121 protein-coding genes, 2 pseudogenes, 2 riboswitches and 3 other annotated features (2 of these 128 cut by a window edge) are annotated in these 115,343 nt (G+C 36.0%); of the genes and pseudogenes, 40 read left to right on the top strand and 83 right to left on the bottom strand.

Going from position 1 to position 115,343, the window contains the following annotated elements; genetic code table 11:
* From glpX to NSS74_RS21460, 4 genes are all read left to right on the top strand, one after another.
* Positions 1 to 17: the 3' portion of a class II fructose-bisphosphatase gene (glpX, locus tag NSS74_RS21445; RefSeq protein WP_002015911.1), read on the top strand. 955 nt of this gene lie to the left of the window's left edge; only the last 17 of its 972 coding nucleotides appear in the window; its start codon lies beyond the left edge, outside the window; it ends in the stop codon at positions 15 to 17.
* A 16-nt stretch (positions 18 to 33) separates the two neighbouring features.
* Positions 34 to 300: a DUF3055 domain-containing protein gene (locus NSS74_RS21450; RefSeq protein WP_002015912.1), complete on the top strand. Its 267-nt coding sequence runs from the start codon at positions 34 to 36 to the stop codon at positions 298 to 300.
* A 371-nt stretch (positions 301 to 671) separates the two neighbouring features.
* On the top strand, positions 672 to 1,169 hold the full coding sequence (locus NSS74_RS21455; RefSeq protein WP_215600778.1) for a cytoplasmic protein: 498 nt from the start codon (positions 672 to 674) through the stop codon (positions 1,167 to 1,169).
* Between the two features lie 11 nt (positions 1,170 to 1,180).
* Positions 1,181 to 1,702, top strand: a complete 522-nt coding sequence (locus NSS74_RS21460; protein WP_061690081.1) for a GNAT family N-acetyltransferase — start codon at positions 1,181 to 1,183, stop codon at positions 1,700 to 1,702.
* A 10-nt stretch (positions 1,703 to 1,712) separates the two neighbouring features.
* Here NSS74_RS21460 and NSS74_RS21465 read toward each other — a convergent pair whose 3' ends face one another.
* Positions 1,713 to 2,015 (bottom strand): YutD family protein, encoded by a 303-nt coding sequence (locus tag NSS74_RS21465; protein ID WP_002015914.1) that lies wholly within the window; start codon positions 2,013 to 2,015, stop codon positions 1,713 to 1,715.
* A gap of 118 nt (positions 2,016 to 2,133) precedes the next feature.
* Here NSS74_RS21465 and NSS74_RS21470 point away from each other — a divergent pair, with 118 nt between their 5' ends.
* A complete protein-coding gene (locus tag NSS74_RS21470; protein ID WP_061690080.1) occupies positions 2,134 to 2,712 on the top strand; it encodes a YhcN/YlaJ family sporulation lipoprotein in 579 nt (192 codons plus the stop codon).
* Positions 2,713 to 2,740: 28 nt separating this feature from the next.
* On the opposite strand, the gene NSS74_RS21475 is transcribed toward NSS74_RS21470, so the two are convergent.
* Positions 2,741 to 3,472: a MerR family transcriptional regulator gene (locus NSS74_RS21475; protein ID WP_061690079.1), complete on the bottom strand. Its 732-nt coding sequence runs from the start codon at positions 3,470 to 3,472 to the stop codon at positions 2,741 to 2,743.
* A 99-nt stretch (positions 3,473 to 3,571) separates the two neighbouring features.
* On the opposite strand from NSS74_RS21475, the gene NSS74_RS21480 reads away from it, so the two are divergent.
* The gene (locus tag NSS74_RS21480; RefSeq protein ID WP_061690078.1) at positions 3,572 to 4,387 is read left to right on the top strand and encodes a YhfC family intramembrane metalloprotease; all 816 of its coding nucleotides are present in this window, start codon (positions 3,572 to 3,574) and stop codon (positions 4,385 to 4,387) included.
* 23 nt (positions 4,388 to 4,410) lie between these two features.
* Here NSS74_RS21480 and NSS74_RS21485 read toward each other — a convergent pair whose 3' ends face one another.
* Positions 4,411 to 4,854, bottom strand: coding sequence for a hypothetical protein (locus tag NSS74_RS21485; protein ID WP_061690077.1), 444 nt, complete (start codon positions 4,852 to 4,854; stop codon positions 4,411 to 4,413).
* Between the two features lie 133 nt (positions 4,855 to 4,987).
* Between NSS74_RS21485 and NSS74_RS21490 the strand changes: the two genes are divergently transcribed.
* Complete coding sequence (locus NSS74_RS21490) at positions 4,988 to 5,542, top strand: histidine phosphatase family protein (RefSeq protein WP_061673666.1); 555 nt, start codon at positions 4,988 to 4,990, stop codon at positions 5,540 to 5,542.
* An 82-nt stretch (positions 5,543 to 5,624) separates the two neighbouring features.
* Positions 5,625 to 6,104, top strand: a complete 480-nt coding sequence (locus tag NSS74_RS21495) for a YbaK/EbsC family protein (protein WP_002034581.1) — start codon at positions 5,625 to 5,627, stop codon at positions 6,102 to 6,104.
* A 20-nt stretch (positions 6,105 to 6,124) separates the two neighbouring features.
* Here the strand turns inward: NSS74_RS21495 and lipA are convergent, their stop codons facing one another.
* Positions 6,125 to 7,021 carry a lipoyl synthase gene (lipA, locus tag NSS74_RS21500; RefSeq protein ID WP_002015922.1) on the bottom strand — a complete coding sequence of 299 codons (897 nt, stop codon included), beginning with the start codon at positions 7,019 to 7,021 and terminating at the stop codon, positions 6,125 to 6,127.
* Between the two features lie 189 nt (positions 7,022 to 7,210).
* Between lipA and NSS74_RS21505 the strand changes: the two genes are divergently transcribed.
* Positions 7,211 to 8,194, top strand: coding sequence for a M23 family metallopeptidase (locus NSS74_RS21505; protein WP_088040370.1), 984 nt, complete (start codon positions 7,211 to 7,213; stop codon positions 8,192 to 8,194).
* Positions 8,195 to 8,230: 36 nt separating this feature from the next.
* Here NSS74_RS21505 and yunB read toward each other — a convergent pair whose 3' ends face one another.
* The 18 genes from yunB to NSS74_RS21595 form a co-directional block, all read right to left on the bottom strand.
* Entirely contained in the window at positions 8,231 to 8,962 is a 732-nt protein-coding gene (gene yunB / locus NSS74_RS21510) for a sporulation protein YunB (RefSeq protein WP_061690074.1), read from the bottom strand.
* A 55-nt stretch (positions 8,963 to 9,017) separates the two neighbouring features.
* The gene (locus NSS74_RS21515; RefSeq protein ID WP_002015926.1) at positions 9,018 to 9,320 is read right to left on the bottom strand and encodes a YunC family protein; all 303 of its coding nucleotides are present in this window, start codon (positions 9,318 to 9,320) and stop codon (positions 9,018 to 9,020) included.
* Positions 9,321 to 9,385: 65 nt separating this feature from the next.
* Positions 9,386 to 10,801: a bifunctional metallophosphatase/5'-nucleotidase gene (locus tag NSS74_RS21520; protein WP_321146574.1), complete on the bottom strand. Its 1,416-nt coding sequence runs from the start codon at positions 10,799 to 10,801 to the stop codon at positions 9,386 to 9,388.
* A gap of 692 nt (positions 10,802 to 11,493) precedes the next feature.
* Positions 11,494 to 12,891, bottom strand: a complete 1,398-nt coding sequence (sufB, locus tag NSS74_RS21525) for a Fe-S cluster assembly protein SufB (protein ID WP_002015928.1) — start codon at positions 12,889 to 12,891, stop codon at positions 11,494 to 11,496.
* A gap of 48 nt (positions 12,892 to 12,939) precedes the next feature.
* Positions 12,940 to 13,371 carry a Fe-S cluster assembly sulfur transfer protein SufU gene (sufU, locus tag NSS74_RS21530; RefSeq protein ID WP_002089369.1) on the bottom strand — a complete coding sequence of 144 codons (432 nt, stop codon included), beginning with the start codon at positions 13,369 to 13,371 and terminating at the stop codon, positions 12,940 to 12,942.
* Entirely contained in the window at positions 13,361 to 14,581 is a 1,221-nt protein-coding gene (sufS, locus tag NSS74_RS21535; RefSeq protein WP_340814315.1) for a cysteine desulfurase SufS, read from the bottom strand. The genes sufU and sufS overlap by 11 nt, the downstream gene beginning before the upstream one ends.
* A complete protein-coding gene (gene sufD / locus NSS74_RS21540; RefSeq protein ID WP_002089372.1) occupies positions 14,581 to 15,873 on the bottom strand; it encodes a Fe-S cluster assembly protein SufD in 1,293 nt (430 codons plus the stop codon). Before sufD ends, sufS begins: the two co-directional genes overlap by 1 nt.
* A 15-nt stretch (positions 15,874 to 15,888) precedes the next feature.
* Positions 15,889 to 16,674: a Fe-S cluster assembly ATPase SufC gene (gene sufC, locus NSS74_RS21545; RefSeq protein ID WP_002034576.1), complete on the bottom strand. Its 786-nt coding sequence runs from the start codon at positions 16,672 to 16,674 to the stop codon at positions 15,889 to 15,891.
* Positions 16,675 to 16,911: 237 nt separating this feature from the next.
* Positions 16,912 to 17,718, bottom strand: a complete 807-nt coding sequence (gene metQ / locus NSS74_RS21550; protein ID WP_002089377.1) for a methionine ABC transporter substrate-binding lipoprotein MetQ — start codon at positions 17,716 to 17,718, stop codon at positions 16,912 to 16,914.
* A gap of 71 nt (positions 17,719 to 17,789) precedes the next feature.
* Complete coding sequence (gene metQ, locus NSS74_RS21555) at positions 17,790 to 18,602, bottom strand: methionine ABC transporter substrate-binding lipoprotein MetQ (RefSeq protein WP_002015935.1); 813 nt, start codon at positions 18,600 to 18,602, stop codon at positions 17,790 to 17,792.
* 22 nt (positions 18,603 to 18,624) lie between these two features.
* A complete protein-coding gene (locus NSS74_RS21560) occupies positions 18,625 to 19,290 on the bottom strand; it encodes a methionine ABC transporter permease (protein WP_002129754.1) in 666 nt (221 codons plus the stop codon).
* Positions 19,283 to 20,308: a methionine ABC transporter ATP-binding protein gene (locus tag NSS74_RS21565; RefSeq protein WP_061673671.1), complete on the bottom strand. Its 1,026-nt coding sequence runs from the start codon at positions 20,306 to 20,308 to the stop codon at positions 19,283 to 19,285. The genes NSS74_RS21560 and NSS74_RS21565 overlap by 8 nt, the downstream gene beginning before the upstream one ends.
* Before the next feature lie 308 nt (positions 20,309 to 20,616).
* Positions 20,617 to 20,724, bottom strand: a riboswitch (SAM riboswitch).
* A 125-nt stretch (positions 20,725 to 20,849) separates the two neighbouring features.
* A complete protein-coding gene (locus NSS74_RS21570) occupies positions 20,850 to 21,194 on the bottom strand; it encodes a hypothetical protein (protein WP_193664380.1) in 345 nt (114 codons plus the stop codon).
* A 152-nt stretch (positions 21,195 to 21,346) separates the two neighbouring features.
* Positions 21,347 to 21,655, bottom strand: coding sequence for a thioredoxin family protein (locus NSS74_RS21575; RefSeq protein WP_002015940.1), 309 nt, complete (start codon positions 21,653 to 21,655; stop codon positions 21,347 to 21,349).
* A 3-nt stretch (positions 21,656 to 21,658) separates the two neighbouring features.
* Positions 21,659 to 22,003: a toprim domain-containing protein gene (locus NSS74_RS21580; protein WP_000640865.1), complete on the bottom strand. Its 345-nt coding sequence runs from the start codon at positions 22,001 to 22,003 to the stop codon at positions 21,659 to 21,661.
* A 375-nt stretch (positions 22,004 to 22,378) separates the two neighbouring features.
* Positions 22,379 to 22,762 carry a glycine cleavage system protein GcvH gene (gene gcvH, locus NSS74_RS21585; RefSeq protein WP_000026895.1) on the bottom strand — a complete coding sequence of 128 codons (384 nt, stop codon included), beginning with the start codon at positions 22,760 to 22,762 and terminating at the stop codon, positions 22,379 to 22,381.
* 41 nt (positions 22,763 to 22,803) lie between these two features.
* Entirely contained in the window at positions 22,804 to 23,169 is a 366-nt protein-coding gene (locus NSS74_RS21590) for an arsenate reductase family protein (RefSeq protein WP_002129756.1), read from the bottom strand.
* 420 nt (positions 23,170 to 23,589) lie between these two features.
* Positions 23,590 to 24,117 (bottom strand): hypothetical protein, encoded by a 528-nt coding sequence (locus NSS74_RS21595; RefSeq protein WP_016102224.1) that lies wholly within the window; start codon positions 24,115 to 24,117, stop codon positions 23,590 to 23,592.
* A gap of 144 nt (positions 24,118 to 24,261) precedes the next feature.
* Here NSS74_RS21595 and NSS74_RS21600 point away from each other — a divergent pair, with 144 nt between their 5' ends.
* The gene (locus NSS74_RS21600) at positions 24,262 to 24,909 is read left to right on the top strand and encodes a phosphatase PAP2 family protein (protein ID WP_002143641.1); all 648 of its coding nucleotides are present in this window, start codon (positions 24,262 to 24,264) and stop codon (positions 24,907 to 24,909) included.
* A 54-nt stretch (positions 24,910 to 24,963) separates the two neighbouring features.
* Here the strand turns inward: NSS74_RS21600 and NSS74_RS21605 are convergent, their stop codons facing one another.
* The 9 genes from NSS74_RS21605 to NSS74_RS21645 all read right to left on the bottom strand — a co-directional run bounded on the left by NSS74_RS21605 (position 24,964) and on the right by NSS74_RS21645 (position 35,057).
* Positions 24,964 to 25,977, bottom strand: a complete 1,014-nt coding sequence (locus tag NSS74_RS21605) for a PTS transporter subunit IIC (protein WP_002143642.1) — start codon at positions 25,975 to 25,977, stop codon at positions 24,964 to 24,966.
* Positions 25,978 to 25,999: 22 nt separating this feature from the next.
* Entirely contained in the window at positions 26,000 to 26,950 is a 951-nt protein-coding gene (locus NSS74_RS21610) for an L-lactate dehydrogenase (RefSeq protein WP_407707958.1), read from the bottom strand.
* 247 nt (positions 26,951 to 27,197) lie between these two features.
* Entirely contained in the window at positions 27,198 to 27,446 is a 249-nt protein-coding gene (locus NSS74_RS21615) for a spore coat protein (RefSeq protein WP_002034620.1), read from the bottom strand.
* Between the two features lie 13 nt (positions 27,447 to 27,459).
* Positions 27,460 to 27,645: a hypothetical protein gene (locus tag NSS74_RS21620; protein ID WP_061673675.1), complete on the bottom strand. Its 186-nt coding sequence runs from the start codon at positions 27,643 to 27,645 to the stop codon at positions 27,460 to 27,462.
* A 244-nt stretch (positions 27,646 to 27,889) separates the two neighbouring features.
* Positions 27,890 to 28,447, bottom strand: a complete 558-nt coding sequence (locus tag NSS74_RS21625; RefSeq protein WP_002034616.1) for a TetR/AcrR family transcriptional regulator — start codon at positions 28,445 to 28,447, stop codon at positions 27,890 to 27,892.
* A gap of 3 nt (positions 28,448 to 28,450) precedes the next feature.
* The gene (locus NSS74_RS21630; protein ID WP_002143649.1) at positions 28,451 to 29,173 is read right to left on the bottom strand and encodes an MBL fold metallo-hydrolase; all 723 of its coding nucleotides are present in this window, start codon (positions 29,171 to 29,173) and stop codon (positions 28,451 to 28,453) included.
* 139 nt (positions 29,174 to 29,312) lie between these two features.
* Complete coding sequence (locus tag NSS74_RS21635; RefSeq protein WP_016102228.1) at positions 29,313 to 31,097, bottom strand: acyl-CoA dehydrogenase family protein; 1,785 nt, start codon at positions 31,095 to 31,097, stop codon at positions 29,313 to 29,315.
* A gap of 384 nt (positions 31,098 to 31,481) precedes the next feature.
* The gene (locus tag NSS74_RS21640; protein WP_001206332.1) at positions 31,482 to 32,654 is read right to left on the bottom strand and encodes an acetyl-CoA C-acetyltransferase; all 1,173 of its coding nucleotides are present in this window, start codon (positions 32,652 to 32,654) and stop codon (positions 31,482 to 31,484) included.
* A 21-nt stretch (positions 32,655 to 32,675) separates the two neighbouring features.
* A complete protein-coding gene (locus NSS74_RS21645) occupies positions 32,676 to 35,057 on the bottom strand; it encodes a 3-hydroxyacyl-CoA dehydrogenase/enoyl-CoA hydratase family protein (RefSeq protein WP_002143651.1) in 2,382 nt (793 codons plus the stop codon).
* Positions 35,058 to 35,294: 237 nt separating this feature from the next.
* Between NSS74_RS21645 and NSS74_RS21650 the strand changes: the two genes are divergently transcribed.
* Together NSS74_RS21650 and NSS74_RS21655 are read left to right on the top strand one after the other, a co-directional pair.
* The gene (locus NSS74_RS21650) at positions 35,295 to 35,441 is read left to right on the top strand and encodes a YuzL family protein (RefSeq protein WP_002034611.1); all 147 of its coding nucleotides are present in this window, start codon (positions 35,295 to 35,297) and stop codon (positions 35,439 to 35,441) included.
* 97 nt (positions 35,442 to 35,538) lie between these two features.
* A complete protein-coding gene (locus tag NSS74_RS21655; protein ID WP_033713142.1) occupies positions 35,539 to 36,378 on the top strand; it encodes a D-alanyl-D-alanine carboxypeptidase family protein in 840 nt (279 codons plus the stop codon).
* A gap of 22 nt (positions 36,379 to 36,400) precedes the next feature.
* Here the strand turns inward: NSS74_RS21655 and NSS74_RS21660 are convergent, their stop codons facing one another.
* From NSS74_RS21660 to NSS74_RS28005, 5 genes and pseudogenes are all read right to left on the bottom strand, one after another.
* Entirely contained in the window at positions 36,401 to 37,318 is a 918-nt protein-coding gene (locus tag NSS74_RS21660; protein ID WP_002129778.1) for a proline dehydrogenase family protein, read from the bottom strand.
* 310 nt (positions 37,319 to 37,628) lie between these two features.
* The gene (locus NSS74_RS21665) at positions 37,629 to 37,874 is read right to left on the bottom strand and encodes a YusU family protein (RefSeq protein WP_001290599.1); all 246 of its coding nucleotides are present in this window, start codon (positions 37,872 to 37,874) and stop codon (positions 37,629 to 37,631) included.
* A 48-nt stretch (positions 37,875 to 37,922) separates the two neighbouring features.
* Positions 37,923 to 38,225, bottom strand: a complete 303-nt coding sequence (locus NSS74_RS21670) for an MTH1187 family thiamine-binding protein (protein WP_001018862.1) — start codon at positions 38,223 to 38,225, stop codon at positions 37,923 to 37,925.
* A 77-nt stretch (positions 38,226 to 38,302) separates the two neighbouring features.
* The gene (locus tag NSS74_RS28000) at positions 38,303 to 39,256 is read right to left on the bottom strand and encodes a methyl-accepting chemotaxis protein (protein WP_369811985.1); all 954 of its coding nucleotides are present in this window, start codon (positions 39,254 to 39,256) and stop codon (positions 38,303 to 38,305) included.
* Positions 39,251 to 40,303: pseudogene (locus tag NSS74_RS28005) on the bottom strand (cache domain-containing protein); the annotation flags it as partial. The gene NSS74_RS28000 and the pseudogene NSS74_RS28005, both read right to left, overlap by 6 nt.
* Positions 40,304 to 40,511: 208 nt before the next feature.
* Between NSS74_RS28005 and NSS74_RS21680 the strand changes: the two are divergent.
* Complete coding sequence (locus tag NSS74_RS21680; RefSeq protein WP_002034606.1) at positions 40,512 to 41,270, top strand: TrmB family transcriptional regulator; 759 nt, start codon at positions 40,512 to 40,514, stop codon at positions 41,268 to 41,270.
* Between the two features lie 180 nt (positions 41,271 to 41,450).
* Here the strand turns inward: NSS74_RS21680 and NSS74_RS21685 are convergent, their stop codons facing one another.
* From NSS74_RS21685 to NSS74_RS21695, 3 genes are all read right to left on the bottom strand, one after another.
* The gene (locus NSS74_RS21685; RefSeq protein WP_002034605.1) at positions 41,451 to 41,624 is read right to left on the bottom strand and encodes a hypothetical protein; all 174 of its coding nucleotides are present in this window, start codon (positions 41,622 to 41,624) and stop codon (positions 41,451 to 41,453) included.
* A gap of 77 nt (positions 41,625 to 41,701) precedes the next feature.
* Positions 41,702 to 42,997: an MFS transporter gene (locus tag NSS74_RS21690; protein WP_002143657.1), complete on the bottom strand. Its 1,296-nt coding sequence runs from the start codon at positions 42,995 to 42,997 to the stop codon at positions 41,702 to 41,704.
* The gene (locus NSS74_RS21695) at positions 42,997 to 44,310 is read right to left on the bottom strand and encodes an APC family permease (RefSeq protein ID WP_002143658.1); all 1,314 of its coding nucleotides are present in this window, start codon (positions 44,308 to 44,310) and stop codon (positions 42,997 to 42,999) included. Before NSS74_RS21695 ends, NSS74_RS21690 begins: the two co-directional genes overlap by 1 nt.
* Before the next feature lie 65 nt (positions 44,311 to 44,375).
* Positions 44,376 to 44,612 (bottom strand) — a binding site (T-box leader).
* A gap of 165 nt (positions 44,613 to 44,777) precedes the next feature.
* On the opposite strand from NSS74_RS21695, the gene NSS74_RS21700 reads away from it, so the two are divergent.
* Positions 44,778 to 45,005, top strand: a complete 228-nt coding sequence (locus NSS74_RS21700; protein ID WP_002015964.1) for a hypothetical protein — start codon at positions 44,778 to 44,780, stop codon at positions 45,003 to 45,005.
* Positions 45,006 to 45,095: 90 nt separating this feature from the next.
* Here NSS74_RS21700 and NSS74_RS21705 read toward each other — a convergent pair whose 3' ends face one another.
* From NSS74_RS21705 to NSS74_RS21715, 3 genes are all read right to left on the bottom strand, one after another.
* A complete protein-coding gene (locus tag NSS74_RS21705; protein WP_002143659.1) occupies positions 45,096 to 46,061 on the bottom strand; it encodes a hypothetical protein in 966 nt (321 codons plus the stop codon).
* Between the two features lie 129 nt (positions 46,062 to 46,190).
* Positions 46,191 to 46,973, bottom strand: a complete 783-nt coding sequence (gene yidC, locus NSS74_RS21710; RefSeq protein ID WP_002015966.1) for a membrane protein insertase YidC — start codon at positions 46,971 to 46,973, stop codon at positions 46,191 to 46,193.
* 28 nt (positions 46,974 to 47,001) lie between these two features.
* Positions 47,002 to 47,286: a hypothetical protein gene (locus tag NSS74_RS21715; protein ID WP_002015967.1), complete on the bottom strand. Its 285-nt coding sequence runs from the start codon at positions 47,284 to 47,286 to the stop codon at positions 47,002 to 47,004.
* 274 nt (positions 47,287 to 47,560) lie between these two features.
* Here NSS74_RS21715 and NSS74_RS21720 point away from each other — a divergent pair, with 274 nt between their 5' ends.
* Positions 47,561 to 48,454 carry a YitT family protein gene (locus tag NSS74_RS21720; RefSeq protein WP_000530031.1) on the top strand — a complete coding sequence of 298 codons (894 nt, stop codon included), beginning with the start codon at positions 47,561 to 47,563 and terminating at the stop codon, positions 48,452 to 48,454.
* A 341-nt stretch (positions 48,455 to 48,795) separates the two neighbouring features.
* On the top strand, positions 48,796 to 49,182 hold the full coding sequence (locus tag NSS74_RS21725) for a DUF3938 domain-containing protein (protein WP_002143660.1): 387 nt from the start codon (positions 48,796 to 48,798) through the stop codon (positions 49,180 to 49,182).
* 225 nt (positions 49,183 to 49,407) lie between these two features.
* Here the strand turns inward: NSS74_RS21725 and NSS74_RS21730 are convergent, their stop codons facing one another.
* From NSS74_RS21730 to NSS74_RS21750, 5 genes are all read right to left on the bottom strand, one after another.
* Positions 49,408 to 49,548, bottom strand: a complete 141-nt coding sequence (locus NSS74_RS21730; protein ID WP_340814318.1) for a DUF3985 family protein — start codon at positions 49,546 to 49,548, stop codon at positions 49,408 to 49,410.
* Positions 49,549 to 49,633: 85 nt separating this feature from the next.
* Positions 49,634 to 50,686, bottom strand: a complete 1,053-nt coding sequence (locus NSS74_RS21735) for a site-2 protease family protein (RefSeq protein ID WP_016102234.1) — start codon at positions 50,684 to 50,686, stop codon at positions 49,634 to 49,636.
* Positions 50,687 to 50,728: 42 nt separating this feature from the next.
* Complete coding sequence (locus NSS74_RS21740; RefSeq protein WP_033728257.1) at positions 50,729 to 51,436, bottom strand: DUF3169 family protein; 708 nt, start codon at positions 51,434 to 51,436, stop codon at positions 50,729 to 50,731.
* Positions 51,426 to 51,671, bottom strand: coding sequence for a helix-turn-helix transcriptional regulator (locus tag NSS74_RS21745; protein WP_002067963.1), 246 nt, complete (start codon positions 51,669 to 51,671; stop codon positions 51,426 to 51,428). The genes NSS74_RS21740 and NSS74_RS21745 overlap by 11 nt, the downstream gene beginning before the upstream one ends.
* Positions 51,672 to 51,946: 275 nt before the next feature.
* The gene (locus tag NSS74_RS21750) at positions 51,947 to 52,561 is read right to left on the bottom strand and encodes a DedA family protein (protein ID WP_002143668.1); all 615 of its coding nucleotides are present in this window, start codon (positions 52,559 to 52,561) and stop codon (positions 51,947 to 51,949) included.
* Positions 52,562 to 52,975: 414 nt separating this feature from the next.
* On the opposite strand from NSS74_RS21750, the gene NSS74_RS21755 reads away from it, so the two are divergent.
* The 5 genes from NSS74_RS21755 to NSS74_RS21775 all read left to right on the top strand — a co-directional run bounded on the left by NSS74_RS21755 (position 52,976) and on the right by NSS74_RS21775 (position 57,399).
* On the top strand, positions 52,976 to 53,419 hold the full coding sequence (locus NSS74_RS21755; RefSeq protein ID WP_002034632.1) for a DUF3978 family protein: 444 nt from the start codon (positions 52,976 to 52,978) through the stop codon (positions 53,417 to 53,419).
* A gap of 30 nt (positions 53,420 to 53,449) precedes the next feature.
* Positions 53,450 to 53,911: a L,D-transpeptidase gene (locus NSS74_RS21760; protein ID WP_002015973.1), complete on the top strand. Its 462-nt coding sequence runs from the start codon at positions 53,450 to 53,452 to the stop codon at positions 53,909 to 53,911.
* A 364-nt stretch (positions 53,912 to 54,275) separates the two neighbouring features.
* Entirely contained in the window at positions 54,276 to 54,941 is a 666-nt protein-coding gene (locus tag NSS74_RS21765) for a response regulator transcription factor (protein WP_000148832.1), read from the top strand.
* Positions 54,919 to 56,358 carry a sensor histidine kinase gene (locus tag NSS74_RS21770; protein WP_016102236.1) on the top strand — a complete coding sequence of 480 codons (1,440 nt, stop codon included), beginning with the start codon at positions 54,919 to 54,921 and terminating at the stop codon, positions 56,356 to 56,358. The genes NSS74_RS21765 and NSS74_RS21770 overlap by 23 nt, the downstream gene beginning before the upstream one ends.
* A gap of 138 nt (positions 56,359 to 56,496) precedes the next feature.
* Positions 56,497 to 57,399, top strand: coding sequence for an EamA family transporter (locus NSS74_RS21775; RefSeq protein ID WP_012261948.1), 903 nt, complete (start codon positions 56,497 to 56,499; stop codon positions 57,397 to 57,399).
* Positions 57,400 to 57,594: 195 nt separating this feature from the next.
* Here NSS74_RS21775 and metG read toward each other — a convergent pair whose 3' ends face one another.
* Positions 57,595 to 59,229: a methionine--tRNA ligase gene (gene metG, locus NSS74_RS21780; protein WP_012261949.1), complete on the bottom strand. Its 1,635-nt coding sequence runs from the start codon at positions 59,227 to 59,229 to the stop codon at positions 57,595 to 57,597.
* 50 nt (positions 59,230 to 59,279) lie between these two features.
* Positions 59,280 to 59,550, bottom strand: a binding site (T-box leader).
* Between the two features lie 113 nt (positions 59,551 to 59,663).
* On the opposite strand from metG, the gene NSS74_RS21785 reads away from it, so the two are divergent.
* The 4 genes from NSS74_RS21785 to NSS74_RS21800 all read left to right on the top strand — a co-directional run bounded on the left by NSS74_RS21785 (position 59,664) and on the right by NSS74_RS21800 (position 64,950).
* Entirely contained in the window at positions 59,664 to 60,482 is an 819-nt protein-coding gene (locus NSS74_RS21785; protein ID WP_016102239.1) for a class I SAM-dependent methyltransferase, read from the top strand.
* Between the two features lie 415 nt (positions 60,483 to 60,897).
* A complete protein-coding gene (locus tag NSS74_RS21790) occupies positions 60,898 to 62,592 on the top strand; it encodes a methyl-accepting chemotaxis protein (protein WP_340814319.1) in 1,695 nt (564 codons plus the stop codon).
* Positions 62,593 to 62,820: 228 nt separating this feature from the next.
* Positions 62,821 to 64,512, top strand: coding sequence for a methyl-accepting chemotaxis protein (locus NSS74_RS21795; protein WP_340814320.1), 1,692 nt, complete (start codon positions 62,821 to 62,823; stop codon positions 64,510 to 64,512).
* Between the two features lie 120 nt (positions 64,513 to 64,632).
* On the top strand, positions 64,633 to 64,950 hold the full coding sequence (locus NSS74_RS21800; protein WP_002015982.1) for a metal-sulfur cluster assembly factor: 318 nt from the start codon (positions 64,633 to 64,635) through the stop codon (positions 64,948 to 64,950).
* 44 nt (positions 64,951 to 64,994) lie between these two features.
* On the opposite strand, the gene NSS74_RS21805 is transcribed toward NSS74_RS21800, so the two are convergent.
* The 6 genes from NSS74_RS21805 to NSS74_RS21830 all read right to left on the bottom strand — a co-directional run bounded on the left by NSS74_RS21805 (position 64,995) and on the right by NSS74_RS21830 (position 70,451).
* Positions 64,995 to 66,644, bottom strand: a complete 1,650-nt coding sequence (locus NSS74_RS21805; RefSeq protein ID WP_012261952.1) for a M4 family metallopeptidase — start codon at positions 66,642 to 66,644, stop codon at positions 64,995 to 64,997.
* Positions 66,645 to 66,851: 207 nt separating this feature from the next.
* A complete protein-coding gene (locus NSS74_RS21810) occupies positions 66,852 to 67,550 on the bottom strand; it encodes a pirin family protein (RefSeq protein WP_002143676.1) in 699 nt (232 codons plus the stop codon).
* Positions 67,551 to 67,600: 50 nt separating this feature from the next.
* A complete protein-coding gene (locus NSS74_RS21815; RefSeq protein WP_002089461.1) occupies positions 67,601 to 68,011 on the bottom strand; it encodes a MarR family winged helix-turn-helix transcriptional regulator in 411 nt (136 codons plus the stop codon).
* 113 nt (positions 68,012 to 68,124) lie between these two features.
* Entirely contained in the window at positions 68,125 to 68,559 is a 435-nt protein-coding gene (locus tag NSS74_RS21820; RefSeq protein ID WP_002015986.1) for a DUF3920 family protein, read from the bottom strand.
* Positions 68,560 to 68,753: 194 nt separating this feature from the next.
* Positions 68,754 to 69,953: a cation:proton antiporter gene (locus NSS74_RS21825; protein ID WP_002143677.1), complete on the bottom strand. Its 1,200-nt coding sequence runs from the start codon at positions 69,951 to 69,953 to the stop codon at positions 68,754 to 68,756.
* Positions 69,954 to 70,451: a cation:proton antiporter regulatory subunit gene (locus tag NSS74_RS21830; RefSeq protein ID WP_001026068.1), complete on the bottom strand. Its 498-nt coding sequence runs from the start codon at positions 70,449 to 70,451 to the stop codon at positions 69,954 to 69,956.
* A 411-nt stretch (positions 70,452 to 70,862) separates the two neighbouring features.
* Between NSS74_RS21830 and NSS74_RS21835 the strand changes: the two genes are divergently transcribed.
* The 3 genes from NSS74_RS21835 (at position 70,863) to NSS74_RS21845 (ending at position 73,762) form a co-directional block, all read left to right on the top strand.
* Positions 70,863 to 72,296 (top strand): alanine/glycine:cation symporter family protein, encoded by a 1,434-nt coding sequence (locus NSS74_RS21835; RefSeq protein WP_002143681.1) that lies wholly within the window; start codon positions 70,863 to 70,865, stop codon positions 72,294 to 72,296.
* Positions 72,297 to 72,590: 294 nt separating this feature from the next.
* On the top strand, positions 72,591 to 73,031 hold the full coding sequence (locus NSS74_RS21840; RefSeq protein WP_002034654.1) for a Dps family protein: 441 nt from the start codon (positions 72,591 to 72,593) through the stop codon (positions 73,029 to 73,031).
* A 533-nt stretch (positions 73,032 to 73,564) separates the two neighbouring features.
* Positions 73,565 to 73,762 (top strand): hypothetical protein, encoded by a 198-nt coding sequence (locus tag NSS74_RS21845; protein WP_002143682.1) that lies wholly within the window; start codon positions 73,565 to 73,567, stop codon positions 73,760 to 73,762.
* A gap of 18 nt (positions 73,763 to 73,780) precedes the next feature.
* Here NSS74_RS21845 and NSS74_RS21850 read toward each other — a convergent pair whose 3' ends face one another.
* Together NSS74_RS21850 and NSS74_RS21855 are read right to left on the bottom strand one after the other, a co-directional pair.
* A complete protein-coding gene (locus NSS74_RS21850; RefSeq protein WP_002015993.1) occupies positions 73,781 to 74,062 on the bottom strand; it encodes a hypothetical protein in 282 nt (93 codons plus the stop codon).
* Positions 74,063 to 74,179: 117 nt separating this feature from the next.
* On the bottom strand, positions 74,180 to 74,758 hold the full coding sequence (locus NSS74_RS21855; protein WP_445661828.1) for an LOG family protein: 579 nt from the start codon (positions 74,756 to 74,758) through the stop codon (positions 74,180 to 74,182).
* 73 nt (positions 74,759 to 74,831) lie between these two features.
* Here NSS74_RS21855 and NSS74_RS21860 point away from each other — a divergent pair, with 73 nt between their 5' ends.
* The 3 genes from NSS74_RS21860 to NSS74_RS21870 all read left to right on the top strand — a co-directional run bounded on the left by NSS74_RS21860 (position 74,832) and on the right by NSS74_RS21870 (position 77,032).
* Positions 74,832 to 75,155, top strand: a complete 324-nt coding sequence (locus NSS74_RS21860) for a MazG nucleotide pyrophosphohydrolase domain-containing protein (RefSeq protein WP_002143684.1) — start codon at positions 74,832 to 74,834, stop codon at positions 75,153 to 75,155.
* Positions 75,156 to 75,208: 53 nt separating this feature from the next.
* Entirely contained in the window at positions 75,209 to 75,715 is a 507-nt protein-coding gene (locus NSS74_RS21865) for a ferritin (RefSeq protein WP_002015996.1), read from the top strand.
* 147 nt (positions 75,716 to 75,862) lie between these two features.
* Complete coding sequence (locus NSS74_RS21870) at positions 75,863 to 77,032, top strand: DUF418 domain-containing protein (RefSeq protein WP_340814323.1); 1,170 nt, start codon at positions 75,863 to 75,865, stop codon at positions 77,030 to 77,032.
* A gap of 43 nt (positions 77,033 to 77,075) precedes the next feature.
* Here the strand turns inward: NSS74_RS21870 and NSS74_RS21875 are convergent, their stop codons facing one another.
* The 4 genes from NSS74_RS21875 to NSS74_RS21890 form a co-directional block, all read right to left on the bottom strand.
* On the bottom strand, positions 77,076 to 78,257 hold the full coding sequence (locus NSS74_RS21875) for a NupC/NupG family nucleoside CNT transporter (RefSeq protein WP_002143688.1): 1,182 nt from the start codon (positions 78,255 to 78,257) through the stop codon (positions 77,076 to 77,078).
* Positions 78,258 to 78,609: 352 nt separating this feature from the next.
* Entirely contained in the window at positions 78,610 to 79,791 is a 1,182-nt protein-coding gene (locus NSS74_RS21880; RefSeq protein ID WP_002089478.1) for a NupC/NupG family nucleoside CNT transporter, read from the bottom strand.
* 299 nt (positions 79,792 to 80,090) lie between these two features.
* Positions 80,091 to 81,533, bottom strand: coding sequence for an alanine/glycine:cation symporter family protein (locus NSS74_RS21885; protein WP_033708503.1), 1,443 nt, complete (start codon positions 81,531 to 81,533; stop codon positions 80,091 to 80,093).
* A 222-nt stretch (positions 81,534 to 81,755) separates the two neighbouring features.
* The gene (locus NSS74_RS21890) at positions 81,756 to 83,186 is read right to left on the bottom strand and encodes an alanine/glycine:cation symporter family protein (RefSeq protein WP_012261958.1); all 1,431 of its coding nucleotides are present in this window, start codon (positions 83,184 to 83,186) and stop codon (positions 81,756 to 81,758) included.
* A 301-nt stretch (positions 83,187 to 83,487) separates the two neighbouring features.
* On the opposite strand from NSS74_RS21890, the gene NSS74_RS21895 reads away from it, so the two are divergent.
* Positions 83,488 to 84,126: an NAD(P)-dependent oxidoreductase gene (locus NSS74_RS21895; RefSeq protein WP_002143691.1), complete on the top strand. Its 639-nt coding sequence runs from the start codon at positions 83,488 to 83,490 to the stop codon at positions 84,124 to 84,126.
* Between the two features lie 44 nt (positions 84,127 to 84,170).
* Here the strand turns inward: NSS74_RS21895 and NSS74_RS21900 are convergent, their stop codons facing one another.
* From NSS74_RS21900 to NSS74_RS21925, 6 genes are all read right to left on the bottom strand, one after another.
* Entirely contained in the window at positions 84,171 to 87,983 is a 3,813-nt protein-coding gene (locus NSS74_RS21900) for a putative mucin/carbohydrate-binding domain-containing protein (RefSeq protein WP_340814325.1), read from the bottom strand.
* A 523-nt stretch (positions 87,984 to 88,506) separates the two neighbouring features.
* Positions 88,507 to 88,974, bottom strand: a complete 468-nt coding sequence (locus NSS74_RS21905) for a GNAT family N-acetyltransferase (protein WP_002143693.1) — start codon at positions 88,972 to 88,974, stop codon at positions 88,507 to 88,509.
* 368 nt (positions 88,975 to 89,342) lie between these two features.
* Positions 89,343 to 89,960: a DUF1361 domain-containing protein gene (locus NSS74_RS21910; protein ID WP_002143694.1), complete on the bottom strand. Its 618-nt coding sequence runs from the start codon at positions 89,958 to 89,960 to the stop codon at positions 89,343 to 89,345.
* Between the two features lie 148 nt (positions 89,961 to 90,108).
* The gene (locus NSS74_RS21915; RefSeq protein ID WP_016102243.1) at positions 90,109 to 91,047 is read right to left on the bottom strand and encodes a thioester domain-containing protein; all 939 of its coding nucleotides are present in this window, start codon (positions 91,045 to 91,047) and stop codon (positions 90,109 to 90,111) included.
* Positions 91,048 to 91,170: 123 nt separating this feature from the next.
* Positions 91,171 to 92,010 carry an aldo/keto reductase gene (locus NSS74_RS21920; protein ID WP_002068247.1) on the bottom strand — a complete coding sequence of 280 codons (840 nt, stop codon included), beginning with the start codon at positions 92,008 to 92,010 and terminating at the stop codon, positions 91,171 to 91,173.
* A 16-nt stretch (positions 92,011 to 92,026) separates the two neighbouring features.
* Positions 92,027 to 93,190, bottom strand: coding sequence for an MFS transporter (locus tag NSS74_RS21925; RefSeq protein WP_195743483.1), 1,164 nt, complete (start codon positions 93,188 to 93,190; stop codon positions 92,027 to 92,029).
* 393 nt (positions 93,191 to 93,583) lie between these two features.
* Here NSS74_RS21925 and NSS74_RS21930 point away from each other — a divergent pair, with 393 nt between their 5' ends.
* The 3 genes from NSS74_RS21930 to NSS74_RS21940 all read left to right on the top strand — a co-directional run bounded on the left by NSS74_RS21930 (position 93,584) and on the right by NSS74_RS21940 (position 96,025).
* Positions 93,584 to 93,931, top strand: a complete 348-nt coding sequence (locus NSS74_RS21930) for a winged helix-turn-helix transcriptional regulator (RefSeq protein WP_000760478.1) — start codon at positions 93,584 to 93,586, stop codon at positions 93,929 to 93,931.
* A gap of 430 nt (positions 93,932 to 94,361) precedes the next feature.
* Positions 94,362 to 94,802, top strand: coding sequence for a DUF1641 domain-containing protein (locus NSS74_RS21935; protein ID WP_002016003.1), 441 nt, complete (start codon positions 94,362 to 94,364; stop codon positions 94,800 to 94,802).
* 44 nt (positions 94,803 to 94,846) lie between these two features.
* Positions 94,847 to 96,025 carry an NAD(P)/FAD-dependent oxidoreductase gene (locus tag NSS74_RS21940; RefSeq protein WP_002016002.1) on the top strand — a complete coding sequence of 393 codons (1,179 nt, stop codon included), beginning with the start codon at positions 94,847 to 94,849 and terminating at the stop codon, positions 96,023 to 96,025.
* 265 nt (positions 96,026 to 96,290) lie between these two features.
* Here the strand turns inward: NSS74_RS21940 and tyrS are convergent, their stop codons facing one another.
* The 5 genes from tyrS to NSS74_RS21965 all read right to left on the bottom strand — a co-directional run bounded on the left by tyrS (position 96,291) and on the right by NSS74_RS21965 (position 102,338).
* The gene (tyrS, locus tag NSS74_RS21945; protein WP_016102246.1) at positions 96,291 to 97,553 is read right to left on the bottom strand and encodes a tyrosine--tRNA ligase; all 1,263 of its coding nucleotides are present in this window, start codon (positions 97,551 to 97,553) and stop codon (positions 96,291 to 96,293) included.
* A 57-nt stretch (positions 97,554 to 97,610) separates the two neighbouring features.
* Positions 97,611 to 97,827 (bottom strand) — a binding site (T-box leader).
* 107 nt (positions 97,828 to 97,934) lie between these two features.
* Complete coding sequence (murB, locus tag NSS74_RS21950; protein WP_002034675.1) at positions 97,935 to 98,852, bottom strand: UDP-N-acetylmuramate dehydrogenase; 918 nt, start codon at positions 98,850 to 98,852, stop codon at positions 97,935 to 97,937.
* 386 nt (positions 98,853 to 99,238) lie between these two features.
* Positions 99,239 to 99,634: an SET domain-containing protein gene (locus NSS74_RS21955; RefSeq protein WP_000573650.1), complete on the bottom strand. Its 396-nt coding sequence runs from the start codon at positions 99,632 to 99,634 to the stop codon at positions 99,239 to 99,241.
* A 108-nt stretch (positions 99,635 to 99,742) separates the two neighbouring features.
* A complete protein-coding gene (locus tag NSS74_RS21960; RefSeq protein ID WP_340814326.1) occupies positions 99,743 to 101,245 on the bottom strand; it encodes a DUF4077 domain-containing protein in 1,503 nt (500 codons plus the stop codon).
* Positions 101,246 to 101,279: 34 nt separating this feature from the next.
* A complete protein-coding gene (locus tag NSS74_RS21965) occupies positions 101,280 to 102,338 on the bottom strand; it encodes an endonuclease/exonuclease/phosphatase family protein (protein WP_002034680.1) in 1,059 nt (352 codons plus the stop codon).
* A 219-nt stretch (positions 102,339 to 102,557) separates the two neighbouring features.
* Positions 102,558 to 102,617: riboswitch (Fluoride riboswitch) on the top strand.
* Between the two features lie 54 nt (positions 102,618 to 102,671).
* Here NSS74_RS21965 and crcB (NSS74_RS21970) point away from each other — a divergent pair.
* Both crcB (NSS74_RS21970) and crcB (NSS74_RS21975) read left to right on the top strand, forming a co-directional pair.
* Positions 102,672 to 103,076 (top strand): fluoride efflux transporter CrcB, encoded by a 405-nt coding sequence (crcB, locus tag NSS74_RS21970; protein WP_340814481.1) that lies wholly within the window; start codon positions 102,672 to 102,674, stop codon positions 103,074 to 103,076.
* On the top strand, positions 103,073 to 103,429 hold the full coding sequence (gene crcB / locus NSS74_RS21975; protein ID WP_012261966.1) for a fluoride efflux transporter CrcB: 357 nt from the start codon (positions 103,073 to 103,075) through the stop codon (positions 103,427 to 103,429). The genes crcB (NSS74_RS21970) and crcB (NSS74_RS21975) overlap by 4 nt, the downstream gene beginning before the upstream one ends.
* A gap of 197 nt (positions 103,430 to 103,626) precedes the next feature.
* Here crcB (NSS74_RS21975) and NSS74_RS21980 read toward each other — a convergent pair whose 3' ends face one another.
* From NSS74_RS21980 to NSS74_RS22005, 6 genes and pseudogenes are all read right to left on the bottom strand, one after another.
* Positions 103,627 to 103,851: a DUF3947 family protein gene (locus tag NSS74_RS21980; protein WP_012261967.1), complete on the bottom strand. Its 225-nt coding sequence runs from the start codon at positions 103,849 to 103,851 to the stop codon at positions 103,627 to 103,629.
* 63 nt (positions 103,852 to 103,914) lie between these two features.
* The gene (locus tag NSS74_RS21985; RefSeq protein ID WP_002034702.1) at positions 103,915 to 104,124 is read right to left on the bottom strand and encodes a DUF3955 domain-containing protein; all 210 of its coding nucleotides are present in this window, start codon (positions 104,122 to 104,124) and stop codon (positions 103,915 to 103,917) included.
* A gap of 184 nt (positions 104,125 to 104,308) precedes the next feature.
* On the bottom strand, positions 104,309 to 104,824 hold the full coding sequence (gene speG, locus NSS74_RS21990; protein WP_002034701.1) for a spermidine N1-acetyltransferase: 516 nt from the start codon (positions 104,822 to 104,824) through the stop codon (positions 104,309 to 104,311).
* Positions 104,825 to 104,961: 137 nt separating this feature from the next.
* Positions 104,962 to 105,366, bottom strand: a complete 405-nt coding sequence (psiE, locus tag NSS74_RS21995) for a phosphate-starvation-inducible protein PsiE (protein ID WP_002089513.1) — start codon at positions 105,364 to 105,366, stop codon at positions 104,962 to 104,964.
* 71 nt (positions 105,367 to 105,437) lie between these two features.
* A pseudogene (locus NSS74_RS22000) lies at positions 105,438 to 105,734 on the bottom strand (winged helix-turn-helix transcriptional regulator).
* A gap of 32 nt (positions 105,735 to 105,766) precedes the next feature.
* On the bottom strand, positions 105,767 to 106,198 hold the full coding sequence (locus NSS74_RS22005; protein WP_002016035.1) for an Lrp/AsnC family transcriptional regulator: 432 nt from the start codon (positions 106,196 to 106,198) through the stop codon (positions 105,767 to 105,769).
* A 167-nt stretch (positions 106,199 to 106,365) separates the two neighbouring features.
* On the opposite strand from NSS74_RS22005, the gene NSS74_RS22010 reads away from it, so the two are divergent.
* The 3 genes from NSS74_RS22010 to NSS74_RS22020 all read left to right on the top strand — a co-directional run bounded on the left by NSS74_RS22010 (position 106,366) and on the right by NSS74_RS22020 (position 108,836).
* Positions 106,366 to 106,947 (top strand): beta-class carbonic anhydrase, encoded by a 582-nt coding sequence (locus NSS74_RS22010; RefSeq protein ID WP_016102247.1) that lies wholly within the window; start codon positions 106,366 to 106,368, stop codon positions 106,945 to 106,947.
* 31 nt (positions 106,948 to 106,978) lie between these two features.
* Positions 106,979 to 107,428 (top strand): cyanase, encoded by a 450-nt coding sequence (gene cynS / locus NSS74_RS22015; RefSeq protein ID WP_001081567.1) that lies wholly within the window; start codon positions 106,979 to 106,981, stop codon positions 107,426 to 107,428.
* 127 nt (positions 107,429 to 107,555) lie between these two features.
* The gene (locus NSS74_RS22020; RefSeq protein ID WP_016102248.1) at positions 107,556 to 108,836 is read left to right on the top strand and encodes a purine/pyrimidine permease; all 1,281 of its coding nucleotides are present in this window, start codon (positions 107,556 to 107,558) and stop codon (positions 108,834 to 108,836) included.
* A gap of 51 nt (positions 108,837 to 108,887) precedes the next feature.
* On the opposite strand, the gene alo is transcribed toward NSS74_RS22020, so the two are convergent.
* The 6 genes from alo to NSS74_RS22050 form a co-directional block, all read right to left on the bottom strand.
* A complete protein-coding gene (alo, locus tag NSS74_RS22025; RefSeq protein WP_016102249.1) occupies positions 108,888 to 110,426 on the bottom strand; it encodes an anthrolysin O/cereolysin O family cholesterol-dependent cytolysin Alo in 1,539 nt (512 codons plus the stop codon).
* A gap of 567 nt (positions 110,427 to 110,993) precedes the next feature.
* Positions 110,994 to 111,746, bottom strand: coding sequence for an iron ABC transporter ATP-binding protein (locus NSS74_RS22030; RefSeq protein WP_000590055.1), 753 nt, complete (start codon positions 111,744 to 111,746; stop codon positions 110,994 to 110,996).
* The gene (locus NSS74_RS22035) at positions 111,743 to 112,807 is read right to left on the bottom strand and encodes an iron chelate uptake ABC transporter family permease subunit (RefSeq protein WP_002143713.1); all 1,065 of its coding nucleotides are present in this window, start codon (positions 112,805 to 112,807) and stop codon (positions 111,743 to 111,745) included. The genes NSS74_RS22030 and NSS74_RS22035 overlap by 4 nt, the downstream gene beginning before the upstream one ends.
* Positions 112,804 to 113,820 (bottom strand): ABC transporter permease, encoded by a 1,017-nt coding sequence (locus NSS74_RS22040; RefSeq protein ID WP_002143714.1) that lies wholly within the window; start codon positions 113,818 to 113,820, stop codon positions 112,804 to 112,806. Before NSS74_RS22040 ends, NSS74_RS22035 begins: the two co-directional genes overlap by 4 nt.
* Positions 113,821 to 113,839: 19 nt before the next feature.
* Positions 113,840 to 114,853 carry a siderophore ABC transporter substrate-binding protein gene (locus NSS74_RS22045; RefSeq protein WP_002143715.1) on the bottom strand — a complete coding sequence of 338 codons (1,014 nt, stop codon included), beginning with the start codon at positions 114,851 to 114,853 and terminating at the stop codon, positions 113,840 to 113,842.
* A 430-nt stretch (positions 114,854 to 115,283) separates the two neighbouring features.
* Positions 115,284 to 115,343, bottom strand: partial view of a response regulator transcription factor gene (locus tag NSS74_RS22050; RefSeq protein WP_002143716.1) — the final stretch only. Its footprint extends 618 nt past the window's final position; only the last 60 of its 678 coding nucleotides appear in the window; its start codon lies beyond the right edge, outside the window — the gene reads right to left on this strand; the stop codon is at positions 115,284 to 115,286.

A 115,343-nucleotide genomic window follows, 5' to 3' on the forward strand; every position in this document is an offset into this window, starting at 1 on the left:
TAAACTTAGATATTTAATAAAGGAGCCATGTGTATGGAAGAACGTTTCTTTCTGTACGACGATACAGTCGCTACAAGAACTCGTTTCGTTAGCTTTTTGGGGGAAAATGAGCGTCATGATTTAGCGCTTTTATACTCCGATCGTCATTACGGTAAAACCATAGTCCTTGATATGCAAAGCAACAAATTTGCTATCATTGGTCCTGACGATTTAAACGAACAAGGCTACTTAGAGCATGCATTTTCGATGTCTGAAGAAAATGCAGAAGAATTACGCTCATTTTTATTTGAACTTATATAATTTATCTGGTGCACCAGCTATGTTAGCTGGTGTTTTTTTACAATTTATATTTTGAATTTTCAATCTTATGTGTTATACTTATGAACAAATCTATTTGGATGGAAAGGACGTTATCTACGTATGCCAACATTTACTTTGTAGTGGACCAGCAATTGGATAGCATTACTCTCAAAAAAGCACCACGCTTTTTCAAGGGAGTAGTCTGCCCATTCCCATTACAAAGGAGCGTAACGCATCTGTAGTATGATGTTTACGGAGCTTCCTAAGGGAAGCTCCTTTTATTTTTGTCTTTTTATCATGTCTTCATACTGCAAGACATCCAAATAACTGTATTACGTTCCTTTTACCACTACTATAAGAGGTGAAGGAAAATGCAAAAAGCACAACTTTCTTGGAGTTTATATGAAAATGAGCAAAACACAATCGAAAAGTATTGTAAAAATTGCAGACGCACTACCCTATTTACTGACACGAACATTCGCAGACATAATGCAAACGGAAAGAATATATACCGATTTGCAATTTATAAATGTCCGAAAGATCATACGTGGAATCAAAAACTTCATATTTATAAATCATTTACTGATCACGTCGAAACTGTCGATATGACTCAGCAAGAACAAACTAAAACAAGTACTACCATTTCCATTACACAATACAAAGAAAGTGGTATAGCCGAAATAACAATCGTATTAGACATCGTTTTTGGTTCCCACCGAATTGATAAAGTGTTATCCACATATATTTCAGATTGGAGCCGTACTATCATTGTGGATAAAATTAAAAATGGGCATATCCAATTGAACGGACAACAAATGAAACCAAACAAAACTCTTTCTGAAGGTGATTACATTTCAATTTGTTTGTAAGGAGGACTCTCATGTTAAAGGTGAGAAAAGGTACGATTGATTTATTGAATGACTTAGATGTAATGTATACAGCATGCAAAGAAGCACTCTTACAGAACCAAATTTATCAATGGGATGATTCTTATCCGACGCGAGAACACATTTCCTATCATCTAGAAAAGGCCGAATTGTATTGTCTATTCCAAGATCAAGTACTTGTCGGTGCCGTCGTCTTAAACGAAGCACCGTCTCCAGAATACAAACTAATTGACTGGTCAGAAATAGACGGACGCTTTCTTATCGTCCACTCTTTTGTCATCCATCCGCTCGCGCAAGGCAAAGGATATAGTAAAGTACTATTATCCTTTTGGGAAAACGAAGCAAAACAAAAAAACTACACTGGAATACGCCTAGATTGTTTTACAGGTAATCCGGTTTCATTAAGCCTATATGAAAAAAATAATTATATTTGCCGAGGTGCTGTCTATTTCAAAAGTAAACAGCCTCCTCATAATTGGTATAACTGCTATGAAAAAATCCTCTTACAATCGTAAGAGGATTTTTTCATTTCTTCACTTTTCGTAATACAAAATGTGCACAACCGAAGTTACAGTACTCGTATAAATACTCTGATAAAGTACTAATTTTCGTATCATATGTCGAACGTTGATTACTATCATCAAAGAATCCGCGCAATCTAAGTTGCTCATAACCCCAGTCTCCAACGATATAATCATATTTATTTAAAATTTCTGCATAGCGCTCTTTAAGTGCTTCTTCACTAAAACCGTCACGAAAGTTTTTAATTACTTCGTACTGAACATTATTAACGCTCACCGTAGTATGAATCTCTTGCTTTTGCTCCATTATGAACTTCCTCTCTAAGCATTCTTCTTTTTATCGTATCACAAAGCATAACAACCAACAATTTCAAATACAAAAAATTGAAAATTAGTGCATGCTATGGAGAAGGAGGTGATACATCGTGAAAAAGCAAATTATCCTCTCTCTTCTCACTCTTTCCTTATTTACAGGCTGCCAATCAACTAATAAAGCCGAAATGGAGCGTGAAGAAGGAAGTCGTGTTCTTGTTTCCAACAAAAACGACATGTATCATACGGAAAATACAAATACACGGCTCACAAGGGTGGGCTATTCATCTAAACAAAAACATGAAGTATCTAACAAACAAGTAGGCGCCATTAACCGTGAGAAAGTCGCTGAAATGATTACAAGCATGACAGTCAAACTTCCTGACGTCACCAATGCCGCTACACTCGTTACCGACGACGAAGTGTTCGTTGTATACCGTGCAAACACAACGGATCCAAAACTCGTAACAGATCAAGTATATAAAACTGCTTTGTCCATCGTTCCTCGCTATTATAAAGCATATGTATCAACAAACCAAAAGTTGATTTCTCAAATTCAAGGTCTTCAATCTGGTAGCTTAAACGATAAAGAATATGAACAAAGTCTTGATATGTTAAAACGTGAAATGAGCGATAATCCTCATTTGAACAATACGGGGGATCAAACTTTAAATGACATGATTAAAAAATAAAAAGGTGGAGAAAACCTCCACCTTTTTACTATTTCTTACGATCCGCATAAACCTCCATCGCATCACACATAAACTGCGCTAAACCTTCACCAAACTTATCAATATTTTTCGTAAAACGCTCATCAGCAACATACATTTGACCGAGCCCCTTAAAGGATTCTAATGAATATTCACCAAAGTTTTGCAAGTAATCGTACCATACCCCGATTGCGGATTGCGCCTCTTTAGAATCAGGTGCTCCATTTCGAATTGTTGCTAGATTTCTATAAATATTATTAAACTCCTCCTGTTTCTCTTTAGACATCCCCTTCGCTGTTTTATTCGCTTTATCTACAGCCTCATCTCCCCATCGTTCACGTGCTTCTTCTTCGTACGGATTATGGCTGAAATCGAAGCCTTCAAATTTCTCTTTATTCGTCATATCAATCTCTCCTTTTGTATACTGAATTGTTTTATTGATCGTCGCTATCACCTTATCTAACCTGGCACGCTTTTCAAGAAGCATTTTCTTATGAAGCTGTAGCGCTTCTTCATGATCAAATGATGGACTCATGATAATTTCTTTAATCTTCTTCAAAGGGAAGCCTAGTTCTTTAAAAAATAAAATTTGCTGCAACGTTTCTAAATTTTCATTGGAATACAGACGATATCCAGACTCTGTCGTCTCATCTGGGGTTAACAACCCAATTTCATCGTAATGATGCAGTGTGCGCACACTAATCCCAACTAAATTAGCTACTTCTTTTACCCTCATTGTCATGCGTATCTCCCCCTTAATACATACGATAAAGTATGACGCAACGTTAGAGTCAATAAGTAAATTCATTTATCTCTAAAAGTTTCATCTCTCCCATATTTCATGCATAATAGATATGTACATATATTAGAAAGCGGTGAAAGTATGGTTTCAAATACTGTAATTGCCAGCATCATATTTCAACTCGTTGTTTCGGTTCTGGTCCCAATTATTGTACTCGTTTATTTCCGTAAAAAATATAATATTAATTGGAAAGTGGTCGGCGTTGGTGTTCTTATCTTTATTGGATTTACCCAAATTCTCGAAACACCGTTCCACCTATTTATACGTGGTAATCCAGCAATCGCTCCATTTTTAGAAAATCCGTATGTCTTTGCAATTTATGGCGGACTAACTGCTGGTATTTTTGAAGAATTAGGACGCTTCGTTGCCTTCTTCTTCCTACTAAAAAAATATCTAGAATATAAAGATGGCTTCGCTTATGGAATTGGTCATGGCGGGACTGAATCCATTTTAGTTGGCGGATTCTCTGCATTGCAGACACTTATATTCGCTAATGCTATTAACAATGGTAGCTTCGCTCAAATGGCAGAAAAACTACCACAATTAAACCTTGTAAAGGATATGTTAATAGAACAACCTGCTTATTTATACTTCCTTGGCAGCTTGGAAAGAATTATGGCTCTTGTATTGCAAATTGCCTTCACAATGCTTGTCGTATACGCGGTAAAACAAAAGAAATACATCTTCCTCGTATACGCTATACTATTCCACGCACTTGTAGACTTTTTCGCAGCACTTTACCAAACAAAAATGATTAACATCTTTGTAGCAGAAGGAATTACTCTTCTCTTCGCGATTGGTGGTTTCATTCTTATTCGTAAAATGAAAGAGAAATTAGTAAGTGTGCCAGAGTAAAAAATAACCCACCAGTTGGTGGGTTATTTTTTATATGGATTTTCGTAGTGATGATAACTTTTCCCCCCTCGCAGCTCCCTCTTTGTTTCTGCATCTATAACGATGTACTTATGAAACTCATCTACTTCATCTTGAGAAAAGGAACCAAAAAAATAAACTTGGCGATCTGGATGAACAAACGAATCCTGAATCACCACTCTACTACGACAGCCGACAGCTGTTTTTTGTCGGAAGGTAAATTCTGCATCTTGTACTTCTTTCCATAAAATTTTCTTTCGAACACTATACGAAGCATTTTTGTATTCCTTATAGACCTTCTTATCTAACTGTTCATAAAATAGATTTTCATTCACAAACGATTTATTTCGATTGCTTGGATAGTCTAATTTTTGATTTGATTGTGCATATGTTGTGGACAATTGCGCGAGAAAACAAATACTGAATACAATGCATATCATTTTTTTCATAATTGCACCTCAAATTTTCGTTATCCACATTACTTTTCCACATACTTAGATCACTATTCCGTTTCCAATAAAAAGGAATTTTTTCCACATTTGTCGAAGTATATAGCGTCAACTTGAAAGATGGGGATGAATTATGAAGAAAATTATTGTAATACGACATTGTTCCGCAACTGGACAAAAACGTGATGCCGAATTAACGTTTGCCGGAAAAGATCAAGCTAACACCCTTGCTACATTCCTCTTAGAAAATCAGCTACAAATAGATCATATTATTTCGAGCCCATTTGTCCGAGCTATCGATTCCATTCGGCCCTATGCGATTCAAGCTAACCTATCTATCGAAGAGGATGAACGATTAGCTGAACGTATATTAAGCAACGTTCCGATGGATGATTGGATGCAAAAACTAGAATCTACTTTTACAAACATAGATATTGCCTTTTTAGGCGGAGAGTCAACAAAACAAGCAACGGACCGTGCTATATCGCTTATCCAAGACGTTTTAAAGTTAAACCATACTACAACACTACTCGTTACACATGGAAACTTACTTACGCTCATTTTAAAGCACTTTGATCGTACGATCGGCTTTAATGAATGGAAAACTTTAACGAATCCTGATATTTATGAAATTACACTTGATGAACAATCTATCATAAAACGATTATGGGAAGCGCCATCCAAGTAATATCCCTTTCCAATACATTCAGTTGACACCGCGAGGAGATATGGTAGAACTGCAGTAAACATAGAGAGGGGTATCATTCAATATGTACGAAGACGTACTTTCTTTACTACATAAAACAAATGCTTCTTATGAAAAATTTGAACACGAACCAGTACTTGACTATGAAACAGATCGTATCGTTCGTGAAAGACTTGGTTTGCAAGGCACTCCAAGTAAAAGCTTATTTTTAAAATCAAAATCCGGGGAGCATTACGTATTCTTTACGTTAGAAGGCACTCGCCTCAACCGAGGAGAGATGAAGGAAATAACAGGAGAGAGCTTATCTCTCTGTTCTCCTAATGAGCTAAGAGAAGAGACTGGTTGCACTCCTGGATGTGTAGCTCCTTTCGGTTATTCACAAGATGTAACGATTATTGTGGACAGTTCAATTTATACTTACGATAAAATTTTAATTACACCTGGTGTACCTGAATTTACAATTGAATTATCCACAGAGGAATTAAAAAAGATTTTATCCACATGTCAAAATAAAGTTTTAGAGTATAAGAAAAAAGAGAGCTAATGATTAGCTCTCTTTTTTCTTTATTTCGCTTCTGCTACTTTTTCTTTTGCAGAACGTACTTGCTCGTCCGCATGATAAGAAGAACGTACAAGTGGGCCAGCTTCACAGTGGCTAAATCCTTTGCTAAGTGCAATTTCTTTTAGCTCTGCAAATTCTGCTGGTGGGTAATATTTAATAACTGGTAAATGCTTCTTAGATGGTTGTAGGTATTGTCCAAGAGTTAAAATATCCACATTGTTTGCACGTAAGTCATCCATTGCTTCAATTAAATCTTCTCTCGTTTCACCTAAGCCCAGCATAATGCTCGATTTAGTTGGAATATCAGGCTGCATTTCTTTTGCTCGACGTAAAAACTCTAATGAACGGTCATATTTTGCTCTAGCGCGAACTCGGTTAGATAATCGACGTACTGTTTCAATGTTATGGTTCAAAATATCTGGTTTTGCATCCATTAACATTTTTAAGTTTTCTTCTACCCCACCCATATCAGATGGTAATACTTCGATAGACGTGAATGGATTTTCACGACGTACAGCGCGTACTGTTTCAGCAAAAACAGCTGCTCCGCCGTCCTTTAAATCATCACGTGCAACCGCTGTTATAACAACGTGCTTTAAGCCCATTTGTACTACAGAATCTGCTACGCGTTCTGGCTCTTGTAAATCAAGCTCAGTTGGTAAGCCTGTTTTAACCGCACAAAAACGACAAGCACGTGTACAAACCGCACCTAAGATCATAAATGTTGCTGTTTTCCTTACAGCCCAGCATTCATGAATATTCGGACATTTCGCCTCTTCACAAACTGTATGAAGATTCTTAGAACGCATCATTTTCTTTAAGCCTGTATAGTTTTCATTCGTGTTTAACTTAATTTTCAACCATTCGGGCTTGCGCTTATACTCTGTTTGTTTTGTCATGGTTATCAACTCCGCACAATATGAAATAGTTTACCGTGTTCGCTTCTTTCAATGTAACATATCTATTCTAACGTATGAAAGCGATTTGCTCAAATGAAGATTCTAAGATTTTTTCCAATCGTTCCCTATAATGAAATACTCCGTATATCCCACACTAAAAAGAGTGATGTTGTGAAAGGAGTCTATTTCATGCTTCGAAAAATTTCTCTTTTGCTTTCGATTTGCTTTCTTCTCCACCAAAACATCGCTTACGGTGAAGATAATCAGCAAAGCATATATGAAAAGCGCATGGCACTATATAAAGAAACTGAGCAATCTTCCGGTATTCCGTGGTATTACTTAGCCGCAATGGATCAATACGAAAGAAACATACGGAGCGTAAGAAAAGATATTCCGAAAAAACCAGATGCCATCATTTCCCTTTATTTCAAACCTGAAATATGGGCTGGACCTGTTAATAGTAATGATACTCTCCCCCATACAATTTCTCTATTTGGCGGAATGGGTTTAGATGGTGACAAAGATGGATTTGCAAATGCAAATAACGACCGTGATCTTCTGCAGACAGCAGCAACCATTTTAAAGAAACAAGGAACGTCGGAAGACCGTATTAACATTATGCTTTGGGAATATTATAGACGTGCAAAAACAGTTGAATTAATTACAGAATACGCCCGAATTTATAAACATTATGGACGCATTAATTTAGAAGGCAATGCTTTCCCTCTCCCGATTCGCAGTGACCATAGCTATCGTAGTACTTTCGGTGCTGGTAGAAGCTTTGGCGGCAGGAGGATTCATGAAGGAACCGATATTTTCGCTGGATATGGCGTACCAGTACGATCAACTTGCTATGGCGTTATTGAAACAAAAGGATGGAATCGTCTTGGTGGATGGCGCATTGGTATTCGTGACCTTCATAATAATTACCACTATTACGCTCATTTAGGCGGGTTCTCTAAAGAAATACAGCTCGGACAAATTGTCGAACCAGGAAAAGTAATCGGATTTGTCGGTAGTACCGGCTACGGTCCTCCTGGTACAGCTGGAAAATTCCCGCCCCACTTACATTTCGGCATGTATAAAGACAATGGCTATACAGAATGGGCTTTCGATCCATACATGCATTTAAGCCTTTGGGAACGAAAAGAACGAGCAAATACAAAACGATAACCGTAGCAAATTGCTACGGTTATTTTTTTATATTCGCTAACTATCCGTTTTCTTTTTATCTGGTACAACAACTCCCCCGCTTCCGTAATAAGTAGGCACTTCACCTTGAACGATGCGCGTCGCAATCGGAATGTTTTGCTTCACTTTAATTTCTTTCGTGCGTAACGGAATCATAACTTGTAACGTCACTTCCACTTCCATAATAATTTTGATCGCTGTATTATTAATTCCTTGCGGCTCAACTAATTGTTTAATATCCGTATTCACATGACCAATTGGCGTAAAATTAATCGGAATATCCGGTCCTATATTACCAAGAAGCGCATTATCAGTTATACGCCCAAAAGGAACTGACATAGATACCTCATTCTCTTCAAAAATACCAAGTGCTTTCGTATCCCCTTTTTCTACTTGTTGTAAATATTTTTCTATGTATGCAGTAGTCGATGTTAATATTTCATTTACTTGTTTTGTATTTAAATCAATTGTAGATACTTTCCCGTTCCTATCCGTTTGCACTTTCATTAATGAATCTACATCAAACCCTTCATTAATTCGGTCTTTTACCGCTTTCGTCATAACTGCTGTTGCCATTTTATGAGTCTCTGTTTCCCCATACTTAATTAACGTTGGCTGAATACTTTTATTTACAATCCATAAACCTTGAACTACCATTACGATAAAAATAATAAATGAAATAAGCAGTATATACCGAAAGGAAATCGGTCCCCTTCGAAACCGCGAATTTTTCGAACGAAATATGCCCATAAGAAAACCCTCCTTCTTATATTATTTCTATGCAAGAAAGAGGGACGATATATGCTTATCTCATTTTTAATAGTGCATCTTTTCCGATTGTGCCTACCGGAATACCTAAAGCTTCGGCTCCAGTCGTTACTGATTCCAGCGGTGCTTCAAGAAGTTGTTCAATCGTTCTTACACCAACCGCACGGCCAGCAATAATTCCTCGATCACCTAACTTCTCATTTAGAAGACCTACATCTAAAGCACCGCACATAATATATCCTTTATCGCTCATTACAGCTAGCAAATTTGTCTTTGGAAGTTTTACGCTAACAGCAATGAACGTATAGTTATCAATTATAATTGGCTCTACATTAACCATAGTTCACACTCCTCTCTTTCTTATCTTTATGACAAGAGAAAAATGAGTGTTACAAGTTAACTAGCCTATAGTTTGACTGAAGATGTATAAGTTATCAACATGTCTGTTAATACATCTCTAAGCAATTCCGGCATATAATATTGTTTGTCAGAAAGTGTGGATAGCTCTGGGTATAAGTATCCGAATGTAAACATATCAATCGTTCCTACCGTATATATCCGGTCTAATTCCAGCGATTCGCCGTTAATCAATACATCTTCTAGTAAAATTTTATTCCCTGGAATCGTATCTGGAATCACTTCCAAACCATCGTAAATCATTTTCCCCATTACTTTTCCACGAAATCCGAATCCTTTCACCTCAAGATTCTCCATATTCGGGCGGCGCGCTTTCAAAATAACTTCTCTTAACGTTTTCCCTGGTACTTTTAACAGACATGGATTAATGGGATGTGGACAAATCCGATGAATATCTCCGCGCGTCACAACACCTTCATTTAATCCCTCAAGAAGTACACCAGCATTCACCATCCCAACATCCGCATTACACCACTCTTTAAGTGCACTTGCCAACATATGAGAAAACGTCGTCTCCTTAAACCAATCAACCGGCAATGATTCTTTTAAATGAACGACAGGCTCAGCCATTATCTGTTTACTTTCTTCCTTTAGCATTTCAATTGTGGATAACGGCTCGCTATAAGCACCTAACCGTTCTGTCTTAATCGCTCTACCGTCTTTTTTCAACAGTCTCTTCGTCTCTTTATCCACAGTAAGCTGAACGTGACCAACGTAATGTCCCCACTTTTCACAACAGCAAAGCAAAGTATTATCCACAAGAACACCGCGCTCAAATAAATGATGCGTATGTGCCCCTAAAATAACATCTATATCATAATGCTCCGCCATATACTCATCCATACTTTTTCCAAGATGAGAAAGCACAACAGTAATATGAGCTGTATCCTTAACTTCTTCTAAAATAGACTCTAAATGGATGATCGGATCTTCAATATGCCAGTCTAACATATGATAAAACTCTGGATAAGCTACCGTTAATCCAATAAAGGCAATCGTAATCCCATCTGTCGTTGTATGTAATTTATAAGGCTGCGCCCACGCCGGACGTAAACCTTCTTTTTCAAATAAATTCGCTACAAGCACCTCAAAACCAGCATCATCATATAGACGATTCAAATGCTCTTTTGCCAATGTAATTCCTTCATTATTTCCGATCGTTACATAATCATATAACGCCTCATTTAATAATTTTGTATTCCCAATTCCATTTGTCGCTTCCGAAATACTATGAAAACGATCCACATGATCGCCAATATCCACAGTTAAAACAGTCTCTCCCGCTTCCTGTCTTCGCTTTTTCTCCCCTCGTACAAACCGAGAAATTTGCGGCCAATTTTCAAAATGACTATGTATATCGTTTGTATGATAAAGGTGGATGATTGTTTCTTTATTTATATTCAGAGAAAAAACCTCCTCTCAGTTCCTTACTGCCATTTACGCTATACGTACGCAATAATCCTGTAAATACTTTTCGTCTTTTCTTGCTATTCTACATTGTACTCGCATTATAAGAAAAAGCCAAAGATTGCCCTTTTAATATGGAAAACTTTATATTACTTTTTCTAGTCTGTTGATTAGTTTGAGGGGGAATTTTTGTGAAATGATTCTAGTTGGTGGGGGGAGGAGATTTGTCAGTATCTTTGTCTTACTTCCATATAGGTGCTCCTCTCGTATTTAAATGTTGAGGGGGATATGAGGGATTTCCTTTGTCTTACTTTGTCGACAAATCGATATTCCTTGTCCAACCGCTGATATATTGAAATAATCGCCGATATATTCCGAGTTGTGGTCGATATATTTCATTAAACACCTACCCGGGTATCTTACAGCCGAACCCGAATATACAACATAAAAAAGCGCCCTGCACAGCAGGGCGCTTTCTTCATACATATATTATCCAGTTCCAGCGGCTAGAATGTTCGGTGGCTTCACTTCTTCCTATGAGGCAAAAAGCGCCTCTACGTCAGAAGCTCCATCCCCCTCACATTCTGAACGAGCCGCTTCCACTTTAAATATGTCCAGCTTCGTCTCCTAGACCCTCATGTCTAAGAACCTTAGCCAACGGGTCTGAACAGTCGGCTCCGCATTTCTATTTAACCGATAGAACCTTCCATCTCAAACTTGATTAGGCGGTTCATTTCAACTGCGTATTCCATTGGAAGTTCGCGAGTGAATGGCTCGATGAAGCCCATTACGATCATTTCTGTAGCTTCTTGCTCAGAAATACCGCGGCTCATTAGGTAGAATAATTGTTCTTCTGATACTTTAGATACTTTCGCTTCGTGCTCAAGTGAAACGTAATCGTTTTTGATTTCGTTGTAAGGAATTGTATCAGATGTAGATTGGTTATCCATGATTAACGTGTCACACTCGATGTTAGAGCGAGAGTTTTTCGCTTTTGGTCCGAATTGTACGATACCACGGTAAGTTACTTTACCACCATGCTTCGCAATCGATTTAGAAACGATTGTTGAAGACGTGTTTGGTGCTAAGTGAATCATTTTCGCACCAGCATCTTGGTGTTGGCCTTTACCAGCAATCGCGATAGATAATGTTAAACCACGAGCGCCTTCGCCTTTTAAGATAACTGCTGGGTATTTCATCGTTAATTTAGATCCGATGTTACCGTCAATCCATTCCATCGTTGCGTTTTCTTCACAAACCGCACGTTTTGTAACTAGGTTGTATACGTTATTCGCCCAGTTTTGGATTGTTGTATAACGGCAATATGCATCTTTTTTAATGATGATTTCTACTACCGCACTATGAAGTGAGTTAGTCGTGTAAACAGGTGCTGTACAACCTTCTACGTAGTGTACGTGTGCGCCTTCGTCTACGATGATAAGCGTACGCTCGAATTGTCCCATATTTTCAGAGTTAATACGGAAATACGCTTGAAGTGGTGTATCAACTTTAATACCTTTTGGAACGTAGATGAATGATCCACCAGACCAAACTGCAGAGTTTAATGCAGAGAATTTGTTGTCTGTTGGTGGGATTACTTTTCCGAAATGCTCACGGAAAATATCTTCGTTCTCTTTTAATGCGCTATCTGTATCTTTGAAGACGACTCCTAGATCTTCTAGGTCTTCTTTCATGTTGTGGTATACAACTTCAGATTCGTACTGTGCAGATACACCAGCTAAATATTTTTGCTCAGCTTCAGGAATACCTAATTTATCAAATGTCGCTTTAATTTCCTCAGGTACTTCATCCCAAGACTTCTCAGATTTCTCAGATGGTTTTACGTAGTACGTAATTTCATCGAAATCTAAGTCGTTTAAGTCGCCGCCCCATTGTGGCATTGGCATTTCATAGAACTTATCCAGTGATTTTAAACGGAAGTCTAACATCCACTGTGGTTCTTCTTTCATACGTGAAATCTCTTCAACGATCTCTTTTGTTAAACCGCGTCCAGCACGGAAAATCGAAACGTCTTTATCCTTGAAACCATATTTATAATCGCCGATATCTGGCAGTTGCTTCGCCATGTTGGTGTGTCCCTCCTTATATAACCTCGTTTTTAGGAACCTTTAACATTACTTATCTTCGTTTAAGCCCTTTTCTAACGCTTTCCACGCTAATGTTGCACATTTAATACGTGCCGGGAACTTGCATACGCCTTGTAATGCTTCAATATCTCCTAAATCAATGCTGTCATCATACTCTTTTCCTAGCATCATGTCAGAGAAAATTTTAGAAAGCTTAAGGGCCTCTTCAATTTTCTTTCCTTTTACTGCTTGTGTCATCATTGAAGCTGAAGACATTGAAATTGAACATCCTTCGCCTTCAAACTTCGCTTCTTGTACAATACCCTCTTCTACTTTCATCGTAAGTTGAATACGATCGCCGCAAGTTGGATTGTTCAAGTTAACGGTAACACTATCTTCTAACACGCCATGGTTACGAGGATTTTTATAATGATCCATAATAACTTGACGATATAACGTATCTAAATTATTAAATGACATTTGTGAAATACTCCTTTGTCTTGATTAGTGATTCAACAAATGTATCAATTTCTTCTTTTGTATTATATAAATAGAAGCTCGCACGTGCTGTAGAAGAAGCTTTTAGCCACTTCATAAGCGGTTGTGCACAGTGATGCCCTGCGCGAACCGCAATGCCTTCTACATCTAATACAGTTGCTACATCGTGAGGATGTACGTCTTCAATATTAAATGTAACTAGACCAGCGCGATGCTTTGGACCATAAATTGTAACGCCATCTACTTCTGATAGTCTCTCTAAAGCGTATTGCGCTAATTCATGTTCATGCTTTTCAATATTATGAAGACCGATTTCTTCTAGGAAATCAATTGCCGCACCAAGTCCGATTGCATTACCGATAATCGGTGTACCTGCTTCGAACTTCCACGGAAGCTCTTTCCAAGTAGACTCTTGTAAGTCTACGAAATCAATCATTTCACCACCAAATTCAATTGGTTCCATATTGTTTAGCAATTCTTTCTTACCATATAATACGCCGACACCTGTTGGTCCGCACATCTTATGAGCAGATAATGCGTAGAAATCACAGTTTAAATCTTGTACATCCACTTTCATATGAGGTGCACTTTGTGCTCCATCAACGATCATGATTGCACCGTTTTCATGTGCGATTGCTCCGATTTCTTTTACAGGGTTAATCGTTCCAAGTACGTTAGAAACGTGCATGATAGAAACGATTTTTGTATTCGGTGTAACTGTTTGACGAACATCTTCTAAAGAAATTGTACCGTCTAGTTGAAGCGGAAGGTATTTTAAAGTTGCACCAGTTTTCTTCGCAACTTGTTGCCACGGAATGATGTTACTATGGTGCTCCATGTAAGAGATGACGATTTCATCGCCTTCTTTTACATTATTAAGACCATAACTAGCTGCTACTGTATTTAATGCAGTTGTCGTTCCGCGCGTGAAAATAATCTCTTCCATTGATTTCGCATTAATAAACTTGCGAACTTTCTCACGTGAACCTTCATACGCGTCGGTAGCTTTCGTACCGAGCGTATGAACACCGCGATGCACGTTAGAATTATATTCTTTATAGTAACGTTCTAACGTTTCAATGACTTGAATTGGTTTTTGAGAAGTTGCTGCACTATCGAAATATACAAGTTGTTTGCCGTTCACTTTTTGATCAAGAATTGGAAACTGTTTGCGTATTTCATGAATATTCATTAGCGAACTTTCCTTTCAATTACCTCAACAAGCTGTGCCTTTACTCCTTCAATTGGAAGCTCATTTACTACAGGTGCTAAGAATCCATGGATGACTAAACGTTCTGCTTCGCGTTTTGGAATACCACGGCTCATCAAGTAGTATAATTGGTACGGATCTACGCGACCTACTGAAGCTGCGTGACCTGCCATTACATCATCTTCGTCGATTAAAAGAATTGGGTTTGCATCACCGCGAGCTTTTTCATCTAACATAAGAACGCGAGAAGATTGTTGTGCATTTGATTTAGATGCACCGTGTTCAATCTTACCAATTCCGTTAAAGATAGATGTTGCACTATCTTTTTGTACACCGTGTTTTAAAATCCAACCTTCAGAGTGTTTACCGAAGTGAACAACTTTAGTTGTAAAGTTTTGTGTTTGGTTACCACGACCAATTGTTACTGTTTTTGTATCAGCATATGATCCGTCGCCCATTAGATTCGTAACGTTCTCTGAAATTGTGTTTCCGTCATTCATAAGGCCTAGAGCCCAATCAATGCGGCCGTCGCGTCCAACAATTCCGCGGCGGTTAACGTAAGTTGTTACGTCTTTTGCTAATAGATCAACCGCACCGAATTTCACTTGTGCGCCTTGTTCCACGATTACTTCTGCTACGATATTTGCAATACCTTTAGCATTTTCATTTGCAACGTAGTTTTCTACATATGTTGCAGTACTGTTCGCATCAGCTACGAATAATACGTGGTTATATACGTTAGCTTCTTCGCCGTCTACTAAGAATACAGCTTGAAGTGGAGTTTCAAGAACAACGTTTTTCGGAACATATACGAATGCACCGCCGTTGATTAATGCAGCATGAAGTGCAGTTAGACGATGCTCGTCTACTTTCACGCCGTCTTTCATTAAGTACTTTTGTACTAATTCAGCATGCTCTGTTGCAGCTGTTACGATGTCTGTAAAAATAACACCTTTTTCTTTTGCTTCGTCTGCTAAAGAAACGAAAGCAGTTGTACCAGTACGTTGTACTAATACGCTGTTATTTTCATCGATTAAGTTTTTCACTGCTTCTGGAAGCTCTGTTAAAGAACTTACAGGCTCTTGCTTAGCAGCGTCGCCTTTTCCGATAAAGTCCCATTTTTCAATTTTCGTTTTATCAGGCGTTGGCATTGGAAGTTCAGTTGCTTGTGCAAGAGCTTGTAAGCGGAACTCAGTCAACCAAGCAGCTTCGTTTACTTCGCTTGCGCGCTGACGGATTGTTTCTTGATCGAAAGGTAATGTACCGATTGTCATGTTTATGCTCCTCTCTTACGCTTCTTGCTCTGCTGTTTCGTCTTCAATACCTAATTCTTTTTTAATCCAGTCGTAACCTTCAGCTTCTAGACGTTGTGCAAGCTCAGGGCCACCAGATTTAACGATACGACCGTTCATCATAACGTGAACGAAGTCTGGAGTGATGTAGTTTAATAAACGTTGGTAATGCGTAATCATTAGGCAACCGAACTCTTCGCCGCGCATTTGGTTGATACCTTTAGATACAACTTTTAATGCATCGATATCAAGACCTGAGTCGATTTCATCTAAGATTGCGATTTTTGGCTCAATCATCATTAATTGAAGAATTTCGTTACGTTTTTTCTCTCCACCAGAGAAACCTTCGTTTAAGTAACGTTGTGCCATTTCTGGATCCATTTCTAGGAATTCCATGTTTTTATCTAAAGTACGGATAAATTTCATAAGAGAAATTTCATCGCCTTCTTCACGACGTGCATTAATTGCAGAACGTAAGAAGTCCGCGTTTGTTACTCCGCTAATTTCACTTGGATATTGCATTGCTAAGAATAGACCTGCTAGCGCACGCTCATCTACTTCCATTTCTAATACATCTTCACCGTCGATGATTATGCTACCTTCTGTTACTTCATACTTTGGGTGACCCATAATCGCAGAAGATAAAGTTGATTTACCTGTTCCGTTAGGTCCCATAATTGCGTGGATTTCTCCACCTTTTACTTCAAGGTTTACACCTTTTAAAATTTCTTTGCCATCGATTGATACGTGTAAGTCTTTAACCGTTAATGTAGAACCAGCCATCTCAATACCTCCATTAATCCTCTATATACATTTTAAAAATTACTAAAACGTTCATATTCTCATTTTATTCTCATTCTAATCTTATAGCAAATAAAATGATATCGCAAACACTAAGAAAATGTAACAATTTTTTCACAAATGTATATAAGTATTTCCTTTACATCCTCTTATGATACACCTTTCTTCTTATATATATAAAGAAAAAAGGACTGGGTTATTCCCAGCCCTTTCCAGCACCTATTCGTTCACAGGAAGTACAGCACCTTTATATTCTTTGTTAATAAAATCTTGAATTTCTTTTGAATGTAGCACTTCTACTAGCTCTTTAATTTCTTTTTTCTTCTCGTCACCTTTACGAACTGCGATAATATTTGCGTAAGGAGAGTCTGATCCTTCAATTGCAATTGCATCCTTTGTTGGATTTAATTTCGCATCAATTGCGTAATTTGAATTAATAAATAAAGCATCACCTTCATTGTTTTCGTACAGCTTCGGTGAAAGTCCAGGTTCTACATCTGTTTTAAACTTTAAATTTTTCGGATTTTCTACAACATCTTTTACTGTTGCTTTAACAACATCTACACCGTCTTTTAATTTAATAACGCCGCCTTTTTGTAACAATGCGAGCATACGGCCACGCTCCGCTACGTTATTACTCATAATAACTGTTCCGCCATCTGGAAGTTCTTTTAAGCTTTTATATTTCTTAGAATAAATGCCCATTGGCTCTAAATGAATTTTTCCTGCATTTACAATTTTGTATCCTTTTTCTTGAATCTCTTTATCTAAATAAGGGATATGTTGAAAATAATTTGCATCGATTTCTTTATCAGCTAATGCCTTATTTGGTAAAACATAATCCTGGAATTTTTTTATCTCTAACTTAATGCCCTTTTTCTCTAATATTGGCTGTGCCTTTTCTAAAATAACAGCGTGCGGTATATTAGAAGCGCCAACGACAAGCTTATTCTCATCTTTCCCCCCGCAAGCAGCTAATGTAAATACAGACAGTGCTGTAACAACTGACAATAGAATCTTTTTCATATGATGTCCCCTTCTCCCCTATAGTTATGTAGTAAAAAAAGGACCGGCATACACCAGCCCTTTTTCCGCAATTATTCTTTTACAGGAACAACTGCCCCTTTATATTCTTTAGTAATAAAGTCTTCAATTTCTTTAGAATGCAGTACTTCTATAAGAGCTTTAATCTCTTTTTTATCTTTATCGCCTTTACGAACAGCTACTACGTTTGCGTATGGAGAATCATTTCCTTCAATTGCAATCGCGTCTTTTTCTGGGTTTAATTTCGCATCAATTGCATAGTTAGAATTAATTAGAACCGCATCGCCTTCTTTATTGTTATACACTTGTGGCAATAAACCAGGCTCGATATCTGTTTTGAACTTTAAGTTTTTCGGATTATCCGCAATATCTTTTGGAGTTGCTTTAACTGGCTCTACTCCGTCTTTAATTTTTAAAATGCCTTCTTTTTGTAAAATTGCTAAACCACGACCATGATCAGTAACAGAATTACTCATAATAATTGTCGCCCCGTTTGGAAGTTCTTTTAAGCTCTTATATTTTTGAGAATACACACCAATCGGTTCTAAATGGATTTTTCCTGCTATTTCAAAATCATATTTCTTATCTTTGATCTCTTTTTCTAAATACGGAATGTGCTGAAAGTAGTTTGCATCTAATTCTTTATCTGCTAACGATTTATTTGGTAATACGTAGTCTTGGAATTTTTTAATTTCTAACTCAATTCCTTTTTTCTCAAGTAACGGTTTTGCCTTTTCTAAAATTTCAGCGTGCGGTACGTTAGAAGCACCAACAACAAGTTTCTTTTCATCTTTATCTTTCCCGCCACAAGCAGCTAACCCAAAAATTGAAGTTGAAATAAGTGCTGTAAGTAATAATTTTTTCATTTGAAATATCCCCCTGTTTTCATTATCTTTTATCTATTCGAGTCGTTAAACTATCACCAATCCACTGAATTAAAAATACAACGAGTAATACACAAATTGTCGCAACGATTGTTACATCGTTATTTCCACGCTGGAATCCCTCTAAGTAAGCAAGTGTTCCAAGACCACCAGCACCAACAACACCTGCCATTGCTGTATAGCCTACTAAAGCAATAGTCGTAACCGTAATACCAGATACTAACGCTGGTAACGATTCTGGAATTAACACCTTCAAAATAATTGTGCTTGTTTTTGCTCCCATCGCTTTTGAAGCTTCAATTACACCTTTATCAATTTCACGAAGTGCGATTTCAACCATTCTCGCGTAAAACGGTGCCGCTCCAATAATTAAAGCTGGCAGCGCTGCACTCGCTCCGAGTATTGTTCCAAGAAGAATCTTTGTGAACGGGATTAATAAAATAATTAAAATGATGAACGGTATAGAACGGAAAATGTTTACGAACGCTCCAATCACCGTATTAATCGCTTTATTTTCCCATAAATTATCTTTCGCTGTCATAAAGAGTAATAGTCCTAAAATAAGTCCTAAAACAAATGTGGCAAGCGCTGCGATTGCCGTCATATATAACGTTTCACCAGTTGCTTCTAACATTTGATTCCAATCAATATTTGCGATTAACTTATCCATGTGCAATCACCTCCAGCTCTACTTGATCTTGATGAATCCCTTCTATTGCTTGCTGGATCGCTGTTTCTTCACCATTTAAATGAACGACTAAACTTCCGTAAGAGCCGTTATTCGTTTGCGCGATATTTCCTTGCAAAATGCTAACTTCTATATCACCGCGCTGCATTAACCTTTGAAGTACCGGTCTTTCTACCGCTTCACCGACAAACTGCAAACGAATTACTTTTCCATCTGGATACTTTTCTATTAAACTTTCAATCGTTTCATTCGTATCTTCAGAATCAGTTAACTGCTGTACAAATCGTTTTGTAATGTCTTGCTGTGGATTACGGAATACGTCAAGTACTGGACCCGTTTCTACGATTTTCCCTTTCTCCATTACAGCAACTCGATTACAAATTTTGCGAATAACGTGCATCTCATGCGTAATCAATACAATTGTTAAGCCGAGACGCTTATTAATATCTAACAATAAATCTAAAATTTGATCTGTCGTTTCCGGATCAAGAGCTGACGTTGCTTCATCACATAAAAGTACTTGTGGATTATTTGCTAACGCTCTTGCAATCCCGACGCGCTGCTTTTGTCCACCACTTAGCTGAGATGGGTACGCGTCTCCTCTTCCTTCTAATCCAACAAGATGAATTAACTCATCGACACGTTTTCTTCTCTCCGCCTTATCGACACCTGCAATTTCAAGTGGGAATGCGATATTTTCACGCACAGTTCGTGACCAAAGTAAGTTGAAATGCTGAAAAATCATTCCGATTTCTTGTCTTGCCTTACGAAGTTCATTTCCAGTAATCGCTGAAATCACACGATTCGCAATTGTAATTTGGCCAGAAGTTGGTTTCTCTAACTGATTAAACAATCTGATTAACGAACTTTTCCCAGCGCCACTATATCCAATAACACCAAATATTTCGCCTTTCTCTATTTGTAAGTTGGCGTTATCTACAGCAGTGACATCACCGCTTTTTGCCTTATATATTTTCTTTACATTTTCTAATAAAATCATGATGTTCACCCCTTTTTTAAATAAAAAGCGCAAGCGGCTCGCTTAGAACAAGAGGGCGTTGGAATCCCAGACGTAGAGGCGCTTTTTGCCTCATAGGAAGGGATGAAACGACCGACTGTTCTAGCCGCTGGAGCTAGATTTCATAAAACTTTGGATAGACTCCGCATTTTTTTATTTTTCATGCGTGTAGTCCATCGTTATAGCTCCTCTTATTATTTGAATTTCCTCCGCATTCAAACAACAAAAAACCTTTCCGCTTCTAGAGAAGCAGAAAGGTTTATATGCGTATATAACAACATTATCCCTCTCTCTCATCTCTCAAAGCATTTGCTTTGCAGGAATTGGCACCATTTCAACATAAGTTGACGGTTGCCGGGCTTCACAGGGCACAGTCCCTCCACCTCTCTTAATAAGAGAAATCAGATTAAATTTTCGTCTGATTTAAAATTTATGAAATTGTCTATATTTTATGAATTGAATTGTATCAATATCCACACGCTCTGTCAACAGAAATTTTCACAAAAAAAGAAACTTCAGAATTTTAAGCTCCGACTGACATCGGTTTACATATATGAAACATCGATTCAACTAATAACATCGTTCGATACGTTCCAGAATATTGTACCCGTCCATCACTCATTAACTTTTGCAACCTCATATTTCCAGTCACTAATTTTTGTACATCCTCTTCCTCTAAACAAACGATTTGTTCCGTTCCTCTCGTCTCTTTCAAAAGTTCTATATAATCTCTTGAAATTTGTAACGAACAGCATTCATCTCCAAAACGAAAATTAACAGTTCTTTCTCCTTGCCTTAAAAGCGGTTCTAAATGATATTGACCATTAGCGTAATTTACAAATGATTGAAGCAAAGAATATAATTTCATCCTAAACCACATCCCTCATATCACTTTCTATTACATACCATTCCCTCTTATTAAAGGGCAATCCTGTTATTTTCGCTCGACAAATACTGTATCTATCACGCATGTCGACATATTTCCCAAGAAATATGTCGAGGCGGCAAAAACTTTGCCGCCTACTTTAATTCCGTATATAAATATTCAACCGAATGAAATGCATATATTTTCTTCATCAGTGTCCCATTTTCAAAAATAAGTAAACACGGTACACTTTCTATCCCATACTCTTTCGCTAAATGCGGGGCATAATTTAAATCTAACATTCCAATTTTCAAATCTTCAATCGTCATCTCAACGACCGTTAACATCTTCTTTGCCAATTGGCATGTTCCACACATTGGTGTATACACATATAACACTGTTTTTTCTTCATTTCCTATTAGGGCTGTAGCTTCGGCACCTGTCCAATCAATCACTTCTATCATTCCTTACCGTAAATATTCTGTATAAACGTCAATGTCTGCTCCCCATAATACATTTGCTAAATGTGAAGAAGGTGCAGTCGCCACCTCGCGATACGAGCGATCAATATAAATATGCTCTGCTTGCGGAAATTCTTTTCGGAATTGTTTCCTTAACTTTTCTCCTGCATCATCAGCATCCACTAGCACATATACGTCCTTATCAAAAAATTGATCAATGAGCTCATCCATTTTCGACAAACCAATTGTACCATTTGTACAAACAATTTCCACTGGTTCACGAATAATAGATTCAATCTTTCTTCTATCCGATTTACCTTCTACAATAATGACTTTTTCCACATAAATCATATGTCATCACCCGATCACCATATACTATACAACCTTTAACTTAGTATATAGTATATTCGTTATTTTCATGTTGTTTCCTGTTTATTTTTGCAAAAGAAAAGCGGAAGCGGCTCGTTCAGAACAGGAGGGTACCCGAACTCCTGAACTAGAGGCGCTTTTTGCCTCGCAGGAAGACGTGAAGCCCCCGAACAATCTAGCCGCTGGAGCTGGATCATAACGAAAAGCGCAAGCGGCTCGCTCAGCATGAAGCCTCCATGAAAAAAGTTTTTCAAAAACGTTCTCCTACATAATAATTAATATATATGTTTTTAAATTCATTATGTACACAACATAAAAAAGGACAGCACAAAGGCTGTCCTTTTTCTTCGACTATAATTAGTCTTGGTTTGTCATTTCTGCATATTTTTCTGCAGTTAATAACTTCTCAACTTGGCTTGCATCAGAAAGTTCAACTTTAACCATCCATGCACCCTCGTATGGAGATTCGTTAACTAGTTCTGGTTGGTCACTTAATTCTTCGTTTACTGCTACAACTTTACCACTTACAGGTGCGTATAATTCAGAAACTGTTTTAACAGATTCTACGCTTCCGAATGGCTCGTCAGCTTGGATTGTTGCACCTACTTCAGGAAGTTCAACGAATACGATATCGCCTAACTCACCTTGCGCAAAATGAGTAATACCGATAACAACCGCATTACCTTCTGTTTTTACCCATTCGTGTTCTTCAGAGTAACGTAAATTATTTGGAATGCTCATGACTGTACCTCCAGTGAATGTATTAATTATGTAAAAATACCTTATTGGTACTTTTTCCACACACTTTCAAACTGCTCTTCGTTAAAACCAAGTGTTACACTCGTTCCATCTGTTACAATTGGACGTTTAATCAACATGCCATCAGATGCTAAAAGCTCATACATTTCGTCTTCGCTTGCATCCTTTAACTTATCTTTTAAACCAAGTTCGCGGTAACGCATTCCACTTGTATTAAAGAATTTTTTTAATGGTAATTCACTTTTCTCATGTAAATTACGTAAATCTTCTTTTGACGGTGGATTTTCAACAATATGAATCATCTCATATGCTACATCGTTTGCCTCAAACCATTTCTTTGCTTTTTGACATGTGCCACATTTTGGATATGAATAAAATGTTACTGTCATAAATTCACCTACTTTTTTACTAACCTTTACCTTTATCATATAGAAAACATTTTATTATTTCAAACGATTATTCGCTAAACTTTTACTTATTTCGTGATAATTTTTAATAATCCTGCTAATTTTTCTTATTTTTCCGCCATTTATTAAGAAAAAATAAATATATAATTTTTTTAAAATTTTTTCTCATCCCACGCCGAACATATATCTTAAACAAACGTTTGATTAATTTCATATTTTTCTACCTCAACCTTTGGAATACGTAGATTCTTTTATACCGAACATATACCTTAAACAAACGTTTGATTAATTTCATGTTTTTCTACCCCAACCTTTGGAATACATGAATTCTTCCATACCGAACATACCTCTTAAACAAACGTTTATTTAAAAATAAAAAGAGCCCTTTTACAGGCTCCTTCATCATCGACTTAAATAGTCCGAAATTGTTTGAAATACTATGATATACATATTATGAATACTTTGATCGGAAACAGTATCATTATATAACCCCATACCCCAATACTGTCCTTCAGGGCTTCCCATGTTTACAAACCCTTGCGTATACATCATCGCTCTATCTCTTGGCGCATTGTCATAATCTAAATCTTTTTCAGTAAAAATCAAATATGGTCTATCCTTTAAACCGATAAAAAACACTGGTTTCTTTAATGATAAAAATAAGTCCGTATACTGTTCCTTTGATGCTTCTTGAAAATATTCTTTCATGACGAGAAAACCATCAACCTTTGCTGATTTCTCCTGCATCTCCTCTAACTTAACGTTTTCAAACTTTATATTTCTAAACGTATCTTTCGGCTTTTCACCAACAACTCCAATTACGAGTGCTCTCCCGTTATATTCTAATTTCTCTCCTTCTTTATCCTTTGCACACCCAGTACTCACTAGGCATAACAATATAAAAACTAAGAAATAAAATGAACGCTTCATATAGCACCCTCCCCCTCTTTTAAGTCAAGTGACAAAAATGTAAGGTGAATTCAAGAAAATGTAAGTAAAATCGATAGCCCAATTGGATTTTCTATATTATAATCAATTGAATTTATTTACATTACTAAAACATAGGAGATTATCATGAAGAAATTTAAACTTTCATCTCTTCTTCCGTTAAGTTATATACTTCTACTCGTACTCGTAAGTCCCCTTTACGATGTATTAAATAAATCTACTGTTCACGCAGTAGATGTCACAACTGTAGTAGATGATTGGATTCCATTTGTGAAAGCATTTATTATTCCTTACTTACTTTGGTTTCCATACTTATACGGTGCACTTATTTATTACTGTTTTGCTGATCGAAAGCAATATTATGTCACTTTAAGTAGTGTAATTCTTGGAAAACTTGCTTGTTTTTCGATTTATTTTTTTTGGCAGACAACTGTACCACGCCCAACCGTCGTTGGAACAGATGTATTTTCCGAACTAGTCCGCTATATTTATAGTATTGATCATCCAGTAAACTGCTTCCCAAGCATTCATGTCCTTACGACATTTGTAATTATGTTAGCTGCCTTTAAGCGCAAGGAACAGCATACTTTGGAATATTACATCCTTACTTTCTTCGGTACGCTTATTATTTTATCAACATTATTTACGAAGCAGCATGCATTTGTAGACGCCATTTCTGGAATGACGCTTGCAAGCGTACTTTACTTCGGCGTTCAGTTGTTATTAGCAAAAGAAACCGTACGTGTTCCAGTAAAACAAAATCAAAAAATGTAAAAAGCAGACTGTGGCTTCAGTCTGCTTTTCTCTATTATTAAAGAGATTTTCAAATTAAGATTGTGGTACAGTCATGTCACCAGAATGAATACGACCTGCTTTTTTAAGAGCAATGTACAGTATATAAGAAACAGCTACTGGAATGATGATATAAGTGATTACCATCGCTGGGACAACTTCCCACCCTTGACTGGAAATTAAATTAATTGGTGCGATAAGAGAGCTTAATCCAAGACCTGCAATTTCTTTTCCTGCTTCCAGTTGGAAAATTAGTGCCGATACTGGGCCAACTATTGCACTGGCGACGACAGTTGGGATGAGAATCATTGGATTTTTAGTAATGTTCGGCAACTGTACTTTTGGAGTACAAAGTGCCTGAGCTAATATGCCACCTAAATTATTCTCTTTCGCTGAAATAACAGAGAATCCGATAAACTGAGCAACACATCCTGCAAGTGCTGCACCGCCTGCAACACCATCTAAGCTAAGCGCTATCGCTAACGCAGCTGATGAAGCTGGAGAGATAAGTAACAATCCCCAAACTACAGCAATCACGATAGAAGCGATAAACGGGCTACCAGCTGAACTATCTTTAATGAATGCTCCAACTGTATTTAAAACTGGGCTAATATTTTGAGCTAACCAAATACCGACTAAACCAGAACCTAATATTGCTGCAAATGGAACGAGCATCATATCTAAAGCAGTTTTTCCACTTAATCGTTTACCAATATAAACTGCTAAAGTCGCTGTTAATAATGCACCGATTGGTTCACCTGTTTTAATGATGAGACCAGCTTCAGTAATTGAAATGGAACCTGCTCCAATTGCTCCAGCTACCATTGCTGAGAAAATTACGAGTCCGTTTGCACCGAGCATAAAGGCAATCCCGGCTCCAATTGCTGGTGCCATAAGTGATTTTGCAACAACTCCGATTGTAATAAGTAATGGGATATCAACAATTCTTCCTATATTTTCGATCAGTAAACCAATTCCAAGGGATACGAAAATACCCTGTGCGATTCCGGCAGAAGCTTTAAACACACGAGACATTATATATTCCTTCATTTGTTTCACCTTCTCCTATAATTTAGTAACCAATTGTTTTCATATAATCGCGTAAAACATCGTTTGATTTTGCAAAGCGACTTTCTTCATCTTCTGATAAGTTTAGTTCTACCACTTCTCTTATACCATCTCTAGTAATAATTGCTGGTACTCCTGTACAAATATCGTATTCGCCATATTCACCATCTAAAATGGCTGAAACAGCGATAACACGGTGATCATCATTGAAAATTGAGCGAGCAATATAAGCTAAAGAATTTCCGATTCCGTAATAAGTAGTTCCTTTACGCTTATAAATTTCCCATCCAGCTTTTGCAGTCTTCTCAACAATTTCATCTAAATCTATTTCACCAAATTGGTCTTTTTTCTCTTCTAAAATTTGTAAAATCGGCTTTCCACCAACAGTTACGTGAGACCAAGCAACCATTTGAGAATCACCATGTTCTCCTAATGAATACCCATGAATACTACGAGGGTCTACATGTAACATTTCAGATAAAATTGTTCTTAAGCGAGAAGAATCTAGTGATGTACCTGTACCAATCACACGATTTCTAGGTAATCCAGATAGCTTCCACACTTGATATGTAATAATGTCAACTGGGTTCGATGCGAGTAAGAAAATGCCATCAAATCCACTTTCCATTACGCCTCCAACAACACCCTCCATAATCTTAGCGCTGGCTCCTAAAGTGTCTAAACGACTTTGTCCAGGCTTCGGCGCTGGTCCTGCTGTAATAATGACAATGTCCATATCTTTGCAGTTTTCATAACTTCCTGCATATACTTTTGTTCTTGTATTTGTAAAGTTAATGCAGTGGGATAAATCCATCGCTTCTCCAACTGCACGTTCATGATTTATATCAATTAACAATAACTCTTCGCAAATCCCTTGGTTTACAATGGAATACGCACAGCTTGATCCAACTAATCCAGTACCGATAATTGCAATTTTTCTTGTGTTTCTATTCATAGCAATCTCTCCTAATTGATCATGTAGTCTATTTCTTTCGTTCTTTACACCCCTAATTATAGAGGTTCTCACGATAGAAACCATGGATACTTTGTGAAATGTTGAGCAAAGTTTTTGTCCTTTTTGTGAATTGTCATATTACATTTTCGTCATATTTGTTACAACCGGAAAAATATTTTTTATGTATTTATTGACATATACCAAACAAAAAAACGAGCGAATCCATTCGCTCGTTTTTTTCATCACACTATTCCGCACTTAATTGACTTTTCAATTGCTGTACAATCATTGGGTTAGCAGGCGCTGCCGGCTTATAATAACTTTTTTGCTTTGCGTATTCATACATATTACGTTGACGGGATTCATCTTGATTACGAATTTGAATTAACGTTTGATGTAACTGTTCATTATCAGACTGAGAAATATAATTTGCATAACTTGTTAAACTTGAGTTTAACCCTGCTAAATAATCATTTACCATATCTTTTTCATTCATTTCTCTCTTCCTCCTATCCTAGAAAAGTCATTAACTGCTGTTTCGTATTTCGTGCATCTTGCGCATCCTTCTCAAGCATTTGCTTTAGCTGTGGGTCTGTACAAGCCTGTGCATACTGGTCCAATTTGTTAATAATCGTCGCATGACCACCAATTAAATGACGTAAATTTTCCACTTCAAGCTCTGTTAAGTTTTGCATAAAATACTCCTACCTTTCTTTGTTCATTCACGATTTAGTATTTATTTCTTTTAGGATTATATGCACTAAAAAAACCTTAGAATCGCTTCTAAGGTTTCCTCTTATTCATACTCAAGCTGCAACACCTATAATTAACGAAAGAATTAAGAACACAACTACCACTTGTAATTTTGCCTCCAGCAAACCGCAGCCTACTATACAAAAAGCATGATCAGTAACAAATTCACGTTTTTTTGCTTCCTATTCAATCTCTCATTACATGTAATCCTTTAATAAACGTTTCCAATAATACATGTAAACTTGTATCTAAATCTAGCGGCAAACCAAATCCACCTTGCTGTTCAATCGACGCAAATCCATGACAAATACTTCTGAATCCACGTGTCGCATGAAGTGCATTCTCTCCTTCTAAGCCGTATTGTTGTAAAACATGAAGACAAAGCTTTACAATTCCGTCACCTGCTTTTCTTACTTCTTCCTCTCGTAAAAAAGTTGCTTCATATAATCCAGGATGTTTGCGTACGAATGCGACATACGCTTCTCCTAAAGCATGAATTGCTTCGTCCATACATTTACCCTCAGCAGCTTCTTCCAGTCTGTTATGCAGCTGTTTTATTCCGTACATACCAAGATTTTTCCGTACATCTTGTAAACCTTTCACATGATTGTATAGCGAGGGTGAACGTACCCCTAATGTTTGCGCTAATGAAGCTAACGTTACTTCTTGTATTCCATTTATATCTGCAATCTCTGCCGCTGTTTCTACAATTTTCTGTAATGTAAGTCCGATTCTCGGTGACATAAATTAACCTTCTTTCCTACTTTCTATATTCCGCTTAGCTTCCTTAATAGCAAGTTTTATGACAGTGCCTGGATCCTTTATCATTTTCCCATGTCCTGCCGCAAGTAAGGAAGGCTCATATTCGCTTAGCTTCTCTGCACTTTGTAATGATATTTCTTTGCTCCACGTTGCCATTGCAGGAAACGGAAACCAAAATTTCATTTGCCCCGAAACAGCCATACCCCCTCTTGTTTGGAAGGCATCCCCGACAATAAGAGCTTTATTTCGTACATCAAGAAGCGACATGGATCCTGGCGTATGTCCCGGTGTCATAATCGCAAGAAGCGATCCAACTCGGTCGCCATCTTCCAATAAAACATCAGGTACCGTTTTTACCTTTTTAGGTACACCGCCTTTTATCGGTATATTCGGTTCATCCTTTTGTAACGTCGTATCTCCTTCTAACAGCTTTGCGTCCCGCTTAGAAATATAGACTGGAACATTAGGAAGTACTTCCTTTAACGCGTCTAATGCACCGATGTGATCATCATGCGCATGTGTTAATACAATCTTAGTAATTGGCTTCCCTATTTTCTCAGCCGCCTGTAAAATACCTTTTGTGCTATATGGCAAAGCCGCATCAATTAAAGTTAAACCATCTTCTTCCTCCACAAAGTAACAATTCACAGGAAACACTCTTGGCAAAAATGACAATTGATATACCGTTTTTTCATGCATCATTCTCATATTTCCATCTCCCTTTTCACGAAAACTAATACCATTAGTTTTATTATACTAATGGTATTAGTTTTGTGTCACTAAAAATTTCATTTTTACAAAAAAAAAGAAAAGTAGCCGTTTATACGACTACTTTTCTTTACAGCTATTAAACTGTGTAACGCTCATCTTCTAAAATTTTCGCAGCAATTTCACGTTTCTTCGGAATTACATTAAGTGGTGTGTGGCGAGTTAATTTACGTAATGATGATAACATCATGCGCAGCATGTCGCCGTTTTCAACTGCGATAAGTGTTTCTTTCGCATCTGCTTCGATTTCGTTGAATGCTTCTTGGCAGAATACTTCAGTGTATAACACTTTTTGTTTATTCTTTTCAAGACCAGTTGTTTTAATTGCTTTTTCTGTACGAAGAACAGCTGACTCCATTGCGTATAGGTTGCTTACGATGTCAGCGATATTCACAAGAATTTCTTGCTCTTTATCTAATGCTTTACCGTATTTTTGAGCAGCTAATCCAGCTACCATTAAGCCGATTTTCTTCGCGTTAGTTACTAAATATTTTTGAAGTGCTAATGGCTCATCGCCTACTTCTTCTGGCATCATCATCATTAACTCTTCTTGTAATTTTTGTGCTTTTTGTAGTAATGGTAATTCACCTTTCATCGCTTTACGTAAGAACGTACCTGGTACGATTAGGCGGTTAATTTCGTTCGTTCCTTCGAAAATACGGTTAATACGAGAATCGCGGTACATTCTTTCAATCTCGTACTCTGCCATAAATCCGTAACCACCGTGAATTTGAACACCTTCATCTACTGTATAATCTAGTACTTCAGAACCGAATACTTTATTTAAAGAGCACTCGATTGCATATTCAGCGATAGAAGCTGCTACTGCTTTACCGTCCTTTACTTCCTCTTCAGATAATGTGCTCATGCGGCTTTCGAATAAACCTACTGTACGGTATACAGAGCTTTCAGCTGCATATGTTTTCGCTGCCATATTCGCAAGTTTCTCTTGAATTAATGGGAAGCGAGCGATTGGTTGTTTGAACTGTTGACGTTGATTTGCATATTGTGCTGAAATTTCTACTGCACGTTTCGCAGATCCAACTGTACCAACACCTAATTTATAACGACCGATATTTAAAATGTTGAACGCGATAATATGACCTTTACCGATTTCACCAAGTAAGTTTTCTTTCGGTACTAATGCATCTTCTAAAATTAACGTACGAGTTGAAGAACATTTAATACCCATTTTCTTTTCTTCTGGGCTTGTAGATACGCCAGCATATTCTTTCTCTACGATAAATGCTGAGAAGTGCTCTCCATCAATTTTTGCGTATACGATAAATACGTCAGCGAATGCAGAGTTTGTAATCCATTGCTTTTCACCATTTAATACGTAATGTGTACCTTCTGCATTTAAACGTGCCGTTGTTTTTGCACCTAATGCGTCAGATCCTGAACCTGGCTCTGTTAATGCGTATGCAGCTAATTTTTCACCAGTTGCAAGTAATGGTAAATACTTTTTCTTTTGCTCTTCGTTACCGAATAATACGATTGGTAATGATCCGATACCTACGTGAGCACCGTGAGTAATTGCAAAACCACCAGCGCGAGAGAATTTCTCTGCGATTAACGCTGAGCTTACTTTATCAAGACCAATTCCGCCATACTCTTCTGGTACGTCAGCGCCTAATAAACCAAGTTCCCCAGCTTCTTTTAAAAGACGAACAGAACGATCAAACTCATGTTGCTCTAAATATTCAAGCTCTGGAAGAACTTCATTTACGATAAAGTCCTCTGTCGTTTTTGCAATCATTTTATGCTCAGATGAAAAATCCTCTGGCGTAAACACTTGATCAATCGTAATCTCCTCTACTAAAAAGCTACCGCCTTTAACCGCATTTCCTACTGTTTTTTCCATGAAAATTTCCTCCTTCATATTTTCATAAGCCGCTTTTCTCATTTTGAAAGAAGCTGGCTCTCATTTTTTTTATAAACCTTTGTTGCTTCCATTCTTTGCTTTAGCGTCCTCACATTCTGAGCGAGCCGCCTACGCTTTTTTTATAATCCAGTTCCAGCGGCTAGAACAGTCGGTCGTTTCCCCCCTTCCTGTGAGGCAAAAAGCGCCTCTTCGTCAGGGCTTCCAACGCCCTCCTGTTCTGAGCAAGCCACCTGCACTTTTTTTATAATCCAGTTCCAGCGGCTAGAATGTTCGATGGCTTCGCTTCTTCCTACGAGGCAAACAGCGCCTCTTCGTCTGAAGCTCCATCCCCCTCACATTCTGAGCGAGCCGCTTCCACTTTTTTTATAGTAATTCAAACACTCCCGCTGCTCCCATTCCGCCGCCGATACACATTGTTACGATACCGAATTGTTGGTTGCGACGTTTCATTTCGTGAATAAGAGATAGTGTTAGTTTTGCTCCTGTACAGCCAAGTGGATGTCCAAGTGCGATTGCACCGCCGTTTACGTTTACTTTTTCTTCATCTAGACCAAGTTCACGAATAACTTGGATAGATTGAGAAGCGAATGCTTCATTTAGTTCAAATAGACCGATATCAGATAGCTCTAAACCAGCTAATTTTAACGCTTTTGGAATTGCAGCAATTGGGCCGATTCCCATTACTTCTGGTGGTACTCCAGCTACTGCGAATGAACGGAATTTTGCAAGTGGCTTCATGCCATCGCTCACTGCTTTTTCACGATCCATTAATAGTACAGATGCTGCACCGTCACTCATTTGTGAAGAGTTACCAGCCGTTACAGAACCGCGAACGTTAAATGCTGGACGTAATTTACCTAAAATGTCTAGCGTCGTCTCTGCTCTTACACCTTCGTCTTGTGCGAAAATGATTGTTTCTTCTTGCAGTTTGTTGTTTGATCCAACCGAGCGTAACGTCACATCTACAGATACTGTTTCATCCGCAAAGTTCCCTGCAGCTAATGCTTTCGCAGCACGTTGATGACTTCTTACTGCAAATGCATCTTGTTCTTCACGAGAAATTCCATATTTCACAGCAACTTGCTCTGCTGTATGTCCCATACCCATATAATATTCTGGAGCAGCTTCTACAAGGCGACTGTTCGGACGAACAACGTGCCCCATCATTGGAACTAAACTCATTGATTCCGCTCCGCCTGATAATACAGCTTCAGAGTGACCAAGCATAATGCGCTCTGCTCCGTAAGCGATACTTTGTAAACCTGAAGAACAGTAACGGTTAATTGTAATAGCTGGAACATCGTAAGAAAGTCCTGCTAATCCGCCGATATTACGAGCCATATTTAAACCTTGCTCTGCTTCTGGCATCGCACAACCGAAAATTAAATCATCGATTGGTCCTTCATAATTCGCACGCTTTAACGTTTCTTTTACTACTAACGCCCCTAGATCGTCAGGACGAACTGTTTTTAATGAACCCCTCTTTGCTTTTCCAATTGGTGTTCTTGCTCCCGCAACAATGACAGCTTCTCTCATGAACGATATCTCCCCTCGTTATTAGTTACGTAATGGTTTTCCTTTTACAAGCATGTGCTGCATTCTTGCTTGTGATTTCATCTCACTTACTAAGCTAATAAATGCTTCACGTTCTACATCTAATAAATACTGCTCATCAACTTCTGTTCCGTACGGCACTTTTCCGCCCGCAATGACATATGCCAGTTTCTTCGCAATGTGCAGATCATGTTCAGAAATGTAACCTGATAAATGCATTGCCTCTGCACCAAGTACAAGCGCTGCATATCCTGTCTCACCAACAACTGGTATCTTTTTGCGGATAGGTGCTTTATAACCTGCTTCATATAAAGAAAGTGCTTTTTGTTTCGCATCATATAGTAAGTGATCACCATTCACACTAATACCGTCTTTATCGCCTAAGAAGTTGTTCGATACAGCTTCTTGTGCTGATGTAGAAACTTTCGCCATCGCTACAGATTCGAATACTTTATTCGCAACTTTTTGTAAGTCAAATTCTACACCGTTTGCCATTTTGTTTAAGTGTTTAATGTATAACTCTTTGTTACCGCCTCCGCCAGGGATTAAGCCAACACCTACTTCTACTAAGCCCATATATGTTTCGCTAGAAGCTTGAATGCTCGCTGCTGGTAAACAAACTTCTGTACCGCCGCCAAGCGTCATACCATATGGCGCCGCTACAACTGGCTTAGAAGAGTACTTAATTTTCGTCATTGCATCTTGGAAGTTTTTCACAACCCACTCAATTTCAAAGTAGTTGTCGTCTTGTGCTTCCATTAAGATCATTGCAAGGTTCGCACCAACGCAGAAGTTCTTCGATTGGTTTCCGATAACAAGACCTTTATAATTTTTCTCTACTTCATCAACAGCGTAGTTAATCATTTGCGTAATATCCATACCGATTGCATTGCTCTTCGAATGGAATTCTAAGCAAAGGATACCATCGCCTAAATCGATTAAGCTCGCTCCGCTATTTTTCTTTAATACGCCATTTTTCGCTTTTAATTGTTTAAGAGAAATTGCCTTTTTATTACGTTCGATTAGCTTATATTCGCCATTATCGTAATAGTAGCTATCTCCGTTATCGTGTTTGTAGAAAGTAGTGAAACCTTTCTCTAACATTTCTTTCACCCAAGTCGGAACAACTACGCCGTTTTCTTCCATCTTTTGAACAGACTTTTCAACGCCGATTGCATCCCAAACTTCAAATGGCCCTTGCTCCCAGCCGAAGCCCCACTTCATCGCTTGGTCAATTGCAACGATATCGTCAGCAATTTCTTTATGAAGTTTTGCAGAGTATAAAAGAGTTGGTGTGATGATGTTCCATAACAACTCTCCTGCGCGGTCTTTCGCGTATACAAGCGCTTTCAATTTATTCGATAAACCTTTTTCTTGTTTACTTAACTCGATAGATGCAGCTTTTAATTTCTTGCGAGCTTCGTATTCCATCGTTTCAGGATTTAGTTCTAAAATTTCTTTTCCTTGTTTTAAGAAGAAGCCTTGACCTGTTTTGCTTCCAAGCCATTTTTTATCAAGCATGTCATGCATGAAAGCAGGTACTTTAAATACATCGCGCTCTTCTTCTTGTACATTTTCATATACGTTATTTGCAACGTGTACAAATGTATCTAAACCAACAACATCTAATGTACGGAACGTTGCGCTCTTCGGACGACCAATTAATGGACCTGTTACAGAGTCAACTTCTCCAATGCTATAGCCACGCTTAATCATTTCTTGAAGCGTTACAAGCAAGCCATACGTACCGATGCGGTTTCCAATAAAGTTTGGTGTGTCTTTTGCGATAACAACGCCTTTTCCAAGAACGTCTTCGCCAAATAGTTTCATGAAGCTTAATACTTGTGGATCAGTTTCTTTCGTCGGTATTACCTCTAGAAGTTTTAAATATCGTGGTGGGTTAAAAAAGTGTGTTCCTAAGAAGTGTTTCTGGAAGTCGTCTGAACGACCCTCTGCCATTTTTTCAACGGAAATGCCTGATGTATTTGAGCTCACAATTGAGCCTGGTTTACGAACAGCATCTACTTTTTCAAATAGTTTCTTCTTTATATCTAAGTTTTCAACTACTACTTCAATAATCCAATCTACATCAGCTAGACGCTCAAGATCATCTTCTAAGTTACCTGCTTCAATCAGTGCTAAATTTCCTTTCACTGTCAGAGGAGCTGGTTTTTGCTTTAATAGTTTTTGCACAGCCGTATTACTAAAACGATTTCTCACACTTTTATGTTCTAATGTAAGTCCCTTCGCCTCTTCTTCTTTCGTAAGCGCAGGTGGTACAATATCAAGCAATAATGTCGGAATACCAATATTAGCTAAGTGTGCCGCAATCCCTGAACCCATTACGCCTGAACCTAGAACAGCAGCCTTTTTAATTTGGAACATCCATTTCTCCCCCTATTCTTGAATGAATGCTCATTCAATTTTTCGACATAAGTCGCAATCAATGAGTGAGCCTCTACTAATAAATATATGATACAGTTTGAATTTTCGCAATATATTTATTGATAAAATTTTCTGAAATAAATATATTTCTTTCATTTGGCTATGCTATACATGTGTATTTTCTTCATCAAAATGCACTTTTCCTTTTTATAATCTGACGAAACTGGAGGAATATATATGGCAAAACTTAAGAAGAACCCTTCAAAAGCTGGAATTAGCGCAGCAAGTGTAACTGGAAATGCAGGTCCGCATAATCACGGTGTTGAAAAAGGGCGTCAAAGTAATAACCAACAATATAAGAAGCATAATATGGGCGAAAAATAACGGTATATTTTTGGGCAGAGAACGTGGCATAATGATTAATGGCTGCTTTTTCTGCCCAATTTATTTGTACATATGGAAAACAAAAGAGGGAACGACGATGAAACGAACAATAATTATGATTGTAATGATTGCCACACTATTTACAGGGATGATTTTCTTCTCTTATGCACAAAGGCAACAAGTTGTAAGAGCAGATCAGCCTAACATTACTGGGCAATACGGGATTACAATCGATGCAGACACAGGTGAAATTTTGTATGGAAAACGGGAAGATGAACGCTCTTATCCGGCTAGTATAGGGAAAATGATGACTACCTTACTCTTACTAGAAAATGTGAAAGAAGATGAAGAAATTACGGTTACAGAGAATGCGATTAAAACGGAAAGTCAAAGTAAGAAGATTAAGCTTCGCGCGGGTGAAAAATTAAAACGTGATGAGGCATTAAAACTTATGCTTATTATTAGTGCAGACCCAATCGCTGAGTCAATTGCAGAACATATCGCAGGATCAAAAAATGAGTTTGTGAAAATGATGAACGCTAGGGCGAAGGAACTTGGGACAAAACATGCGACTTTCAAAAACGCAAGCGGTGCTGATGCACTTGGAAATAAAGTATCACCATATGACATTGCTATTATTACGAAAGAAGCCTTGAAGTATCCGATCGTTTTAGAATATATGAATTCAATACATACAACACTACATACTTCAGAGCGTTCTCCGAAAATCGCAAACTATGGACGGGAAGAACTATATGATGATCCATATGCGATTGGAAGTAAAAGCGGTTTATCAGCACTCGGAAAATACACAGTCGTAACAGTTGATGAAAAAGACGGTAAACGCGTCATTAACGTCGTGTTATCTTCTACTCGTACGCAGCTATATCCTGATACGAAGAAAATGGCGCACTACGCATTTCAGCAATTAAAATAACCAAGGAGTATTTTCTCCTTGGTTATTTTTTGATCATACCTTTTAATACGAACGCAACGTTTGCTGGACGTTCTGCTAGACGGCGCATGAAATAGCCATACCAGTCGTTTCCATAAGGCACGTAAACGCGCATTTTGTAACCTTCTTTTACTAACTCAAGTTGACGCTCTGTACGAATACCAAATAACATTTGGAATTCAAATTGATCCCTTGGAATGTTGTGTTCTTCCGCAAGTTTTTTCGTATATTCAATAATCGCTTCGTCATGTGAAGCAATTGCAGTGTAATTTCCATTTAATAAGTGCATTTTAATAATTTTTTTATAATTGTCATCTACATCTTTCTTATCCGGGAACGCTACCTCTTCAGGTTCTTTATAAGCTCCTTTTACAAGACGTAAATTAGGACTATAAGCATTTAATTCTTCCATATCTTTTTCTGTACGATATAAGTAAGCTTGAATAACTGTACCAATATTATCGTATTCAGATTTTAATTGTTTAAAGATATCAATTGTTTTTCCGCAGCGCGTATAGTCTTCCATATCAATTGTAATAAACACACCATTTTCTTTTGCAGCTTCTAAAATACGGCGCATATTGTTCATTACGATTTCGTCAGAAATATCTAATCCCATAGAAGTCATCTTTAAAGAAAGCTGCGAATTAAGACCTTCTCTTCCAATTGCACGAATCGCTTCAATCGATTCGCTAGCCATTTCATTTGCTTCCGCTTCGTTATCAACGAATTCACCTAAATAATCGATTGTTACACAAAGACCTTGCTTATTTAATGCTTTAATTGCAGCTGTCGCTAATTCAATCGTTTCCCCTGCGACGAAGCGACCTGCACCAAAGCGTAAACCGTACTTTTTAGCCAGTTTTGTTAGCGCTTTATTTTTAGATAAGAAAAGAAACGAATTTCGCATTAATTGTTCCATGTAATTCACCCCTACGACTATAATTTATCTGTTTTTTACCCCTCTTCAAAATTATATCATTGTTTAAAATTATTTGATACAAATAATTATTTAGATAATTTATAAAATACTATCAAAACATTTAAAACCCTATATTCTCGTTTATAAATATGAATAAACTATTTTTCGACATTCAGAAAAAACGGGTTTACTAGGGAAAAAATGAGCATGCCGAAAATATTCGACATGCTCACAAAACCATTTATATTTCATGTAAATTATATAAGGATATTAATAACAAAAACTTGAGGTAACATTATCTCAAGCCTTCTTACTTCTCATTTCGCTTCTCATCATTCAGCTTTTTAATATTCGTAATTAACTGTACCATCTCTTCTTTTGCATCTGGATACGTCTCATTCCAATGTTTCACTAAAGCTGGCATCGTCTTAGCCATATAAGAATAAAGTGCCCATTTCTGTACCTGCTCTTTTCGCTCTTCGTTGCTCTCTCCAAGTAATAGTTCCGTGTATTTCTCTAGCAAGCCATCAAACTGCTCATTAAACTTTTCACTCATCTTATTTTCCTCCTATATGAAAAAAGCAGCGAAGATCGCTGCTTTTTCTTATAATTTTGATCGAACAGAGTTTAATTTCTTCTCCATCGTACTTACTTTATCACGGCGATCATCGATACGAATTGTTGTCGCAACGCGCTGTGCACCTTTCGTGTATGGAACTTCATGCATTTGTTGAATGACTTCTAAAATGACAGGAAGATCTCCTTCAATTACTGTATTCATCGGTGTTAATTGATACTTCACGCGATCAGCATTTTTCTCTAGTACCTTTTGTACTTCTGCTACATATTCACTAACACTTGGATTACCTGTTCCTACTGGAATAATCGATACATCAACAATTGCCATAATAATCTTCCTCCTATTACTGCTTCTTATATATCCATTGTCTATTTTACCGAAATTCTCATCATTTTACTAATACGTTACTCTTCTACTTTAAACTGCTCAACCAATCTTTCTAAGTCCTGCATATTCTCTGTCAAACTTTCCATCGTATGAGCTACTTTTTCTAAATGATTCACTTGTGACTCAGTTGCTGCATTTACCTCTTCAGAAACAGCCGCACTCTCTTGACTCGTGCTAGCAATTGTTTGCATAACTTCTGTAATTTCTTCTTGCTCGTGACCTATGTTATTTACCTCTTCTACAATTTTTTCAACTGAGGCACTAATAGTATTTACAACTGACATAATTGTGCGGAATTCTGTCTCCGCCTCTGTCGTAACTTTATTTTGTATATCCGCAATGTCTTTCAATTTACTTACAACTTCTACAACTCGCTTTACTTCTAACTGCACATCGCTAATCATTATTGTAATCTCACCCGTTGCCTCTTTTGATTGTTCAGCTAATTTCCGAACCTCTTCAGCAACAACAGCAAAGCCCTTACCTTGCTCACCTGCACGTGCTGCTTCAATTGAAGCGTTTAAAGCCAGTAAATTCGTTTGATCCGAAAGACCTTTTATAAGTTCTACCACATTTTGAATCGATCCAACCCTTTGCTCTAACTTACCGGACGCTTCTTCCGTATGAACAACGATAGAAGATGATTGTTCTCTTGTACGAACTAAATTACGCATCGTATTGAGTCCCTGCTTAGATGCCTCTTCAGCTTTGCCAGCCACTCCTTTTATTTCACCAACGGAGTTATTCATTTGTTCCACTGACTGCGCCATATTCTCGAGCTGTTCTGAAACTTCATCTACACTATTAGCAAGAGTAGACGCGCCTCCGCTCACATCATCCATTGCACCTGAAACTTCTCTACTAGCTGCTACAGTTTCATTCGTTAAATAATGCAGATTGTGAGTCGATTTCTGTACTGTCGATACACTATTTTTAATTTTACTTACCATTTCATTCATTTGCTCAACCATATCATTAAAGTGAGTCGTAAGCATACCAACCTCATCTTTACTTGTCACCTTCATTTGTAGTGTTAAATCACCTTCCGCTACTTTTTGAACGTGATTTGTTAATAGTTGTAATGGTCTTGCTAATCTTCTTGAGAATAAATATGATGCTACTATTCCAACTAATAAACTAATACACGCCATTATAATAACTGTATTTCTCGTACTACTTAACAATCCATCAATCGTTTGTTTCGGATAAAAGATTCCTATCTTCCATTTCATCGCATCAAATGACTGACTATAAACAACTACATCTTCACCTTTTAATGTAGTGACAGCATATTTTGTTACCTCTTTATTTAAACTCTTCATAAGTGGCTCTTTAGAAACATCTTTCCCTACTTTTTCTGGATAAACAAGAGCCATATTTTTATCATTTATAATAAACATTTCTCCGTCATTATTGTATTGAATATTGTGAAGCAATTTCTGAATTGTTCCGAGCGATACATCCATCGCAACAACGCCTAATACAGATCCATCTTGAGCTGTAATTGCTTTAGAAACCCCTACACTTAACTTTCCTGTCGCAATTTCATAAGAAGGTTGTCCCCAATGAACCCTTTTCACATCAGCCTCTGAATCTTTATACCACGTTCTTGTCGTTGGATCATATCCTTCTGGCACTTGCCCACCTTCAGCAAGATTGGCACTTAATGTTTTTTTATCTTTCGTACCAATATATAAATCTAAAATACCGGGATGATTCTTTTTATACTCTGCAAACTCTTTCGTTAAAAACGCTTCCTCTTCTGGAGTAACCCCATCTTGAATCATATTACGAATCATCTCACTGTTCGCATAATACCCCATATCTTCATCAGTTCTTTGAACAAATGTCGTAAGTTGCTCTGTCACAAGGTCCATCGTATTTTGAGAATACTGGTCTAAGGAACGCACTTCCTTTTCTTTCTGTAATTGATACATAGCTGTACCTAATATTACGAACATCATAGAAATAAGTACTGAAAATACTACTGTAATTTTTAAACGTAAACTTCTCAACATCTTCCCTCAAGCATCCCCTTCTCGATGAAATTTAATCATACTAATCACTATATTAAGTATAATGGATAAATCAGAAAGCTCAATCTATATAGTTTAAAAAATTGAAATTTATTCTCATTTCAATCAACCTACTTGTTATCTCAACACTTGTGTAAAAACAAATAGTTCATTATCCTTAACATATAATCTCATTCGTTCGGAGGGAACTATGCTACAAAAATTCGGTTTCTCACAATATGAAAGCCAAGCTTATGAAGTTGTCGTATCAAGCAATGACCCATTAGATGCAACAACTATCGTTAAACATTCAGGTGTTCCAAAAGCAAAAATATACGAAGTGTTAGCACGACTCATTGATAAAGGGATGGTAATGGATTCTGTTTCTGAAAAGAAAAAATTGTATACAGCATTACCACTCAAGCTAGCAATTGAAAAGTTAACGACAGAATTCCAATCTAATATTAAAGAACTTGAAAATAATATTTCTAAAAAATCATTTACAGATGACCGCGTTTGGAGTTTAAAAATGCAGTCTTCTATTAAAGTACAAAGTAGGCAACTTATAGAAGATGCGAAAGAATCCATACGCATCTCCGCATGGAACGATACCCTTTTAGAATATCTTCCTTTACTAGAACAAAAAGAAAAACAAGGCGTCCAAGTCGAGTCCCTCATAGTTGGAAAAGTGGAAACTGACTTAGAAAACATGCATTTTTTAATCCCAGCTCAAGAACCTAACGCATTAGAGCGTTATTTACTACTCATCGTTGACGATAGTGAAATTTTATTTGCTGGTGTAGAGCAAGAATCATGGCAAGCGATGAAAACAATGTCACAACCTTTCGTGAAGTTCTTTACGGAGTTCTTCTATCATGACGTTGCACTTGCGAAAATTACAGAGAAGCACCATGATCTCTTTATGCAGGATGAGGAAATTAAGGAATTGTTGATGAAGTTGAGATATTAACAATTCCCAAAATCGATTCTACCATTTGAATAGATAATATAATTTTTCATACAAAAAAAGCTGTATCAAACGGAGTTTTACATACTCATTTGGTACAGCTCTTTTTTACGCTTTCGCTAATTTAATTTTATGTAGTTGGTTTTTCGGATGGTTTTGATTTGTAAATACAGAACGTTCATTTCACGACTTCTTTTGCTCCTTTATCTCCATCAAAAGCTCAATAATCTTCTCATTTTGCTCTACTTGTTTCTCAGAATTTTGATAGATGAAACGAATCCATCTAAATACAAAAATAATAAGAAATAATGGGACTAAAGAAATTAGAAAACCAATAATTGAAAAATTAGACTCCATATACTATCACCTCGCTATATACTCCCTTCTCCATTTCTCTACTAACCCCTGCAATGTTTTACACAAAAAAGAACCTATCAAATGATAGATTCTTCTTTCGTAAGCTGATTCGAGCGTCCTCTCGTAATAGAGAAAACCGCACAAAGCAGTGCCAATATAATGAAAACGCCGCCTACCCAAGCGTTATATATAACAGATGATTTCTCAATAACAACTCCGCCCACTGTTGAGCCAAGTGCAATTCCTAAATGAAGTGCAGAGTTATTTAAACCTTGCTGAATACCAGCTGATTCTGGCGCAATTTCAATTAAATAGTTTTGCTGTGCTGGCGAAATTGCCCAGCTCAGCATACTCCAAAGCCCCATCATAATAATGAAAAGCGGGAATGAGAATGTCATCATCGGCAACATAAAGATTGCACATGCAAATACGATAATGATGGAAATAATACTTTTCTTCGATCCCCATTTATCAGCAAGCCAGCCGCCAAGGCCACCTCCAAGTACCGCTGCAATTCCGAAAATGAAGTAAAACACACTAATCCAATTTGCTTCAACATGCATCACATCTTTTAAAAACGGTGTTAAATATGCGTATAGCGTTAAATGACCTGTTAAAAATAAAAATGATGTTAACTGTGCGCTTACAATTTTTTTATCCTTTAACGTAGCAATTTGTTCTCTTATTGATAATACCGATGTCGCTGGTACTTTCGTTAAGAATAATGAAATACAAGCAATCGCCATAACCGTTAATATTGAAATTAATACAAATGGTGCACGCCATCCATATGCATTTCCGAGCACAAGACCTAGCGGTACTCCAAGTACGAGTGATCCACTAATACCCATAAAAATGATTCCAATTGCACGCGCACGGAAATGCGGCTCTACTACACTAGAAGCAAGTGTTACCGATAGTGCAATAATAAGCGATCCACTCGCTGCACAAATTACTCTCGAGAACATTAACATCCCGTAATTCACACTAAATGCCGAAATGATATTTCCAATTAAGAAAATTGATAATGCCACAACATACAATTTCTTTCTTTCAAACTTGCCTGTTAATGCTAATAAAACTGGCCCTGATAGAGCGAATACTACTGAAAATATTGTAATAAGCTGACCAGCTGCACTAATCGACACACCTAAATCATTGGCAACTAAATCAAGCGTTCCTCCTATAATTAGCTCAACCGTTCCGACTACGAAAGCCGCAATAGCTAAAATATATACACGAAAATTCAAGTCTTCCCCCACACTTTCTCTTTTGGTTACTACCATTATAGTAACCAAAAGAGAAAGTGGACGCAAGTACAATTTTTTTACAGCGAAAAAAGCAGGCGTATTATACGCCTGCCCTTCAATCATTAAACTCCAGTTTCTTTCTTCTTATTTAAGTACCAATACACCGGAAGTCCAGTAAATACCATTCCAATTGATAAGAAACAACTTACCGGATCGTTAATAATCGCACTTCCAAGTACAAACAATGACCCTAAAATCGCAACGATTGGTACAATCGGGAATAACGGTACACTATATGCACGCTCTTTATCCTTGTTACGTCTTCGTAAAATGAAGACACCAATAAACGTCATTACGTAGAAAATATAAATAATGAATACGGAAATCTCAGATAGCTTATTCGGATCACTAATAAGCATTAAAATAATTCCTAAAATGATTTCAACAGTAATCGCATTTGCTGGTGTTTTAAATCTCGAATTTTCTTTTGCAATAAACTTAGAAAACGGAAGGTGTCCACGCTCTGCCATCGACATCGGAATACGTGGGAACGTTAAAATCTTTCCATTTAAACAACCGAAAATAGAAATGATAATACCGATACTAATAATTTTCCCGCCATATTCTCCAAGTAACATACCCGCAGCTGTCGCTGTTGCATTTTCTCCAAGGTCTACAATTTTCGCTGCTGGTAATACATTTAATAACGCTAAGTTAATTAACACGTAAGCAGCTGTTACAATTAAAATCCCAACTGTCATTGCCTTCGGTAATAACTTTGTTGGGTTCTTCATTTCTCCGCCAATAGAAGCGAGTAAAATCCAGCCATCATAGGCAAATAAAGTTGCTAAAATTGCCATCCCGATACTTTGATTTTCTGATATCGGTACAACTACGTTGAAGATATCACTATTCCCTTTCCAAAACCCTAGCACAACAATTAATATAATTGGAATCATCTTCCCAACTGTCGTAACCGTTTGGACGATGCCCCCATATTTTGTCCCCAAACTATTTATAACGCCTAGGAACACAACTGTTCCAATTGCGATTGGTAAATTCCAGACTTTATCTAAATAGAAAAAATTGATCATTAAAGAACTAAAATACAAACCTAACGTTCCAATAATAGCTGGTCCATAAACAATTGTTTGCATCCAGCCAGATAAATACCCCCAAAAACTTCCGTAAATCTCCTCTAAATACGTATACAACCCACCATTTTTCGGAATTTGCGCTCCAATTTCGGCTACTGTTAAACCACTTGCTAACGTCAACAGACCACCAATTACCCAAGCAAGAATAGCCATATTAGAACTCCCTGAGTAATCTAATACGCTCCCTGGTTTCATAAACACACCAGACCCAATAATAGTTCCTACTACGATAGAAAGTGCTACTGTTAAACCAATTTTGTTTTTCTCATCATGATGCATGCTGCGTATCCTCCTTCCAATTCTAGTGTGATGCAAAAATGAAATAAAAAAACACTCCTCCCTAAAAAAGGGACGAGTGTTGTATTCGTGGTTCCACCCTTGTTTCAATTAGTAAAGTGACACACTTCACCAATTTCTCAAGTCTAAATAACGGTTTTTGCCGGCATGCAATTACTAGATATACGTTCACTGCTGCAGTTCAGAGGTGGTAATCGATTTTCCCGTATTAGGAAGCTCACAGCCAAAGGCCTCCCTCTCTGATAATCGTAAAAAACTGATCATATCCTCATCATCACTTCTTGATGTCGAATTTTGTAGTTGTTTCCCATTATATTGAATTGTTAGAAAAAATCAATATATTTTTTATATAACATAAGAAACATTTCTCTTCTTATATTATAACAGAAGTTCCGACACTTCTCTAATTCCCTAAAAATGGTACAATTCATGTAGGAGGTGTACTAATAATGATTGCTATTTTTTGTATCATCGCTACGGTTCTTTCTTTTATATTCGCTATCATGTATCGATATAAGTATCCTGGTTATAGCATTTTAGCGGTAGCTATTATACCAGCTGCTTCCTTCTACGTATTAGGTAAATACCAATATACTGAAGTGTTTATCGGTTTTGCAATCTTCTACTGCATCTTTGGATACATACTAACAATGAAAAGAATTTCAATGAATCATTAAAAGGGACCGATTTCTGCTTACAGAAATCGGTCCTCGCATTTGTCGTATGTACCTTTCGGTTGCCCACACGAAAGATACTACATAGTTCAATTATTTATCATCTTTTTTCATAAAAAATTTATGATTTGGAAGATCCACATTTAAATCTGCTAATTGTTTCTTTTCCTTTTCTAGAATCGCTTTCGCTTTTTCTTTTGTCACCTCATCTAAGTTTGCAAAGATGTCTTCATGCTTCCCTTTCTCTGGAAGATTCACACCTAGTTTTGTCAATTCTTCTTTCGCTTGCTCACGAGTTAATTTCCCGGACTTTTCTTGCTCAAAAATAGACTTCGCTTTTTCTTTTGTCGCCTCATCTAGATTCGCGAACATATCACCGTGCTTCCCTTTCTCTGGGAATTTCACACCTAGTTCTTTCAACTTCGCTTTCGCTTGCTCACGAGTTAGTGTTCCAGACTTTTCTTGCTTCAAAATTGCTTCCGCTTTTTCTTTTGTCGCCTCATCTAAATCCGCGAACATGTCACCGTGCTTCCCTTTCTCTGGAAGCGTTACGCCTAATTCTTTCAATTTCTCTTTCACTTGCTCATACGTTAATGCTCCGGACTTTTCTTGCTCAAAAATGGACTTCGCTTTTTCTTTTGTCGCCTCATCTAAATTCGCGAATATATCTTTGTGCTTCCCTTTCTCTGGGAATTTCACGCCTAACTTTGTTAATTCCTCATTTGCTTGTTCGCGAGTTAATTTCCCGGATTTTTCTTGCTCTAGAATCGACTTCGCTTTTTCTTTTGTCGCCTCATCTAAGTCCGCAAGCATGTCTTTGCGTTTCTCCTTCTCTGGAAGTTTCACACCTAGTTCCTCTAACTGTTTCTTTGTATCGTCCATAATCGTTTTTACTTTTTGTTTTGTAGCCTCATCTAAATTCTTCTTTGCAGTTCCTTTTGTAACTTGCTCAGCTGCTGGAGTATTAGTTGCCGCAAACGCTGGTATGCAAGCTCCTCCTATAATTCCAAATGATAAAGCACCTGCAATTGCTACATACCCAACTGTTTTCTTCTTCATAGGAAATTTCCTCCTTCATATTTCTAAAGCATGTACACTTTCGTATACAATGCCAATAATAATGTTGGTTTCTTAAAATTTCCTTAACGATTTAAATAAAAAACACCGCTCATCACGAGCGGCGTTTTTCTAAGCTTTTTGTAATTGTAATTCTTCACGTTCCATTACTTTTCTTAATACAATTGTTTGTGTCATTGTAAATAAGTTACCTGTAATCCAATACAGCACCAGTCCTGATGGCGCCGCAAATCCCATAAATAGAATCATTGCAGGCATCATAATTTGCTGTATTTTCAGCATTTGAACTTGTTCTCCAGGCGTTACATTTGATTGGAACACCTTCATTTGAATAAATGTTGTTAACGCTGCGATAATCGGTAATATATGATATGGATCTGCATGTCCTAGGTTCACCCATAAAAATGAAGATGTACGAATCTCTTCAGTTCGGCTAATCGCATAATACAAAGCAGAGAAAATCGGCATTTGTATAAAGATTGGCCAGCACCCAGCTAACGGATTCCAACCGCCTGATTTCATTAGTTCTGACATTTCTTTTTGATACTGCTTTTGTTTTTCAAGATCTTTACCCACATCACCGTATTTCTGTTTCAGCTTCTGTAATTCAGGTTGCATTTTTTTCATTTTCGCTTGGCTACGATATTGCGAAACAGCTAATGGAATCATTGCTGAACGAATAACGAGCGTCATGATAATGATGGCAATCCCGAAGCTAGCTCCAGGTATATGATGAGCAACAAATTGAATCATAAATGAGATTGGATATACGAAATAATGGTTCCAAATTCCCGTACTATGTGAATCAATTGTACCTGCATTACTGCAGCCAGATAAAACAAAAACAAGTAATAATGATAAACTAATGAGCCTAGCTCGGTATGATTTTAACATGTTCATTCCTCCAATGTTTCGTAATTAATTAGCGAAACATTGGTGTATACGGACCTACCTCGTCACTCTCTCCACTCGATTCTTGTCTGCGGACAGAACGAATCATTCCATATTTATAAAAAATAGAAAATAGCGGTACATTTCTTGTACCCTCTTCACACGTATCTACTAGTTTAAAAGCTCTCTGTCTACCGCTCGATGCTTGCTGACGCACAAAGCGAGAAACGTTAGCAAGAAAAAAGACTTCTAATACACAAAGCGCTGTCGTTACAAACGATATATATAGAATTGCATCCTGCAATAAAAATTCCATCGCTTCACATCCTTAATAAAGTCATTTTAGCATATTCAGCAAACATTCTCTATTTCCTTTTGTTCTCAAAAGTTTTTTTGCATATTTTCTCAAAAAATTATGCTAGAAAACCAATGTATTCGCTTTCTTTAGTATATTCACACGTATCTTTGAATAGGTTTAATTTGTTAGAAATTTATAAAATTTTTGCATTATAATAAAACTATTGCCAGTTTTTGAAAAAAGCTTTATTCTCTTCTTGTAATCAAAAATGAATATGGAGATGAAACATACTATGGGTCAACTAGGAGACGCCGATTACGTTCCCGACACCGCCTTTTTATCCTTCCCAGCAGCTAAAACATTTCATTTAGAATTCATCATACAGTTAGTTGTTATTTTTATAGCTTCTATTTTGTATGCAATTTCTATGAATATGTTTTTTATCCCGCATAATATGATTAGCGGTGGGTTCGCTGGTGTAGGGATGATTATCGGTTATTTAATGCACTACAATATCGGAGCACTTATCTTTTTACTAAACATTCCGCTTCTTATTTTAAGTCACTTTTACTTAGGAAAGAAGACAACCTTTTTAACGGCATACTTTGTAGCTGTATCATCTTTAGCGATGAACATTATCCCAGTACACCAAGTTTCAGATGATATTTTGCTGTCTTCTGTATTCGGTGGTGTCATCTGCGGTGCTGCCTCAGGAATCATATTCCGATTTGCTTCTTCAACAGGTGGTTTTGATGTTGTTGGATTGATTGTAGCGAAACATCGCGATGTTTCAATTGGAGCTATCATCTTTGGATTCAACTTAATCTTACTTGTTGCAGCAGGATTTATTTTCGGATGGGATATTACGCTTTATACGTTAATTAGTCGGTTTGTAGTCAGCAAAGTAATTGATGCCGTGCATACAAAACATATTAAATTAACGATAATGACAATTACAGAAAAAGGTGAGGAAATAAAAAGCTCACTATTACATCACGGCATACGTGGCGTAACAATGGTAGATGCTGTCGGCGGCTATACAAACCATAAGAAAAAAATGATTTACACTGTCGTAACTCGCTACGAGTTGGGCGAAATGAAACGTATTATCCGCCAAGTGGATAATAAAGCATTTATGAACATTACTGAAACAGTTGAAATTGTCGGCCGTTTCAAACGTATATAAAAAAGCGCAAGGAACTACAATTCCTTGCGTTTTTTATTTTTTACACTTATTACAAAATCAGATAATTCTATTATTGTATCACTAAATATGTTATAATAAAACTAGACTTACAAAAAAGAGTATATAGACTTGGAAGTTTCTCTTATTTTTATAAGCAAAAAGAAACGAGCAGTCGGGTATATTTCAGACACCATACACGTAACGGTTTAAAAAAAACCGATCATCTTAGTTATTCTTCACTGATCTTTTTATAAAAGATACGTACAACTAAAATTCACTTCAATATACTATACCTACCTTTTTGACTTCCAAATCATCTTATTACATAAGGAGATGAACATATGAATCAATATATACGATACACACTAGCTGTCCTATTTGCCATCGGCGGCGGCGTGATCTGTTTCTGGACAAACACAGAGCTTGGAGAGAATATCATTTTTAATGGAATCGAAACCCTTGTAAGCGCTTCAATTTTAGGCGGATACATTTTCTTCCTCTTCAATCCAGAAGAAAATGCTCAAAAAACAATGTTATTAACAATGATCGGAATCGTTGGTGGATGTATTTCCTACTCAATGACAAACTATACATTACCACTTCAATTAAGCTCAGCTTTCTTCCACGGTCTATGGACTTGGTTTATCGCATTCTGCCTAGCAGACGTATTCAATCTATTACAGGACACTGAAGAAGAAAATGGTCGTCAAATTGAAAGTAACTCGTAAGCTGGAAGAAATTCTTCCAGCTTTTTTGTTTACTGTTCTTTCCTGTTCATACCCCATCACCAAAATAAAAAGAAGTTACCTCCACGGCAACTTCTTTCCCATATACCCCACTTAGTATTCAATTAAATATATCAACGATTTTTAAAATATATCGATCGTTTCTCCACTTATATCAGCGATTTTTTCATTATATCGGCGGTTCGACACTCAAAACGCACAACATGCTTATCCCCCAAGTAACTCACTGCCGAACTCAACGATTAAAAAGATAATTAATAGGATCGCGAGTATCTTTAATGCTACATACGCCACTTTAAAAACAGCATAAATGAGCAAGACTATCAAAATAATCGATAAAATTTCCATATGTATCTCCTCCTATCTCTTTTATTCTACCTGTACTTCGTTTTTTATGAAATCGAATAAGATGACATATAAAAAAGAGGATACCTCACCCATCGTAAGATACCCTCGCCTGTAGCTGCTCAAACCATTCTCTCTCTACTTGTAAATATCCCATTCCACTCTTCTCAGCACTCTCTAATTCCTTATCAGCTTTCTTCATATAACAGCGGGAAGCTTCCATATCGTCCTCTAAATATTTAATAATTCCTTGTGTACGGTAATATCCGTTTAAATCCATTTTGGTAATGGCCTTTGCATGTTCCTTTGCTTCTTGCAGAGAAAGGCTATCCATCTGATAAAGAGCTTTATATAAAAGATACCAACTATGAAAACTACCAACGAAAAATTTATTTTCCTTCGTTACAGATAGCTGAACAATTTGTTCTATATACGGTATCGCTCTTTCCATTCCCTTTTGATCAGCTCGGGCATAAAAGACGAGCATAAGTCCGCTCATTATCTCTCTTATACTTTTATCCTCTTTTAATTTTTCCTCACTAAGTTCTACTAATCTCTCATCCCAATCTTTCGGTCTTTTATAACTAAATAACTCACTCGATATTTGAATCGTATATAAATGCTGCTTAGCTTTTTCATCATCTTTAATTAAAATGAGAAATTGCATGCCATCACTCAGAAGCGTTCCTTTTATCGGCACGATTGTAACTGCAAAAATCACAAAGTGGAAAACGGAAAAATATAAAAGATATTGATAATAGCTCACCATGTATATGTAACCTGAAGTAATACCGAATAATAAACTCATAATTGGTCCGCCTAAAGTCATCCACGCCCATTTCTTTGAAAGGTTCGGTGTCTCTATAGAAGACGGTGCTAACATCACCACACCACCAAAGTACGCCCATAATTTATTTTCTCGAATGCGTAATTTCCCCTTTTCTTTTTGAACAGTGATAGGTCCTACTGTCATAAATTTAAAATTCAAACCACCTATCAAACCAAATACTACGTGCCCTAGCTCATGAATGGCTAACACTAATAATACAATTCCAAATACTGCCGATATATTCAACATTACTTCTAATTTCCCAGTTCGAATTACTCCGTATAAAATGGACAGAACTAGCGCCGCCGTCATGGAACCAGCTGGCCTTCTTAAAATATCCACCTTTTTCTCCCCTTAATAAATCATTTTTCTCTGCATTTCGTACATGAATTTTCCGAGATGCAATATCCAAATAAATGAGATTAAGCCAATTAATACAAAATCGATATCACTAGCCGCTGTATATATAACGGCAGCCCACCATACATATGCCAATATTGTATTCGTAAATTCATATGCTTTATATCCAGCCTCATGCACAATGTGCTTTAATCCTTCATCTGCGTTTTTCGTCCACATTTTCATAGATTCCATATATGTTACACCTTGTTCAGGATATAGCTTATTATAACGATTTTTTGTTATGAGCCCGATAACCACTACAATAGTTAAACAGACAATAGAAGCTACTAAATTCCACACTGCAAATGACACATTTGTATCCTGTAACAGTGCACGTCTACATGTAATAACTGCATATACAAACCATGCCTGCGTAACTATATCACCTACACGTAAATATATACTTATAATGCCTAATTTTCTGCCTTGTACGCTCTCTTCTTCATCGCGTGCCTCCGCTAACATACGTGTATTCTTCCAAGTGTAGTACATCATTAAGATTCCAAAAATAGTACATACACCTATAAATGTATTAGATGATAATTCTCTCGGTTCATTCGAGAGTAAATTTAAAGCTATATAAGATGTTAAAAAGCCACCCATCATACTTAATGCTATTTTCCCCACAAAATCAAATTGTTTTTTTCGTTTACTCTTCATCTTCATCGTCCTCTTCCCCCTCCACCAACATAAATATCTCCTCCACCGGCGCTCCAAAAATTTGTGCGATTTTTAGCGATAACACAATAGATGGTGCATAATCTCCACGCTCAATTAAACTAATGGTTTGCCGTGATGAGCCAATCGCTTTCCCTAAATCCCCTTGTGATAAACGATGCTTTGCTCGAAATTCCCTCACTCGATTTTGAAGCTTCATGTCTTCCCTCTTTTTCATTTATTTAATTAAAATTGTAAATAATATCCTTATCTTTGTCAATTATAATTGTCATTTTGACTTATATACATGTCAAAAATAAATCTATATTCTCCTAAATATATAACTTAGATAATAGATTTTAATAATCACATACGGAAAAAAATAGGAACGTATTATATACCAGCCACCGGTGACGGTATCGATGGAAAAATAAAAGCAAACTGGAAAATACAATAAAAAAGGCAGTGCTTTTGCACTGCCTCCCTAAAATCTGACATAGAATGGATTCCATATTAACTTGCGTTTTGTAAAAATACTCGTTTTAGTTGCTTGCGGAAACGAATGCTTAACGTAATTGCTACAATGACAATCGCTCCGAAAATGATTTTGCCGATATGATCTCCCAGTAATCCGAAAATATCATGTAAGTTACCACCTAACCAGTAGCCGCCAATTAAGAAGAACGATACCCAGAATAAAGCACCTGAATAAATTGTAATTGCAAAGCGGCGAAACGGTAAGTTAATGATACCTGCAAAGTATCCTGTAAAATGACGTACACCAGGAATGAAGAAGCCAATAAAGATAAGGAAATATCCGTATTTATCGAACCACATTCTCGTTAAATCAATTTTTCTTTGTGTTAAAAATACGTACTTCCCGTATTTTTGAACAAAAGGCATACCAAGCTTATTCCCTAAAAAGTATTGAATCGTCATTCCTACACTTGTCCCAATAAAGGATAGGATAATTAAAATAGGTAAACTTAGATCACCCTTCTGTGCTAAAAACCCCGCATATGCTAATGTTGGCTCTCCCGGAAACGGAAGTGCAATATATTCTAACAGCAGGCCTACAAGTACTACATAATACCCATATTGCTGAAATAATTCATGAACCCATTCCATGTCATCTCCCCTTTCATTCACGTACAACTTCTTACTATTATTGTATAAAAAAATTGTCGAAATAACTATCACAATAGCTTACATTTTTATTACATTTTTGTAAGGCTCATTCTAAAGTTTTTTGTTCTCTATTTACTTATATCTATTAGCATTAAAAAACAAGCTAACAACTATATATCACGCGAAGAAAATCCATTAATATACATTTTTCATCCAGTTTTTAACTCTCGAAAACCACCTTATTTTGTTCTCTATAAAAAACCACCACAAACTCATATGAACTTCATATTAGCTTCATATACGTATTGTAAGATTATATCGGAATTTGTTGAAAAATTTAGCTAATATATGACTAAACATTAAACTGAATAAATATAAATCGCTTTTCGAAATTGAAAAAAGGGTGAATAAGAAATGGAAGCTTATAAAATGCACGATTTTATTAATACGAATGTTGAATCTCATCAAAATGAAACCGTTTTTAATTTACAAATATGTGAAACAAATGAATTTGACGTAAGTTTAACAAAATCTACAACGCTGTCTTTTATCGTTTCAAAAAAGAACATTAAGATCGTCACGAGAAAATGGGTTAATTCAAATCAAGAAAGCATGATTGGCAAAAGCTACATCATTCCAACGAAAGCTTTTCACTATTTCTTACCGATTATTTCTGAAACTGAAGATGAACTAAATATTCGAGTTCAAAGTTTTGGACTACATGGTGAGCTTTTATTAAATGAAAGATTACTTATCGATAAAAACAACAAATGTAATACAAAGATTACTACCTTCTTTGAAACATTAGATGAAAATGTCAATCAAGCATTACGAGGATTACAAATTCATTGTATGTAAGACTACTACAATAAGTAAAAGGAGAATATAATGAAAAAACTATTATTAAGTGCGCTATTATCATTAGGATTTTTAACTCTTCCATTCACTACTGCAGAAGCAGCTACGACGAAAGATCAGCTTATCGTAAACACAAAAATAAATAAAATGGATTATTATCAAGATGGAAAATTCATAAAAAGTTTCACTGTCGCTACTGGAAAAGCAGCAACACCAACACCTAAGGGTACTTTTCAAATCGTAAATAAAATTAAAAACCGTCCTTACTATACAGGAAAAATTAAAGGCGGCGATCCACGTAATCCACTTGGGGACCGCTGGCTCGGATTAAATATGGCAGGAACTTACGGAACAACGTATGCGATTCATGGAACTAACAATAATCAAGCAATCGGGAAAGCAACAACACTTGGTTGTATTCGTATGTTTAACAATGATATTCACTGGTTATTTGAGCGCGTTCAGCAGCAAGCTACTGTCACTGTAAATTAGCCTAAGAACAAGATTTATGTGTAGCCAAGAATTTTATGTCTTGGCTTATTTTATTTATTCATTTACAGTAGCAAAACAACTGTATTTACATATATAATAAAAATAGATTGCATTCAACATCATCTTAACATTGATAAACATGGATATTAAAATTATACAGTTATAATATTTTATAAATTTTACAATACATACTATAATAGAACTACTGTAATACTGAACTATTCAGTGACACTAAACAATCCCCCTTGCTACTTTCATTACTATTTTATAGCGGGGGCTTATTATATGTATAAACAATCTGAGTCATCCAAAAAATGATGAATTCGAATATTGCAGTAAAAAGCGTTATTTAGGAGGTGTTACTATGACGCATATACTGGTGATTGAAGACAACCCAGATATACAAGAACTTATTCGTGAATTTCTAATGGCACAAAACTTTACTGTTGATGTAGTTGGTGCTGGAACAGAAGGCATTCTTCTTTTCCAAAAAAATTCATACGATCTTGTCCTCCTCGATGTAATGTTACCAGATATAGATGGCTATAGTATTTGCAAAATTATGCGAGGACAATCTGATGTACCAATCATTATGTTAACAGGCTTACATAATGAAGAAAGTGAAATTAAAGGATTTGAGTTAGGTATTGATGACTATATTACAAAACCGTTCCATTACACCGTATTTATAAAACGTGTAGAAGCTGTATTAAGAAGGGCAGCAACAAAGGAAGCAGAAGCTGCAACTATACTACAATTCCATGAATTGATGTTAAATTCTACAGCATATGCCGCTTATGTTCATGGTAATCAAATTGAATTGACTACAAAAGAATTTGAAATTATATATACTTTACTGCAAAATCGGGGAAAAGTACTATCAAGAAGTGATTTGTTGAATAAGGTATGGGGCTATGAACATTATGGTGATGTGAGGGTTATAGATACACATATTAAAAACTTACGAAAAAAATTAGAAATTCCTTATATTAAAACGGTGAAAGGCATTGGCTACAAAATCGAATCGTAGCAAAGACAACATCACCAAAAATATATTCATCAAAACCTTATTATTTTGTATTCTGTTATCACTTTGTCTTTATCAGATTATTTATTTTCTAGCCTCAAATTACGATAAAGATCGTTTGAAAGCTTCTGGAACGCAAACTGCGGAACAAGCGGAATCAGACAAACAAAACGACCAAAGTAAAACAAAGCAAAATAAAGCTGTGTCAGAGAGTAGCATCTCTAATTTTCAATCTTCTCAAATAGACATGAAAGCACTCTCTACAGCCATCAATCATCTTTTGCAGCCTAGCCAAACTGCAAAAGCAAAAGAACATGCACAAAATATTCCGGGGAAAAGTAACACAACGTCTTCACTTACAGAAGCGGAAAAGCAAGTTACTAACAATGATGCCTTACATACACAAAGTGCAGCAAGTAAAGCAAATGATACACATGATAATCCAAAGTTAACAGATGTGTTGCAGCAGTTAGCTCCACATATTGGGGCGACAATGCTTGCATTATCTCTGCTTGGATCTTTAATCTACGCAAAAATAATCGCCAAACCTTTCCGATATATGAGCGATGCTTTAAAAGATATTATGAATCTTGATTTCTCAGATAAAAAGCTACTTAACAAAAATACAGATCAAACAGATTTTAATTTGCAAGTAGCTGCCTCACAAGTACCTACTATTGTGAAAAATTTACATGAAAGCAATCAAGATTTAAGAAATGAACTCAAGAAGGAACAACAGTTAGAACAATCTCGTAAAGAATTTATGTCTATGATATCCCATGAATTAAAAACACCAATCGCAGCCGTTATGGGACAACTCGATGGCATGATTCACGGAATTGGCGCTTATAAAGATAGAGATAAATATTTAAAACGTTCATATGAGATGATGCAAGATATTAACATATTAACGGAAAAAGTGTCAGAATTATCCAAAATACAAAACCCTCAATTTAAACCAAATTTAAAAGTTATCTCATTAACTAATATTATTGAGGACGTTATAAAGAAAGTAGATTATTTTGTATCTGTAAAACAATTAAATGTTCAATCTAACATTAAACAAGATGCACAAATTTTAGCTGATCCTAAATTTATGCAAACTGCTATTTTTAACATTATTTCAAATGCAATTCATTATACAATTGACCATCAGCATGTATATATAAAACTTTATGAAAAGCCAAACGGTTACGCATTAGAAGTATTAAATACAGGTTCTCAAATTGATGAAGATAAACTTGCCCATTTATTTGAACCATTCTATCGCGCAAATCCTGACAAACATGGCTTAGTACAAGGTAGTGGTCTTGGGTTATATATTGTAAAACAAATATTAGATAAACATCAGTTTCCTTATGGAATACAAAACACACCTCAAGGTGTAAAATGCTCCATTGTATTCCCAAAAGCAATGTAAAACCTACTCTAATTTCATACCCCAAATTCATACTTCGTATGAATGGCGGAATTTTGTAGAGTATCTTACTCTGTTTCGTTCGCCCGTTATCCTTATTTGGATAGCGGGCGTTTTTTATTATTTAAAAGGAGGATTTTTATGGAGAGATTTAAGTATTCATTACTAGTTTTATTCGGCGCTTGTAGCTACGGCGTACTTTCAACTATTTTTAAACTCGGATTCATCGACGGATTTTCCGCACACCAACTACTAGGAGGGCAATATGTCTTCGGATGGATTGGACTCCTTTTACTCGTTCTGTTCTTTTCACGTCATAAAGTATCAAAAAAACAATTCTTTTCGTTACTAACAGTCGGCACAACAATGAGTATGACAGGTATTTTCTATGCTATTTCCGTAGAAGAATTGCCAGCCTCTATCGCTGTCGTTTTACTCTTTCAGTTCACTTGGATTGGTGTAGTCATCGAAGCGATTGCCAACCGGACATTCCCAAGCCGTGAGAAAGTTATATCTATAATTATTTTATTTACTGGTACATTGTTTGCTGGTGGAGTATTTGAAGGTCTTGGACAAAACTTTTCTACGAAAGGTATTATTTTCGGACTATTAGCTGCCGTCTCCTTCTCATTCTATGTATTTGTAAGCGGGCGCGTTGCTACAGATGTTCCGCCTTATACGAAAAGCTTTCTTATGACAACGAGTGCTACTCTTATTGTATGCTTATTTTTCCCGCCTACCTTTTTAACGGACGGCGCTTTACAAGCAGGCCTATGGAAATATGCTTTCTTCCTTGGACTGTTCGGGGTTATTATACCTGTCATTTGTTTTTCAATTGGGGTACCAAAAGTCGGAACAGGACTTGGTACAATATTAGGTGCAGCTGAATTACCAACAGCAATTATCGCTTCTATTACACTTGTTCATGAAGTTGTATCGCCAATGCAGTGGATTGGGATTGTGGTTATATTGCTCGGTATTTTCACACCACAACTACTTACTGCTAGGAAAGAAAAAAAACATAATCGTGTTCATAGTGCGTGACAACATCAACTTGTATATAAATGTGAATAAAGTTACGATATGTTAAACTTTATTACTACCTTCAAAATAACATATGATATTGCGGCTATTATTCTCGTAATCCTTGCTGTGCTTTTCTTTTTGAAAGATAAGAAAGAGGGTTATACAGCATAACAAAAGACCTTTCATTTATTTGAAAGGTCTTTTCCTTATATTTCACTTTACCGCTCCATATAACTTCTCTACCTCATGTTCAATTTGTTTTACATCGATTCGCTCAAATAATGGCTGCACATTATCAATTCGGTTTGGCAACGTATTTTGAGGTTCCCAATTTACTTTAACACTCGATAATGTATTTCTAACTCTTTCACTTGAAAACGGTAAAAATGGTTCAAGCAGTTGTGCAAAGTTTGCTATTAGGTAAACACAATTATAAATTGTTTCCTCACATGAAACTGGGTCGTCTTCTCTTTGTTTCCAAGGCTGCTTTTCATCAAAGTATTTATTTGCAAAGCGTACTGCATCAAATATTGTTTCTAGTGCCACCTTAAATTTAGTTTGTTCAATCGCCTCTCCTACACTTTTATATAATCCTTCTACTTTATCTTTCAGCTCTACATCAATACTTCCCTTCGGTACAGTACCACCATAATATTTTTCAATAAACTTTAATGTCCGGTTCACAAAGTTCCCGTATGCACCTAACAATTCACTATTATGACTGTAAATGAATTCACGCCATGAAAAATCAGTATCACGATTTTCTGGTGCGTTAACTGTTAAAAAGTAACGAATAGAATCTGGATTATAGCGTTCTAATATGTCAGGCACCCATACTGCCCAGTTTTTACTTGTAGATAATTTTCTTTTTTCAACTGTTAAATATTCATTCGAAACGATATGACGCGGGATTGCTTCTTCTCCTATTCCAAGTAATACCGCTGGCCAAATGATTGAATGAAACGGAATATTATCCTTACCATGTACATAATATGTTTTCGCTTCTTTATCCCAAAACTCTTGATCATCTTTCCCTGTTTCTTCAACCCAGTGTTTACTCGCCGAATAATATCCTGTCACTGCTTCAATCCATACGTAAATTTTCTTATCTTCATATCCTGCCACTGGAATTGGTACCCCAATTGGTAAATCACGTGACACTGCCCTATCTTGTAATCCTTCCTTTAAATATCTCTCTGTTAATTGAATTGCATTGTCGCGCCATGTTCCTTTCTGCTTTGCAATTTCTACGGCCTCTTTAATTTGCTGCTGAAATTTATGCAATGCAAAATAGAAATGCTCTGTTTCCTGTACTGATGGCGTACTACCACATAATTTACATTTCTTTTCTAACAAATCGAGTGGATCTAAAATCGCGGAACAAGCATCGCATTGATCGCCCCTTGCTGCTTCATGACAATGCGGACAAATACCTTCTACATATCGATCCGGTAAAAATTGCGTACACGTTTCGCAATAAGCTTGTTCAACTACTTTTTTATAAATATAACCTTCTTCTAATAGTCGCAAAAAGACTTTTTGAACAGTTTCATGATGATGCTCGCTATCTGTACGTGTATAGCAATCATAAGTAAAACCAAGGCTACGAAAACATCGCTCAAACTCTTCGTGATACTTATCAGCAATTTCTTTCACCGTCACACCTTCTTGCTTTGCTCTAATTGTAATCGGTGTTCCATTACAATCACTTCCTGAAACATACAACACATGCTCACCTTTTGCCCTGTAATAACGTGCTAAAATATCTCCTGGTAACAAACTAGCAATGTGTCCAAGGTGTAACGAACCATTTGCATACGGCCAAGCGCCTCCAATAAAAATACTCATCTTATATTCCTCCTTTAAAATATAAAAAGCCCCGCCCTTATCTTAAAAAAGATAAGGGCGGGGCTGTATAAACAGTCGCGGTACCACCTTATTTCGTCAGTCATTCGCATAACTAACCTTAACAAGTACGGAGCTATATGCTCTTATACTGTGGTTTTGATAACGAGTACCAACTCTCGTCGCCGCCTACTATTATCATTTGATAAGTTCAGGACGAAGCTCAAAGGCCATTGTTCAAATGAATATTCTTGCTTCTTCTCAGCTACCGAAGCTCTCTGGACAGAATGATTTCATTCTACTTTTCCTTTTCAACGCTTTTATGTATAAAACGTATTTTACGACTTAACAACAGAAAAATCAAACTTTTATTCAAAAAAACAGGAAATCCTACTCATTCACCGAATAACTATACGTTCACAAAAGGAGTGATAAAATTGAATCAAAAACAACTAAGTACTATTAATGAAAAAAGCTGGAACGCAGCTGCTTATGAAGCTTGGACAAATCGCCACGGGGCGCCAGAGGATTATGCGAAAAAGCTCATGGAAGATCCCGTGCGCGAGGTAAATCATTATTTACCTTACATACAATCTCCAAAAGGAAAGCGTATTATTAATTTACTCGGATCAAAAGGAAATAAAGCAGTTGCTCTTGCTCTTTTAGGAGCCGATGTAACAGTTGTAGACATTTCAGCAAGTAATGAAAAATACGCAACCGAACTAGCCGAAGCTGCTGGTGTCTCTATTCAATATATCATTTCCGATGTACTAGATTTAAATCTATCCCAATCATTTGATATCGTGTTACTGGAACTTGGCGTGCTCCATTACTTTTTAGACTTAAAGCCACTCTTTCATATAATCTCTCACTTACTAAAACAAGATGGGACCTTTATACTACGTGACTATCATCCCGTTTATACAAAATTATTAGGAGTAGATCATCCATCATTTCGAGCAAATGGAAATTATTTCGACGAGGAACTAATTGAAGATGACGTAGCTTATAGTACTCTCCTTACGGGATCACAGAAATACGCTTTACCGAGAACAAAAATTAGGCGCTGGACACTAGGAGAAATAATTACATCAATGGCAGAAACAAATTTCAAGGTTGAAAAATTGATTGAAGAACACGGATCTCATCAAAAGTGGGTTTTCCCTTCTACTGCACCAGAGGGAATTGAAAAGCGTATACCCGGTCTATATACATTAATTGCGACAACATGCAAAAAAGGATCCCTTCACGGATAGGATCCTTTTTTTGCATGCTTACGCATATAAGTTGAGGTTGGAGATTACCATAATTCTGTAGAATAGGACACAAGATATTTCAACATTCGTCTCTGACTTACGTCGTCAAAAAGGGGTATGACCAACATAACGAAGAGTAATGTTCAGTTGATAGTGATAATCGTTATCAACTAATTAGAAGTATACAGGATGTTATTTCAAATTACAATACCATTTCTGATTTTTATTTATGAATTTTTTGATATACAAATGTATACATTTTAAGAACATTTACTCACATTAATCTGCCATATTCCATTATCTGCTATAATTTTCATTGAACAGATTAATAACTTCTTAATTATGTTTTTATTAGTTTCGTTCTCAATATTTATAAATTACAATAAATAGTTTTTTGAAAAAGGTAGGGGTAACAATGGAATATGTTAGCATTCGAAAAAAACTACTGTTCACACTCTTAAGCATTTCTTCCTTATTTAGCATTGCTCTTATTGTTATTCTTTCATTCGCGATGAATCAAGCAAGTGAAATCGAAACATTAAAGAATGATGTATCGAAAAGAGCAACGATTTTAAAAGAACGTGGCGATTGGTTCCAAGCGCAGGTCGCTGGTTTACAAGAATATTTACTATCACATGACCAAAAAGGATTGGATAAATTCAACCGGGAAGGAAAAAAACTAGCTGATACTAGGGAGAAAGTAACAAGTGATAAAAAACTCCCAGAAGGAATGAAAGAGGCCATTTTAATGGGAGCAAAATGGCGCAGCGTCGTAGATAATGAAGTCCTCCCTCTTGCACGGGAAGGAAAATGGGATGAAGCATCCAAAATTGCTCTTGCTCAAACAGATTATGTAAATGATCTTTTAAGTCGTTTTACTAAATATGCAAATGAAGAAAATGACAAACGGGACGTATTAATTGCTGACGTAGAGTCTTCTTCATCCCTTATTCAATATATTATTTTCTTCTCACTCATTACATGTACATTAACGTCTATTCTATTGGCATGGTGGTTCTCTGGTAAACTCGTTAAACCGATTCGACAAATTGATGCGAAGTTAAAAGAATTAGCTTCTCAAGATGGCGATTTAACCGCTAGATTACACGTAACGAGTAAAGATGAAATTGGTGACATCGCAAATTCCTTTAATCAAATGCTTGCTAACTTACAGCGTATAATAAAGCAAGTTCAACAAACATCAACAAGTGTAAAAGAAGCTTCTGAAAATGTGTTTATCGAAACAACTGCTTCTATGGAAAATACCGCAAAAACTAAAGAGACTATGAATGCTCTTGAGCACAATATTCGTTCACAAGTTTCTAGCATTGAAGAAAGTTCAACCGCAATGGATGATATGGCAACGAGTGTTCAGCGCATTGCACAAGCTGCCTCTTCTGCCGCTAGCCTAGCTGTTACAACTTCTGAAAAAGCAGATGATGGAAATAAAGTCATTGAAAAATCTATTACACAAATGCATACAATTAACGAAGCTGTTAACGCTACATCACAAGTGGTAGAGCGACTCATTACACATACGAATCATATTGATACTGCACTTCAATCTATTTCTAATATTGCCGAGCAGACGAATTTGCTCGCTTTAAATGCTTCTATTGAAGCGGCCCGTGCTGGTGAACACGGAAAAGGATTCGCTGTTGTTGCCGATGAAGTACGAAAACTTGCTGAACAATCTCAGCTAGCAGCAAATGACATTAACCATTTACTTCATCAAATTCAAGCGGACACAAAAATAGCAAATGACATGATGACACAAGGTCAGTCAGAAGCTTCTGAAGGAATTACAGTCATTCGTACCGCTGGATCTTCATTCTCAGAAATTGTTAATCACATTAACAATTTCTCTACACAAATACAAGAAATGTCTGCAACTGCTGAAGAAATGGCCGCAAGTTCTGAAGAAATGAATGCAGCTTTAAATAATATCGCTTCTATTTCAAATGAAGTTGCTGCCGAAACATCGAAAACAGCAACTTCAGCTGGTGACCAAGTAAACAAAATGAGTGTCGTTGCTAAAAAATCATCAGAAATGAAAACAATTGTGCAAGAACTTGAAGTGCTCGTTTCTCATTTCAAAACAAATAGTTAAAATGAAAATTTCATTTATACTTCTACGAACTCTAAATTGTTAGAAAGAGCGATTTAGAGTCTCTCTTTTTTCACGCTAAAATATCTCTTTCTATCTCCCATTCTGTCTGCTATAATTCCTAAAGGAAAGAAGAAAGCTTTATTCCAGATGGAGTAAAGCTTTCTTTCAATTTTTTACATTAATTAATTAATTCTAATACTAAGATTTTACAAGGAGGATTTTTATCATATGAATTTTATTAGCATTCGAAAAAAACTAATGTTCATGATGGGAATGATTTGCGCTTTATTCGGCATCGCCTTAGCTTTTATTTTATTCTTTACCATGGATCAGTCTCATAAAGCTGAAACATTACAAAAAGAAATTTCTCCTCTTGCAACAGAATTGAAAGAGCGCGGAGACGCTTATCAAGTACAACTTTCTGCTTTAAGAGGTTATTTACTACAACATGATCAAGTCGAATTAGACAAGTTTAATGAGATGAGTAAACGTCTTGAAGATACAAAAGGGCAACTTCTTTCTAACCCTAACACTTCTCAGTCCGTGAAAAGCACAATGGAATTAGGATCCACTTGGAGAAAGTTCATTGAAGAGAAAGTATTCACTCTTGCAAAAGAACAAAAATGGGAAGAAGCTTTACAAGTAGCTTCTACAGAGAATGGCACTGTTTATAAAGTAATCGGTGATTTCACAAATTACAGTAATGAACAAGCTAAATTACGTGAACAATCTATTGAAAAAATCGATCAATCTTCACTACGAATTGAATATGTTGTCTTCTTATCACTTGTTATTTGTATTGTAACTGCAATTATTCTTGCATGGTGGTTCTCTGGTAAGCTTGTAAAACCAATTCAACAAATTGATACTAAACTAAAAGAATTAGCCTCTCAAGAAGGCGACTTAACAGCCCGTCTACAAGTAAATAGCAATGATGAAATCGGTGCAATTGCATCATCGTTTAATAAAATGTTAGAAAACCTGCAACATATCATTAATCGTGTTCAAAAAACATCTGTAGAAGTACAAACAGCTTCTGAAAATATGCTAGAAAAGACTAATACATCACGCGAGGCAACAATAAGAGTTCAAAACTCGATGTCCAACTTAAATTCAAGTATTCAATCGCAAACTTCTAGTATGGAAGAAAGCTCGACTGCGATGGATGATATGGCAATAAGTGTTCAGCGTATCGCTGAATCTGCTTCATCTGTAGCCGAACTTGCTGTAGCTACATCTGAACACGCTAACGACGGAAGTACTGTTATCCAAAAATCTGTTTCACAAATGACAACGATACATGAAGCTGTAAATGCTACATCAGAAGTAGTCGAACGTCTAATCACTCATACAAAATATATTGATACAGCTGTACAATCTATTTCTAATATCGCTGAACAAACAAATCTACTTGCTTTAAATGCTTCTATTGAAGCGGCTCGTGCTGGTGAACAAGGAAAAGGATTTGCTGTCGTAGCTGATGAAGTTCGTAAACTTGCGGAACAATCAAAAACAGCGGCAAAAGATATTAACCAATTGCTTCATCAAATTCAAAATGATACGGAAACTGCTAACTCTATGATGTCTAAAGGTCGTTCTGAAGCATTTGAAGGCATTACTGTCGTTCGTGAGGCTGGTACTTCTTTCACAACAATTGTTGAACAAGTAAATAAAGTATCAACTCAAATGCAAGACATATCAGCAACTGCTGAAGAAATGGCTGCAAGCGCTGAAGAAATGAACGCTTCACTTAATAACATCGCTTCTATTTCAAATGAAGTATCTAGTGAAACAGCCGCAACGGCACAATCTGCTGAACAGAAAGTCATCGTGATGAATGAAATGACTCTCACTGCAAAACAAATGAAACAAACAGTTGAAGAATTAGATCAGCTTGTATCTCATTTTAAAACTGAATAGCTTTTCAAAAAAATATTCCTCTCTCAGAGAGGAATATTTTTTTGAGCTCATTTCCTGCACTTATCCCGCATATCCGTTATAATGAGAACCGATATCATTAATATTTAGGGGGTGCTACACATGTCACAACAAGCATTTGAAGAAAAGTTATATGCCAACTTAGAAGCTGTTATTGACCCTGAATTAGGTGTTGATATTATCAATCTCGGATTAGTTTATGACGTTACAGCGGATGAAAATAATAATGCTGTCGTTACAATGACAATGACTTCTATCGGTTGTCCAATGGCTGGCCAAATCGTATCAGACGTTAAAAAAGTATTATCAACGAACGTACCTGAAGTAAATGAAATAGAAGTAAACGTTGTATGGAATCCGCCATGGACAAAAGAACGTATGTCACGTATGGCAAAAATTGCATTAGGTATTCGTGATTAAATAAGAAAAAGACCTGACAATCCAGTCAGGTCTTTTTTCTCTTATTATTTTACTCCTACTGCATCATAAGCTTTCGTTACAGCTTGTACCTCTTTAGAGTTTTTACCGAATAAATCTTCTGCTGATTGAAGTGCAGCTTGGCGCATCATTTTGAAATCAGAGTTTGCAGTTAAATATTTTGTAAGAGCACGATAGTAAATTTTTTCTGTTGCTTCACGGCCCACTCCAGTTACTTTCACATTGTAATGCGTGCCGCCCTCAGACACTAAATACGCCGCCTTATTGTTAATACTACTGTTAATATGAACGCCGCCATTATCAGCTGTTCCAGTATAACGTTTATTATAGTGATCTGGGTAACCTTCACCTGGTTTTAATGGGTTTGGAATAGATGCTGGATCCTTCAGAGAACGAAGTGCATCACCAGGTTTACCAGGTGTATAAATATCAGCTCCTAAATCCCAGCTCTTCTTCTCTACCATTACACCCATAATGTCAGATAACGATTCATTTAACGCACCCGACTCATCTTTATAAACAAGGTTTGCTGTATGTTCAGTTACAGCATGCGTTAATTCGTGGCCAATAACATCTAGCCCTGCTGATAATGGAATAAATGTCTTACCATCTCCATCACCATACATCATTTGCACACCGTTCCACGCTGCGTTATTCCAAGATTCACCTACGTGAACAGCAGAAATAAGTTTTGCACCTTTATCATCGAAAGAGTTACGGTTAAATGTCTTTTTATAATAATCATATACTTTTCCTGCATTCACATGCGCATCAACTGCCGCTTTATCTTCGAAGAACTTAGATTTACTTCCAATTTCTTCTCCTGTATATCCAAGAATTTGTGAGAATAAATTAAACCAGTCTTCGTTCATATTCTCTGCATCAAACGTATGGACACCTTGTCCTCGTGTACCATCAAATAAGTTGAACGCTCCTGTTTTCGTATCTTGAGCAATTTCAAATGATTGTCTAGCACCTAATACTCCGTAACCAAATCCAGTAATGTTATCTACAGCATTATATTTCTCAATAACATTTCCATTTGTTGCATCAACAAAGTAATGCCAATATCCTGGAGCTGGTTTCGAAACCGACGCTTTTACAAGATATGCAAGATAGTATTGACCATCTTTTTCATACACATATAAATCTTTTTTCACACCATCATAATTCTTTACTTTACCAATTTCTTTCTCAATATTAGCTTTTGCAATCGTTTCTGCTTGTTCCGCACTAATACTTGCAGATGTAGGAATATTTTTATCATCTAAACTCGGAATAACTTGTCCGAAAAATGCTTTTACATTATTCTCTTTATCAAGCGTAACCGTTTGATCTGAACCATACACAGGAATGTTATTATGCTTCTCAACTAACTTCACATGTGTTGTACCAGACTCAGCATCTTTTTCTTCACCAACGATATTGAAATGTTTGTCAATATTTCCCGCTAGTTTAAACATATCCTTTTTACTCTCTAAATATTGAAAGACCGTCTCTTTTTTATCTAGTCCTTCCGGCGCTTTCCATTCTTCACCTATGTAAGCTGGTGTTTTAAACTCTTGGTGATACTGGATTTTTTGCTCTTCTGCTTTCGTCGTAGTTGCTCCAAATGCCCCAAACCCACTTGCGATAACAGTTAATGCTAATGCTGATGAAATTACTTGCTTTTTCAATCTAACACTCCCCATTTCCCTAAAAGTTTTTAACACCTTTATAAATATTCTGAATAATCTTTCTAATACCTGCTCTCAAAAATTGAGAAAGTTTTTTCTGTTAATTTAACTCACACAAAAAAGGATATCGTTTTCGATATCCTCTTCCCTATAACTTTTCATCTCGCTATTCACATACTTAAAACCGCCATGGGTTAAAGTTCCACTTTATTCCATTTTCATTTCAATCGCTAAATAGTGAGACTTCTCTTTCGCTTGAATGCGAATATATTCTTCTACAGCCTCCGCTGCATCACGCATTACAAGTGTTTCACCGTTTACAACGCTGCTACCTTCAATTTGTACAAGGTACAATTGACGTCCTTCTTTAACAGGAAAATGAATTTCTTTACCAGCTTCTAATGATAAAGAATATAAATTTGCATCTTGGTGAATATGAATTGGTGCATCTCCATCAGAAGGAGATACCATATGGAACCACTCATTTTCACGTTTACTCCAATCAAATTTAAACTCACCATAGTTTGGTTTATGACCGTCGCGGTCTGGTAAAATCCAAATTTGCAATAAACGTAATGTTTCACTTCCTAAGTTATGCTCACTGTGAAATACACCAGTACCTGCACTCATATATTGAACATGCCCACGCTCAATTGTCCCGCGGTTCCCCATACTATCTTCATGTGTTAATTCACCATCTATAACGTAAGAGATAATCTCCATATCACGGTGCGGATGCATATCAAAACCAGTTTGTGGCGCTATTAAATCATCATTCATAACACGTACTGATCCAAAATTCATGTTGTTTGGATTATAATAATTTGCAAAGGAAAAATGAAAATGTGTATTTAACCAACCGTGATTTGCTCTTCCCATATTTTTATGATCAACTTTTCTAAACATATCCTTCACCTCATATTATCTCGAAATCGAGATGTTTATTTTTAATTTTATCACTGCAACTTCTTCAGTAATTCTAATAATTGTTTTTGTTCTTCTCTATTTAACTTATCAAATTGCTCTGCTTGAAATGTTTCTTGCGGCGGGACTATTTCTTCATATAGAACCTTTCCCTTTTCTGTTAATGAAATATATTTCGTAGTACCTTCTTGTTCACGCTGAATCCAATCTAGTTGCTCCATCTTATTTAAAAGTTGAGTAACATTTCCTTTCGTAACAAACAACTTATTTCCAAGTTCTTGCTGCGTTAAACGATCGTTTCCTCCAATTTGAACTAATACATCAAACTGAGCGGCAGATACATTCCACTTTTTCAAATGCTGATTCGTCTCACGAATACTTCTATTATAAAAGCGTGATAAACGAAACCATAATATTAATCCAAGTCTTTCCTCTGCTTTCATTCCATCACCTCGCTCATTTGATACTATTAGTTTAGAACTAAACTTATTAAAGGTCAACTACTTATTTTTAATTAGCAACAAATAAAAGCACAGTGTTTTTCCTCCACTATGCTTCAGATTAAATTTCTATTTTTATATTCATCTAGCTTCCTCTCCGCGAAATGCCTCGCATCTTTCTCAATCCATCTTTCTTCGTATAGTTCATTTCCAACATATAGTACATCGTCCTTATGCTGCATCGCATGCCTGAATTCATGCAATAGCGTTTTGAGCACTTGCTCATATTCTTCCCACATACAAACGAAAATTAATTGTTTTTCTTTATGATAAAAACCACCTACTGGGAATAAAAACTCCTCTTCTTCTTCTCCTAATGATAAAAGTACATGATTCGCATCACACGTATCACAAAAAATAACTGGCGTTGCACTTACTTCAATAAGAGAAAACAAATCATTTCTTAACTTTTTGACATCCCAAGGAAGCTCCGAATCCAACACATACCAATTCTCAACTTGTTGATATACATTTTGAAACTGGAGTTCCATTTCTCAATAATCCCCTTCCTAAACTCCCTTTTCCTATATGTATGCCACAATATGTAAAATATTAAACATATCCTTCTCTAACAAATAACAGCCAGTTATTAATTTCCCATAAAAAAAGGAATCTATTTAGCTATAGATTCCTTCACGATAATACCTTATATAAAATCTGACCTTACACGTCAATTGTTTGAAATTTAGCTATTCTTTGTATCCCACTTAAAGATTTTATTTAAAAGTTTATATACATTCTTTGACTCTTTCGTTAGAAGGGGACCTAAAATGGATAGTATAAGCACATATAGTGCTGAGAATGGTTTCAATACCGACATTAACCCACCCGCGATACCGATATTAGCCATAATGATTGAGAATTCTCCCCTTGAAACGATTGTTAATCCAATATTTGTTGATGCTTTATGAGATAATCCAGCTTGTCGTCCCGCAATCATCCCTGCTACAAAGTTTCCGATTATCGTCAGAAGTACAGCACCTAACGTTAACCATATTGCTCCGCCCAATGAAAACGGATCGATACTTAATCCGAAACTGAAGAAGAAGATAGCTCCGAAGAAGTCTCTAAATGGAACAACAAGATGTTCAATTCGATCACTATGCTCTGTCTCAGAGAAAACTAACCCTAAAAGAAGTGCCCCGATTGCTTCTGCAACGTGAATTGTTTCTGAAAAACCTGCAATAAAGAACAACGAAGCAAATACTACAATAATAAAAATTTCATCTGAACTAATATTGAGCAATCTGTTTAATAACGGCGTTGCTTTTCTAGCCACAATAAAGAATAGAAGCATATATCCTAAAGCAATTCCAATTGAAGTAAGGGCACCTAAGAAGGAAGCATGATCCCCAAGAACTAAGCCAGAAACTACTGATAAATATACAGCAAGGAATATATCTTCAAACATAATAATTCCTAAAATTAATTCGGTTTCATTATTACCAGTTCTTCTTAAATCAACTAATACCTTTGCAACGATAGCACTAGAAGAAATCGTAATAATACCCGCAATAATTAAGATTTCGAGTAACGGGAACCCCATTATAAATCCGTATAATAATCCTAGTGAAAAGTTAATCAAAATATAGATTGTTCCGCCAATCGCGATAGAACGTCCAGATTTAATTAGTTTTTTCATCGAAAACTCTAATCCGAGATAGAAAAGAAGGAACAGAACGCCAATCCTTCCAAGGAAGGATATCACACTTGCACTTTCAATAAATTTGAGATCGATAACACCTATTGTCGGCGCGTGCGGCCCTACTAACATCCCAAGAACAATTAGAAAAGGAATTACTGAGAATTTAAACTTTCCAGCAATTACCGCCGCAATTGCTACTAAAACTAAAGCTGTACCAACTTCAAAAATTAAAGTATCCATCTAGTCAGTCCCCCTATTCGAAAGTAATTCATTAATAATCTTTTTAATTTCTTCTCTCTCACCAGAAACTACAAGCATATCTCCTTCTTCAATCACCGTGTCTGGACCTGGATTAAATAGCTTTTTCATATTCTTTTTCATAACTGCAATTATCGTTACGCTATATGTTTTTCTTATTTCAAGGTCGCCAATTGTTTTTCCGATTGCCGGAGCTGCATTCTCCACTTTAAACCACTCAATTGCTAAACCTTCAAAGACCATCTCAACATTTTCTAATGCTCTAGGTTTGTATACCATTCCACCTAATATTGCTGCAATTTGTCTTGCCTCTGAGTCGCGCAATGAAATACTTGAGATGCTTTCTTCATGATCTGAATCAAAATGATACATTTCTCTACGCCCATCATCATGAATAACAATCACCATTTTTTCGTTACCTTTCGTAACGATTTGAAACTTGTAACCGATACCTGGAAGTTCACTTTCTCTAATATTCATCTTTAACTCCTCCTCAACGGATTTATATTTAAATTTTCTGTTTTTCTGTCTTTTATTCATCCAATCAATTTTAGAAATTCTAACCATTCAGGATATTTGTGATTTGGAAATCTTTTATTGTAATAATAAGCAGCTCCTAGAAACATACTTGAAGATGTAACGATAAAAAATAAATTACTTCTCGTTTTCAAAATCTTAAGGCTTACTTTCAATAAAGATTCTTCTTTCAAATTATCCCCTCTTTCTCGCTTTAAATTTAGTTTTTTAAAATGTAAATAATTCTAAAAACTTTACGATGTAACTTAATCATAACATAAAACACATTTAAGTAACATATTTTTTTACAGGATTTGATTCTGGTATACTTTTTGCATATACTTTTCTTATTATGAAAAAAAGGAAGTGTATTATATGGTTGATATCTTTAGCAGATTCCTTGAAGTAACGAATAATATTTTGTGGTCATATATTCTTATTGCAATGCTAATCGGCTTCGGTCTTTATTTCTCTTTTAAATTAAAATTTGTCCAAATTACTCATTTCGGTGAAATGGTCAGTTTAATTAGTAAAGGGTTCAATCGAAAAGAAAAGAAAAAAGATAGCGTCTCTCCATTCCAAGCATTTTGCTTAAGTGCAGCTGCACGTATTGGTATCGGGAACTTAGCTGGTGTAGCACTAGCAATTTCAATGGGTGGACCTGGCGCAATATTTTGGATGTGGTTTATCGCCATTATCGGTGCAGCTACTAGTTTTGTAGAATGTACTCTCGCACAAATTTATAAAGTAAAAGACGGACGTGGATTCCGTGGTGGTCCTGCTTACTATATGGAAAAAGGCTTAAACAAGCGCTGGATGGGTATTTGGTTTTCACTTCTCATTACAGTTGCATACGGATTAATCTTCAACTCAGTACAAGCAAATACAGTAACAATAGCGTTTGAAAATGCTTTTGGACTAGAGCGAACTATCGTAGGAGCTGTATTAGCTTTATTAGTTGCTGTTATTATTTTTGGTGGTATTAAAAGCATTTCACGTATTACAGAATTGATTGTTCCTCCAATGGCAATCATTTATATCGGCGTAGCTGTTTTTGTCGTTATTAACAACTTCAATATGTTACCAAGCATTTTCATGGAAATATTTAACGGCGCATTTGGTTTAGACCAAGCCATCGCTGGTGGTATTGGAGCAGCAATCAAGTTCGGAATTCAGCGCGGTTTATTCGCGACAGAAGCAGGTATGGGTAGCTCTCCTAACGCAGCTGCAACATCAGATGTATCTCATCCTGTAAAACAAGGACTTGTTCAAGCATTAGGTGTTTTCGTAGATACATTCTTAGTATGTACATCAACAGCATTTATCGTATTATGTTCTGGACTTTACAAAGGATCAAATTTACAAGGAATTGAATTAACACAACAAGCATTAAGTTCACAAATCGGACCTTGGGCTAGCACTTTCTTAGCGATTATTATTTTCCTATTCGCTTTCAGTTCTTTACTTGGAAACTACTATTATGGTGAAACAAATATCGCATTCATTAAAGAAAGCAAAACATGGTTAATGATTTATCGTGTTGCAGTTGTAGGAATGGTTTTCTTCGGATCAACCGCTGCCCTTCAAACAGTTTGGAGCTTAGCTGATTTATTCATGGGACTAATGGTACTCACAAACTTAATTGCCATCTCATTCCTTAGCAAATTTGCCTACTCAGCATTAGTAGACTATATAAAACAAAAGAAACAAGGAAAAGATCCTGTTTTCCTTGCAAGTTCTATCCCTGGCTTAAAAAATACTGAGTGTTGGGATGGGCAAGATTTAGAAGAGAAGAAACAAGCTATATAATAATTAAAAGCGGATGCGGCTCGTTCAGAATGTGAGGAGGATGGAGCTTTTGACGTAGAGGCGCTCTTTGCCTCGCAGGAAGAAGCGAAGCCACCGAACATTCTAGCCGCTGGAGCTATATATCAAATAAAAATCCCTATTACTTCACAGTAATAGGGATTTTTTATTTACAACAGTTCATAATTTGTTCAAATTAATTCCAGCAAAAGGGTTGATTTATACAAATTACTAGATTATAATAATTATAAATTAGTAATTCATATAAAATAATAACTCAAGAGGAGATTGATCATAATGAATACACAAGTAATCGAAGCATTAAACAAACAAGTAGCAAACTGGAGTGTTTTATTTACAAAGCTACACAACTTCCATTGGTACGTAAAAGGACCTCAATTCTTCACACTACATGAAAAATTTGAAGAGCTTTACACAGAATCAGCTACTCACATCGATGAAATCGCAGAACGCATTTTAGCAATTGGCGGCAAACCAGTAGCAACAATGAAAGAATACTTAGAACTATCTTCTATTCAAGAAGCAGCTTACGGAGAAACTGCAGAAGGGATGGTCGAAGCAATCATGAAAGACTACGAAATGATGCTAACTGAACTGAAAAAAGGCATGGTAATCGCTCAAGAATCTGACGACGAAATGACATCTGACCTACTACTAGGCATCTACACAGAACTAGAAAAACACGCTTGGATGCTACGTGCATTCTTGAATCAATAATAGATTAAAAGCAGAAGCGGCTCGCTCAGAATCGCAGGACATTGGAGCTCTCGACCTTGAAGCGCTTTTTGCTTCGAGCGAGAGAGCGAAATGACCGGAGATTCTAGCCGCTGGAGCTAGATACCACTAAAAGCGGAAGCGGCTCGTTCAGAACAGGAGGGTGTTGGAACTCCTGATTCCGAGGCGCTTTTTGCCTCGAATGAAGGAGTGAAACAACCGACTGTTCTAGCCGCTGGAGCTAGATACCACTAAAAGCGGAAGCGGCTCGTTCAGAGTCGCTTTTTTTTATTAATTGGTCGCACTTGATAATACATAAAATTATATCGATCGCAACTCACGATATATCAACGTTTCGACAAAGAATATCGCTTTACCAACAAATCACGACAATATTAGCCCCCCTCTCCTCTACTTTTATCAATATATTACAATCCCTTTTATGTTAAAATATAGGTAACACCCTTTAGTAAAATAGATCCAAAAAAGCTTTTCCATATTCATCATTTACTACTTAAATGGCGGGAGTGGTTCAGTTGAAAGACTACTTAATTAGAGCATTTTTTGCGTTAATAACAGTTGGGATTCTCTTACTTATAGCTAATATTTTCAATATACGTGTCGAGGTTAAAGACTATGCTTTCCTCGTTGTTGTAGCAATTGGTGGCGGCTGGGGTGGCTGGCACCTGTATAAAAAACAAAGCAATCAAAATGATAAAGGCATTCCAAAGTAATATGGAATGCCTTCCTTTTTATTTCCGTCTATAGTAGATAACGAAATTCAGACCACTGATCAAAACAATCCCAATAAACATATTAGAAGACTGCACATCGCCACCTAAACTATATTCATCAGCAATAAATCCTAGCATAACAAGTGTTATCGCAGAAACACCAATACATATAACCGAAATAAACCAAAGCGAAAACTCATTAATTAGCTCTTTCTTCTGTCTTAAAACAATTAGCATAACAAGAATAGACGCTGCTAAAATACTTTTAAAAACAGGACGTAAATACACAAACTCCTCCATCTATTTCTCCTTTTTGAAAACTTTATATTTTAACATTAACATATTTAACTATATTAAAAACACATGCCTTTTTGCGATAAAAAGACATGTGTTTCTATAAATCGCTATAAAAATGTACTATGATAATTGCTTCCACTTCGTCCCCAAGACAGGACGCTCGTAATTTTGGATTTCATGAATTAGTTTATCTGCCGTCTCAGCGGAAACGATTAACTCTTTATTCGATGGATTCATAAAGCCTTCTTCCGCTGCGCGATCAACCATTTGCAGAATTGGCCCGTAAAAGTCTTTAATGTTTAATAAACCAACTGGCTTATCATGTATACCAATTTGTGACCAACATACAACTTCAAATAATTCTTCAAATGTTCCGTATCCGCCTGGTAATGCAATGAAAGCATCCGCAAGCTCTGCCATTTTTGCTTTACGTTCGTGCATCGTTTCTACTTCAATTAATTCTGTTAATCCTGTATGAACGATTTCACCACGGAATAAATCACGCGGCATAACACCTGTTACACGTCCACCTAAACGAAGAACTTCGTTTGCTACTTCTCCCATTAATCCAACGCATGAACCGCCGTATACAAGCTCATAATCGTTCTCAACAAACATTTTCCCTAACTCTATTGCCTGCTCTTTAAATTCTGGTCTTCCCCCTAAATTTGAACCTGCAAACACACAAATCTTTCTCATTCCTACACCCCGAAACTATATATTGTTATGATACAATGAGTATTGTACAACATATTGAAGGGATGAGGAAGAAATGGATATCGTCGCATTTCAAAGATGGGTGGAGGAATTTTACGAAAAACGAAGCTGGTCACAGTACAACTCCTTTATTCGCTTAAATTTCTTAACTGAGGAAGTTGGGGAAGTTTCACGCGTTGTTCGCGCAATTGAAATCGGTCGTGATCGCCCCGATGAACAAATAAAAACACAAGAAGAGCTAAAACAAGAACTAAAAGAAGAACTTGGTGATGTACTATCTAATCTTATTGTTCTTTCACAAAAATATGATTTGGATTTACAAGACATTATGGAAACACACGTCACAAAGCTTTCAAAAAGATTTGAAACATCTAAATGAGAACATTATCAATTGTGATATAATGTTCTTGTCAAAATAATAAGGGGGATTTTATGTTATCTAAAAAATTGCACGACGCACTAAATGAACAAATGAATTTTGAATTTTATTCTGCCCACGCCTATATGGCAATGGCTGCTTACTGTACAGCGGAAAGCTACGATGGATTCGCTAACTTTTTCCTTGTACAAGCTGAAGAAGAGCGTTTCCACGCAATGAAGCTTTACAACTACATTAATGACCGCGGCGAGCGCGCTATTATTACTGGATTTGATCATCCTAATAACGAATATGAGTCTGTATTGAATGCTTTTGAAGTAGCACTTGAGCATGAACGTGAAGTAACGAAGCGCATTTATCACTTATCTGATATCGCTTGGGATGAGCGTGAACACGCAACAATTACCTTCTTAAAATGGTTCGTTGATGAGCAAGTAGAAGAAGAAGCTTCATTTGATAGCATCATCCAAAAATTAAAACGTATTACAAGCGATTCAAACGCACTATTTATGCTAGATGCTGAATTAGAGAAACGTACATTTACGCCTCCAGCTGAATAATATTTCAATCACCTTAATGAATGTATTAAGGTGATTTTTTATTTTCTCTTTAGCTTAAAATCACCTTAAATTTCCTCATATTTGACATAGTGCCAACTATAAAATGGTATTATTTTCAATATAAAATGATATAAAAGGAGAGAAAAAATGAATCAACGTGTAGAAGTTGTTGATGCAATGCGTGGTTTTGCTTTATTTGGTATTTTATTTGTTAATATAACATTAATTCAATTCGGGTTCTTCGCTAATGAAAAACCATCCTATATATTTGGCGGACTCGATAAAGGTGCTAATTGGTTTATTCAATTTTTTGGCACACAAAATTTCATTTCTTTATTCTCTTTTTTATTTGGTCTTAGCATTATTTTGTTACAAAAAAGCATTGTCGCAAAAGGAAAAAAGTTTTCCCCTACATATTTACGTCGTATTCTTATTCTTTTACTACTAGGTTTTATTCACGGCGTGCTCATTTGGTCAGGGGATATTTTATTCTCATATGGCCTCATCGGGATTTTCTTACTGATGTTTATAAACAGAAAGCCAAAAACATTATTAATTTGGGCAACTATTCTACTCGCACTCCTTACACTTATGACTTATTCAACTGACCCAAATACAAATGTTACTGATTTTGCTCCTTATATTGAAAAAGAACATAAAGTTCATGAGACTGGAAGCTATATGGATCATGTCAACTTTAGGTTAACTGAAAATCCTTTCGAATATATAGGCATTGACGGTTTCTTCGGATTAACCTTTATAACACTTTTCACACTCATTTTCCTATCTCCACTCTTCTTAATCGGTATGTACGTAGGAAAAAAAGGATGGTTATTTGAGATTGATAAGCATATCTCTGCTGTCAAAAAGGTCTGGATTCTTACTGGTATTTTCTCTTTTACAATCAAAACTTCAGCTATGTTCGTTAAACATCCTATTTTACTTATGTTACAAGACGGCCTTACACCAGTAACCATGACCTTCTTTTACGGAAGCACAATTATTTTATTATTCCATTACAAAAAAGCAACCCGTCTACTAACATATATGGCCAATATGGGAAAAATGTCGGTTAGTAATTACTTAGCCCAGTCTATTATCACAACAACAATTTTTTACGCATACGGCTTTGGCTTATTCGGTAAAATAGGATATTTCTTCGGTATTCTTTTAACGATTGTAATCTATACAATTCAATTATTTGTTAGCACATATTGGCTGCGAAAATATCGAATGGGTCCTGTTGAGTATATATGGAGGCTTGGAACTTATTTGGAGAAACCACAATTTAAAAGAGACTTAGATAGAGCAAGTTAAATAAAAAAGCAATGAGCCTACGCTCATTGCTTTTCTTAATTTATTAAAGCATAACCCCAACGATAATCGCTGATAATATACTTACTAACGTTGCACCGTATACAAGTTTTAATCCGAATGAAGATACAACGTTTGCTTGTTTGCCATCGATACTCTTCGTTGCACCTGCGATAATTCCGATTGATGAGAAGTTCGCAAATGATACAAGGAAGATAGATAAAATACCTACTGTACGAGCTGATAAATCACCAGCTACTTTTCCAAGGTCAAGCATTGCAACGAATTCGTTCGTTACTAATTTCGTTGCCATAATTTGTCCTGCTGTTAGCATCTCTGATGTTGGAATACCCATTACAAATGCTAACGGTGAGAAAACGTATCCTAAAATGCTTTGGAATGTGATTCCGAAAATTGAATCGAATACACCGTTAATTGCTGTAATTAATGCTACGAAACCGATTAACATCGCCGCTACTGTTACAGCGATAGAGAAACCAAGCATAATATATTCGCCTAACATTTCAAAGAATGTTTGTTTCTTATCTTCTTGTAATTCTAAAATGTCATCTTCTTCGTTCACATCATACGGATTAATAATATGAATGATAATAAATCCACTAAATAAGTTTAGTACAAGTGCTGTTACTACATATTTTGGATCAATCATCTTCATATAAGAACCAACGATTGACATCGAAACTGTTGACATTGATGATGCACAAAGTGTGTATAAACGATTTTTCGGTAATTTGCTTAATTGATCTTTTACTGTAATAAATACTTCACCTTGGCCGACAATTGCCGCTGCTACTGCGTTATATGATTCAAGTTTTCCTAAACCGTTAATTTTACTTAATACGAAACCGACTGCACGAATGATAATCGGTAAAACTTTAATATGTTGTAAGATTCCAATTAGTACTGCTAAGAAAATAATTGGTAATAATACTGTTAAGAAGAATGGTGCTTGTCCATCATTTGCTAGACCACCAAATACGAAATTAACCCCTGCTTCCGCAAATTTTAAAATAGCGCCAAATCCATCTGCAATCCCTTTTACTAATACAAATCCGACCTTTGTATTTAGTAAGAAATACGCAAGTACCAATTGAATGACAAGCATAAGTGCAATTGGTTTATATTTAATTTTCTTACGATCTGAACTGATAAGGAACCCTAGTACAAATACTACAAGTAAACCGACTAGAAACATTACGATTTTCATATGTGAATCCTCCACTTCTCCCACGAGTTATCGGTCGTATAACGTATAACGAATGACGTCTGACCATTGATGTTAAAAAAATTTTAAACCCCTAAATATTATTCAACTGTTTTCTAAAATCAGTAAGCGTTTACATAAATTGCAATTTATAAAAGGTAGCTTCTTCTCTCCTACCATACTTGAAAGTCTGAAATTGATACCACCTACAAATCAAATTGTAAGCGTTATCTAATCGAAATGCAATATAAATTTTAAAAGATTTTTATATGTTAATATATTCCTAACTAATTGGTTTTTTCATGCAAATTTACCATAAAAAATAGCCCTAGCTATAAGCTAGGGCCATCTTTGTTTATAACATAACACCAACGATAATCGCGGATAAAAGACTTACTAATGTCGCACCGTATACAAGTCGTAATCCGAATGATGAAACAACGTTTGATTGGTTTTCATCGATCCCTTTCGTTGCACCTGCAATAATTCCGATAGATGAGAAGTTCGCGAATGATACAAGGAATACAGAAAGAATACCAACTGTACGAGCTGATAAATCACCAGCTACTTTTCCTAGATCAAGCATCGCAACAAACTCGTTTGATACTAATTTTGTTGCCATAATTTGTCCCGCTGTTACCATTTCTGCTTGCGGGATACCCATTACGAATGCTAATGGAGAGAAAATATATCCTAAAATAGCTTGGAATGTAATACCGAACACTGAATCAAACAAGCTATTGATTGCTGTAATTAATGCTACGAAACCAAGTAACATTGCTGCTACCGTAATCGCGATCGTGAAACCAAGCATAATATATTCGCTTAACATTTCAAAGAATGACTGTTTTTTCTTATTTTCTAACTTCAGTGTATCTTCTTCTTCTGTAATATCGTACGGGTTAATAATATGAATGATAATGAAACCACTAAATAAATTTAATACAAGTGCTGTTACTACATATTTTGGTTCAATCATTTTCATATAAGAACCAACGATCGACATCGATACTGTCGACATGGAAGATGCACATAGTGTATATAAACGATGTTTTGGGATTTTACTTAATTGATCTTTTACTGTAATAAATACTTCTGCTTGCCCAACAATTGCGGCCGCTACTGCATTATATGATTCTAATTTTCCTAAACCATTTACTTTACTTAGCATAGTACCAATAGCACGAATAAATATCGGTAAAATTTTAAAGTGTTGCAGAATTCCGATTAACACTGCAAAGAATACGATTGGTAATAAAGCTGTTAAGAAGAATGAAACCTCTCCTTTATTAACAAGACCACCAAATACGAAAACGATTCCAGATTCCGCGTATCCAAGAAGCGCTCCAAATCCATCTGAAATTCCTTTTACTAAAATATAACCAATTGGCGTATTTAATAAGAAATACGTTAACGCTAGCTGAATAACAAGCATAATTGCGATTGGTTTATACTTGATCTTCTTACGATCAGAACTTATAAGAAAGCCGAGTACGAATACAACTAGTAGTCCTACAAGAAACATAACAAACTTCATTAATAAAATCCTCCATTTAACTCTTCATTAACGTTGAACGTCTGACTACTCAAAACAAGGAATAATCCGAACTTTCCATTTCTCCTCCAAAACCTTCAATTGGATATGAAAAACCATAAAATCTCTTGTCTCAAAGCCATTTTCCATTCTAACACAAATTATAACTCACATCCGCATTTTTCTTAAAAAAATACATTTTATTATAAAATACTCATTAATGTTCGTATTTTCCCTCTTCCTTTAGTTTATCACCATAAAAAAAACGAGCATCAAATTTCTCTAATGCTCGTTCCTTTTTATTATACAGCTTTTTCTTTATCTGCTACTGCTGGCTTGTCCCAGCACTCTGTATTGTTTAAACCCGGAATAGACTCCGCATAAAAGACAGGATCTTTTCCTTGTTTCTTTTGTTTTACGTAATCTGATAATGCCGCAAAAGCATACTTAGAAAGGAATACAATCGCCACTAAGTTAATAATAGCCATGATACCCATGAATAAATCTGCTAAGTCCCAAACAATTTGAATTGTTGCTACAGAACCTAACATAACCATACCAAGTACCGCGATTCGATAAACATTTAGTAAAACTTTACTTCCATTTAAAAACTCAATATTTGTTTCACCATAGTAGTAGTTACCTACTAATGAACTAAATGCAAACAAGAAGATTGCAACTGCTACAAATATAGAAGCCCACGGTCCGATATGTTGACTTAATGCTTGTTGCGTTAATTGAATTCCGTTTAAATCAGCCGCTCCAGGCACATCTGATAATAAAATGATAAATGCTGTACAACTACAAATTAATAATGTATCTGTAAATACCCCTAAAGTTTGAATGAAACCTTGTTTAACTGGGTGCGTTACGTTTGCAGTCGCAGCTGCGTTTGGCGCACTACCCATACCTGCTTCATTTGAGAATAATCCACGTTTTACCCCTAGTAAAATCGCAGCTCCTAATCCCCCGCCCACTACTTCTTTAATTCCGAAAGCATGTAAGAAAATTTCTTTAAATACATATGGAATTGCCGTAATGTTTGTTACAACAACGAATAATGCCACTGCTACATATATAATTGCCATTACTGGAACAATCATTTCAACCGCACGTGCAATACGTTTTACTCCGCCGAAGATAATGATTGCAAGTAAACCAGCCATAAACAGACCTACAAACTTACCATCTGTGTTAAATGCTCCATCAAAAGCCGCGGCTACTGTGTTTGACTGCACGGCGTTGAAAATTAATCCGAAACTAACTGTTATTAGAACAGAGAAGACAACTCCTAGCCAGCGTTTCTTTAAACCCTTTTCCATATAATACGCTGGACCACCGCGGAATGCGTTCCCATCTTTCACTTTATAAATTTGCGCTAATGTGCTCTCTACAAATGCAGAAGCTCCTCCAATTACCGCGATTAACCACATCCAAAATACAGCTCCTGGTCCTCCTGCTGAAATCGCAATTGCCACACCAGCTAAGTTACCAGTTCCTACACGAGATGCTGTACTCATACAAAATGCTTGGAATGACGATACACCACTTTTTTCTTTTTGCGCTTTTCTTGTTTTTGAACTCGCTCCATCCCCAAGTAAACGAATCATTTCTCCAAAGTAACGTATTTGAACAAACTTTACTCGGAAAGAAAAATAAAGCCCAAGTCCAATTAGCATTGCAATAATAATATATGACCATAGAACATTATTTATATCCCCAATAACACTAGTTAAAAAATCCATCATTGCGTTCCCCCTCTTCATAACACTAAGAAGATTATATTCTAAAAACTTTTAACAATCAAGAATTTTCGACAAGAAATGTAAGGTTTTATAACATGAAAATGTTAACAATTATAACATCCGTATTTTTTATAAAAATTATATTAATCATCTTTTAGCCTTAATATCATTAATTATAATAAAAAAACGAGCATCGAATTCATCTCGATGCTCGCCTTTTTATTATACTGCTTTTTCTTTATCTGTTACCGCCGGCTTATCCCAACACTCTGTGTTCGTTAAACCAGGAATAGAATCTGCACTGAATACCGGATCTTTTCCTTGTTTCTTTTGTTTCACATAGTCCGCCAACGCAGCATACGCAAATCGGCCAAGAAGTGTAATCGCAATTAAGTTTGTGATTACCATTAGACCCATAAATAAGTCTGCCATATTCCATACAACTTGAAGCGTCGCAATAGAACCGAATAATACCATTCCCACTACCGCAATACGGTAAATCGTTAACCAAGTTTTACTTTGCTTAATAAACTCAATATTCGTTTCACCATAATAGTAGTTTCCTAGAAGTGAACTGAAAGCAAATAAGAAAATGATAATCGCTAAGAAGCTACTTGCCCATGGGCCAATTTGTGAACTTAATGCATTTTGCGTTAATTCAATACCTTCTAAATTTGTTGCTTTATATGCACCAGAACATAGTACGATAAACGCTGTTGATGTACATACTAAGAACGTATCTACTAAAACACCGATTGTTTGAATAAATCCTTGTTTCGCTGGATGCGTTACATCAGCTGTTGCAGCCGCGTTTGGCGCACTACCCATACCTGCTTCATTCGCAAATAATCCGCGTTGAATACCAAACTTCATTGCAGCACCGATACCGCCACCTACAGCTGAATCTAAACCAAATGCCCCTTTAAAGATTTCTGTAAACATATCCGGTATTAAATAATAATTTTTAATAACGACGAAAATTGCTACTGCAATATAAATAAGCGCCATTGGCGGAACGATCATTTCAGACATACGCGCAATACTTTTTACACCACCAAAAATAATAACCGCAACTAATACCGCTAACACAATCCCAACAACGTAACGCTCAATACCAAAAGCATTTTTAAATGCTAATGTAACTGTATTTGCTTGTACGGAGTTGAAAATTAATCCGTAAGTAATTGTAATTAGAATAGAGAACCAAATTCCCATCCAACGTTTATTTAAACCTTTTTCCATATAATAAGCAGGACCACCACGGAAGCCACTGCCATCTTTTATTTTATAAATTTGCGCAAGCGTACTTTCTACGAAACTTGAAGACGCCCCAATAATCGCAATAACCCACATCCAAAATACAGCTCCAGGTCCTCCCATAGAAATAGCTAGCGCTACACCAGCTAAGTTCCCGATACCAATACGAGCTGCTGAACTCATACAAAATGCTTGGAATGACGATACACTTCCCTTTTTACGTGTCTTTCCAGTTAATCCATCACTCATTAATCGAACCATTTCCCCTAAATGAGTAATTTGTACGAATTTCAATTTAATAGAAAAATAAAGACCTAAACCAATTAACATTGCAATAAGAATATATGACCAAAGAATTGTATTCGTTGACGAAACAAATTGCTCTAAAATATCCATACAATTAACCCCTCCTTTTCTCCATAAAACGAATTATATTTAAAAAACATTTAAAAATCAACATTTTTCGACAATTTACACTTTTCCAAATGTTAGTGATTTATAACGTAACAATCTTTTTATGACTCTCCTCCCTTTAAATGTACATACTAAAACAAAAAATAAATCTACAAACAACACCATTGACAAAAATACCAACCTGTAACTATAATAGTTACATCAGGTTGTAACAAACCTAATTACAATACATTCATTTACTTTCAGATATACATTTTAACAAAACACTTTGGAGGGATTTATTATGAAAATCGGAATCATCGGAGCAACTGGTAAAGCAGGAAGTCGTATTTTAAAAGAAGCATTAGATCGCGGACATGAAGTAACTGCAATCGTAAGAAACGCTGCAAAAATTACAGAAGAAAATATAAAAGTTTTAGAGAAAGATGTATTCGCTCTGACATCTAATGACCTACAAGCATTTGACGTAGTTGTAAATGCATTCGGCGCTCCAGGAGGCGAAGAACACCTTCACGTAGATGCAGGAAATGTACTAATTGAAGCTATGAAAGGTGCACCAAATACAAAATTACTTGTTGTTGGCGGCGCTGGTAGCTTATTTGTAGACGAAGAGAAAACAACACGTGTATTTGATACACCAGGATTCCCAAATGAATATCTTGCAACAGCTCAAAACCAAGGTAAAAACTTAGAAATCTTGCAACAAACTAAAGATATTACTTGGACATTCATCAGCCCTTCTGCACTATTTGCATTAGGAAAACGCACAGGCTCTTATACAGCTGGAAAAGACAACCTTCTTGTTAACTCAAAAGGTGATAGCTACGTAAGTTACGAAGACTTCGCAGTTGCAGCACTTGATGAAATCGAAAATCCAAAACACGTAAACGAACGCTTCACAGTTGTTTCTGAAGCTGAGTAATATAAAAAAATGCGCGTAGATCCAATATCTACGCGCATTTTTTATTACAATGTTCCCTTTACTAGTTCTAATCCACTTTGAGTGATTTTAAATACAACTTCTGTTGAAGCTACTTGTTCTGCTAACTCATTCTTTTTATACCATTTCAGACGACTTGGTTCTGCATGATACACTTTTACAACATCCCCATACTCAAATGGAGTACCATTTACTTGTTCTGCAAAATTCTTTGAGGTTTCTTGACCGTCTGCTGATATATGCTTTTTCTCATTTCCATTTTGATCATAAATCGCAAAACCTAAATACTGTTCGTTCACAAAACGATAATGAATCACATCATTCGTAAATGTTGCATGTAATTTCTTTTCGTCATGATTTAACGTAACAATAGAACGTGTAACATTGGACACACCTTGATACACCAGGCTATCTCCATACGTCACTTCAATCGGTACTTCTGTTATTGTCTTATTCCCAAAACGATCTTTCGTCTCTACTTTTACTTTTTGCTCTCCGAGTTTCATTGTGTCTGGTTTCTCTACAAATCCAATTACTTCTCCGTCTTTTACTTCAACAAAGTTTTTCACTTCTAACTTTTCAGCATCTGTTCCGATTACTACTTTTTGCTGTACTGCCTTTACTTCTTGTAGAGCTTCTATTCTTTCAAAACCTTTTTCTGTTACTTTAAAGAATAATTCTTTTTCTACTTTCGCCTTACCTTGACCAGTAAAGTTATTATTTTGATACCAATTAAATCGATCCGATTCTGCATGATACACTTTTACAACGTCACCGTATTCAAATTCTAAGCCGTTAATCGCTTTTGCAAACTCTTTCGTGTTTTCAACACCTTTTACAGTCGCTTTCTTCTTCTCTATTCCTTTTTGATCTAATAATGTAAATTCAAAGTACGTTTCTTCTTTAAAATAATGGTGCACCGGATTCGAATCAGCTGTCGTACTGAATTTTTTCTGATCATGTTGCAATGTTACAATCGATTTAATATCAGTACTATAATTTAACCCTTTAAATACCAAGCTATCCCCATACGTTACTTCTAGTGATACTTCCGTTACTTTCTTATTCCCGAAACGATCTTTCGTTTCTACCTTTACTTTTTGTTCTCCGATTTTCGTTGTATTTGGTTTCTCTACAAAACCAATCACTTCTCCATCTTTCACTTGAACAAAATCTTTTGCATTTAATTTTGCATCATCTGTTCCGATTACTATTTTTTGTGGTACTGCCTTTATTTCTTGCTGAGCTTCCATTCTTTCGAAACCTTGCTCCGTAACTTTAAAGAACACTTCATGAACGCCATACTGTGCATCCACGAATTCATTCTTTTTATACACTTTAAATCTATCAAACTCTCTTTGATACACTTTTACTATATCGCCATATTCGAACGACATTCCCTTAAATTGCTCTGCGAATGCTTTCGTATTTTCAGACGCTTTTACAGATACTGCTTTCTTCTCTTTCCCATCTTTATCATATACAGTCATTCCCATATATTTCTCATCCGCAAATGAAGTATGCATTTTACCTTCTGAATCTGTTGTACCGAATTTCTTCTCTTCATGATTTAACGTTACAACCGATTTAATGTTTGTTCCGCCATAACTTGTACCAAAGAACATAATGCTATCACCGTAAATGACTTCTAATGACACTTCCGTCACTTGCTTATTTCCAAATCGATCTTTTGTTTCTACTTTTACTTTTTGTTCACCGATTTTTGATGTATTTGGTTTTTCTGCAAAACCACTCACTTCTCCATCTTTTACTTGTACGAAGTTTTTCGCTTCTAACTTTTCAGCATCTGCTCCGATTACTACTTTTTGCGGTACTGCTGTTACTTCTTGTAAACCATCTTTAAATTCGAACCCTTGCGGAGTGATTTGGAATAATTTTCCTTTTTTATTTTTAGCATTTCCTTGATCTACAAGTGCGTTATTTTGATACCACTTCAAACGGTCTGGTTCTGCATGGAATACTTTTACTACATCACCATATTCAAAATCCAATCCATTTAGTTCAAGCGCAAATCGTTTTCCATTTTCTTGCCCTTCTGCCGATACACTTTTCTTTTCAATCCCATTTCGATCATATACCGTTAAGCCCATATATTCTTCTTTTTCAAAACGGTAATGTATTTTATTATTAGTAAAGTTTACATTTAATTTTTTTTCATTGTGACGAAGCATCACTGTCGACATTACTTCATTTGAAAGTCCTTGAAAAATTATACTGTCACCATAAACTCCATTAACTTGGACAGGAATTGAATTTTTATTTCCTTTCTCATCTTCAATTTCTACTAACACTTCCTGTTTTCCATTCTCTAATTTAGGCCATATGATCTTACCTGTTACTTTTACATTCTCACCTAAATTTTGAACGAGTTTACTCGCCTCGTTTTCATCAGAATCCGTACCAACTAAAAGGTTTTGTACCTCATTAGCAGGTTCACCATACGGAACCTTATACGGTTCAACTTGCCTCTCGCGAATATCATTACTATCAGTAGCTTTCCATATTTCTTTTTCTAATTTAGGTAAATTTAATTTTTCTATCTTCTCTCTAGTATCATCATTTGGCGTTAATCCCCATTCCTCAAAGAAAGGAATTAAATTTTGCCCAGCCACTTTTGATGTCATATAAATAAATAGTTGCTTTTTCTCTTCATCAGAATTAGGCATTTCACTCTGAGGCAACAAACGATAAGCTTGATGTAACCTAGGATAAAAATGTTCTCCATACACTACATTTAATTGCCAAAACATTGTAAGAGGATTGATTCCATCAATGACCCTTTCTGCTTTAGGTCTCTCTAAATACTCAAATGACTCTTTATAGTGCTCATCCATTTCTAATTGATTCCCTAATGCCTTTTGAACAGCTAATGAGTAAATATTTACTGTGACTTCCCTTACTTTAGACCACTTCCAAGGTTCTTGCTGATGTAAATGTCCAACTTCATGCCATGGTCCCCAGCCATCCTTTTCAAGTACTTCTGAATCTAAAACTCTATTCATTGCCGTCGGGATATATCCTGTATGATAATTTGTCGCAAACATAAAGTTCCCTTCAGCAGGCTTCCGTTTTTCAACAAACTGAACATAATGAGTTGGAGATTTTGCAACCCCAACACCGTCCTCAGATAATCCTGCCACTGCGTTTTCCAAACGAATAATCTTATCGTGTAATTTCATTAGCTCTGTTGGATCCGTATTCTTCATATATTTCTGCACAGAATCGTAAGTAGTAGTAATTAAGCTTCGCTCACCTTTTAATTCAACTGCATAAGGATCCTTATATTTTTTTAACATTTCATCCCAATCTTTTTTCGTATGTTTACCTAAAATAAACAAAGGGAAATGGCTACCACCATTCGTAACTGAAGCTGTTACCTCTCCTTCGTTATTCATATTATAAAAATATAAAATACCGCCTCTTGGGGATGAAATAACGTTTTTCCCTGGTTTTAAATCAAACTCTTCTGGATCCTTTTCATCATAAGATCTCGTTCCTATGAAAGCTTGAATAGACTGCGTTCCTTTTATGTCAATTGTAATCTCTTCATTTGGCGCTGCATAAATTCCAGTCGGCTCATTAGCAGAAAGTTTCCAAGTAACTCTTAAACGGTTATTTTCTTCTTCCACGCTACCGTTCCCCGGCAACTGAAACGTTCTCTGCTCAAACTTATTCTCTTTAACCTCTTCTAAATTCCCACCCTTGTTCTCTTCCAAAGGCGCCGCATATCCTTTTGATGCTTCGAAAGCTACTGGTGATAATAATGTAGATATACATATGCCAGCTACTAATACCCTACTCGTCTTTTTCTTCGACATAATCTGTGTCCCCTATTCTTTTTGTAATGCAAACCACCATAGATATATTCATTTACTGCAAAATCAATCTATCTTTATACAACCATTTAAAATACACAACAAAACTTCGCTTACCAATACCACTTACCTTTATTCCCTATATGTATTCGCTTTCTTATATAACAAAAATTTTAAAGTCTAAAATTCCTCCTCATCTTTCTCTATGTTTTATGATGAGTTCTCCTTTTTTCATCGCGGGATAATGATAAGAAATACATTTTAATAGGTATTGTTGTCTATACATGAAAAATGTGTATAAAAATATCGTTTTTTTACAATTCATTCATAGGCATCCATCTATGGACAGTTTTTCCAAAGTGAATTGTACACGATTTCTTTCTTGTTAGATAGACATTTCAATTAGATTAATATTACAATTTCATGAATTTAATCCAAAAATCTTAATGTTTAGATTTCTAACTTTAATGCTATTTTAGAATAAAAAACCCGCCTGAAAGATACTAATCTTCCGGACAGGTTTTTATTAATCCAACATACGTTTCATTATAAATCCTTTTCCGTGTAACCACTCATCCTCAATTTCACCTGTTAAATGGAACCCAATTGATTCATATAATTTTTGCGCAAGTTTGTTTTCTGGATGTATGCTTAAATACATAACTTTGCAATTATATTCTGTTGTAAAATGCTCCATTAACAAACGCAATAATGGTTTTGCATACCCTTTTCCTTGGCATGCACTATCGATGACAAATTGATTTAAATATACAGCCTTTTCTTCTTCCTCAAACCAGCCATACATTGCATACCCAATAGGTATATCACCATCATACAGACCTACGGAAACCGCATCTTCTTTATATTTTGTTTCAGCATCAACTAAACAATTTTTAACTGTACTTTCAATAAATTTATGCTGCTGTTCTGTTACTTTTAAGTTAGCAATTTCATGCCGATTTTCTGTCGTTATTTCACAAATACGAAGTTTCATTTTTCATCTCTCTCTCTAATTTCTTGTTTCATTATACCGTACTGATCAAAACATTAATGCTGGCGATGTAAGAAATCCGAAGCATGCAAACAAGAACATATATTGTAGCAATACAAGAAAATATATTTTCCTCCATAATTTTCTTTCACTTGAATTTAACCTTTCAAAAAATATCCCCACTCGTTTTTCTAATATAATAATTTGATATATGTACACATTAAGTCCAAACGGTAAAAGGAAACTAAGCCCTCCCCACCACCAAGACTTTTCATACTTATACAGAAGGATCGCTATATAGACTTGTGAGATAAAAAGAAATAGAGCAATCGCTATAAGTACTATCGTTAACATTACAATATCTTTATCGATTATAATCCCCTCCTTTTTACATCTACAAATAACCACCAAACCGTACATTGTAAAAGCGTCAGCCATATAATGAAAAGTACCGAAGATCCATTCATTGCATATACAAACTGTCTTACTAAAGATAATGGCTCTGTAAATAAATGAATCGAATGGAAACGCAAAAACCTTCCAATAAATATCCCGATACTAGAAAGTAATATAAAAACAAAGAGCATACCTTTTCTCCATTTCGTCTGTAAAAGATTGTTCACTTGTTTCAGCATAAGAATGTAATAATAAATTGCGATTATGACTCCACTTGTTAATACAAAAAAGTTTTTCCACTCTTCCAGTACTAGCCCTTTTTTATAATTAAACTCATATATATTTAAATGAATTAAATCTGTTACTACATAAAACACATTCGGTGATAGTAGTATGAAAATAATATAAAATAGGCTACTCACCGGTATTTCACTTTTCTGTTTCACTTTAAATAATGGCAATAAAAAAGAAAGTTCTAGTGCTGCAAAGGCAAGGAACATATTCAAAATCATAAACGAGTATTTTATATCAAAAATAATTAAAATAGACAGGTAAATAAAAAAACTAATTCGCGCCTTTGAACGTTCATTCACGGTGTATCTCCCCTTATATATCGTAAATTATTTCTTAATTTTAACAGCATGTTGCAAAAACTATAATCTAGATACATTACAGCAACCTTACAAAAATGTAAGCATACAAAAAAAGCACTGGAACATACCAGTGCTTTTCTTTAATCTTTTATCTTTTATCTTGATTTGGTTTATGTGGTTCGTTTGGAGTATACGGTTTATTTGGTTTATTATCATGACCATTTGCTTTTTTCCAACTTACCGCCAACTCTGGACTTGTTTTTTCTTCACTACGCTCAAGTAATACAACTGCATTTTGAATTGTCGGTGTTCCTTTATGAGCAATCCCTTGTAATTTCGTTAAATTTCCTGATACTTTAAAGCTAAATCCACCCGCTGGTGTTTGTTTCGGAATTAAAATGCGGAATTTCTCTCCTACATTAAATTCAGTTTTCGCTTCGCCTTTTTCATTTGCAAATTTCGCGCCTTCTGGAGCACCTGTTGCTTGCACCTTATACGTTCCACTTTTCGCATTTGTTTCTACTGTATATAACCCTGTTTCAAAGAAATCATTTTTCAATACTGCTTGTTGTTCTTCTGATGGTACTACACTCATCGTAATTTCTTGTAGTTCTTCACTAGCGTTTGCTTTCGCAACGATATCTTTCGTTACTTTTTCTACATTTTTATTACGGAAATCTAAATCGTTAATATCAATTTGTTTTAACGCATTCCACACCGCAAGCTGCGTTGCGTAATGTGCCTCTCTCCAATCGGAAACACCTAATTCTTGTGGGCTCTTCTGTGGATACCCGTTTAATAGTACACGGTATACGTTAATATCTACTTTACCCATTTCAGGTAAATCTTGGCCGCTCGGAGATTTCAAATCTACATTTAAGCAAAAAGCAATTTTTCCATCTGCTGTTTTAATAAGCTCTGTTCGAATTGGTTTTTTCTTTGACTTACTATAACTCCAATCCATTTGATACTTCGTGTGATCCATAACCTCTGCGGATGCCTTTTGAAGTGGGAATAATAAGTTCGCAAATACAAATAAAACACTCAAAAAAGCGGCCATTAGCTTGAACGATCGTTTTATATTCATGTCTACAACCCCTTATAAAATAACAAATTTACTACTATGTATTATTTAGTTAGAAAAGTTTTTTATGCATAGACAAAACAAAAAAGAGTGCAAACTTTTTTGCACCCTTTGAACTTACCTCTATTAGAAATCAAAGTTATCAGGATCTGGACCAACGCGGTGGTTCTGATTTAAAGCATCAATCTTTTCCATATCTTCTTTTGTTAATTCGAAGTCGAATATATTAGCATTCGCAATAATACGCTGTTCTTTCGTTGATTTCGGAATCGTTACAACTTCATTTTGAAGATCCCAACGTAAAATGATTTGCGCTGTTGTTTTACCGTACTTATCAGCAACTTCTTGTAAAGTTTCATTATCTAATAATTGCCCTTGCATAAGTGGTGACCATGCTTCCATTTGGATTCCTTGTTCTTTACAGAAAGCTTGTAGTTCTTTCTGCGTTAAACGCGGGTGATACTCTACTTGGTTAATCATCGGCTTAATTTCCGCACCTTCCAGTACGTCTTTCAGATGATGGATTTGGAAGTTACTTACGCCAATTGCACGCACGCGTTCTTCTTTATAAAGTGTTTCTAACGCTCTCCACGAATCTTTATATTTCCCTTCAACAGGCCAATGGACAAGATATAAATCTAAATAATCTAGTTCTAATTTTTTTAAGCTCTCTTCGTATGCAGCAAGTGTCGTTTCATATCCTTGATCTGCGTTCCACACTTTTGAAGTAATGAATAAATCTTCTCGAGAAATTCCTGCTTCTTTTATACCAGCGCGAATGCCTTCTCCAACTGCTTTTTCATTTCCATAAATCGCAGCTGTATCAATGCTACGGTATCCTTCTTTAATGGCTACTTTCACAGCCTCTACAAGTTCCGGTCCATCTTCTACTTTAAATACACCTAAACCGAACCAAGGCATTTCCACACCGTTATGCAATGTTGTTTTACTTTGTAAATTTTTCATTATATTTTTCTCTCCTTTATTTTGCTTGATCTCTTTTTTCTAAGTTCATACTCCAAGCTGTTAAAATAACAGCGCCTACTACCATAATGCCGCCTACCCAAGCTGTATGAATTAATCCTAACGAGTTCGTTACAATACCGCCCAAATAAGCCCCAAGAGCAATTCCTGCGTTAAATGCTGCAATATTCATTGCTGATGCGATATCAACGGCACTCGGCACGAAACGCTCAGCCAATATAACGACATACACTTGTAGTCCTGGAACATTCATAAACGCGAATAGCCCCATAAAAATAATTGTGATAAGCCCCGCTACTTGAAACGGCGCTGTAAATGTTAATACGAATAATACAATTGCTTGAATAAAGAACATGTAAAATAGTGCACGAATTGGATTATGATTCGATAATTTTCCGCCGACCATATTCCCAATCGCAATTGCAATCCCGTACACTAACAAAATGATTGTAACGGTACTCGATTTAAATCCTGTTACTTCTTGTAATAGCGGAGATAAATACGTAAATGTTACGAATGTTCCTCCGTATCCTAATGCAGTAATGACGAAAACAAGTAAGAGTCTTCCGTTCGTGATAAGTTTGAATTGATCACGAAATGATACTCGTGTACCCTTTTTTAAGTTAGACGGAATTAACATGCTGTTTGCGACTAAGGCAATAATTCCAATGACCACAATCACCATAAAAGATGCTCTCCAGCCAAATTGTTGACCAATAAACGTTCCAATTGGTACACCTGTAATCGTCGCAACGGTTAAACCAGTAAACATAAATGCTATTGCACTAGCACGTTTATTCTCTGGTACAAGTGCAGCCGCAATTGTGGATCCGATCGACATAAAAACGCCATGTGCAAACGCAGAGACAACCCTCGCGATAAGTAACACAGTAAAACTTGTTGCTACCGCTGCAATCCCATTACCGATAATAAAGACAATCATAATCCACATTAATAATGTTTTTCGCGACATACTAGCAGTTAGCGAAGTTAAAACAGGAGCACCGAATGCTACCCCTAATGCATATAAAGAAACGGTTAAACCCGCTGTTGTAACAGAAACATGTAAATCTTCCGAAATAGATGGTAATAAACCGACACTAATAAATTCGGTTGTACCAATTCCAAACGCACTAATTGCTAGTGCTAATAAAGCAAACATACTTCTTCGATTCGTCTGTACCGCTGAAGAAGATACTGTATATGAATTCAATTGAACTCCTCCTTAATGCGAGAAATCCAATCATAATAGTGTGATAAAAAGGCCTTTTTATCTTCTACAAAAATAATGTTACTGCTGATATATGCTATTATGAATGGCTTCACTCTTTTTTTGAAGAACGCACTTTAAAGTACGATAGGTACCAAAAAGTAACATAGGCACTTTTTAGTACCGTACTACTCATTTCCCTCTTACGTATGCTATTATGGAACATATTCAACATGATAAAAAGTACGTACTTTAAAGTGCTATAGGTACTTTTTAGTAACATTTAAATTATTTGGCTTCTTTTGTGGAGAACTGAAATCTACATTCATCAAAGGAGATTTTTATATGAAGAAATATAATATTCCCGTTGAAGCGACTTTAGAGGTTATCGGCGGAAAATGGAAAGTCGTTATTCTTTGCCACTTAACGAAAGGTACAAAGAGAACGAGTGAATTAAAACGTCTCATGCCTGGTATTACACAAAAGATGTTAACACAGCAATTACGCGAATTAGAAGAAGACGGAGTTATTCAAAGAAAGGTATACAATCAAGTACCACCGAAAGTAGAATATTCTCTTACAGACTACGGTTGGTCTTTAGAATCCATTCTTGATTCTCTTTGTACTTGGGGCGAATGCCACCTTGAAAAAAGCGGTAACACATCAATGCTAATTACAGAAGGTGAACAATAAAAAAAGGAAAAAATGAACATAAATTTGTCCATTTCCTCCTTTTTTTCTTTATATATATGTACATTTTTAAGATAGATAAAATAATTTATGCGCTTTCATGCCTTGTCAGTACTAGGTTACAGAATCAATATCAAATAATTAGGAATCATTTTTATGTTAACATACGTGTATATAGTATATAATATAGGATATATATTATATACACTTTCCGATAAGGGAACTTTCCATTATGCGGACAAGCCATGTATCGGACAGTTCATAAATAATAGGTAGGACATTATGGTTTTGGATTTATGATTTCAGCTTACTTGCTGTCATAAATTTAAAGGCATTTTATTGTGCTTTGTGAAACTTTGTATAAAGTTTCATAAGCGTTTACTATCTTACCTATAAAAAATAAGAGTATTGCTATCGTAAAGGAGAATTGGAGATGCCAGAAACTATGACTCAAACAAAGCCAGAACAAGAAACTGTACAAATTTCTGCTAGCCAAGGACAACTTGATGTACTTGATCAGTTGTTAAAACCTGAGGTACAAGAATCATTAACAACACTAGTAGAACAGCTTCCAAAATTAACTGAGCTTGTTAACATTTTAACTAAGTCTTATGACTTCGCTCAAACTGTTGCTACTGATGAAGTATTAAAAAGCGACACTGTTAGTGCAATCACAGAGCTTGTAGAACCTGTAAAAGATACAGTGAAAAGCATGGCTGCAACTGCTATCGAAGCGAAAGATCGTGCTGATGAAAGCAACGAAGTTATCGGCCTGTTCGGTCTATTAAAATTACTAAAAGACCCACAAGCACAAAAAATGTTCCGCTTTGTGAACGCATACCTTCAAATTAGTGCAGAACGTAACAATAAATAATTTAACTTATAACAACAATTAGTAAAGACGGGGGATATCATACTATGTCAAAACAAATTGTCATCTTAGGCGCTGGTTATGGCGGTCTTCTTGCCGCTTTAAACGTACGTAAATATTACAGCAAATCAGAAGCACAAGTTACAGTGATTAACCAATACCCAACGCACCAAATCATCACTGAACTACACCGCCTTGCAGCTGGTAACGTTGCTGAGCAAGCAATTGCAATGCCACTTACAAAGCTTTTCAAAGGTAAAGACATCGATCTTAAAATTGCAACAGTTGAGTCATTCTCAGTTGATAGCAAAGAAATCAAACTAGCTGGTGGCACTACTTTATCTTACGATGCACTTGTAGTTGCTTTAGGAAGTAAAACTGCTTACTTCGGTATTCCAGGACTAGAAGAAAACAGCATGGTATTAAAATCTGCTGCTGATGCAAACAAAATCTACAAACACGTTGAAGACCGTATTCGTGAATACGCTAAAACGAAAAACGAAGCTGATGCTACAATCGTAATCGGTGGTGGCGGATTAACTGGCGTTGAGCTAGTTGGTGAGCTTGCTGACATTATGCCTAAACTTGCAAAAAGCCACGGCGTAAATCCAAAAGAAGTTAAACTTCTTCTTGTTGAAGCAGGTCCAAAAATCCTTCCAGTATTACCAGACCACTTAATCGAACGTGCAACTGCTAGCTTAGAAGCACGCGGTGTTACATTCTTAACAGGTCTTCCTGTAACAAACGTTGCTGGTAATGAAATCGACTTAAAAGACGGTCAAAAAATCGTTGCTAACACATTCGTTTGGACAGGCGGCGTACAAGGTAACCCATTAATTGGTGAATCAGGTCTTGAAGTAAACCGCGGTCGTGCAACTGTTGATGCACATCTACAATCTACTTCTCACAAAGACGTATTCGTTGCTGGAGACAGCGCTGTTGTCTTCTCTCCAGACGGTCGTCCATACCCACCAACTGCACAAATCGCTTGGCAAATGGGTGAGTTAATTGGATACAACTTATACGCAGCACTAGAAGGCAAAGCATTCGAAGAGTTCGCACCTATCAACTCTGGAACACTTGCTAGTCTAGGACGTAAAGATGCTGTTGCTACAATCGGAGCAAGCAATACTCCGCTTAAAGGTTTACCAGCATCATTAATGAAAGAAGCAAGTAACGTTCGTTACTTATCACACATTAAAGGTCTATTCAGCTTAGCATACTAATCTGAATATAAGCCCGAATCATGCCCTGCATGGTTCGGGCTATTTTTATCCCGCTATTTGCGGGCTGATAATCAGTTTGGATGAACAAAATCCCCCACTGATTAAAGTTTCACTTTATCCGTAATTTTCTCTAACTTATTTATTCGGCAAAAGAATAATATAACCTCTTTAATTATCAAAATATACTGACTTTTTTTATGTCAAAATTGTGTATATGAAAAGAGCGGAAGTAGATATCTTCCCTACTTCCGCTCTTTCACAAGAACTATTCTCCTAATTCCACTAAGCTGTAGTTCTTCTTCCCTTTACGAATAATGATGAATCGTCCATCAAATGAATTTTCTACAGTAACATCCCTACTGACATCCGTTACTTTTTCACCATTCATAGATATAGCCCCATTATTAATATCTTCACGCGCTTGACGTCTAGAAGGTTCAATTCCTAAATCAACTAGCCACTCTACGATATTTTTCGTCTCTTTTGAAGATTGGAATGTCGGCATCTCTTTAAAGCCTTGTTCAATTTCATCAGCTGTTAACGACTTAATATCTCCGCTAAATAACGCTGCTGTAATTTTAACTGCCTGTAAAAATGCTTCTTCTCCATGAACGAATTTCGTCATTTCTTCCGCTAATACTTTTTGTGCTTCACGTTTATGAGGCTCTGTTTCTACCTTCGCTGCTAATTCATCAATTCGCTCTTTCGTTAAGAACGTAAAGTATTTCAAGTATTTAATTACATCACGGTCATCTGTATTCACCCAGAACTGGTAAAATTCAAACGGTGTTGTCTTTTCCGGATCAAGCCAAATAGCACCACCTGCTGATTTACCAAACTTCGTACCATCTGATTTTAATAATAATGGAATCGTTAATCCGAATACTTTCGCTTCATGACCTTCTAACTTACGAATTAAATCTAAACCACTCGTAATATTTCCCCATTGATCACTACCACCAATTTGCAATTGAACATCTTCTTTTGTGTATAAATGATGAAAATCCATCGCTTGCAAGATTTGGTACGTGAATTCTGTGAAAGAAATCCCTGTATCTAAACGACTTGCGACAATATCTTTCGCTAACATGCTATTTATGCTAAAGTTTTTTCCGTAATCACGTAAAAACTCGATAATGTTTATTTTATGTGTCCAGTCATAGTTATTTACCATCTTCACTTCGCTATTCCCGCCAAAGTCAAATAGATTTTTCATTTGTGCTGTTAACGCATCTACATTATGCTGCACCACTTCTAACGTTTGTAGTTGACGCTCGGATTGGCGACCACTCGGATCACCAATTGTCCCTGTTGCCCCTCCGATTAAAATAACCGGATGATGGCCAGCTAATTGAAATCTTTTCATCATCATGAACGGAATTAAATGTCCAATATGCATACTATCACCAGTCGGATCCACTCCGCAGTATAGTGAAATCTTTTTCTCTTCTACTAACTTACGTAAACCTTCTTCATCTGTCTGTTGATTCACAGCACCGCGCCATTCTAATTCATCAATAATATTCATCTTTTGTCATCCCCTTTATTTTTTTGAAAACAAAAAAGCCCCTATGTCTACGATAGACATAGGGACGATTATTCACCGTGTTACCACCCAGTTTGCATAAATAGCATAGCTATTCATACCACTCTTAGCAATAATATCGATTGCTAGTCCGCTTAGCGTTACCTAAGATACTCCAGAGTGTAATTCACAAGTTTGTTTGTGCTAGGTTCCAGCAATCCCTAGCTCTCTTTGATAACAGTGACAAACTGCTACTGGGCTCTTTCAACGTATAATTTATTTGTTAAATTATTAGCCATTATATTGAATCAAAATCAAATTGTCAACAATACCCAAATGTTATTTCGAAATAATTCATACTTTTATACGTTTTTTATTCAAAGATTACTGTAGATTTTCTCCAATAATCCTTACTTCTCTCTCTAATTTCACACCGAATTTTTCTTCAACTGTCTTTTGTACAAAATGAATTAAATCGATATAATCTTGTGCAGTTCCGTTATCAACATTCACCATAAATCCAGCGTGTTTTAAAGAAACTTCAACTCCGCCAATTCGCTTACCTTGCAGTCCTGATTCTTGAATAAGCTTACCCGCGAAATTATTTGGTGGACGCTTAAATACACTGCCACATGAAGGATACTCTAAAGGTTGTTTTGACTCACGTTTAAACGTTAAATCATCCATTTTTTCTTTAATTTCTTCACGCACACCTTCTTGAAGCTCAAATCTCGCTTCAAGAATAATGTAATGGTTGTTCGCAAATACACTCTTACGATATCCAAATTCAAATGCTTCTTTCGTTAAAGTACGTAGCTCTCCATCACCTGTCATTACGACAGCTTCTGTTAATACAAACGATACTTCACCGCCGTAAGCACCAGCATTCATATATAACGCTCCGCCAACTGAACCTGGGATACCACAAGCAAACTCAAGACCCGTTAAATTATGATCTAATGCAATACGTGATACATCAATAATTGCTGCACCACACTGTGCTACAATCGTCGTTCCTGTTACAGTAACACCTGTAATATGAATTAAACTTACTGTGATTCCACGAAGACCACCGTCTTTAATAATAACATTCGATCCGTTTCCTAAAAACGTAACTGGAATATTGTATTGATTCGCATACTTTATAACTTCTTGAATTTCATCATAATTCGTAGGAGAAACGAACACATCCGCTTTCCCGCCCACTTTAATATGCGTATGATTCTTTAACATTTCATCTTGCTTCACATGACCTTCAGGCAATACTGTACTTAAATATTTATAAACCTCGTGCATATTCATTTTACGATTCCTCTATTTCTATAATCTTTTTATCCCGCTATATACGGGTCCATAATATCCCCACGTAAAAATGCATTACAGAACAACAGCTAACGTGGTGAATACAGTGTACATAAAGCACACCTATAAACCTCTTAAATTATAAGAGGTTCCACTCATATTAAAATATATATCGCATAATAAAGCAACCCAAATGGGCTACTAAACTTGACATGTAACCATATAGACAACAATTTGTAAAATATATAGGCTTTTCAAAGTAATACCCTTCAATATCTTACTATACCATACGAAAGAAAAGTGGTATTTTTTTGTAATCTTTACTTTATTTTCATCAATAAAAAAGAGCACATCCCACAGAATGTGCCCTTTCTATACTTTTTAACTTATTTTTCGTTCTCTTCTTTTTCCTTATCAAACCATAATAGCTCATCGTCATCAACTTCACCATTATAATTGATTAGAATCTCTTCTCCCGCTTTTATATCTTTGTAAGCAAAGAAGTTAAACGTATGATTCTCGAAGACAATATCATACGTTGCATTCGGATTATATGCATGATTAAATAACATGCCGTATCCTAACAGGAATGCCGTATGATTTACCCCATACTCAAATGCGTAGTCAGCAAGTAACGTTTTCTCAATGTGTTCATGCTGTTCATTCGGATAAGAGATAACTGGTGCTGAGTGTATCAACTCACCCTTTTTAATATCACGAGTTGCAAATACACCTCTATTAAATTCTCCATCACTAAGTTCAGAAGTCTTAACTTCAATCATATGCGTCACCTATATATTTCTTTCTTCGAAGTATTTTTCTCCTTAAGCTTGGCAGAAAATGCGGAGAAAAGCAATTAAATTCCTACCAAGTGGTCTTTTTCATCGATATTACTTTTCTAAAATATCTTCTAGCAACTTCACTTGCTCGCTAACAGTATGTAACGTCTTCACCGATGTATCATTTCGATGCTTTTCTTCTTCAACACTCGCTAACACTTTTTCCGTAGCTGCAGAAGTTTGTTGAATTACGTTAGAAGCATGTGTAACGTCCTTTACGATATTCGTCGTTTTAGCTTGGAAACTTTCTTGATGACCAACAATCTCCCTCATTACATCATTAATCGCATCAATAAACTTCCCTAAATCCGTTACATTCGTCAAAACACTTGCTAACATTTCGTTACATTCTTCTTGTACTCTTTCTGACTTCTCTACCTGCACTTCTACTTTACTTGCTTGATTACTAAACTCCTTCAAAATCCCTTGAATTCTCCCCGCAGAACGATTCGATTCTTCAGCAAGCTTTAATACTTCATTCGCTACAATAGCAAAACCTTTTCCATGCTCGCCTGCCCTTGCAGCTTCAATATTTGCATTTAAAGCTAGCAAACTCGTCTGACTTGAAATATTCGTGATTACATCTACAATTTCATTAATTTGTTTCGATTGTGTCATTAATTCTCTAAATATCGTTCCTGATTGTGAAACAACATCATTTAAACTTCTCATGTTAGCTTCAAAATTTCTTAAAGTATTTACACTACCCTTTGAGATTTCCAAACTTTTATCAACACGCATCGACGCATTTCTTACTTGAGAGATGATTTGGTCAATATTTCCCTCCATATCATTCAATACTTCTACTGAACGTGACATCATCTCTGATTGCGATTGAGTTCCCACTGCTACTTCTTCAAAAGCAAAGTTAATTTCACTCATTGACTCCATCGATGTATTCATATTTTGTCTTAAATGATTGAAATTACTATCTAACTTCACAACAGTTTCCTCAATAAGCCTTTGCGTTTCTTCTAACTCCTGAGCTTTCTTCATCACCGCTTGCTTCTCATCCCTTAAACGAGCCAAAAGATTAGAACCAATCTTTGTGACACCCCACATAGCGATCGTTACAATCGCTAACAAGCTTGCGAAATTTGCAGCTTCAGATGACGCTGTATACGCAAAAAATTGATTTGGCCAATAACTACAAAGTATAAATGTAACAACAACTGCTACCCCGCCAAGAATTAAAATAAGACGTTCACTCAAATAAATAAGTGAAACCGCTAATGTAAAATAGACCATTTGAAATACAGCTGGGCTTTCATTAAATGCTTGTACCATAATGAAAGACATAATAAGTAGCATACATGTCATGATGTATTTATACATTGCTTCCATACTTTCTATAAAAGTAAGCAGCGTTCCAAATACTACGATAGAAATACCACACATCCAAAATGCTATTGCTCTCTCTGTAAAAATATATCCGTAATACCCAATCGCTATTATCCCAAGGAAGAAACTACACATCGTGATAAATAGCAATAAATGATTTTTCTGTGATTCTTTCTCAAGGTTAGAAAAACAAGTTCTCTTTAACCACTCCATATATGAAGCCCCACCTTCTACTCATACGTATCGATTACTTCAGCTTGAATACCGCACTCACTGGGTTATGATCGCTATTTTCAAACTTCAAATCTTTCCCTTGTACATTTACAATTTCAACATTCGGTGAAACGATAAAGCCATCAATAATCGTGACGAAATTTTCACCTTCCACATATTTCTTCACATCATCTCTCACAGTCATAACAGACGGATCTACAGCCCACTTAAAGCCACCATCAGTAAAGTCCTTTGGTAACTCTACTAACCACTCAGGACGCTCTTTCACGAACTTCGGATCACTTAACTGAGCGTTAGAAATTAATTGATTCCAGTCTCCGCCCATTATTACATAATCACCATTTTTATAATGCTTGTTCATATATTCTTTTAAATACTCCACTTGCTGCTTTCTAATTTTTCCGCCTTCATCATAAGCAGACAAATGTAAATTTACGAGTCTAACAAATTTCCCATTATTAACAGGAATTTTATGTTCAACAATCGCTCGGTCTAAATCAAATAAACGCTTTGGCCACGGCTCCATTCCAGGAAGCTGAAATCTCTTCGCTGTTTGAACCGTATATTTAGAAAATGTACTTAATCCAGCTTCAGCATATCCCATTGGACTTGTGATTGGTACAGGAACCCATTTTGTATCATAGTTCTTTCCGAACGAAGAAGCATAATCAGGTAGTCCTTTTTTCAAAAATTCATGCCCATTTACATCAAATGATCGCATTGATTTTATATCTATTTCTTGTAATAGCGCAAAATCACTATTCTCATTTTGTAAAAACGAAAGCATATTCTTTAAGTTAGTTTCCGTTTGTTCTTTACTACTTGAACCAGATCCTTTTCCCCCATCCATAAAGAAGTCTTGATCCTTATCTAGTCCAGCATATCCAATATTAAATGTTGTAACTTTAAATTCATTTCCATGCGCAATTACGCGCTCCTTATTGTTTTCCACCTTCAAGCTTATAACATCAGCCGGCTGTTCTTTTGTAAGTGTCATATAAGCTAAAAACCCACCTACAACTCCCACACCTACTAAAATACATATAAGTACTATTTTTAATAACTTTTTCAAACAAACGACTCCTTTTCTAAAACATACGATTTTACTTTTCTTTATTTTCAGTTAAATAAAAAAATGACAGACATACGAAATATTTTATCACACTGAAAACCTTATATCACTATATTTAGTTTATGAGTAAGGATTCCTTATCTTAAACTATTATATAAATACAAAATGCACCAACTTCTCCACTGGAAATTAAACGCAATGTTTAGTACACTATATGTAATAATCATAGGTGATGGAGTTCGCCATAACCGCTGCTTAGCTAATGACTCCTACCAGTATAACTACTGGTAGGAGTCTATTTTTTTGAGCAAGCTATTTAAAGAGGTGAGAAAATTGATTTATATTATCGTTGGCATCGCTGGCATATTAGGAGCCCTTTCCCGCTATTATTTAGGTCTTACTATTCATACATTTTGGCATCATTCTTTTCCATTAGCTACATTACTCATTAACTTAGCCGGCTGCTTCTTATTAGCATGGCTAACTACGTATATCGCCCGGCTAAACATCTTACCTTCAGAGGTTATCACAGGCATCGGGACTGGATTCATCGGTTCCTTTACGACGTTTTCAACATTTAGTGTAGAAACTGTGCAATTAATCAATCATTCTGAATGGAGCACGGCTTTCTTATATGTATCATGTAGCATACTTGGCGGCCTCATTATGTCTGGACTTGGCTATACACTTGGGGATTTCTTAATTAAGAAACATCTTACGGAAGGTGGTTACTCATGATGGGAGCTTTATTAGTCGCAACAGGAGGGTTTTTCGGTGCGATTACACGATTTGCAATTAGCAATTGGTTTAAAAAAAGAAATAAAACACCCTTTCCAATTGCTACATTCCTTATTAATATAACAGGAGCATTTTTACTCGGGTATATAATTGGCAATGGAGTCTCTACAGAATGGCAATTATTATTAGGAACTGGATTTATGGGCGCATTCACCACATTTTCGACACTTAAATTAGAGTCCATTCAGCTTCTCAATCGCAAAAAAATTTACACATTCCTTTTATATTTAAGTACTACTTACATAATTGGTATCCTATTCGCATTCCTTGGAATGAAGCTCGGTGGAATATAAAAAAGCGACTCTATTGAGTCGCTTTCTTTCATAAGAAGTATGTCCCGCCATATGGAATGGAAAATAAAGTGAAGGCTAATAATCAGTGGGGGTTTTGTTCTTACCCACTGATTATTAGCCTTCACCAATCGGGCGTTTACGGGCAGTTGATCTCCCACCTAACTTCTTTGCTCCTGCCGAATTTTGAGGTGGGAGTTTTACTGCCCGTTAATGCGGGATAAACCCGCTGGATGCACATCGTAATGTACAATTTGCATCGGAGGCTGTGAGTACGACATATACTGTCCTTGCATCATTTGTGCAAAATATGCTTGCTGCTGCATTTGAATCACTTGATTCACAGCATAAATTGTCCCCTGTGCTCCTGCCAAAGTAATAGCCAATCCTACTTGTCTTTCAGGATAACAATAATGATTCACCATTATTCAGCTCACTTTTTATTTTTCTTCCCTATCGTATGTTTCTATTTCATGGCAAGTGTTTTATTACGCTGTCTTGTTTCGAAGCACCGAGAAAAGAGCCACACATAAAATTGCAACAATTCCAGTGAAGGTAAATAAATATGCTAACGGAATTAAGTAAAATGGCTCCACTAAAGTTCCGTCTGGTTTTACTTCCGAACCAATTACATTAAACATAATGATGCATAACACTCCTAAAAATATTGGACTAGAAGCTAATAAATATTTTTTCATAATATATTCTCCTTTGATTTCACAATTAATTTATCTGCATTCCTTTTTACTATTCTCAATACCATCATAATAAGCCCACTAACATTTTAAGTCAACAACTATTTATTGTTTTGCAATAAATAGTTGTTGTTAAACATATTAAAAAAGGCTATAGACAATGATCGTCTATAGCCTTTTCATTCCATTATTTCGTTCTAAAATATTCCTTCTGGAACATGCACATTCTTATCGCATTATGGTAGTTTCCATCAACGAAAAACTCGTCGAGAAGTTCTCCTTCTACCATAAATCCAACCTTTTTATAAACATGTACAGCCTTTTCATTCTCTTTATCAACAACTAAATAGAGTTTATGCATATTTAATACAGAAAAAGCGTAATCCATCGCTAAACGCGTCGCTTCCGCTGCATAACCATGTCCTTGATAATTCGGATCAATAATAATCTGGAATTCAGTTCTTCGATGAATATAATCAATTTCCACTAACTCAACTAATCCAACCATCTCATTATCTTTCTCCAGGATAAAACGGCGTTCACTTTGATCGTGGATATGTTTATCATATAAATCCTGTAGTTCTACAAAAGCCTCATACGGCTCTTCAAACCAATAAGACATAATATGTGCGTTATTATTAAGTTCGTGCACGAACTTTAAATCTTCCCGTTCTAAAGGACGTAACTTTAATTCCTGACTCATTTCTATAACCTCCAAGTAAAATAACCTCTTCACTTAATTTCTCAATTTTTTTCGATTTCAAACGCCCTAATTACATTGTAAACCTTTAAGTAACTTGAAGGTCAAGGTACAAAAAGTAGTGCAAACTTATGTCTGCACTACTCTTTTCTCAAATCTCTCATATTCGATATGTATAAAGCAATAACTAAAACAAGAATGGATCCCGCATATAATAACGTCTCCATCGGTTCCTCATGAGATACAATAATTAATCTAATTAAAGCCGTAATTCCGATATAAATAAAATAACGTAACGGAAAATGATAATTCGATTTGAAATACTTAATAATTAATGCGATAAACTCGAAGTATAAGAAATAGACGATAATACTTTCAACTAATTTATAAGATGTATACTTCTTCGTCGAAAATATGTATTGAATAAAAGTAATCGTTTCATTAATTAAAAAGATAGATAAGACAATGGATAATATGATTAGAGCTATATTTAATATCCATTGCAAGACACTAGCAATAAAATGATCGATGTTAAATGATTTCATTTTCTCTTTAAACTCCCCTTCGTATAAGTACTTGTTCATTATAGCAAACTTACAATTATAGGAGTGTTAAATCATATATGATCGTCCTCTTTCACTATCACCATTAGGATATCTTTGCTTAATATAGTTGCCTCCCCAATCGCAAAGTACTTTTAAAACTTCTTTTAATGATTGTCCCTGTTTCACTCAACTTTCGGTGGTACTTGATTGTATACTTTTCTAGACACAAGCCCATCTTTTTCAAGCTCTTTCAATTGCTCAGTAAGCATTTTTTGCGTAATACCAGTTACCAATCGTTTTAACTCGCCCGTTAATGCGGGATAAAAATCAAACGACTTTATTATCTCTATACAAATAGGGATTAGCAAATAATGTTACTATAACCTCAAAAAAAGAAATCTTATTTTAACTTTCCTATTGATAAGTTAACACGATAATTCCCATACTTTAATAGTCGCCCCAGAAAGTTATCCAATTCTTCATTAGAAGCAAAATGTGTTTTTAATAAATAACATCCCTCACCGCTTATACGGTCTACTTCAGAAATCCCTTCTTCTTTTTGAAAGAAATTCATAAACTCTTGATGATTAGCTGTTGTTACGAATAAAGTAACAAATGCAGTCACTACTTGTCCTAATTTGATTCGGTTTATTGCGATTGTATATTGTTCAATAATCCCTAAATCCTCTAATCTTCGAATTCGATTTCCTACAGCCTGCCCCGTCATATGTATTTTTTGACCAAGTTCTTTCCATTGTATTCTTGAGTTTTCTCCTAATAATTTCAGTATCTCAAAATCTGTTTGATCAATGATATAAACCAATCCTTTCATCGTGAAAGTAGAAAGCCAGAAAGTGTTTCGCCAACTTATTCTGCTTGTCGATACAATTCACTATACTTAGTTTATCCTCTTACATCACATTGTTTATCAGTTATATTTACTTATAACACAGAGGACGCAACAAAAGAATACATCTAGATTTAAAGGAGGTTACAAATATGTTATTACAAGAGATTTTATCGTTCAATGAACAATTTGTAGAAAATAAAGAATACGCTCCTCATGAAGCGACAAAAATGCCTAAAAAACGTATGGTTGTTGTTTCTTGCATGGACGCTCGTTTAATTGAGCTACTTCCAAAAGCTTTAGATATACACGATGGTGATGCAAAAGTTATCAGAAATGCAGGTGGTAAAATTGCTTCTGCTTTCGATAGTGTTATGCAAAGTGTTGTCGCATCAGTATATGATCTAAATGCAGATGAAATCTTCCTTATCGGACACCAAAGATGTGGTGCGAGCCAAACTAATCCAAAAGGAACACTTCAAAAAATATTAGATCGTGGAGTAGCTTCACCAGAAATTTTATCAGCGATTGAATATGCTGGTGTTGACCTTGAAAAATGGTTATTTGGATTCGATGATGTCAACGGTTCAACTCAAGCTAATGTTGATTTAGTAAGAAATCATCCACTTATTCCAAAAGATGTTCCTGTACATGGTTTAGTTATTGATCCTCACACAGGTAAATTAGATTTAATAGTTGATGGATATAAAGCATTAAATGGTATGAAAAATTAATTATTACTTAAATGAAGGGAAGTTATTAGATATGAATAGACAAGAAGCTACGCAAAAAATTATGGAAGCAAAAATTGCAAAAGGTTTAACATGGGAAGAAATTTCAAAAGTAAGTGAAAACTCTGAGACTTGGGTTGTAACAGCGTTATTAGGACAAGCTACAATGACACGTCCAGAAGCAGAAAAAATCGGTAAACTATTAGAATTAGATGAAGAAGTAGTTCAAGCATTAACAGTAGTTCCACTTAGAGGTCAAGTAATGCAAATGCCTCCTACTGACCCAATCTTATATCGATTATATGAAATGATGTTACAATACGCACCAACTCTTAGAGAATTAATCCTAGAAAAAGCTGGCGAAGGTGTAATGAGTGCAATTAACTTCAATCTAGGTGTGGACACACAAGAAGATCCAAAAGGTGGCGACCCTCGTATCGTGATTACACTTAACGGGAAATTCTTACCGTTCCGTACATGGTAATTAATTAAAAATCTATTTATATAATTAAAGTAATTTTATAGATTTACAAAATCCATCCTTTTTAATCTAGCTGTGTAGAAAGGATGGATTTTTACTATGAGATTCTTTTTATACGAGGGAGAATAATATGAATAAAAAATACGTCGATACGAGCTTTAGTATTCTACAGTGGTTTGTGTTTTTATTAGCAAATGCAATTGCATTGCCTATCATTATTGGTGGCATATTCCATTTATCAATAGAAGATATCTCAACATTAATGCAACGAACTTTTTTAGTTGTAGGAGTAAGTTCATTTATACAAGCATGGTTTGGGCATCGCTATCCCATAGCGGATGGGCCAGCCGGCTCATGGGTAAGTATATTTGTCATATTGGGACAAGTCGCTATGCATCAGGGACAAAGTGCAAAGGATGTATTACAACTTTTAGAAGGTGGATTAATTATTGCAGGTATATTACTCTTCGTCCTTGGTATAACAGGGCTTGTTCATCGAATTCTACGTTTATTTACACCCTTGGTTACAGGAACTTTTCTTTTAATATTATCTCTTCAGCTTAGTGGTGTGTTACTAAAAGGAATGATGGGATTACAAGGAGCTGTAACTCATCCTGATTATACAACGGCTGCTATTGCGCTCTTTGTTTTTGCCCTTATTACTTTCTTATCAATTAAAGGGAACGGATGGATGAAAAGTTACGCTGTGTTACTTGGAATTTCATGTGGTTGGCTTTTGTATGCTGTATTAGGAAAATCATCTCATATACCTTCACACACACGGTTAGTTAAGTTACCAGAGCTATTTTCTTGGGGCACACCTAGATTAGATATTGGAATGGCTCTAACTGCAACTTTATTTACATTTCTTTTAGTTGCAAATACAATCGCTGCTATTTCGGCTGTAAAACAAGTGGCTCCGTTATCTAAAGAAAATGAAAAGCAAATACTGAACCGCGGCGTGTGGGCCGGAGGTATATCGCATATTATCTCGTCGGTGTTTTCTACAATTGGAATTGTACCATTACCTGCATCAGCAGGATTTATTCAACTAACAGGACAAAGAAAAGGGAAGTCGTTCCTTATAGCAAGTCTTATATTAGCAGGAATTTCTTTTATTCCTTCAATTGTAAACTTTATATCCTTGCTACCAGGTCCTATTGCTAATGCCGCACTTTTAGCAACATTTGTCCAAGTAATAGGCATTTCATTCCAATCCATTTTACGTGAAGAATTAAATCAACGCCGATTAACTATATTAGGAATTTCATTATTAATCAGTTTGGGTATAATGTTTCTTCCAGAAAGTGCATTTAGCGGAATTCCTTCTTCCTTACAATATGTTTTAAGTAATGGATTACTTGTGGGTACCATGCTTGTCATTCTATTGGAACAGTTTTGGAAAGAGTAAAATTTGTGACTAAGTAAAAAAGCGCCCTGCTTACAGGGCGCCTTTTTATACCTAATGACTAATACTAGCAGTTGGGTATAATGTTGTTCCTCCAATTGAAACTTTTATTTCATTTGTTAATGGAACATTTTGTTCATTAATAATTGTTCTCCACCATTCCCATGCAAGACCAGTACATTCTCTTGCTACGATTTTTATATTTTTTGAATTTGGTGGAAGAGGGATAACTGTAGAGTAATGAGCCGTTTTGTCTTTGCCGCTACCATCCCATGTTTTATGTGTTAGTACTTCTTTACCATTTTGATCAAATGTGAATTCATCCCAAGATACATCAAATTGCGCAACGTAAGCACCGTAATGATCCAGTATCATTTTAGCACTTGAATATTCTGTAGTTGTCGTCTCGATATAATCTGTATTGTTATGAACAGCAGCAGTTGCATTATCTTTTAAAAAAGTACTTGTATATGAAATTGGATATGCTGGATTTTTAAGACTTAATTCAGCATTATCTTTAATGATATTTCGGATTTCATTGAAATCTTTAGTAACAACCTTGTTATGCTCTTTCGCATCTCCGCCTAATACTACAGCAGTAAAAGTACTTTCTTCAAAAATATCTTTGTACTGTCCACTCGTTTCGACGCTGTTATTCTTAAGTAAGGCTTTAAAAGCAGCTTGTACATCTTTGCTCTTAGATGTTGTTTCTAATTTTACATAAACAGTTCTACCATAAGCTACATTTGAGACCATAACAGGTGGAGCCGAATTACTTACACCTTTACGAGTTAACTCACCAAAAGTAACACTATTATCAAAAAGATCGGATGGATTGTTAGGTAGTTCAGCACTTACGGTATAAAATATTTGCTTATATGCCGCTACCATCACTTTCTTCTCTCCATTTGCAACCGCATTAAAATCGATGTTTAGACTGTTATCGAGATATTTAGCGTTAACGTTAAGGGCACTTGCGATTTGTGATTTACTATAAACCATAGATTCTGTATACTGCATTCTTGCAGGTAACGTATGTGTTTTAGAATACTTTTCATTCCAAGTAGATACTAAATCATCTACTGCTCCAGCCACATTACCATATGTCGGATTTTGGACAGTAATTGTATTTTCTTTTCTCATGCCAGGTAAGTCTATACTAATATTTAAAGGCTTTCTCTTAGCCACTAATAAACTCGGTTGATTGTCTGCAAAAGCTTTATTTGCAAGTTGTACCGCTCCTGGATACGTACGATTCACCACAGAATCAATAATCGAAATATCGACTGGTGAAGTTGTAAGTGATTTTTTCTCGCGTTCCACTACTACAAATTTACCATTTGAATTGATACTTTCTTTCGGAACAAAACTCTCTACCTTATCACCATTTACAGCTAAAACCTCTTGATTATTATATTTAAGGCTTGCTATACCAGTATCAATGCCACTAGCATTTTTGGTTACATCAGTTGCATTACCTACTTGTGTTTCTGCGAAGGAAATAGATGAATAATTAATAGTGCATAGACTAACTAATAAACACGCAAGGAACTTTCTTCTTTTAGTGTTTTTCTTAATATTCAGAAAAATCACCCCGTTCTTTTTTTAGTAAGATATGATAATGATTGATAAATGATAGCTAACTAATAAACCTACATAAATGCTTTCAAAAGTTCTTGAATTAACGGGATTACGCCACCTACAAATTTCAAAACTGCCATTGCGATTTCCATATTATTTCCTCCTTTTTTATTGCTACGAAAATGTGATTTATCTTTATGCCCTCATTATAGTGACCCCTTACACTTTTATCAATACACTCTTATATGCAATATTACATACAAAAAAAACAAGCTGAATTCTTATAAAAAGTTATACAGAGATAAATTTTTCGTTTGGTAAATACTTGAAAACACAAAGCGTTCCTTTGCATTTCATGAGTAATTTACAAGTTTATTGTTGGAAGCATCGCAGGACCGGAAGTAATGAAATACATGCAGGACTGTTACGAGCAGCCAGAAATATTAAGAGTTATCATGGGCAACCGCATAAAAAAAGCTGCTGCCTATAAAATACAGACAGCAACTTCAACTAGAGTAGCTGGCATGATTTACGCAAGCTACAGTATTTTTTTGACATACTCATTTTTACACTTTGTAACTAATAAACAGCGATTGGCCCATAAGGACCATTGATAATTTCTATTTTTGTTTCAAAAATATCTGTCAAAATTGTTGGGTCCATAACCTCTTCTACTGTTCCAAAAGCAGCAATTTGTCCATCTTTCATAGCACAAATTTTATCAGAGTATTTAGCTGCAAAATTTATGTCATGCATAACAGTCAAAATTGTTCTTCCAAATTCATTAGCCGCGCGTCTTAAATGCTCCATCATTTGAACAGAACGAGCAACATCAAGGTTGTTCAGAGGCTCATCCAAAAGTACATACTCAGTCTCTTGGCACAATACCATCGCTACATATGCCCTTTGTCTTTGACCACCAGAAAGCTCATCTAAATATCTATTCTCTAAACTAGTTAAATCTAGGAAATCAATATATTTAGAAATGATAACTTCATCTTCTTTAGTTAATCTTCCCTTTGAATAAGGAAAGCGCCCAAATCCAACTAGTTGTCTAATCGTAAGCCTCGTTACAAAATGATTTTCTTGTCGCAATATAGTCAAAATTTTCGCTAAGTCTTTTGATTTGGATTCAGAAACATCCATATTCGCTACCTGAATTTGACCTTCATCCATATCTAAAAGTCTTCCAATCATCAAAAGTGTCGTAGACTTTCCAGCGCCATTTGGTCCAATTAAAGAAGTAAAGCCCGCTTTTGGTATTTCAATATCCAAAGGTCCTATTTTTACCTTATCAGTATAGAACTTTTTAACATTATCAATTTTTATCATAAAGCCCTCTTCCTTAAAACTATAGTTAAGAATACTATTCCACCAAATAATTCAATAATAACTGAAACTACACCTTGAGCATGGAATACATGATACATTAAAAAGTATGCACTCGTCATTATCAAAAATCCTATAGCAAAAGCCATTGGGAAAATATATCTATGATCATAAGTTGACGCCGCTTGATAACTCAAAGTTGCCACTAAAAATCCGTAGAAAGTAAGTGGTCCAATTAGAGCTGTTGAAATGGACATCAAAATAGCAACTAATACAAGCGTATAAATTACACTAGGTTGATATTTAACTCCAAAAGAAGTAGCAACATCCTTTCCTAGTGACAAAACATTCAAATTCTTAGAATGAGCAAAAATTAATACTGCTACAATTATGATCATAGGAATTACAATAGGAAAATATGCAGGATCTGCATGATTAACAGAACCAAATAATTTCGCTTGTAAAATATCAAACTCTGAAGGCGCAAGTAGCTTTCTCATAAAAGTTGACACAGAATTTAGTCCGGTACCAATAATAATTCCAACTAAAAGCATAAGTTGTAAATTCCCGTATTTACCGGAAAGTAACCATCCATAAAGTATCAAACTCATGAAGACCATAACAACAACTTGGAATACAAACGATCCAATTCCATTAAAGTTTATTAATGCACTAGCACCAAAGAAGAATATTGTACTCGTATGAATTGCTGAATAAAGTGATTCGAAACCTAAAAGCGAAGGAGTAATAATCTTATTGTTCGTAATAGATTGGAAAGCAACTGTCGACAAGCTATGGCAAACTGCAGCAATAATCATCGCAACAATGGCTATTATCCTTCTCTTAACAACTGGGATAAAAGAAGGTGAATCTATCGGAACTGGATTGTTATAAACTAAAAGTCCATATGAAGAAAGGAGACCTAAAGCGATCAATGTTATCAGTACAATCCAATAACGTCTTGCTTCCTTCTTAGAACGAAAAGCGCTAGCTGATCTACTTTCATTATGAAGGCTAGAATCGATTTCGACATTTTCTTTATTTCTATAGTCTAATGTGATCATCGTAGCCTCCTTGGTTTTCTTTTTCTCAATAAAATAGTAATAAATACGACTGCTCCCACTGTTGCAAGTATTAAAGAAACAGGTACTTCAAAAGGCTTTATAATTGTTCGAGAAATGATGTCACAGGCAGTTATTGTCCCCATTCCGATCACACATACCCAAGGTAAATTACTCCTAAGATCATCTCCCCTAAACATTGAAACAATGTTTGGAACAATTAATCCCAAGAAAGGTAAGTTTCCAATAACAGCTGCAACAATTCCAACTGCAACAGAGATAAGGCCAGTCCCAAAAAGAACAATTCTATTGTAATTAACTCCAAGGCTTGTTGCGACATCTTCTCCTAGTCCAGCTAGAGTCAATCTATTAGCATACATAAAAATAAGCACAGTAACGATAACAATCAGCCATAAATATTCATATCTTCCCACCTGAACGGTAGCAAATGAACCTACGAACCAAGTTTCAATACTTTGCGTCATTTGAAAAAGGAGTCCCAAAAAAGTAGACACTGCAGAAATAACTGCTCCAAGCATCAATCCAATAATCGGAACAATTAAAGACGAACGAAGTTTAACTCTTCTTAAAAATAGAAAGAAAATCATAGTTCCTATAAAAGAAAAAATGATTGCACCAGTCATTCTTTGAACTAACGTCGGGGCAGGAAATAATAAATATACAAAAAGCAGGCCTAAGCCTGACCATTCAATAGTCCCCGTTGTAGTAGGTTCAACAAAACGATTCTGTGTAATTAATTGCATTACAAGCCCTGCCATCGCCATTGCAGCTCCAGTAAGCATTAATGCAACTGTTCTCGGAACACGAGTTATGAAAAACATCTCCATTCCGTCCTCTTGTCCACGTATATCATAAACTCCAGTAAACAGTGATATAATCCCTAAAATTGTAACAACTATAATCGCTATTATAAAAGGTTTTGTCCATATTTTATTGTGATTATAAAACTGGGGTTGAGAAATATTCTCAACCCTAGAAATCATATTTTTTGACACTGTTTCGTACTCCTTTACACTACTTAGCTAAAGTTTTTGCGATATTTCCAAATAACTCTATATAAGTCTGAATTGATTCATTTGTGTAAGTATCTGCTGGTGCATAAACAACTTGTTTTTTAGAAACAGCAGTTGTGTTTTGAAGAGCTGGTGATTTAGAAATAACATCTTGAGCAGGAGCTGAAGTAGCAGCATCAGATGTTGCAGCATCACGATCTAATACGAAAAGCCAATCAGGATTTGTTTGTGCAATAGCTTCAACAGAAACGTCATCACCTTTATGACCTGCAGTAGAATTAGCAACTTCTAGTGCTGGAGTCCAACCGAAAATTTCATACATCGGTCCCCAAACGCGACCAGAGTGCGGCGCAGCAAAACCAATATTTCCACCAGTAACAATAACACTCATAACTTTATCTTTTCCATTATAAGCAGATTTTACTTTTTCAATAGATTTATCAAAATCAGCTACTACTTGTTTAGCTTCTTTATCTTTATCAAAGATTTTCCCTAAAGTAATTGTAGAATCTTTAAGTCCTTTTACTAAGTTTTCGCCAGGCTTAGTAGCTTTTTCAGAAACATCAACATTAAGATCAATAACAGCTGCATTTGGCACTAATTTTTTGATTTCTTCGTAATGACCAGCAAATCTTTGACCAACGATTACAAGTTCAGGGTTTGCCGCTGCAATAATTTCAAGATTTGGTTCGCGGTGATTCCCAATATTTTTAACTGAATCATCTTTTACATATGCTGAATCTGCAGGCATTACATCCTTTGGAGCAGCCGCTAATTTAATTCCCCAATCAGCTAAAGTTTCAAAAGTTCTATTATCTAAAGCAACTACATTCTTTGGATTTACAGGGACTTTAACAGTTCCATGTGCATCAGTGATTTCAACTGTTTTTGGCTTATCACTACTATCACCTTTATTAGCTTTCGAAGTTTCCTTACTTGAATCTGAGCAAGCCACTAACATTAAAGTGAAAATTGCTAAAATACTTACTAATTTTAAAAGCATAGTTTTTTTCATACGTATACTCCTTATAATGTAATTTAGTTCGAAAATGATAACGTCCATAGATTAAATTAGATAGTAACTTTTATGTATCTAAATTGCTATTGATAATCATTTTCATTTGAACATCCTGTTAATAAGTATAGTCATTAATTATGTGAAAATCTTGTGAATGGTGTGAGTTAATAAAATTAAACATACATTAGATACAGTCTCATCTAATGCGCACCAAAGTCATCCCCCACACGTACTAATCAATAGATTGGGCACCTTATAAACCATGATTTCTACTGCAAAAAAAATGCCCATGAATAGCTAATTTTTCATAATCCATTGCCTGGTAGCAATCTTCTTTTTATAGTTTCCGTCTTTTAATATTTCACAGAAACTATTTGATTATCAGGTTTAATAGAAAAAACTGTACTTTACCTATTATCTTATTTTATCATTCAATCATTGAATAGCCCCTGCCATGTATCGTTTGAATATATCTATCTCTCTTCTC

Origin of the sequence: Bacillus sp. FSL E2-8868 (assembly GCF_038005505.1) — a bacterium.
Lineage (GTDB): Bacteria > Bacillota > Bacilli > Bacillales > Bacillaceae_G > Bacillus_A > Bacillus_A mycoides.

Excerpts from the sequence above, each read along its gene's own strand:
- NSS74_RS21855 (WP_445661828.1), bottom strand. The coding sequence starts at position 74,758 with ATGAGAAAGATTTGTGTGTTTGCAGGTTCAAATTTAGGGGGAAGACCA.
- NSS74_RS21715 (WP_002015967.1), bottom strand. The coding sequence starts at position 47,286 with ATGGAATTTTTATTGCAGGATGCAATTCTATATATATCGTTTGTAACG.
- NSS74_RS21980 (WP_012261967.1), bottom strand. The coding sequence starts at position 103,851 with ATGGTGAATCATTATTGTTATCCTGAAAGACAAGTAGGATTGGCTATT.
- sufD (WP_002089372.1), bottom strand. The coding sequence starts at position 15,873 with ATGACAATCGGTACATTACCTTTCGATCAAGAAACAATCCGTCAGCGC.
- NSS74_RS21760 (WP_002015973.1), top strand. The coding sequence starts at position 53,450 with ATGAAAAAACTATTATTAAGTGCGCTATTATCATTAGGATTTTTAACT.
- NSS74_RS21460 (WP_061690081.1), top strand. The coding sequence starts at position 1,181 with ATGTTAAAGGTGAGAAAAGGTACGATTGATTTATTGAATGACTTAGAT.
- NSS74_RS21560 (WP_002129754.1), bottom strand. The coding sequence starts at position 19,290 with ATGGATAAGTTAATCGCAAATATTGATTGGAATCAAATGTTAGAAGCA.
- NSS74_RS21930 (WP_000760478.1), top strand. The coding sequence starts at position 93,584 with ATGAAGAAATATAATATTCCCGTTGAAGCGACTTTAGAGGTTATCGGC.
- NSS74_RS21815 (WP_002089461.1), bottom strand. The coding sequence starts at position 68,011 with ATGAAAGCAGAGGAAAGACTTGGATTAATATTATGGTTTCGTTTATCA.
- NSS74_RS21775 (WP_012261948.1), top strand. The coding sequence starts at position 56,497 with ATGGAGAGATTTAAGTATTCATTACTAGTTTTATTCGGCGCTTGTAGC.
- NSS74_RS21485 (WP_061690077.1), bottom strand. The coding sequence starts at position 4,854 with ATGAAAAAAATGATATGCATTGTATTCAGTATTTGTTTTCTCGCGCAA.
- NSS74_RS22005 (WP_002016035.1), bottom strand. The coding sequence starts at position 106,198 with ATGAAAGGATTGGTTTATATCATTGATCAAACAGATTTTGAGATACTG.
- NSS74_RS21685 (WP_002034605.1), bottom strand. The coding sequence starts at position 41,624 with ATGGAGTCTAATTTTTCAATTATTGGTTTTCTAATTTCTTTAGTCCCA.
- NSS74_RS21655 (WP_033713142.1), top strand. The coding sequence starts at position 35,539 with ATGAAACGAACAATAATTATGATTGTAATGATTGCCACACTATTTACA.
- sufU (WP_002089369.1), bottom strand. The coding sequence starts at position 13,371 with ATGTCATTTAATAATTTAGATACGTTATATCGTCAAGTTATTATGGAT.
- NSS74_RS21480 (WP_061690078.1), top strand. The coding sequence starts at position 3,572 with ATGCATAATAGATATGTACATATATTAGAAAGCGGTGAAAGTATGGTT.
- NSS74_RS22010 (WP_016102247.1), top strand. The coding sequence starts at position 106,366 with ATGTTATTACAAGAGATTTTATCGTTCAATGAACAATTTGTAGAAAAT.
- NSS74_RS21820 (WP_002015986.1), bottom strand. The coding sequence starts at position 68,559 with ATGGAACTCCAGTTTCAAAATGTATATCAACAAGTTGAGAATTGGTAT.
- NSS74_RS21745 (WP_002067963.1), bottom strand. The coding sequence starts at position 51,671 with ATGAAAAAGAGGGAAGACATGAAGCTTCAAAATCGAGTGAGGGAATTT.
- NSS74_RS21700 (WP_002015964.1), top strand. The coding sequence starts at position 44,778 with ATGATTGCTATTTTTTGTATCATCGCTACGGTTCTTTCTTTTATATTC.
- NSS74_RS21645 (WP_002143651.1), bottom strand. The coding sequence starts at position 35,057 with ATGTTCCAAATTAAAAAGGCTGCTGTTCTAGGTTCAGGCGTAATGGGT.
- gcvH (WP_000026895.1), bottom strand. The coding sequence starts at position 22,762 with ATGAGCATTCCAAATAATTTACGTTACTCTGAAGAACACGAATGGGTA.
- lipA (WP_002015922.1), bottom strand. The coding sequence starts at position 7,021 with ATGACAAAACAAACAGAGTATAAGCGCAAGCCCGAATGGTTGAAAATT.
- NSS74_RS21590 (WP_002129756.1), bottom strand. The coding sequence starts at position 23,169 with ATGACAGTAACATTTTATTCATATCCAAAATGTGGCACATGTCAAAAA.
- NSS74_RS21810 (WP_002143676.1), bottom strand. The coding sequence starts at position 67,550 with ATGTTTAGAAAAGTTGATCATAAAAATATGGGAAGAGCAAATCACGGT.
- NSS74_RS21625 (WP_002034616.1), bottom strand. The coding sequence starts at position 28,447 with ATGTCACCGAGAATCGGACTTACATTACAGAAAATTGTAGAAACAGCG.
- NSS74_RS21840 (WP_002034654.1), top strand. The coding sequence starts at position 72,591 with ATGAATACACAAGTAATCGAAGCATTAAACAAACAAGTAGCAAACTGG.
- murB (WP_002034675.1), bottom strand. The coding sequence starts at position 98,852 with ATGAATATGCACGAGGTTTATAAATATTTAAGTACAGTATTGCCTGAA.
- NSS74_RS21825 (WP_002143677.1), bottom strand. The coding sequence starts at position 69,953 with ATGGATACTTTAATTTTTGAAGTTGGTACAGCTTTAGTTTTAGTAGCA.
- NSS74_RS21880 (WP_002089478.1), bottom strand. The coding sequence starts at position 79,791 with ATGAAGTTTGTTATGTTTCTTGTAGGACTACTAGTTGTATTCGTACTC.
- NSS74_RS21750 (WP_002143668.1), bottom strand. The coding sequence starts at position 52,561 with ATGGAATGGGTTCATGAATTATTTCAGCAATATGGGTATTATGTAGTA.
- NSS74_RS21465 (WP_002015914.1), bottom strand. The coding sequence starts at position 2,015 with ATGGAGCAAAAGCAAGAGATTCATACTACGGTGAGCGTTAATAATGTT.
- NSS74_RS21580 (WP_000640865.1), bottom strand. The coding sequence starts at position 22,003 with ATGATTTATGTGGAAAAAGTCATTATTGTAGAAGGTAAATCGGATAGA.
- NSS74_RS22030 (WP_000590055.1), bottom strand. The coding sequence starts at position 111,746 with ATGATAAAAATTGATAATGTTAAAAAGTTCTATACTGATAAGGTAAAA.
- NSS74_RS22020 (WP_016102248.1), top strand. The coding sequence starts at position 107,556 with ATGAATAAAAAATACGTCGATACGAGCTTTAGTATTCTACAGTGGTTT.
- NSS74_RS21615 (WP_002034620.1), bottom strand. The coding sequence starts at position 27,446 with ATGAATGAAAAAGATATGGTAAATGATTATTTAGCAGGGTTAAACTCA.
- NSS74_RS21635 (WP_016102228.1), bottom strand. The coding sequence starts at position 31,097 with ATGGAAAAAACAGTAGGAAATGCGGTTAAAGGCGGTAGCTTTTTAGTA.
- NSS74_RS21575 (WP_002015940.1), bottom strand. The coding sequence starts at position 21,655 with ATGATAGAAGTGATTGATTGGACAGGTGCCGAAGCTACAGCCCTAATA.
- NSS74_RS21875 (WP_002143688.1), bottom strand. The coding sequence starts at position 78,257 with ATGAAAATCGTAATGTTTCTAGTCGGTTTACTTGTAGTATTTGTACTA.
- NSS74_RS21565 (WP_061673671.1), bottom strand. The coding sequence starts at position 20,308 with ATGATTTTATTAGAAAATGTAAAGAAAATATATAAGGCAAAAAGCGGT.
- yunB (WP_061690074.1), bottom strand. The coding sequence starts at position 8,962 with ATGGGCATATTTCGTTCGAAAAATTCGCGGTTTCGAAGGGGACCGATT.
- NSS74_RS21790 (WP_340814319.1), top strand. The coding sequence starts at position 60,898 with ATGGAATATGTTAGCATTCGAAAAAAACTACTGTTCACACTCTTAAGC.
- NSS74_RS21570 (WP_193664380.1), bottom strand. The coding sequence starts at position 21,194 with ATGAAATTATATTCTTTGCTTCAATCATTTGTAAATTACGCTAATGGT.
- NSS74_RS21860 (WP_002143684.1), top strand. The coding sequence starts at position 74,832 with ATGGATATCGTCGCATTTCAAAGATGGGTGGAGGAATTTTACGAAAAA.
- NSS74_RS21920 (WP_002068247.1), bottom strand. The coding sequence starts at position 92,010 with ATGAAAAATTTACAAAGTAAAACAACATTGCATAACGGTGTGGAAATG.
- NSS74_RS21955 (WP_000573650.1), bottom strand. The coding sequence starts at position 99,634 with ATGATTGAAGTTAAGACTTCTGAACTTAGTGATGGAGAATTTAATAGA.
- NSS74_RS21660 (WP_002129778.1), bottom strand. The coding sequence starts at position 37,318 with ATGGAACAATTAATGCGAAATTCGTTTCTTTTCTTATCTAAAAATAAA.
- NSS74_RS21830 (WP_001026068.1), bottom strand. The coding sequence starts at position 70,451 with ATGAATATTAGAGAAAGTGAACTTCCAGGTATCGGTTACAAGTTTCAA.
- NSS74_RS21735 (WP_016102234.1), bottom strand. The coding sequence starts at position 50,686 with ATGACGGCGGCGCTAGTTCTGTCCATTTTATACGGAGTAATTCGAACT.
- psiE (WP_002089513.1), bottom strand. The coding sequence starts at position 105,366 with ATGAAATCATTTAACATCGATCATTTTATTGCTAGTGTCTTGCAATGG.
- metQ (WP_002089377.1), bottom strand. The coding sequence starts at position 17,718 with ATGAAAAAGATTCTATTGTCAGTTGTTACAGCACTGTCTGTATTTACA.
- NSS74_RS21870 (WP_340814323.1), top strand. The coding sequence starts at position 75,863 with ATGAATCAACGTGTAGAAGTTGTTGATGCAATGCGTGGTTTTGCTTTA.
- NSS74_RS21895 (WP_002143691.1), top strand. The coding sequence starts at position 83,488 with ATGAAAATCGGAATCATCGGAGCAACTGGTAAAGCAGGAAGTCGTATT.
- NSS74_RS21765 (WP_000148832.1), top strand. The coding sequence starts at position 54,276 with ATGACGCATATACTGGTGATTGAAGACAACCCAGATATACAAGAACTT.
- NSS74_RS21490 (WP_061673666.1), top strand. The coding sequence starts at position 4,988 with ATGAAGAAAATTATTGTAATACGACATTGTTCCGCAACTGGACAAAAA.
- NSS74_RS21680 (WP_002034606.1), top strand. The coding sequence starts at position 40,512 with ATGCTACAAAAATTCGGTTTCTCACAATATGAAAGCCAAGCTTATGAA.
- NSS74_RS21740 (WP_033728257.1), bottom strand. The coding sequence starts at position 51,436 with ATGAAGAGTAAACGAAAAAAACAATTTGATTTTGTGGGGAAAATAGCA.
- NSS74_RS21985 (WP_002034702.1), bottom strand. The coding sequence starts at position 104,124 with ATGAAAAAATATTTATTAGCTTCTAGTCCAATATTTTTAGGAGTGTTA.
- NSS74_RS21670 (WP_001018862.1), bottom strand. The coding sequence starts at position 38,225 with ATGGCAATTGTTGATGTATCGATTATTCCAGTAGGAACAGGTAATCCA.
- NSS74_RS21610 (WP_407707958.1), bottom strand. The coding sequence starts at position 26,950 with ATGAATAGAAACACAAGAAAAATTGCAATTATCGGTACTGGATTAGTT.
- NSS74_RS21455 (WP_215600778.1), top strand. The coding sequence starts at position 672 with ATGCAAAAAGCACAACTTTCTTGGAGTTTATATGAAAATGAGCAAAAC.
- NSS74_RS21630 (WP_002143649.1), bottom strand. The coding sequence starts at position 29,173 with ATGAGAATGATGCATGAAAAAACGGTATATCAATTGTCATTTTTGCCA.
- NSS74_RS21835 (WP_002143681.1), top strand. The coding sequence starts at position 70,863 with ATGGTTGATATCTTTAGCAGATTCCTTGAAGTAACGAATAATATTTTG.
- NSS74_RS21495 (WP_002034581.1), top strand. The coding sequence starts at position 5,625 with ATGTACGAAGACGTACTTTCTTTACTACATAAAACAAATGCTTCTTAT.
- NSS74_RS21925 (WP_195743483.1), bottom strand. The coding sequence starts at position 93,190 with ATGTTTGCTTTATTAGCACTAGCAATTAGTGCGTTTGGAATTGGTACA.
- NSS74_RS21905 (WP_002143693.1), bottom strand. The coding sequence starts at position 88,974 with ATGAAACTTCGTATTTGTGAAATAACGACAGAAAATCGGCATGAAATT.
- NSS74_RS21665 (WP_001290599.1), bottom strand. The coding sequence starts at position 37,874 with ATGAGTGAAAAGTTTAATGAGCAGTTTGATGGCTTGCTAGAGAAATAC.
- tyrS (WP_016102246.1), bottom strand. The coding sequence starts at position 97,553 with ATGAATATTATTGATGAATTAGAATGGCGCGGTGCTGTGAATCAACAG.
- sufC (WP_002034576.1), bottom strand. The coding sequence starts at position 16,674 with ATGGCTGGTTCTACATTAACGGTTAAAGACTTACACGTATCAATCGAT.
- speG (WP_002034701.1), bottom strand. The coding sequence starts at position 104,824 with ATGAGTCAGGAATTAAAGTTACGTCCTTTAGAACGGGAAGATTTAAAG.
- NSS74_RS21935 (WP_002016003.1), top strand. The coding sequence starts at position 94,362 with ATGCCAGAAACTATGACTCAAACAAAGCCAGAACAAGAAACTGTACAA.
- NSS74_RS21900 (WP_340814325.1), bottom strand. The coding sequence starts at position 87,983 with ATGTCGAAGAAAAAGACGAGTAGGGTATTAGTAGCTGGCATATGTATA.
- NSS74_RS22045 (WP_002143715.1), bottom strand. The coding sequence starts at position 114,853 with ATGAAAAAAACTATGCTTTTAAAATTAGTAAGTATTTTAGCAATTTTC.
- NSS74_RS21850 (WP_002015993.1), bottom strand. The coding sequence starts at position 74,062 with ATGGAGGAGTTTGTGTATTTACGTCCTGTTTTTAAAAGTATTTTAGCA.
- NSS74_RS21915 (WP_016102243.1), bottom strand. The coding sequence starts at position 91,047 with ATGAATATAAAACGATCGTTCAAGCTAATGGCCGCTTTTTTGAGTGTT.
- NSS74_RS21595 (WP_016102224.1), bottom strand. The coding sequence starts at position 24,117 with ATGAAGCGTTCATTTTATTTCTTAGTTTTTATATTGTTATGCCTAGTG.
- sufS (WP_340814315.1), bottom strand. The coding sequence starts at position 14,581 with ATGAATATTCATGAAATACGCAAACAGTTTCCAATTCTTGATCAAAAA.
- cynS (WP_001081567.1), top strand. The coding sequence starts at position 106,979 with ATGAATAGACAAGAAGCTACGCAAAAAATTATGGAAGCAAAAATTGCA.
- yidC (WP_002015966.1), bottom strand. The coding sequence starts at position 46,973 with ATGTTAAAATCATACCGAGCTAGGCTCATTAGTTTATCATTATTACTT.
- NSS74_RS21795 (WP_340814320.1), top strand. The coding sequence starts at position 62,821 with ATGAATTTTATTAGCATTCGAAAAAAACTAATGTTCATGATGGGAATG.
- NSS74_RS21600 (WP_002143641.1), top strand. The coding sequence starts at position 24,262 with ATGAAGAAATTTAAACTTTCATCTCTTCTTCCGTTAAGTTATATACTT.
- sufB (WP_002015928.1), bottom strand. The coding sequence starts at position 12,891 with ATGGCGAAGCAACTGCCAGATATCGGCGATTATAAATATGGTTTCAAG.
- NSS74_RS21940 (WP_002016002.1), top strand. The coding sequence starts at position 94,847 with ATGTCAAAACAAATTGTCATCTTAGGCGCTGGTTATGGCGGTCTTCTT.
- NSS74_RS21650 (WP_002034611.1), top strand. The coding sequence starts at position 35,295 with ATGGCAAAACTTAAGAAGAACCCTTCAAAAGCTGGAATTAGCGCAGCA.
- NSS74_RS21705 (WP_002143659.1), bottom strand. The coding sequence starts at position 46,061 with ATGAAGAAGAAAACAGTTGGGTATGTAGCAATTGCAGGTGCTTTATCA.
- NSS74_RS21450 (WP_002015912.1), top strand. The coding sequence starts at position 34 with ATGGAAGAACGTTTCTTTCTGTACGACGATACAGTCGCTACAAGAACT.
- NSS74_RS21505 (WP_088040370.1), top strand. The coding sequence starts at position 7,211 with ATGCTTCGAAAAATTTCTCTTTTGCTTTCGATTTGCTTTCTTCTCCAC.
- NSS74_RS21640 (WP_001206332.1), bottom strand. The coding sequence starts at position 32,654 with ATGAGAGAAGCTGTCATTGTTGCGGGAGCAAGAACACCAATTGGAAAA.
- NSS74_RS21960 (WP_340814326.1), bottom strand. The coding sequence starts at position 101,245 with ATGGAGTGGTTAAAGAGAACTTGTTTTTCTAACCTTGAGAAAGAATCA.
- NSS74_RS21885 (WP_033708503.1), bottom strand. The coding sequence starts at position 81,533 with ATGGATTTTTTAACTAGTGTTATTGGGGATATAAATAATGTTCTATGG.
- NSS74_RS21515 (WP_002015926.1), bottom strand. The coding sequence starts at position 9,320 with ATGGTTAATGTAGAGCCAATTATAATTGATAACTATACGTTCATTGCT.
- NSS74_RS21890 (WP_012261958.1), bottom strand. The coding sequence starts at position 83,186 with ATGGATATTTTAGAGCAATTTGTTTCGTCAACGAATACAATTCTTTGG.
- NSS74_RS21605 (WP_002143642.1), bottom strand. The coding sequence starts at position 25,977 with ATGAAGGAATATATAATGTCTCGTGTGTTTAAAGCTTCTGCCGGAATC.
- NSS74_RS21695 (WP_002143658.1), bottom strand. The coding sequence starts at position 44,310 with ATGCATCATGATGAGAAAAACAAAATTGGTTTAACAGTAGCACTTTCT.
- NSS74_RS21620 (WP_061673675.1), bottom strand. The coding sequence starts at position 27,645 with ATGCAAAACTTAACAGAGCTTGAAGTGGAAAATTTACGTCATTTAATT.
- metQ (WP_002015935.1), bottom strand. The coding sequence starts at position 18,602 with ATGAAAAAATTATTACTTACAGCACTTATTTCAACTTCAATTTTTGGG.
- NSS74_RS21730 (WP_340814318.1), bottom strand. The coding sequence starts at position 49,548 with ATGGAAATTTTATCGATTATTTTGATAGTCTTGCTCATTTATGCTGTT.
- NSS74_RS21755 (WP_002034632.1), top strand. The coding sequence starts at position 52,976 with ATGGAAGCTTATAAAATGCACGATTTTATTAATACGAATGTTGAATCT.
- NSS74_RS21475 (WP_061690079.1), bottom strand. The coding sequence starts at position 3,472 with ATGACAATGAGGGTAAAAGAAGTAGCTAATTTAGTTGGGATTAGTGTG.
- NSS74_RS21800 (WP_002015982.1), top strand. The coding sequence starts at position 64,633 with ATGTCACAACAAGCATTTGAAGAAAAGTTATATGCCAACTTAGAAGCT.
- NSS74_RS21690 (WP_002143657.1), bottom strand. The coding sequence starts at position 42,997 with ATGATTGAAGGGCAGGCGTATAATACGCCTGCTTTTTTCGCTGTAAAA.
- NSS74_RS28000 (WP_369811985.1), bottom strand. The coding sequence starts at position 39,256 with ATGGTTGAGCAAATGAATGAAATGGTAAGTAAAATTAAAAATAGTGTA.
- NSS74_RS22035 (WP_002143713.1), bottom strand. The coding sequence starts at position 112,807 with ATGATCACATTAGACTATAGAAATAAAGAAAATGTCGAAATCGATTCT.
- NSS74_RS21720 (WP_000530031.1), top strand. The coding sequence starts at position 47,561 with ATGGGTCAACTAGGAGACGCCGATTACGTTCCCGACACCGCCTTTTTA.
- metG (WP_012261949.1), bottom strand. The coding sequence starts at position 59,229 with ATGAGTATTTTTATTGGAGGCGCTTGGCCGTATGCAAATGGTTCGTTA.
- NSS74_RS21865 (WP_002015996.1), top strand. The coding sequence starts at position 75,209 with ATGTTATCTAAAAAATTGCACGACGCACTAAATGAACAAATGAATTTT.
- crcB (WP_012261966.1), top strand. The coding sequence starts at position 103,073 with ATGATGGGAGCTTTATTAGTCGCAACAGGAGGGTTTTTCGGTGCGATT.
- NSS74_RS21725 (WP_002143660.1), top strand. The coding sequence starts at position 48,796 with ATGAATCAATATATACGATACACACTAGCTGTCCTATTTGCCATCGGC.